Below are 112,280 nucleotides of genomic sequence, written 5' to 3'. Positions count from 1 at the left end.
CCGCCGACGGCGACACCCGCAAGGCCTCGCGCGTCATCGAGGCGGCCTGGAAGGCGACGCCCCATCCCGATCTTGCGGAAGCCTATGCTCATGCCCGACGCGGCGATTCGCGGCTCGATGAACTGAAGCGCGTCGAGTACCTGGCGCGTCTCACCCCCTCCCACCCGGAAGGGCTGATGGCCGTCGCCCGCGCCGCCATCGATGCCGGCGAGTTCGAGACGGCACGCCGCGCCCTTCAGGAGCTGACCGACGGGCGCCCGACGCAGCGGGCCTGCCTGCTGATGGCGGAACTCGCCGCCAAGGAGCATGGCGACCACGGCCGCGCCCGCGAATGGATGGCGCGCGCGCTGCGCGCCGCCCGCGATCCGGTCTGGACCGCCGACGGTCAGGCGAGCGACGTCTGGCTGCCCGCCTCGCTGGTCACCGGCCGACTCGATGCCTTCGAATGGAAGGTTCCGGTCGCCGAGATCGGTGGCCCCGTGCTGCAGGTCGACGACGTGCTGGCCGATCACCACGAGTCCGAGCAGCCCGCCCCTGTCGCCGGCCCGATCATCGAGGTCCTGGCCGCCCCCGTCGCCGAGGACCCCCCGCCGCCCCCGCCGCCGGACCCGGTTGCAGTGGTCGTGGAGCCGGCTCAGCCTCAGCCGTCCGAGCCCGCCGCCGCCGCGGAGGAACCGCCGAAGCAGACCGTCGTCGATATCCCGCGGCCGCGCGCGCAGCCAACCGAGACGGTCTTCCCGATCACCCGCCCGCCGGATGATCCGGGACCCGAACAGCCGGCTCCGGCGCGACGAGCCTCGTTCCTGGGAAGCTGAAGGGGCCCGTCCCTGCAACAATGGCGTCTTGAATAGCGTCTTGCCGCCCGCCCCGCGGGCGTGAGATAGAGAGCGCGCCGGTCCCGTAGCTCAGCAGGATAGAGCAGCGGTTTCCTAAACCGAAGGTCAGGGGTTCGAATCCCTTCGGGACCGCCAAAGGCTATTGATTTCGCTAACGAATATCGTCTGCCTTGCGGCTTACCCTAACGCTTACCCTCATGGCGTTGCGGCATGGTCACGGGCTCGCCGTCGCAAAGACGGACACCGGGCGCGTTCGTTAGGCTGCCTCCGCGGGCCCTCGCGTAAGACCAAGCTCGATGGGAGGTCCGCTATTTGGGCCGGAAGCGGTCATTGTGTATGTCATCTCTTGGTGTGGGCCTTCCGAACTTCGTGGCACTATCGGCGGCCGTTCCCACCGTTGCGTAGTCCACCTAAGCCGCCAGAGGACCTGTCGACCACTGTCGCGTCAGGGCGCCCGTGCGACGCACCCACTGAACCTTGGTCAGGATGGTGAGGTGGTCATAATTCTGCATGCTGGTCGCCGTGAACCTGCAGACCACGTTCAACTCCTCTCCATCGTCGCGTCGCACTACTCGCTGAAGGGCATCTGCCCGGCCCACGTCACCACAGGCGGTATCGCCCGCGGTGCGACGCTCTCCATGATCATCGGTCGCCGAACCGACCAGACGGCGCAGGACTAGCCCACCGGCAGGGTCGCCTTCATGGAAGGCCGTTCGGCAAATCCAGCATACCAGGCGGCGAGGCGGTCGTTGCCCTGGCGCCAGCCGATGTCGGGGAAGCGGAAGTCGAGATAGCCGAGCGACACGGCGGCCGCGACGGTGCCGATGTCGAGACGGCTTTCCAGATGGCCGATCCAGTCCTCCGAATAGGCCTTCACGGTCGTGTGGATCTTGGTGATCTGCCCCTGGTGCCAGTCGGCCCAGCGCAGCGCCTCGGGGCGCGCGACGGTCTCGTAGCGGGCGAGCAGGGCGGCATCGAGCATCTCGTCGGCGGCCGACTGCAGCACCAATGACTTCCAGCGATCGGCTCCCGCAGCCCGGAACAGGGCGGGTGCGCTGCCGACCGAGTCAATGAACTCGCAAATGACGCGGCTGTCGTAGATCGCCATGCCGTCGTCGGCGACGAGTGTCGGCACCTTGCCGGTGGGGTTGTGCGCCTTGATCGAGGCGTCCTGGTTGATCGGGTGGGCGGCCGAGCCGAGCTTGTCGATCTGGCCGTCGATGCCGCGCTCGATGGCGCAGACCATGACCTTCCGGACAAAGGGAGAGGCGGGGGAGAAGAACAGTTTCACGGTAGGGGATCCTTGGGTGACGATGAAAATCCGATGGCCTGCCCTTGCTGGAGCGGCTCGTCGCGGCGCGCCGCCAGATGCCCCATGAGCACCTCGCCGGCGAAGATGACATGTTCCTGCATCAGGCGCCCTGCCCGCTCGCCGTCACCCTGACGCAGAGCGTGCAGGATACGGTGATGATCGTCGTGTGAGCGCAGGATGATGTCGTAATCCTCCCACAGGATGATGCGGTCCGACGCCATCGGAACGTCATGAGTGCGGGACACGAAGTCCTTCAGCCAGGGATTTTCTGCAGCCTCGATGATGGTACTGTGGATCGTCACGTTCATCCGCCGGTAGGCGGCGAGCCGCGCCGGCTCGAGCTTGCCTGAGGACAGAATGCTGTCGCCTTCGGCGACAGCAGCGCCAAGCGCGTCAAGGGCACCCGGAGTCAGGCCGAGGCGGCCGGCAATCCTGCACGCCAAGGCCTCCAGCGTGGAGCGGACCTCGAACGCGGCGCGAATGTCCTCGATAGCGAAACTGCGTACCCGGTAGCCGCGATTGGCGGAATATTCGACCAGTCCATCTCGCGACAGCGCTGCGAGCGCGGTTCTGAGCGGCGTTCGCGACACGCCGAGCTGACGCGCCAGTTCGTCCTGCCGCAAGGGTGCACCCGGAGCCAGACTTCCCTCCAGGATCAACTCGCGGATCGACGTTGCCGCGTGGTCGGCGCTCGTCTGAAACGCGAGTGCGTCGTGGTCATTTCCGTCAAGGTTGAGAGGCAGCGACATTGCGGGACATGCTGATCGAACAGACCCGGTTTTGCAAGACCGCCTGCTGTTCTGGATACAAAATGACCCTCCCTGCCAAAAAGAATTGCGGTATCCGTTCATTCCTGCCTATTCTGGATCCAAAATCAGCATGCAGGAGGAATGAGGTGCGAACTGCCATCGTCACCGGCGCAGCGCGCGGCATCGGCGCCGCCATAGCGACGCGGCTTGCCAATGACGGCCTTCGCGTTGCTGTCGCCGACCTCTCCGTCGAGGCGGCGCGCGCCACCGCTGCGGCGCTGCCGGGCGATGGCCATGTCGGGCTGGCCGTGGATGTCCGGGACGAGGCATCCGTCGACCGCCTTTTCGACGAGACGGAATCATCGATGGGACCGGTCGGCGTCCTCGTCTGCAATGCTGGCGTGCTGCTTCTCCGCGAGGGTGGCCAGCGTCCTGCCATCGTCGACACGACGCTGGAGGAGTGGGAACAGTCCCATGCGGTCAACACACGCGGCACCTTCCTGTCGGTGCGGGCCATGCTGCGGCGAAGAACGGCTCGGCCCGTCGACGGGGGGCGCATCGTCACGCTGTCTTCGGTAGCCGCCCAACTCGGCGGTTACCGGTCCTCCAGCGCCTACATCTCGTCCAAGGCCGCAGTTCTCGGCTTCACCAAGGCCGCGGCCCGCGAGGCGGCACCCCTCGGCATCACCGTGAACTGCCTCGCGCCGGGGCTCATCGATGCGCCGATGCTGCGGCTTTCGCTGCCCGCAGAACGCGACGGCGAGATGTCGTCGAACATTCCGCTCGGCCGCATCGGGACCGCCGAGGACGTTGCCGAAGCCTGCTCCTATCTCGTCTCGCCGGCCGCCGCCTACCTGACCGGCGTGACCATCGACGTCAACGGCGGCTACAGGATGCAATGACCATGCGGATCTTGCTGGAACGGCTCTCCGAATGGTTCGTCATCGCCGCCGGTGCCGCGCTCGTTCTGATGATGCTTCATGTCACCGCGGACGTGATTGGCAAATACGTCTTCGTGGCGCCCATTCCCGGCACCGCCGAGGTCGTCGCCAGCTACTACATGATCGCGACCGTCTTCCTGCCGCTTGCCTATATCGAGGTGCAGCGTCGCCCGATCGTCGTCGAGCTCTTCTACGATCGCCTGCCGCCCCTGCTGAGGCCGCCGCTCGATCTCCTCGGAACCGCCGCTTCGGTCTCCTTCTACGGTTTCCTCGCCTGGCAGAGCGCCTTCATCGCTCTCAACGCCTATGAGATCGGGGAGATCGTCGAGGGTGCCTGGCGCGTGATCGTCTGGCCCAGCCGTTTCCTGCTGCCGTTCGGCCTGATCCTCGCCTGCCTTGTCCTGATCGTGCGTTTCGTAGGCGATGTCGTCGATCCCCCGCACCGGAGGCCAGAAACAGCCTCCGCCGGCAAGACGATCTGAGGGCGCCATGGACCGCATCCAGATCGGCCTCCTCGGCATCGGACTCGTCATGACCCTGATCTTCATGCGCGTGCCGATCGGCGTCGCCATGGGACTTGTAGGGTTCGGCGGGATCGCGAGCCTGATCTCGCTCTCCGCCGCCATCGGCATCGCCAAGGCCATTCCCTATCGCCTGATCGGTGACTGGAATCTGTCCGCGGTGCCGATGTTCCTGCTGATGGGCTATATCGCCTCGGCGACGGGCCTCACCAACGGCCTCTTCGCCGCCGCCCGCATCTTTCTCGCCCGGGTTCCGGGAGCCCTCGCCTCCGCGACGGTCGTCGCCTCGGCTCTCTTCGCCTCCGCCTCCGGGTCAAGCGTCGCGACCTCCGCAGCCTTCTCCCGCATCTCGATCCCGGAAATGCTGAAGGCGCGCTACGACCCCGCGCTGGCGACCGGCTGCGTGGCCTCGGCCGGCACGCTCGGCTCGCTCATCCCCCCATCGATCCTGATGATCGTCTTCGGCATCATGGCCGATACCTCGATCTCCCGGATCTTCATGGCCGGCGTCCTACCGGGCCTGTTGTCCGCAGCCATGTTCATCGGCCTGATCACCGTCCGCGTCTGGTTCAATCCCTCACTCGCTCCCCGGGACGAAACCGTCTTCACGGCCGCCGAGAAAAAGGCCGCACTGCTCGACGTGTGGCCGCTGCCGGTGCTGATCGCCGGTGTCCTCGGCGGCATCTTCCTCGGGATCTTCACGGCCACCGAGGCGGGCGCCATCGGCGCCATGCTCGCGTGCCTGATCGCCTGGACGCGCGGCTCGCTGACAAGGGCCACCTTCCGACAGGCCGTCATCGAGACGGCGGAGGGAACGGCCGCCATCTTCATCATCGTCGTCGGCGCCGCGATCTTCGCCCGCTTCATGGCCTATTCGCAATTGCCGAACGTCATGGCGGAGACGCTGATCGCCTATACCGGCGGCAATACGCTGGCGGTCATCATCGCCGTGGCGGTGGTCTTCCTGATCCTCGGCAGCATCCTCGAGAGCATCTCGATCATGCTGCTCACCCTGCCGCTGCTGCTGCCCCTGCTGAAGTCGCTCGATGTCGACATGATCTGGTTCGGCATCCTGGTCATCAAGCTTCTGGAGATCGGACTGGTGACGCCGCCGGTGGGCATGAATGTCTATGTCATCAAGTCGGCACTGGGCGATCGCATTGCGCTCGGGACGATTTTCCGCGGCGCCGCGTGGTTCGTGGCAGCCGATCTCATCACCCTCGCCCTTCTGATCGCCTTCCCGATCATCACCCTCTGGCTTCCCAACCAGTTCGCAGTCCGCTGAACGACCCCGAAAGAGGGTCCCATCCCTAGGAGGAAACCACCATGAAACTTCGACACGCCGTTATCGGGCTCGCAGCCCTGGCCGGGCTCTCGTCGGCCGCCCTGTCGCAACAGACGTGGCAAGCCTCAAACTGGCTGGCCCCGGCCCATATCCTCAACGAGTTCGTCTACCAGAAATGGGCCGAGGACGTCGCCAAGGCGACCAACGGTGCTCTGCGTATGCAGGTGCATTCGTCCGGGTCGCTCGTTCCCGCGCCCTCCACGATGCAGGGAATTCGCGACGGCGTCGCCCAGGTCGGCATCGTCTATCCCGGATACACGCCGTCCGAGCAGCCGCTGAACAACGTCGTCAACGATCTCGTCTTCACCTCCGACGACGACTTCGCCGCCGCATTCGCCTTCACCGAACTCGGCCTGACGCACCCCAAGCTCCAGGCCGAATGGCGCCGCAACGGCGGCATCTTTGGCGGCGGCTACGCGACGCCCGTCTACAATTTCATCTGCATGAAGCCGATCCGCTCCGTCGCCGACGTCCGCGGCCTGAAGATCCGGACCGCCGGCGGCGCCCAATCGAACTGGGTTCGGGCGCTCGGCGGGGTTCCGGTCTCCGTCCCGATCGGCGACGTCTATTCGGGCCTGGAGCGCGGCTCGATCGACTGCACGCTGTCCGACCCCACGAACCTCGACAAGGGCAACAAGTTCTGGGAGGTGGCCAAGGCCGTCACGCGGCTGCCGATGGGCGTCGTGATCGGCGCCAACTGGATCTACAACCGTGACGCCTGGAAGGCGCTGACCACGCCCCAGCGCCGCGCGCTGCTCGATACGATGGCGGTGGCCTCGGCGCGGGCCCAGGTCGCCTATCACGTCGGCGTCAATGCGGCGATCGATGGCTCCAGGCAGCGCGGCCTCGCCATTGTCGCCCCCGCTGACGACCTGACGGCGAAGTTGGCGGAATTCAACCGCGACTTTATCGCCCAATTGCCGAAGACATCCATGGAGACGCGGCGTGTGCAGGATCCGAGCGACCTGATCCAGGCTTTCCGCGACCTGGAGGCGAAGTGGAAGAAGCTCCTCGAGGGCGTCGACCGCACCAATCCCGATGCGGTCGCGGCGGTCCTGCGCGAGCATCTCTATGGCAAGGTCGATGCGGCGACCTATGGCCTGAACTGACCCCCATGCGGCGCGCCGACCCCTGCGCGCCGCATTTTTTACGGAGCTTGCAGCCATGAAGGCGATCGTCACGGGAGCCGCGGGCGGCATCGGTAAGGCCACCGCGTTGAGACTTGCGGCCGATGGCTTCTCCGTCATCGTCGCCGACATTCATGCGGAGCGGGCGGAAGCGACCGCCGCTGAAATTCGCGCCCTTGGCGGCGCGGCTGAAAGCCGTGGCATCGATCTGACGGATCGCGCCGCGCTGCTGGCCCTCGCCGAAGAGGCGGGGCCCGTCGATGCGCTGGTCAACAATGCCGGCATCTTCGACGTCCGGGCCTTCGCCGATCTGCAGGCCGATGATTTCCGCCGCATGGCCGAGGTCAACGTCATACCGCTCTTCGAATTGACACGGGCGGTCGCGGCACGGGCACCGCGGGGCGCACGGATCGTCAACCTCGCCTCCCGCGCCTATCTCGGTGCGAGCCACTATGCCCATTATGTCGCCTCCAAGGCCGCGGTGGTGGGGCTCACGCGTGCCATGGCGCTAGAACTGGCGGGCAAGGGCATCCTCGTCAATGCGGTGGCACCCGGCGTCATCGACACCGAAATGCTCAAGGCGCGCTCCGATACCGACCGCGGGGCACTCGCTGCCCAGCAGCCCCTCGGCATTCTCGGCCGCGCCGAGGATGTTGCCGACGCCATCTCCTTCCTCGCCTCCCCTCGCCTCGCTTTCGTGACCGGCCAGATCCTCATCGTCGACGGCGGCCGGACCCTCGGCGGCTTCATCGGCTGAGCGGCGCGACACCCCTCCCAAAGGCAGCGAGACAACATGGCCGACAGACTGTTGGACAAGGTCGCGATCGTTACCGGAGCGGGGTCCGGAATCGGGCGGGCGATCACGCTCGCCTTCGCGCGCGAGGGCGCCCGCGTCGTGGCGGTCGATCGCGACAGCGACGGCCTCGCCGAGACCGTCGCCACCGCATCGAGGACGGTTGTCGCCGTGCAGGGCGATGTCACCGATCCGCAACTGCCGGGGATCCTCCGGGCGGCGCTCCGGGAACTGGGACCGCTCGACATCCTCGTGAACAACGCCGGCATCGGCGGCGGTGGAACCGCGGAGGCGACGAGTGACGAGGAGCTGAGGCGCTATCTCGAGGTCAACGTGGTCGGCCTTTTTCGCCTGTCCCGCTTCGCCGTCGAGGAGATGAGGCCGCGGCGCTGCGGGGCCATCCTCAACCTCGCATCCGTCTATGCGGTGATGGGCGCTGCGCACAGCGCCGGATACTCGACCAGCAAGGGGGCTGTCGCGGCCTTCACCCGGCAACTTGCGACCGACTACGGACCCCACGGCATTCGCGTCAACGCCCTCGGGCCTGGCCTGATCGAGACGCCGTTGACCGCCGAGCGAATCCGCACCCAGGCCTGGCGACGCCGTATCGCCATTGACCAGACGCCGCTTCAGCGGGTCGGCCAGCCGGAGGACGTGGCTGCCGCCGCGGTCTTTCTCTGTTCGGACGAGGCGGGATTCATCACCGGCGAACTCCTCAAGGTGGATGGCGGCTGGGACATGGCGGGCTACCCACGGGAGCCGGGCACGTGACAGCGATCGCAGAGGCCTACGACGTCATCGTTGCCGGCTCCGGTGCCGGCGGCATGGCCGCTGCGTTGACCTGCGCCATCGAGGGCCTGTCGGTCCTCGTCGTCGAGAAGGAGGAGCATGTCGGCGGCTCGACCGCGATCTCGGGAGGCGCCGTATGGATCCCGAACAACCCGCTCGCTCTGGCCATGGGCATCGAGGACTCCACCGAGGCGGTGATGACCTATCTCGGCGCGGTGCTCGGCAATGCGCTGCGGCCCGACATGATGCATGCGTTCCTGTCGAGCGGACCGGAGGCCGTGGCCTATTTCGATCGCCATACTCACGTGAAGTTCGCCGCCCGGGCCTATTCGCCCGACTACTACCCGGAACTGCCCGGCGCCGGGCGCGCCGGCCGGCCGATTGATCCCCTGCCCTTCGACGGCCGCGAACTCGGCGAGGCCTTCCGCCTTCTCAAGGATCCGCTGGCGACCTTCACCGTCCTCGGCGGCATGATGGTCAACGTCACCGATGTCAACCATCTCCTCAAGGTCACGCGCTCCTTTGCCTCCTGGCGATACGGCATGAAGCTCATCGCGCGCTACGGTTCCGACCGTCTGCGCGGATGGCACCGTGGAACCCGGCTGCTGCTTGGCAATGCGCTGGCTGGCCGCCTCCTGAAGAGTGCGCTCGATCGCGGCATCGACATCGCGACCTCGACGCCTCTCCTCGGCCTCGTGTGCGACGCGGGGAGCGTGACGGGCGTCAGGATTCGCGCCGGAGCAGGCGAGCGCACCATCGCAGCCCGGCGGGGCGTGGTGGTCGCCACCGGCGGCTTCCCCTGGGATCCGACGAGGAGAGCCATCCCGGGCCAGGAGCCCGGGCGGCAGTGGTCGATGTCGCCGTCGAGCAATACAGGCGATGGCATCCGGATCGCTGAAGGAGCGGGCGCCGCCTTCATGGAAGCGCCTGCCGACCATGCCTTCTGGGCGCCGGTATCGGTCTGGACAAAGTCCGACGGCACGACCGTGCGCTTTCCGCACCTGATCTGGGACCGGGCAAAGCCCGGCCTTGTGGCCGTCAACGGCGCCGGCCATCGTTTCGTCAATGAGGGAACGTCCTATCACGAGTTCGTCCGTGCGATGCTGCGCTCGCACGAGACCGTCCCTAGCGTTCCCGCCTTCCTGGTTGCGGATCGTCGCTTCATCGACCGTTGGGGCCTTGGGCTCGCCCTTCCCGGCGGACGTCCGCGGTCACACCTTGTCCGCGATGGATATCTGATCGAGGCGTCGTCGATCGCCGAACTGGCGGACAGGATCGCCGTCCCCGCGGATGCGCTCAGCGCATCCATTTCCGGGATGAACCGCGCGGCGGCGGAAGGGATCGATCCTGGATTTGGCAAGGGCTCTTCGGAATACAACCGGTACTACGGCGACCCCGCCATCGCTGGAAATCCGTGCCTCGGTCCGATCGCGGAACCGCCCTTCTATGCAGTCCGTGTCTATCCCGGCGACATCGGCACAGCCTCGGGATTGCTGACCGATCCGGATGGACGCGTCCTTGACAGGAGCGGTGACCCCATCGCCGGACTGTACTGCTGCGGAAGCGACATGGCCTCGATCATGGGCGGTCACTACCCGGGAGCCGGTATCACCCTAGGGCCTGCGCTGACCTTCGGCTATCGTGTCGGGCGCAAGATCGCTGCCCCGCACTAGGGCCTGTGGCTCCAAGACGGAGACCTCGCCTGGTCCCGCCATTGATCCAGCTTCCTTGGCCTCCAGCCAAGGCGCGCTTCGACGTGCGTCCGGTCTCCGCCTATGATGGTGCTCCGCCCGCGACATGGAACCGAACGGGCCAAGTTGCCTGGACTGGCAGCCGCAAGGGTTGCCGCACAAATTTCACCGCTGGACATCGCGCCCCGTTCTTGACCGGTCACCATGTTGTCTGACAACTAGGCGGATGGGACGTTTCGAACCACTGGAGCCGATAGCAAAGCTAGCCGACGAGGTCACCTCGGTCCTCGTGGCGCGCATCGCATCGGGCGAGTTGAAACCTGGCGACCGGCTACCTGCCGAGAAGGACCTGGCTGTCGCCTTGCGCGTCAGTCGCAGCGTGATCCGCGAAGCGGTCTCGCGCCTCAAGCACGACGGCCTCCTGGAGACCCGCCAGGGTGCAGGTGCGTTCGTCACCGGGTTTGGATCGGCCAAGAGCTTCAGGCTGCAGCTTGCTCATGCGCGCGAGGACCTGCCGCTCGCCGACATTTTCGAACTGAGGGGGGTGGTCGAAGCCGGTGCGGCGTCTTTTGCAGCCGAGCGACGGGATGACGCCGACCTTGAACGGATCACGGAGGCGGTAGATGCCATCGATGCCGCCATGGCCGATGGCCGTGACGGGGTCGCAGAAGACAAGGCCTTGCATCTTGCTATTGCGGCGGCATCCGGCAACCCCGCCTTCGTGCGCTTCCTCGATTTCATTGCCCACAACGTCGATGACGCAATCCGCGCCGCCCGCATCAACAGCTTGAAGGTCCCCGGCCGCCCCCAATCCGTGCAGCTGGAACACCGCAGGGTCGTCGACGCCATTCGTGCGGCCGACGCAATGGAAGCCCATGCCGCGATGGCAAGCCACATCCGGGCGGCGGCACAAAGACTGGGAGTTGCCCGTTGAGCACATCAGAACCAGCCAGCGCAGAAATCCCGGAGGTCGCCGGCCCGGTCCCGCGGCCGCGAAAGCCAAAGCTGCCATTGCCGTCCGGCGCCGTCGATTGCCATGCGCATGTCTTCGGACCTTATGACCGCTTTCCCTTGACCCTGCCCAGGAGCTACTCCCCTCCCGAGGCCTCGCTTGACCAGTATCTCGCGCTCCTCGGCACGATGGGGTTGGATCGTGGGGTCCTTGTGCAACCGAGCGTTCACGGTACCGACAACCGGTCGATGATCGATGCGCTCCGCCGCGCCCCCGATCGGTTGAGGGGCATCGCCGTCGTCGATCCTGACATCAGCGAGGCCGAGCTCGACGAACTGCACAAGGCGGGTGTGCGGGGATTGCGGGTGAACGTGCTTTTCGCGGGCGGGACCGATCTGGCTCAGACAGAAAAGCTCGCTGCCCGGATTGCCCCGCGCGGCTGGCATATTCAGCTACTGGTGGATGTCGGCACCATGCCGGACTTCGGACAGCGGTTCGGCGACTTCCCCTGTCCTGTCGTGGTCGATCATATGGGCCATGTGGGACCGACCAAGGCCGCATCGGCCCCGGGCTTCCGCGGGCTCCTGTCGCTTCTGGACAATGGCCGGGCCTGGGTGAAGCTATCCGGAGCCTACCGGGTGACGGAAGCAGGCCCCCCCTTCGCCGATGTCGCGGCCGTGGCGCGCGACCTCATCGCCGCCAATCCCGCCCAATGCGTCTTTGCCACCGACTGGCCGCACCCCGCCCTCAAGTGGCCCATGCCGGACGACGGCGATCTCGTCGATCTCCTCGCCGACTGGGAGCCTGATGAGGCACGCCGCCGGGCCATCCTCCTCGACAACCCCGAGCGCCTTTACGGATTCCCCAACTGGTCCTGAATGACCGGGCCAGAAACGACAAACAGGAGAAACGCCATGACCCGACTGTCCCGCCGCACGGCGATGGGCCTGCTTGCTGCAGCATCGATCACCAGCCCCGCGCTCGCCCAGCAGAAAACCGTGCTCAAGCTCGGCTGGACGACTGGCGATGGAGCGCAGGACCCCTATGCGATCGGCGCGCGCGCCTTCAAGGAGGAGGTCGAAAAGCTCTCCGGCGGACGCATAGAGGTGCAGCTCTTCCCGAATCGAGCGCTGGGCGACGAGCGACCGATGATCGACGGCATGCGCCTTGGAACCGTCGACATGGGCATCATCACGAATGCGGTGATCGCCCAGGTCGAGCCGGCCTTCCAGATCAACGACATGCCCTTCCTGTTCCGCGACGAGGCCCAGGCCCAGCGCGTGCTCGACGGCCCCGTCGGCGACCAGTTGCGCCAGCGCCTCGATACGCGCGGCATCATGGCGCTGGGCTACATGGAGGGCGGCTTCCGCCACATGATCAACAACGTCAGGCCGGTAAACACCCCCGACGACGTCAAGGGCGTGAAGTACCGCGTGCTGCAGAGCCCAATCTACATCGGCCTGTTCACCGCCCTTGGCGGCACGGCGGTGCCGATGGCCTGGGGCGAAACCTTCACAGCCGTGCAGCAGGGCGCGGTCGACGGGCTCGAGATCCCCGCCGCAGTAATCGACGCCAACAAGTACAACGAGGTGACCAAGTACCTGTCGCTGACCAACCACATCTATTCGATGATCGGCCTGCTCGCCTCCAAGCGGTCCTTCGACCGCCTCCCCGCGGATCTGAAGACCGCTGTTCGCGATGCGGCCAAGGCCGCCACCGCGAAGCAGCGCGCCCAGTCCGTAGCCAACGCGCGCGAAATCATCGAGCGGCTCAAGGCCAAGGGCATGCAGGTGAACGCACTTCCCGATGTGGCGCCGTTCCGCCGCGCCGTAATGCCGATGTACGAGAACTTCCGCCAGCAGATCGGTGCGGACATCGTGCGCGACGCACTTGCGGCCCAGTAACCGATGTCGGGACAGCCTTCCTCGCGCTCCGCGGGGCTCCTCAACCGCACCTGCGGCCTACTAGCCGCAGGTCTGCGATGGAGCCTGATCGCCGCTACGGCGGTGATGCTCGCGGCAATCTTCCTGCAGGTGGTGATGCGCTACGTCTTCTTGCGCGCCCCGCCCTGGTCCGAAGAACTGGCTGTTCTGATGTTTTCGTGGGCCACACTCGGTGGCCTCGCGCTCGGCGTCAGGGAGGGCTTCCATGTCGCCCTGACGCTGCTGGTCGATGTTCTCCCGGGCCTTGCGGGTGACCTGTGGAAGAGGGTAATCGCCCTCGCCACCGCCGGCTTCGGCCTCTACCTCGTATGGTCGGGACTCCGCTTCCTCGACGTGACCTCGGGCTCCACCTCGGCCGCGATGGAATACCCGATCGAGATCCTCAACGTGATGGCGCCGATCTCCGGGGCGCTGATAGCGCTGTTCGGGATCGAGCACGCCCTGAGTCCGCCGCCGGACATCGCCCCCACAGAGCTCGTTCCATGACCACCACCACGCTTGTCCTGACGGCTGGCTTTGCCGGGCTGGTGGTGCTCGGCTTTCCCTTCGCCGTCGCCATCGCCCTCGTCGTGATGGCGGCGCTCTTCGTGGCCGATATAGAGCCGGCCTTCCTCGCCCAGCAGCTCCTTGCCGGATCCCAGTCCTTCAGCCTCCTCGCGATCCCGTTGTTCATGCTGGCCGGCGAGATCATGACAGCGGGTGGCCTATCGCAGCGGCTCGTCGACTTTGCCTCGACCCTGGTGCGCCACCGCACCGGCGGACTCGCCATGGTGACGGTCATCGCCGCGCTCGTCTTTTCAGCCATTTCAGGATCAGCACCAGCCACGACCGCAGCGATTGGCGCGATCATGATCCCGGCCATGGTTGCGGCCGGCTACAACAAGGCCTTCGCGGCTTCCATCGCGGTGTCCGCCGGGGTCCTCGGCCCCCTCATCCCGCCCTCCATCGCCTTCGTCATCTGGGGCATCGTCGCTGAACAGTCCATCGGCAAGCTGTTCTTGTCGGGGATCGTGCCAGGCTTCTCCATTGCGCTCGGCCTATTGGTGATTTGCTGGGTCCATGCTCGCCGGGCAGGTGTGCCCCGGGGCGAACGGGCGAGCTGGAGCGAGGTTGCCACCGCCTTCTCGCGCGGCAAGTGGGCGCTGCTCTCTCCCGTTGTCGTCCTGGGCGGCATCTACGGCGGCATCTTCACTCCGACCGAGGCCGCCGCGGTCTCCTGCATCTACGCCCTCATCGTCGGCATCGTCTTCGAGCGACGGATCGGTTTCCGCGACCTGCCGACCATTTTGATCAAGTCGGTACGCACCAGTGCCATGGTGACGGCCATCATCGCGGTCTCGGCCGGCTTCGGCGTGATGATCGCCCAGGAGCGCATCGCCGTCGATTTCGCCAACTGGCTCGCTTCCAGCGTCCAGGAGAAATGGCTGGCGCTCGCCGGACTGAACATCGCATTCTTCCTGCTGGCGGCGGTTATGGACGAGATCGCCATCATGGTCATTCTCGGGCCGATGCTGATCGCCATTGCCACCAAGTTCGGCGTCGATCCGATCCATTTCGGCGCGATCATCGTCACCAACGTGGCGATCGGCATGGCGGCGCCGCCAATCGGCTATTGCCTCTTCGTCGGCATGGCGATCTCAGGCCTATCGCTCGTCCAGATCGCGCGCGCGATATGGCCGCAGATCCTGATAATGCTCTTCGTGTTGATGCTGACGACCTACATCCCAGGTTTCGCGTTGATCCTTCAGCCGCGTTGACGAGGGCCACCCTCGCGTCGGGTCGAGAGATTGGAAGGGTGATCGATTGGCTCTTTCCAACGCGCCAGGGCGTCGCGGAGATCTGTTTCCTGCGGACCGCCCCGGAGCGGCTCGTCTTCTCACAGATCTTGAAGCGCTGCACCGTCGAATTCGCGCAATTTTTCAAGACCGTCACGAGGTGCTGATGGCAGCGGCGCCAGGAGGCGACGGGGACAATCTCGGCGGCCGTGCAGGCGTCGGCGCGCTGAGGGTCTTCCCTCCATCGCGCTCTGGCTGCCGATAGGGCGGCGGAGACCGTTGTTTCCCAGCCAGCGTGGGAAGGTCGGCGATCGGCTCCAATGCGAAAGTCCGCAATAGAGGCGCGAAGGCGCTAACCGTGACACGTTTCGAACCGGATGCAGCATCCTCCGGAGAGTGCATCATGTCAGCGGGACATCATCCGCCAAGGCGAGGCAGCATGGAGTGCCGGGCGCGACATGACCGAACAGGTCCCAGGCGACCTGACTGAGCCGGTCGGTTTGGCAACAGCAGCTCCCGGGCAGGTCGATCAGGCAATCGTCCGGCAGGGCCGCGACGGGCACCTCGCCGGCGCCCGGGAAGTCGAGATCGGCTCGCCTGCGACATTGGCGCAAGGTGCGATTTTCACAACAGTGACGCATCAGTCAACGATGTGACTTGACGGTCACCTTGATGATGCTACGGTCACGTCAGTGAACCAAGCGTCAGCCCTTGGCCGCGGTACCACGGAGCAGATTGATGTCGCGCTGGGCTAACGCCCTTCCAAACCGAGAGGACCAACTGGAAACCAAACGCCGAGCCATCATTCGAGAGGCGGCGAAGGTCTTCAGTCGGCGAGGTGTCCATGGCACCTCACTCGATGACGTGGCCGACCGTCTCGGCGTCTCGAAGGCAGCGCTATATCGCTACGTGCCCAGCAAGCAGGATCTGCTCTACGCCTGTCACAAGGAGGCGATGGATATCGCCTGCGACAGCATGGATGCCGCGGAGGCTGAGGGGAGGACCGGTCTGGATAAAATCCGCAAGGGCATGGCCAATTACATGCGTGAGATGATTGGCACGATGGGCGTGCCGGTGCTGATCCTTGAAGAGAACGCGCTTCATGGCGTCCAAGCCGCCGAGATCATGAAGCGGCGCGACGACTTTGAAAATCGCATGCGCCGCCTTGTCGAGGAGGGCATCGCCGACGGCAGTATCCTCGCGATAAACCCAAAGCTTGCCGTCTTCACATTGCTGGGCGCAGTCCACTGGGTCACCAAGTGGTACTCGCCCGAGGGCGCCTGGAGTGCGGACGACGTCGCCGAGGCGCTGATCGAGGTCGCCACCCGCGGCTTCGCCGCAAATCCTGGAGCGGAGCTGACGGCGCGCCTGAACAGATAGCCGCCAGGCGGCACGAACGGTCCGACAGCGGACCGCAAGAAACATGGCCAGCCCGAAAAGGGCGGTCAGACCATCAGGGAGAAATGCCGTGAATTTCGATCTCACACCGGATCAGGTGGCGTTGCAGGAGCGCGTCCGCGAGTTCGCCCAGGCCGAGGTGGCGCCCCGGGCCGAGCAACTCGACCGTGACGCTGTGTTCCCCACCGACCTGTTCCGCAAGCTCGGCGATCTCGGCGTTATGTCGATCCCGTTCCCCGAGGAATATGGCGGTATGGGCCTCGGCGTCTTCGACGCGGTTCTCGCCATCGAGGAGGTCGCCCGCGCCGACCAGTCGCTGGCGGTCTCGGCCATGGTTTCCATGGCGACCGGCCTCACCGTCGCCCGTTTCGGCACCGAGGAGCAGAAGCGCACCTGGCTGCCGGACATCGTTGCGGGCCGCAAGGTCTGCTCGATCGCCGGCACCGAGCCGGATGCGGGCAGCGACACGGCCGGCTTCAAGACCCGCGCCACGGCTCTCGGCAACGGCCTGTGGTCGCTCAGCGGCGAGAAGGCCTACATCACCAATCCCGGCACCGACATCTCGTCCTTCGCCATCATCCTCGCCATATCGAGCCCCCGCGAGGTGCAGGACAAGAAGTTCACCCTGTTCCTCGTGCCCAACGGCACCAAGGGCTACACCCAGGGGGAGAAGTACAGGAAGATGGGCTGGCGCTCCTCCGACACCCGCCCGCTCTATCTCGACGACTGCGTGCTGCCGGAAACGTCCATCGTCGGCAAGGTCAACAGCGGCCGCTGGGTCCTGCACAAGGGCTACCAGGCTGCAAGGCTCTTCCTCGCTGCCTGTTCGCTCGGTCTTGCCCAGGCGAGCTTCGACCACGCTCTGAAGTATGCCAAGGAGCGCCAGGCCTTCGGTGCCTCCCTTGGCCGCCTCCAGATGATCCAGGAGATGATCGCCAAGATGGCGCTCAAGGTCGACAGCGCCCGCCTCGTCACCTACCGCGCCGCCTGGGGCGTCGATGCCGGCAAGGACGACATGATGGCGCTGTCCATGGCCAAACTCCACGCCACCGAGACGGGCTCCGAGGTCGCCAACATGGCGATCCAGATCCACGGCGGCTGGGGCTTCATGGATGACTGCCCGCCGTCCCGCTATCTGCGCGACAACCGCATCTGCACGATCGGCGACGGCAGCTCGCAGATCCAGACATTGCTGATCGCACGCGAGTGCGGTCTCGACGTGACGTTCCGCTAAGGGCCCAGAGCCTCAACGACAAGAAGACCAGCAACGGTGGCGCGACGGTCGCGCCACCGCAGGGGGAAGCCATGACCATCGAGGCCATGCCGACCGGCAGGCCGGCGGTGCTGGAAGCGGAGGCCTTGTGCCTGCGTTTCGGGGCCGTCGAGACCCTGAAATCCGTTTCGCTCACCGTGCTGGAGGGCGAGATCCACGCCGTGATCGGGCCGAATGGCGCCGGCAAGTCGAGCCTGCTGAACTGCTTTTCCGGCTTCTACCGGCCGCAGTCCGGCAACGTGCGCTTCAAGGGGCAGGAGATCTCCGGCCTCACGCCGCACAAGCGTGCGGAAATGGGCATCAGCCGGACCTTCCAGGGCATCCAGACCTATCCCTCGCTGACCGCGCGGGAGAACATCCTCACGGGCTTCCACATGCGGATGAGGACCGGCCCCTTCTCGGCGCTGCTGTGGTGGGGACCGACGCGGCGCGAGGAGGAGGAGTTCGCGGCGCGGGCCGAGAAGATCATCGAGTTCCTCGAACTCGAGGAGCAGCGCCACACCCATGTCGGCGACATGTCCTACGGCATGCGCAAGCGCGTCGATCTCGGCCGCGCCATGGCCCTCGATCCGGCCATCCTCATCATGGACGAGCCGATGGCCGGCATGAGCAACGAGGAGAAGGAGGATCTCGCCCGCTTCATCCTCGACATCCGCGAGGGTATGGGCATCCCCGTCGTCCTCGTCGAGCACGACATGGAGGTCGTCATGTCGATCTCCGACCGCATCACGGTGATCGATTTCGGCGAGGTCATCGCCTGCGGCACGCCGGAGGAGATCCGCGCCCATCCCGCCGTCATCGACGCCTATCTGGGAGACGCGGCATGAGCGCCCCCCACATCTTCCGCGCCGATCCGCCGGCCGAGGGCCTGCGCCGTTCCGAGGGGCGCACGCTTCCGCAGCTGCTGCGCGACAACGCCGCCGAGTTTCCCGACGCGCCGGCACTGAAGTTCAAGGACGCCGGCATCTGGCAGCGGCGGAACTGGCGTCAGGTGCTGGACGAGGTGCGCGCCGTCGCCCGCGGCTTCGCCGCCATCGGCCTGAAGCGCGGCGAGGTCGTGGCGCTGATCTCCGAGAACACCGCCGAGCAGTTCATCACCGAGCTCGCGGTGCAGTCGATCGGCGCCATCACCGTCTGCGTCTATCCCGACGCGCCGGCCGACGAGCTCCACTACGCGCTGGATCACTCCGGCGCGGTCATGGCCCTCGGCCACGACCAGGAGCAGATCGACAAGATCCTCGCCTGCCTGCCGCGCATCCCGCGCATCCGACGCGCAGTTTTCGTCGAGGAGCGCGGGCTCTGGTCCTACGACGATCCATGCCTCATCTCCTTCGCCCGGCTGATCGAGGCCGGCAGGGAGTATGAATCCTCCGCCTGGGTCGATGCGCGCATCGCCGAGGGCAGGGCGGAGGAGCCGGCAGCCTATTGCTACACCTCCGGCACGACGTCGCGGCCGAAGGCGGCGGTGCTGTCGCACGCCTTCATCCTCGACAATGCCCACCGCCTCATGGGCTCGCTCAACGTCAGGCCCGGCGGCAACTACCTGTCCTACATCTCGCCGGCCTGGGCCGCCGAGCAGTTCTTCGGCATCGCCCTGCCGCTGCTCGCCCCCATGGTGCTGCACTTCGCCGAGAAGCCCGACACGGTGCAGCACGACCTGCGCGAGATCGGTCCGGAGTTCCTGATGTTCACCCCGCGCCAGTGGGAAATGCAGGCTTCCGGTATCGAGGCGCGCATGATGGCGGCCGGCCGCTGGCGTCAGGCGCTCTACCGCTGGGGCCTCGAGCAGGGCCTGAGGAAGGTCCGCGGCGAGGTGGACGGTCTCCTCGCCAATATCAGGTGGCGGCTTGCCGAGACACTCGTCCTCAAGGGCGTGCGCGACCTCCTCGGCCTGACGCAGGCGCGCGCCGTGCTCTCCGGCGGCGCCGGCCTCTCGGCGGAGCTGTTCGAGCGCTTCCGCGCCTTCGGCGTGCCGCTCGGCAACCTCTACGGCTCGACCGAACTCGGCCTCATCTCGACGCACCGCCCCGGCAGCCGCAACGCCCATTCGCTCGGCAGCCTGATGCCCTCCGATCCTTCGATCGCGACGCCGATCGAGGCCTGGGTCGACGAGCGGGGCCAGTTGCGCCTGAAGGTCATGGCCTTTCTCGGCTATCTCGACGATCCCGAGGCCACCCGCGACATGGGCACCGTCGCCGAGGGCTTCGAGACCGGCGATGCCGTGCGCATCGACGAGAGCGGCGAGCTGGTCTTCCTTGATCGTCTCAAGGACCTGCGCCGACTGAGCAGCGGCCAATCCTATCCGCCGCAGTTCATCGAAAACCACCTCAGGGCCGCCTCGCTGATCCGCGACGCCATCGTGATCGGCGACGAGACGCGCGAGCGGGTCGTGGCGCTCATCAACGTCGATTCGGAAATCGCCGGCCGCTTCGCCGAATTGAAGGGTCTCGCCTACGGCACCTTCCCGGAGCTGAGCCAGCTTGCCGAGGTGCGCCGCGAGGTGTCGGAGGCCATCGCGCGCGTCAATCGCCTCCTCGATCCCGGCGCCCGCATCGCCGCCTTCGCCAACCTTCCGAAGGAACTCGATGCCGACGAGTCCGAGCTGACTCGCTCGCGCAAGCTGCGCCGCGGCCAGATCTACGACCGCTACATCGCGATCATCGAGGCGCTCTACGAGGGCCGCGATGAGATCCGGACCGAGATCGAGGTCCGCTACCAGGATGGAACCACCAGCAAGCTGAACGCGCCGGTCGCCATCAACCGCTTGGGAGAGCCGGCATGATCAAGCTCGTTCAGATCCTGATCGAGGGCGCCCTGGTCGGTCTCGTCTATGGCCTCGTGGCGATCTCCTTCGTCGTCATCTACCGCGCCTCGCGCATCGTGAACCTCGCTCAAGGCGAGGTGCTCGTCATCGGCGCGCTCCTGCTGTGGAGCTTCACCGCCGGCATGAAGGCGGCGGGATGGGAGGTGCCGCTGGTCATCAGCCTCGCGATGACCCTTGCCGCCTGCATCGCCTTCGGCCTCATCCTCGAGCGTTTCGTCTTCCGCCCACTGATCAGTCAGCCGGCCTTCGCCATCTTCATGGCCTCCGTCGCCCTGCTCATCATGCTGCGCGGCACCGCCCAGCTCGTCTGGACCGCCGACACCCGCGCCTTCCCGGCCATCCTCCCCGAGGGCGCCTTCCATGTCGGGCCGTTCCTCGTCTCGACGCCGCTGGCGCTCGGAGGTCTGTTCTCGGTCCTGCTGGCGATCGGGCTGCACGCCTTCTTCACCCGGACCCGGCAGGGCCTGCGTCTCGCCGCCGTCGCCGAGGACCACCGCACCGCCATGTCGCTCGGCGTCTCGGTGCGCTCGGCCATCGCGACCGCCTGGATTCTCGGCACGCTGGTGGCAACCGCCGCGGCCATCGTCCTTCTTTCGGGTCGGGTCGTCTCGCTGGAGGTCGCCCATATCGGCTTTAAGGCACTGCCGGTGGCCCTTCTCGGAGGACTTGAATCCATCCGCGGCGCGCCACTGGCTGGCATCCTCATCGGCATCGGCGAGGCCCTCGCCATGGCCTATCTCGACCCGCTGACCAACGGCGCCGCCTCCGGTCTCCTTCCCTACGTGGTGATGATCACCGTCCTGCTCGTCCGGCCCCAGGGGCTGTTCGGCTGGAAGCGCATCGAAAGGCTCTGAGCGATGCTTCCCACGGGTATTCACTTCGAGAGCTATGCCGCCGAGACGCGCGTCCTGAAGACGCGGCGGTCGCAGCTCTGGATGGCGGCGCTGGTCGTCGGCCTCCTCGTCGCGCCCTTCTTCGCCGGCGCCTATCTCACCGGCATCGCCAGCGAGATGTTCATCACGCTGATGGCCGTCTATGGGCTCTATGTGACCGTCGGCATGGCCGGGCAGATCAACATCGCCCAGTCGGCCTTCGTCGGTGTCGGCGCCTTCGCCGCCGCCAAGCTCTCCGGCTACGGCGTGCCGGTCTTCCTGGTCATTCCCATCGCGGCGCTCTGCACCGGCCTTGTCTCGATCCTCTTCGCCCTGCCGGCGGCGCGGGTGAAGGGGCTCTACCTCGCGCTCACCACGCTCGCCGCGCAGGCCATGTTTCCGATCGTCATCTACGCCCTGCCGCCGGGATGGCTCGGCGGCCTCGCCGGCATGCCGGTCGAGCCGCTCAGCCTCTTCGGCTACGACCTCGGCAGCCCGGCGCGGCTCTACTACTTTACGCTCGCCATCGTCGCCGTGCTGACCGTCTCGGTGTTCCGCCTGCATCACTCCCGCTTCGGCCGGGCGATGATCGCGGTGCGCGACAACGATGTCGCCGCCGAGGTCATGGGCATCCCGGTGCTGAAGGTGAAGGTCATGTCCTTCTTCGTCGGCTCGCTCTTCGCCGGCGTCGCGGGCGCCTGCATGGCCTATGTGCTGCAGTTCGTGACGGCCTCGAGCTTCACGCTCTTCGCCTCCGTCTGGTACCTCGGCATGCTCATCGTGGGCGGCCTGCACTCGCCGCTCGGAGCCATCCTCGGCGTCGTCTTCATCACCGTCGTGCAGGAAAGCCTGCACAAGGTCGCCAACACGCTGATGCAGGTGGGCGCCGGCGGCGGCGGCACGCTGTTCGCGCTGACCTCCATCATCCTGGGAGGCTGCATCCTCCTCGCCCTCATCTTCGAACCGCGCGGGCTCGCCCATCGCTGGTCCGTTCTGCGCAACGCATTTCAGATCTGGCCGTTCCCGCGCAACTGAGCGGAACGGCGAGACGACAACCCGGGTCGCAACCGGACAACAGGGAGGAAGACCGATGAAGCTGAGAACGAAATTGATCGCCGCGGCGGCCTGGCTCGTCGCCAGCCTGCCCGCGACCGCCGCGGAATATGTGATGAGCGTGAGCGCCGATTTCTCGGGGCCCTTCGCCAATGTCATGCCCAACGCCATGTCGGGGGTGAAGACCATCGCCGACTGGTGGAACGAGGAGGTTGGCAAGAAGATCGGCGTCACCGTCAAGCTGTCGATCCACGACATGCGCTACGACGCGGCGGTCATCGCCCGCACCTGGCCGGCGATCCTGCGCTCCGAGAAGCCGATCATGCACCTCGGCTTCGGCTCGCCGGACCTCACCACCCTGATGCGCCGCCTGCCCAACGACAAGGTCCCCATGCTGATCGGCACGGCCATGGTCGGCCTCGTCTGGTCGCCCGACGGCTGGCACTACGCCATCCGCCCGACCTACAGCCATGAGTTCGCCGGCCTGCTCTCCCGCATGCAGCAGGAGAAGAACCGCGTGCTCCGGATCGCCTCGATCAGCACGCAGAATCAGGCGGGCTTCGTCGACCAGATCAACGGCCTGCGCCACATGGCCAAGACCTATCCGGCCCGCTTCGAAATGCTGGACACGCAATGGGCCGACACTGCGCCCGTCTCTCTCACCAGCAGCGTCCGCACCATCGTGGGCCAGAATGCCGACGTCATCATCGTCGGCGGCACGACGGCACAGGTCCAGGCGACGGCCAGCGCTCTGAAGGAACTCGGCGCGCGCATTCCGGTGATCACCTCGACGCACAACGGCCTGACCGAGGCCGCGAAGGGCACCGCGCTGGCTGACATGGAGGGATTCTACTCGGCCTTCTCCTTCGCCTCGCCGGCGCAGGAAAATCTGCCGATCCGGGACATCTTCAATCGCCACCGCAAGGAAGGAACCTGGGGTCTGATCACCGCCCAGTCCGCCGCCCAGGCCCTGCTGGCGCTGCGGGTTCTGGAACGGGCGGTGGCCAAGGTCGGTCGTGACAACGTCACGGGCGAGGCCATGCGCCAGGCGCTGCTCGACAATGTCTATACCGAGCAGGAGCTTCTCGGCGCGCTGCCGACGCTCGACTTCGACACCACAGCGCCTTTCCCGATCGGCCAGATCCGCGCGACTGCGGAGGTGGTGAGGAACGGCCAGATCGTGCCGCTCGGCGGCGGCTGGATCGACGTTCCCGCCATCACCAAGTGGTAAGCGGAAAGAGGCACTGAGATGGGTCTGTCTCTCACCAATGTCGACGTGGTCTATGCCGGGGTTATTCAGGTCCTGCGCTCGGTCAGCATCGAGGTTCCCGACGGCAGCATGGTGGTTCTGCTCGGGTCCAACGGTGCCGGCAAGACGACGACGCTGAAGGCCATCTCCGGCCTGCTCCATGCCGAGCTTGGTGAGGTGACGGCCGGCCAGGTCCTGCTGGACGGCGAGGACATCCGCAATGCGGATGCCGCGGCCATCTTCCGGCGGGGCGTGGTGCAGGTGCTGGAGGGGCGCAAGGTCCTCGAGCACCTGACCGTCGAACAGAACCTGATGGTCGGCGCGCATCTGCGCGCCGACCGCCGGGCGGTGAAGGCCGATCTCGACCGCGTCTTCAGCTATTTCCCCCGCCTTCCCGACCTCCTGCAGCGCACGGCAGGCTATCTCTCCGGCGGCGAGATGCAGATGATGCTGGTCGGCCGGGCGCTGATGGCCAGGCCCCGCATCCTGATCCTTGACGAACCCTCCATGGGCCTCGCCCCGCTGCTCGTCGAGCAGCTGTTCGAGACGATCGGCCGCATCCGGAAGGAAGAGGGCCTGACCATCCTCATGGTCGAGCAGAATGCCCGGGCGGCAGTGCGCCAGTGCGACTACGGCTACGTCATGGAGGCCGGCCGCATCGTGCTCCACGGCACGCGCGAGCAGCTGGAAAGCAACCAGGACGTCAAGGAATTCTACCTCGGCTTCTCGGGCGCCGAGGGGCGCGACCGCTTCCGCAACATCAAGCACTACCGCCGGCGGAAGCGGTGGCTCGGGTGACGGGTCTCCCCTTCGCCTCCCGCCGCTCTTCTCCGCAGCCGACGCCCGACCACAGGCATTGAACCGATGGCCCAGCTGACCAGCCGATGCAACCCGAACGACCCGCTCTTCCGGGCGAACGCCGAGGCCTATGACGGCCTGCTCGCCGATCTCCACGCCAAGTTCGACTGGGCGCTGGCTGGCGGCGGCGCGAAGATGATCGAGCGCCACTACAAGCGCAACAAACTGCTGGTCCGGGACCGCATCGACCTGCTGATCGATCCGCTGACGCCCTTCCTCGAGCTGTCGCCGCTCGCCGGCTGGGGCCTGTACAACAACGGCCTGCCGTCGGCCGGCATCGTCACCGGCATCGGCACGGTGCGCGGCGTCACCTGCATGATCATCGCCAACGACGCAACGGTGAAGGGCGGCTCCTTCTTCAAGGAGACGGTGCGCAAGCACATCCGCGCCCAGGACATCGCCCAGGAGAACCGCCTCCCGGTGGTCTATCTCGTCGATTGCGGCGGCGCCAACCTGCAGAACCTCGAGGACGTCTTTCCCGACCAGGAGCATTTCGGCGGCACCTTCTATCGTCAGTGCCGCATGTCGGCGGAGGGCATTCCGCAGGTGGCGACGGTCTTCGGCGAGTCCACCGCCGGCGGCGCCTATATTCCGGTGCTTTGCGACGAGTTCGTCATGGTGGCGGAGAATTCCTCCATCCATCTCGGCGGCCCGCAGATCGTCCGCGCGGCCATCAGCGAGGTTGTGGACCGCGACTCCCTCGGCGGGGCGCTGATGCACACCACCGTCTCCGGCGTCTCGGACCACTATGCCCCGGACGAGCGGTCAGCCATCGCCAAGCTGCGCGAGATCATCGGCGCACTGAACTATCCGCAGCCCTTCTCCCCGAACCGCATCGCCCCGCGCGAGCCGCTCTTCGACGCCTCCGAGCTGCCGGGCATCGTCGGCAACGACCTCTCCCGCCCGCTCGACCAGCGCGAGATCATCGCCCGCATCGTCGACGGCAGCGAGTTCCACGAGTTCAAGCCGCAGTTCGGCGAGACGCTGCTCTGCGGCTTCGCCCATATCGACGGCTTCCCCGTGGGCATCATCGCCAACAATGGCGTGCTCTTCTCCAACAGCACGCTGAAGGGCGTGCACTTCATCGGCCTCTGCGACCAGCGCAACATCCCGCTCCTGTTCCTGCAGAACACCACCGGCTTCATGGTGGGCTCGGATGCCGAGCGCGGCGGCATCGCCAAGAACTCCGCCAAGCTGGTCTATGCCGTCTCCAACACGCGGGTGCCGCGCTACACCCTCGTCACCGGCGGGTCCTACGGCGCAGGCAACTACGGCATGTGCGGCCGCGGCTTCCGCCCGCGCTTCATGTTCATGTGGCCCAACGCCCGCCTCGGCGGCATGAACCCCGACGTCGGCTCCTCGGTGCTAATGGATCTGAGGCGCGCCAGCATCTCGCGACATCCGGCGACGGAGGAGGAACTGGCCGCCTACGAGGCCGAGCTCCGACGCCAGTTCGACGAGAAATCGAATCCCTACTACTGCACGGCGCGGGTCTGGGACGATGGCATCATCGCCCCGGCGGATACCCGCTCGGTGCTCGCGCTGTGCCTCGCGACGGGAGCGATGCAGCCGCAGAGCCTCGGCTATCGGCCCGTGTACCGGATGTGATCATGAGCGACCTCGCCACAGCTCCCCGTCCCATCCGGTCCGTGCTCATCGCCAATCGCGGCGAAATTGCCTGCCGGGTGATCCGTACCTGCCGCCGGCTCGGCCTCGCGACCGTTGCGGTCTATTCCGACGCAGATGCCGGTGCGCTCCACGTGCGGCAGGCCGACACCGCCATCAGGATCGGCCCGCCGTCTGCAGCCGAGAGCTATCTGAGTGTGCCAGCCATCCTCGCCGCGGCGCGACAGTCCGGTGCCGACGCCATCCATCCCGGTTATGGCTTCCTCTCGGAAAATGCCGGCTTCGCCCAGGCCTGTCTGGACGCCGGTCTCGTCTTCATCGGTCCGTCGCCAGGCGCGATCGCCGCCATGGGCTCGAAGATCGAGGCGAAGAAGATCGCGGTAGCGGCGGGCGTCGCCACGGTGCCGGGTTATCTCGGTGAGGACCAGTCGCTCGGGCGCCTCACCGCCGAGGCCGAACGCATCGGCTATCCCGTGCTGATCAAGGCTTCGGCCGGCGGCGGCGGGCGCGGCATGCGCCGCGTCGAGGTCGCCTCCGAGATGGCCTCGGCGCTTCAATCGGCGAAGGCCGAGGCGCGCGCTGCCTTCGGCGACGACGCCGTGCTGCTGGAAAAGCTCATCGCCAATCCGCGCCACCTCGAAGTCCAGCTCATGGGCGATGAACTCGGCAATCTCGTCCATCTCTTCGAGCGCGACTGCTCGGTCCAGCGCAACAACCAGAAGGTCTTCGAGGAGGCGCCGGCGCCGCACCTCGCGCAGGAGGTTCGCGAGAAACTTTACGACCGCTCTCTGCGGCTCGGTCGGACGATCGGCTACAGCTGCGCCGGCACGGTCGAGTTCATCATGGAGGCAGGCGACGACGAGCCCTATTTCCTCGAGATGAACACCCGCCTGCAGGTGGAGCACCCGGTCACCGAGGCAGTCACCGGCATCGACGTCGTCGAGTGGCAGATCCGCGTCGCCGCGGGCCTGCCACTGCCGGCGCGGCAGCAGGATATCCGCCTGCGTGGCCACGCCATCGAGGCCCGCATCGCCGCCGAGCGCCCGGACCGCGGCTACCAGCCCTCGACCGGCACGGTCACGGCCCTTCGGCCGCCACGCGGCGCGCGGCTGGACACGGGCATCGGCGAGGGCTCCGAGATTGGCCTCCACTACGACAGCATGGTCGCCAAGGTCATCGCCGCGGGGCCGGATCGCGATGTCGCGGTCGCCAACCTCGTGACGGCTCTCGACGAGTTCGCCGTGCTGGGGGTCGGCACCAATGCCGCCTTCCTGCGCGCCTGCGCCACACGTCCGGATTTCGCGTCCGGCCATCTGACCACGGGTTTCCTCGCCCGCGAGTTCGCCGAGGGCTGGGCTCCGGACACCGACGCGCTGCGGCACCTCCGGGCCGAGGCGGCAGTGGCCTGGTCATCGGAGCAGCGGGCCGGCGCCGACAGTCCGTGGCGGCGGCGCAGCGGCTTCCGCGTCACGGCCATGGGCCGGCCGGCCAAGGTCGAGGTCCATCTGGCAGACGAGTTCGGCGAGACGACGGTCACCGTCGCGCGGGGGCTTCATGGAACGACGGCGCTGTTCGAGGACGGCATCGTGGTGGACGTCAGCGTGACGGGCTTTGCCAGGGTCGAAGCCGATCGCGTCCAGGTGACCCGTGGCGGGCTCGCCATCAACGCAAGGGCCGCGCTCGCCATCGAGGCCGCGTCGGCGGAGGCAGGCGGAGCAGCCGACGAGAACCACCTGACGGCACCCTTGCCGGGCGTCGTGACGGGCCTCTTCGTCGCTGAGGGCGCGATCGTCGAGAAGGGGCAGAGCCTCGTGCAGATGGAGGCGATGAAGCTCGTCCACACGCTCACCGCGCCGCGCGCCGGCCGGATCGCCCGCGTCCACCACAAGACCGGCGCGACTGTCGCCGCTGGCGCCGCACTGATCGACATCGCACCGCCCGAGGAGGAATGAGCCATGGCTGGATTGTGGTTTGAGGATTTCGAGCCGGGACGGGTCTTCGAACACGAATGGACGCGGACCATTACCGAGGCGGACAACAAGTGGTTCTCGCTGCTGACGATGAACACCCAGCCCGTCCACATCGACAATGTGGCGGCCGCCCGCAGCGTGTGGAAGCGCCCGCTGGTCAACAGCCTGTTCACCCTCGGGTTGATGGTCGGCATGTCGGTGAATGACACGACCTTCGGCACCACCGTCGCCAATCTCGGCATGAGCGACGTTCGCTTCCCCCATCCGCTGTTCGAAGGCGACACGATCCGCATCCGCACGACGGTCCTCGCCAAGCGCGAGAGCAAGTCACGGCCGGGCGAGGGCATCGTCACCCTCCGCCACGAGGCCCTGAATCAGGATGGCGTCGTCTGCGGCATCTGCGACCGCCAGGCGCTGATGATGATGCGGCCACAGCCGGCCGCCTGACATGCGCTCGTTCCTCTTCGTTCCGGCGGGTTCGGCGAAGATGCTGGAGAAGTCGCTCTCCAGCAGCGCCGATGCCGTGATCCTCGACCTCGAGGATGCGGTCCAGCTCTCCGCCAAGGTCGAGGCGCGGGCCCTGCTCGCAGCCCATCTCGCCGCCCGCCCCGCGGGAGGGCCGAAGGTCGCGGTGCGGGTGAACGGCCTGGCCACGCCATGGAACCGCGACGACCTTGCCGCCGTGATGCCGCTGAAACCGGACCTCGTCATGCTGCCGAAGACGGAAGGCCCGGCAGACATCGCCGAACTCGCCGATCGCATCGCCGCGCTGGAGCCCGAGGCGGAACGGACGGAAATCCTCGTCGTGGCGACGGAGACGGTGGGTTCGGTGCTGTCGCTCGCGGCACAGGACTGGCGGCACCCGCGCCTCAGGGGCATGCTCTGGGGCGGCGAGGACCTTGCCGCCGAGCTCGGTGCTACCGCCAACCGCAATGCCGATGGCGCCTACACCAGTCCGTTCCGCCTCGCCCGCGACCTGTGCCTCCTGGCGGCGCGGCGCGCCGGTGTCCTCGCCATCGACGCTGTCCACACCGACATCCGCGATCTCGATGCCCTCGCCGCAGAGGCTGAAGCCGCGCGCCGCGACGGATTCGATGGCAAGGCGGCGATCCACCCGACGCAGGTCGAGGTCATCAACGCGGTATTCCGGCCCACGGAGGCCGAGATCGCCTGGGCGCGCGACGTTCTGCAGGCCCTCGCTACCTCGGCCAGCGGGGTGGCGGTGGTCGACGGGCAGATGGTCGACGCACCGCACGCGGCGCGCGCCCGGTCGATATTGGGCGAACACGGACGAGCATGACGGAGGCCGGCGGTGCGTCCGCGGTGATCGGCAGCCCAGGGAGCGGACATTTTGGTTGACCATTCGGTGAAGGCTATCGGCGAGAGTTCGGCGCTGATCTTCGGCGGGACGGCCGGCATAGGTCTGGCCAGCGCCAGGGCCCTGCTGCGCGCCGGCTTGCCGCGGTTGGTCGTATCCGGTCGTAACAGTGAGCGTGGTGCCGCGGCTCAGGACGACCTAAGCGAGATGTTCCCTTCTGCCGACATCCGGTTCATGGCCTGCGATGCGACGCGACCCACCATGATCGCCCCGGTGGTCGAGGCCGCCGTCTCGGGGATGGGCGGCATCGACATCCTCGTCAGTTCTGCTGGTGGTGACCCCATGCCCCGTCTGCTGCACACCATCCCGCTTGACGACATCATTCCAACAATGATGCAGATCTGCAGCGGGATCATCCTGCCCGCACGGGCGATCCTGCCCCAGATGACCCGCCAGGGCGGCGGTGCCATCATCTGCCTCGCCTCGGACGCGGCCAAGGTCGCGACACCCGGCGAAACGGTCATCGGCGCGGCCATGTCCGCCATCACCATGTTCTGCCGCGGCATGGCGCGGGAGGCCAAACGCCATGGGATCCGAGTCAACTGCCTGACCCCGAGCATCGTCGGCGACACACCGCTTTATGCAAAGCTGAAGGCAGACGCCTTTGCCGGCCGGCTCTTCGGGAAGGCCGAGAACATGGCCGACCTCGGGATCGTGACCGCGGACGATCTCGCTCAGGCGGTCGTATTCCTCGCAAGCCCCGCCGCGGCGCGAATGACAGGACAGACGATAAGCATCACGGGTGGGATCTCGGCCATTTGAGGATCTTGCTTTGGCCGCTCGCACCGCCCGGTCTTGCCCGAGGCAAGTTGCGCGAGTTGAGCTGTCAACATCAGCTCGTCACCGACGCGCTCGTCAAGGCGATCTGGCGCGGGGGCAATCCGGATGCGCTGCTGCATCACTCGGACCAGGGCAGCCAAGGCGGATTCAAGCGGTCGTCGCAATGGTTCGTTTTTCTGCTTGTCTTAGCAGAGCGCCAAGCGCCTCAGCTGGCGTCTTCCAACCGAGCGTTTTCCTCGGCCGCGAGTTGAGCGCCGCGGCGACGGCGGCGATCTCGTTGATCCCATGCGCGCTGAGGTCAGTGCCCTTTGGGAAGTACTGGCGCAGCAGGCCACTCTCCCTGTTTGGCGAACAGGGGCGGCCGGAGCCGCCCCTGACACCCGCCTCAGGCTGCAACGTCCGCGAGCGCGGGATAGTCGACATAGCCCTTCTCGTCGCCGCCATAGAGCGTCGTCCGGTCGAGCTCGTTGAGGGGCGCATCGCGGCGCAGGCGCTCCACCAGATCCGGATTGGCAATGAAGGCCCGGCCGAAGGCGACGAGGTCGGCCCGACCGTCGCGGACGGTCTCGATGGCAAGATCGCGCGTGTAGCCGTTGTTGGCGATATAGGCGCCGGCGAAGCTCTTGCGCAGCGCCTGATAGTCGAACGGCACGTTGTCGCGCGAGCCACCGGTGGCGCCCTCGACGACGTGGATGAAGGCGATGTCGCGCTTCGACAGTTCCGCGACGAAATAGCCGAAGACCTCGGCCGGATCGGAGGTCACGGCGTCATTGGCCGGGCTGACGGGGGACAGACGGATGCCGAGGCGGGTCTTCGGATAGACCTTCAGGATGGCATCGACCACCTCGAGGCCGAAGCGGGCGCGGTTCTCCACCGAACCGCCATAGGCGTCGGTGCGGGTGTTGGTCCCGTCCTTGAGGAACTGGTCGACCAGATAGCCGTTGGCGCCGTGGATCTCGATGCCGTCGAAGCCGGCCTTCTGCGCATTGACCGCGGCCTGGGCATAGTCGGCGACGACGTCCGAAATCTCCGAGGCCTCAAGCGCGCGCGGCGCCGACACCTCGGCGAAGCCGCCGGAAATATAGGTTTTCGACTTCGCGGTGATGGCGGAAGGCGCGACCGGCGCTGCGCCGTGCAGCAGCGAGGAATGCGAGATGCGGCCGACGTGCCAGATCTGCGCGAACATGCGGCCGCCGGCGGCATGGACGGTGTCGGTCACGTGCTTCCAGCCGGCGATCTGCGCCTCGCTGTGGAGGCCGGGCGTCTGCAGATAGCCCTGGCCCTGCGGTGAAATCTGCGTCCCCTCCGAGATGATGAGGCCGGCCGCGGCGCGCTGGCGGTAATAAGTCGCGGTCAGCGCATGGGCGGCATCGGTGCCCGCGGCGGCGCGGTTGCGCGTCAGCGGCGCCATGACGATGCGATTGGGCAGGACGAGATCGCCCAGCGTGAAGGGCTGGAACAGCGGGCCTGGATCAGTGCTCATGGAGGTCTCCGGCGGAAAGCGGGTGCGCGACCGGCAGTCCGGTTGCGCGTCAGGTTGAAGTGGGCGGCCGGTTGCAGTGCAGCAAGGCGGGGGATCGCGTGGCTGCCATCACAAAGCGGTGCGCCGCGGGGCGGGACGGCGCTCAGGCCGAAAGCGCCCGGGCGGCCTCGATGGCGAGGGGCGCAAACCGCCTGCGGAACTCGTCGGCGGTCCAGTCGGCGAGCGAGCCGGCAATATGGATGGCGCCAGCCGGCGTCGTCCGGTCGCGTGTCACCGCGGCGGCGATGACGATCTCGCCGAGAAGGCTCTCCTCCTGGACCCAGGCATAGCCGTCCCGGCGCGCATCCTCGATACGCTGGCGGATGAGCCTCACGTCGATGAGCGTCTTCGGCGTCAGCGGCGCCAGCTTGCTGCGGCGCAGGATGTCATCGACATGGCGGTCGTCGAGCAGCGACAGCATGGCCCGCCCGCCCGCGGTGGCGAAGGTCGGCATGCGGCGGCCGGCGAGGGTCGCGTAGAAGGTCTCGCGCTTGCTCTGCTGGCGGATGGCATAGAGGATCGTGACATCGTCAAAGAGGCTGAGATCGACGCGCTCGCCGGTGTTCTTGCGCAATTCCGTGAGAATGGGGGTGGCGCGCTCGATGAGCGGGTTCGAGCGCAGGTAGTCGAAGGAGCGGTCGAGGATGCGGCGGCCGGGAACGACGCCCGTGCCGGTGGCCGAGCGCTCGAGATAGCCGAGCACCAGCAGGGTCTGGACGACGCGCTGGGCCGCGCTCTTGCTGATCTTGGCGCCCTTGGCCACCTCCGCCAGCGACAGCGGGCGCGGATTGCGGGCAAAGGCCTCGAGCACGTAGAAGGAACGCGCGGCCGACTTGAGAAAGAGGCGCTCGTCGACCTCGATGATGGGCTCGCGTTCCGGAGCTTGATAACGGCGCTCGAAGCCGGGCTGGGTCGACACGATCAGCTTTCCTCTGCACGGCAGGCGCACGCTGCCCCGTCACGATCCGGAACGCTTGTATTGTCTGCCGATACATTTGCAAGGGCCCGTCCATGCCCTGGGTGGGACTTTGCCTTGCGCAAACGAGGTCAGTCGCGGTGCGACAGCGGCTTGCTGATATCCTCCAGCGCCCGCCGCTCGGCGGCCACCCCGTAGCGCAGCATGACGCCCGCAGCGATCAGCATGAGGACGGCGCCGAGGATGTAGCCGCCGAACAGCGACCATCGCGATCCCGTCTCGATCAGCGCGCCGAACAGCCAGGGGCCGACGATCCCGCCGATTCCGGTGCCGATCGCATAGAAGATGGCGATGGCGAGCGCCCGAAGCTCCAGCGGGAAGGTTTCGCTGACGGTGAGATAGGCCGAACTGGCCGCCGCCGATGCGAAGAAGAAGATGACCATCCAGCAGAGCGTCTGCGTCTGCGCCGTCAGGAGGCCCTCGGCGAACATCCAGCCGGTGCCGGCCAGCAAAAGGCCGGACATGGTGTAGGTGAAGGCGATCATCGGCCGTCGGCCGATCGTGTCGAAGAAGCGCCCGAGCAGGATCGGCCCCAGCACGTTGCCGAGCGCGAAGGGCAGGATGTACCAGCCGACCTGCGCCGGGGCGATGCCGTAGAAGTCCGTCAGAACCAGGGCATAGGTGAAGAAGATGGCGTTGTAGAAGAAGGCCTGCGCCGCCATCAGCGTGAAGCCGACGGCCGCACGGTCGCGGTGCCGCCGCAGGAGCGTATCGAAGACCTCCGAGAATGGTGTGGAGGTCCGCGGCTCAAGACGGATCTTCGCGGCCGGCGTATCGGGGATGACGTGCCCTTCGGCCCGCAGCTTCGCCTCGATGCCGGCGACGATGGCCTCGGCCTCGGCCATCCGGCCATGGGTCATCAGCCAGCGCGGGCTCTCCGGCAGCCACATGCGCATGAGGAAGATGACCAGAGAGAGCAGCGATCCGATCAGGAAAGCCGCGCGCCAGCCATGGTCCGGGGCGAAATGGGCTGGGTCGAGCAGAACAATGGCGCCGAGGGCGCCCAGCGCCGCGCCGATCCAGAACGAGCCGTTGATGACGAGGTCGGTCCAGCCCCGGACCCGCGCCGGCACGAGCTCCTGGATGGTCGAGTTGATGGCGGCATATTCGCCGCCGATCCCGGCGCCGGTGAGAAAGCGGAACAGCATGAAGCTCCACAGATTCCACGAGAAGGCCGTCGCCGCGGTGGCGATCAGATAGACCGTGAGGGTGATGAAGAAGAGCTTCTTGCGGCCGAGCCGGTCGGTCAGCCAGCCGAAGAACAGCGCTCCGAGCACCGCCCCCGCCAGATAGGCGCTGGCGGCGAGCCCGACATCGGTGTTGGAGAACTGCAGCACCGGGCTCGCCTTGAGCGCACCGGCCACGGTGCCCGCGAGGGTGACCTCGAGGCCGTCGAGGATCCAGGTGATCCCGAGCGCCGCCACGACGAGCGTGTGGAACCGGCCCCACGGCAGCCGGTCGAGCCGCGCGGGAATGTCGGTCTCGACGATCGTGTCGCTGCCCGCCGCCGTCGCTGTCTTCGTCAAAGCCGCCCTCCTCCGCCATTGCCGCGTTCCGGCAACGCGGCAATGACGTTCCGGGTTGCCCTCAGATGCATCAATTGCCGTTCTGGAACTCCTGCACACGCTGGCGCTTGCGCAGGCGCGAGGCGTCGAGGAGGATCTGGCCGGCCCAGCGATAGACGTTGCGCTCGCGCACATGCGCGCGCATGAGCCGCATGCGCTCCCGCTGCTCGATCTCCGGCATCACGAGGGCGCGGCTGATGGCGTCGGCCATGCCCTGGACGTCGTAGGGATTGATGATCAGCGCCTCGGACAGTTCGCTCGACGCGCCGGCGAAGCGCGAGAGCACCAGCGCGCCCTGCTCGTCGTCGCGGGCGGCGACGAATTCCTTCGCCACCAGGTTCATGCCGTCGTGCAGGCTGGACACCACGCAGAGATCGGCCGCGCGGAACAGTTCATAGACCTGGTCCGGCTCGTGATGACGCACGACGAGGCGGATCGGCTGGTATCCGGCATCGCCGTGGCGGGCATTGACCTCCTCGGTGATGCGGGCCGCCTCCTTCTGCAGGTTGGTATAGCTCGGCAGCTTCGACCGGGTCGGCGCAACGATCTGGATGAAGGTGAAGCGCCCCTTCCACTGCGGCTGGCGCGTCAGCAACTCGTCGACGGCCAGAAGCCGGTCCAGAATGCCCTTGGTGTAGTCGAAACGCTCGATGCCGACGCCGATCTTCATGTCCGCAGACAAGCCGTAGCGCTCACGCACGGCCTTGCGGCAGGTCTCCACCGGCTGCTGTGTCAGCAGCGCTGCCGGCGGCCACTCGATCGAGATCGGATAGGGCCTGACCATCGTCTCCTCGCCACCGAAGACGACGGAGCGCGTCTCGCGGTCGATGCGGCTCTCCATGAAGCGGTCGACCGTGTCGAAAAAGTTGTTGCAATAGGCCTGGGTGTGGAATCCGAGCACCGTCGATCCCAGCAGGCCGGCGATAATCTCTTCCTTCCACGGGCAGATGCCGAAGGCCTCCGCGTTCGGCCAGGGGATGTGCCAGAAGGTCAGGATGGTGGCCTTCGGCAATTGCTCGCGGATCATCCGCGGCAGCAGGGCGAAGTGATAGTCCTGCACCATGATGACCGGATCGGGCCGCGTGGCCTCGCGCACGACCGCGTCGGCGAAGCGCTGGTTGATCGCCACATATTGCTGCCAGTCGCTCTCGCGGAAGATCGGCCTGACATAGGCGAGATGGCAGAGCGGCCAGAGCCCTTCGTTGGAGAAACCGTAGTAGTAGCCCTCCTGCTCCTCGTCGCTGATCCACACGCGCCTCAGGCGGTAGGCCGGCTTGCCGGGCGGCACGAGCACGTGGTCCTGCGCGTCCACCGTGTCGCGGTCCGCTGAGCCCGAGCCATGCGCCACCCAGACGCCGCCGCAGGCGCGCATGACCGGCTCCAGCGCCGAGACGAGGCCACTGGCGGGGCGCTGGACGACGATGCGGTCGCCATCGTGATTGTGGATATAGGGCTCGCGATTGGAGACGACGAAGACCTCGGCGTCGGGAAGTTCCTTTTCCAGCAGGTCCTGCAGCGTCGACGGCGACCATTCGACGGGGGTGCCGTCCTCCTGGCGGATCTTCTCGCGGAAATCGCGCAGCAGGCCACGGATCTCCCGGCTCTCCTCCCGCACCGCCGGGTCCATGACGCCCCGCGTGCGCGCGGGATTGCCCGTCTTCAGATCCTGGATGCTCGAGAGGACGGCGCGCATGTAGCGGCGTTGCAGCAGCCCGATGGCGAGCGAGGCGACAGCACCGACGAGCAGCAGCAGCGACAGGCCGACGATCACCAGATACCAGCGCGCCTCGACGATGCGGTCGGCGACGAAGCCGAGTTCGTGGAGAACGACGAGGCTTGCCGTCTGCCCGCCGGCTGTCAGCGGAAACACACCGATCAGGACGCGCGCTCCATCGATGCGGGTCTGCATGAAGCGGAAGGCGCCGGAGGCCTCGGCGCCCTCGGGACGCGGCCGTGCCCGGCAATCGATCGCGGCGGGCATGCGGTGCGTCGCCACCGTGATCCGGCCTGCCTCGTCGCAGAGGCCGAGCGCCATGATGCGCTCGTCGGCGGTCAGCCTCTCGAAGAACGGTCCCAGCGCCTCCGTCTGGCCGACGAGTTCGCGCGCGACGCGATCCCTGATCGAATTGAAGACCAGCGCCGAGCGCAGCTCCACGTCGCGGCGCGCCCATTGCTCGATGAGCGAATTCGACAGCGGCACGAGCGCGGCGAGAAGACCGACCAGGGACACGACCGCCAGGGCCATGACCATTACGCCTCGGGTGAACTGCTTCATCGGGTCCCGTCCGGGTGCCGGGCCGCCGCTCCGGCAACCCGCCTTACCCCCTTCATCTGTTGACCGAACGCCCGGCAGGCCGGGTTGGTTCGGATGCCAAGGAAAATTGCGGCCCGCGACCGCCGGAAACGCTTAGTGGACCCAGTCGCGCGACAGCCGCATGGCCGTGACGATGATGCCGACCATCGAATAGGTCTGCGGGAAATTGCCCCACAGGTCGCCGGTCGCCGGATCGATGTCCTCCGAGAGAAGGCCGACATGGTTGCGGCGGGCCAGCAGGGCCTCGAAGATCGCCCGTGCCTCCTCCACCCGCCCGATGGCGAAAAGCGCATCGGCGAGCCAGAAGGTGCAGATGTTGAAGGACGTCTCGGGCATGCCGAAATCGTCCCGGTCGTCATAGCGGAGCAGGAAGCCTTGCCGTGTGAGCCGCTTCTGCAGCACGTCGACGGTGCGGATGAAGCGGGGGTCACTGGCCTCGACCACGCCGAGTTCATGCAGCAGCAGCGTCGAGGCATCCGCGCCGCTGCCGTCGAAACTGGCGGCGAAGAAGCCCTCCTGTTCGTTCCAGGCCCGCTCGAGGATGGCCGCGCGGATCCGCTCGGCATGGGCCCGCCAGTAATCCTGCCGCACCCGCAGCTCCAGCCGCTCGGCGATCTTCGCCAGCCGGTCGCAGGCAGCGAAGCACATCGCCGCCGAATGGGTATGGATCGACTGTCGGCCGCGATATTCCCAGATTCCGGCATCCGGCTCGAAGGCCGACGCGGCCGCCCGCTCCCCAAGCGCCTCCAGTTCGTGGAACAGCACCGCGTCGCCGAGCTTCGGCAGGCGGTGATCATGGAACATCTGCGATGCCGCGAGGATCATGCTGCCGGTCACGTCGTGCTGGACCTGGTTGGCGGCGGCATTGCCGATGCGGACCGGCCCGTCGCCATTGAAACCCGTCAGGGATTCGCTGATCCATTCCTCGAGCGAGTGCTCCGGCACGATGGCATAGACCGGCTTGAGGTTCGGACCCTTCTCCGTTGCGATGACCGAGCGCATGTAGTCGAGAAAGGACTCCATGGTCAGCGTCGCACCGAGCTTGTTCAGCGCATGGACGGTGAAATAGGCGTCGCGCAACCAGCAGAAGCGATAGTCCCAGTTGCGGCCCGTGCCGGGCGCCTCGGGGATGGAGGTGGTGAGTGCCGCGACGATGGCGCCGGTCTCCTCGCAGGAGCAGAGCTTCAGGGTGATGGCGGCGCGGATGACCGCCTCCTGCCATTCGTAGGGCACGGACAGATAGCGCACCCAGTCCAGCCAGTACTGGCGGGTCGACCGGAGGAAAGCGAACCAGACATCCTCGATGGAGTTCGGAAAGGTCTCGTCGGCATGGACGATGAGGGTCATCGGCCGGGTCAGGACGAACTGCGCCTCCGACGACAGGTAGGCCACCGGTATGTCCGAGGTCAGCCGTACCGCGCCCGCATCGGACACGTAGCGGATGTGGTTCGAGCCGGGTATGGCACGGCCGTCATACCGACCATAGGCCATGGTCGGCCGCATCCTGACGCGGACGCGCGGATTGCCGGCGATCGGCTCGATGCGCCGCATCAGCATGGGCGGCCGGAAGACCCGGTCATACTGTTTGAAACGCGGTGCCAGATCGGTGATGCGCACGGCCGATCCGTCGCTGGATGTCATCACCGTCACCAGGATCGCGGTATTGCGCTCGTAGGACTGGCTCGAGGAGACCATACCGTCGAGTTCGACCGACAGGAATCCGCGCTGCGGATCGGGGCCGCCCACCAGCGCCGAGAACAGCGGGTCCCCGTCGATGCGCGGCCAGCAGCCCCAGAGGATCCGGGCCTTCTCGTCGATCAGCGCGGCGATCGTGCTGTTGCCGATCACCGCCATCGGAGGCGGCGCCTGGCGTGGGGGGCGGGTTGCGCCCATCGGATCTGCCGTCATCTCACTGCTCCGTCGCGGCGGCGAGGGCGGCAATGAAGGCGCGCACCTCTCCGGCATGGCGGAACGGCTCGTCGCCCGCCCTGAAATGTTCCCCGGCGACGCGCAGCCCGAGCCCGCCGGACGCAACGGCGACGGCGAAGGCGTCCTCGTCTGCGCGGTCGTCGCCGATCATGATCGGCACGCGACCGGCATAGGGGGTGCGCCGCATGAACTCGACGAGCGCGGTGCCCTTGGACGTGCCGTTAGGGATGATCTCGATCACCGCGCGCCCGTCCTTGATGTGGTGATCCAGCCTGAGCCGCACGATCACGTCCTCCAGCGCGGCGCGCAGCCAACCGCCGGCGGCCGGCACCTGCCGGTAGTGGACGGCGAGGATCGCGCCCTTGTGCTCAAGCCTGAAGCCGGGCTCGGGGGCCACGATCCGCACGACCTCGCCGACCAGGTCCTGAGGCGCCTCGGGCGGCACACGAGAACCGGCGCTCCCCGCCGCAAAGGAGAATTCGAGGCCATGGAGGCCGGACGCCTCCAGCCCCGCCGACCCCACGTACCCGGCGACCTGGTTGAGGGGTCTTCCGGTGATGATGGCGAAGGCGCCGCCAAGCATTAGCCTGACCGCGGCCATGGCGGGCGCGAGGTCGGCCGGAACGACGACCTTTTCTGGCTGTTCGGCGATCTCCGCCAGCGTTCCGTCGAAATCCGAGAACAGGGCGTAGCGGTCGGGATTGGCGATGATCCGGGACGTCAGATCGCCCACCTCCGGGTGCGGGCGGGGATTCAGGAGCATGATCGGCGCCTGCGTCCGGCAGCCGCGGAGCCAACCAGGCGGCAGCCCGCAGCGATCGAATTTTCCACGACGATACCGGCCCCTCGAACTGACCCCATGGGTTGCAAACGCCTGATCGGCGATCCGGTTCCGGTCCTCCCGGACATTTTTTCCTCCGCTTCGGTGGTCGACGAGCCACGGAACGCCAGGTCCCGCTGCGCGTTGGTGGCAGTTGATTTCATACTCGGTGGCGCAGATGGGCAAGACAACCGCAAAGAAGGTGGCACGATCTGGCGGCCGGGAACCGATCGCCGGCCATGGCGCGGTGGAACTGCCCTCCGTTACGGTATCGGGCTACAACCTCGAACTGCGCGACAAGGAGGGCTTTGTGGGTGACCGCGCCAGCAAGCGCGCCTTCACAGAAAAGCTCGACGACTGGCGCGAGCGTCTCGGCCGGCTCGATACCGACCCCTTCGGCGACGTGGAGACGGCCGATCTCAGCAAGAAGCAGCTCGACAAGGCGCTGCAGGGTGAGGACCCTGAAGCGGCCGCCCTCGTCCATGGCGCCATCGAGGACTTCGCCCAGGAGCTTGCGGCGGTAATCCGGCGGTTTCGCCGGACGAAGGGATGGGAGAATGTGGAGCGGGTCGCCGTCGGGGGCGGCTTCCGCAACAGCCGCATCGGCGAACTCGCCATCGCACGCACCGGCATCCTCCTGAAGGCCGACGGGCTCACCGTGGACATGCGTCCGATCCGCCATCACCCGGACGAGGCCGGCCTGATCGGCGCCGCCCATCTCATGCCCGCCTGGATGCTCGCCGGCCATGACGGCATCCTCGCCATCGATATCGGCGGCACCAACATGCGCGCCGGCGTCGTGGCGCTGAACCTGAAGAAGGCCGCCGACCTGTCGAAAGCCGAGGTCTGGAAATCGGACCTGTGGCGCCATGCCGACGACAGTCCGGCGCGGACTGCGGCCATCGAGCGGCTGGCGGGGATGCTCGACGACCTGATCGCGAAGGCCGCGAAGGACGGGCTGACGCTCGCCCCGGTGATCGGCATCGGCTGTCCGGGGCTGATCAAGGTCGACGGGTCGATCGATCGCGGCGGTCAGAACCTCCCCGGCGGCAACTGGGAGAGCGAGCACTTCAACCTGCCCGCCGCCCTGACCAAGGCGATTCCCGAGATCGGCGGACACGAAACCCTCGTCGTCATGCACAATGACGCGGTGGTCCAGGGCCTCAGCGAGGTCCCCGACATGCAGGACGTCGCCGCGTGGGGGGTCGTCACCATCGGCACCGGCCTTGGCAACGCCACCTATGTCAATCGCGGCAAGGACTGACCGGAGCGGTCGTCAGCCGCGCGCGCCGAAGATGGCGCTGCCCACCCTGACATGGGTCGCACCCATGGCGATGGCGGTCGGGAAGTCGGCGCTCATGCCCATGGAGATGGTCTTCAGGCCATTGCGGCGGGCGATGGTGGTGAGCAAAGCAAAATGCGGCGCCGGCGGCTCGTCCACGGGGGGAATGCACATGACGCCCTCGACCTCGAGGCCGTAGGTCTCCCGGCAGGTGCGGATGAAGGCGTCGGCTTCCTCCGGCGACACGCCGCCCTTCTGCGGCTCGGCGCCGGTATTCACCTGCACGAGGAAGCGCGGACAGCGGGTCCCGCCGGCCTTCTGGATTTCTTTCTGCAGCTCGCGGGCGAGGGACGAGCGGTCCAGCGTCTCGATGACATCGAAGAGGGCGATGGCCTCCTTCGCCTTGTTCGACTGCAGCGGCCCGATCATGTGGACCTGAACGTCGGGATAGCGCTGGCGCAGCTCCGGCCACTTGGATTTGGCGTCCTGCACATAGTTCTCGCCGAAGACGCGCTGGCCGGCCGCCAGAACCGGTTCGATGGCCTCGGCCGGCAAGGTCTTCGACACGGCCACCAGCGTCACCGACGCCTCCGGTCGCTTGGCCTCGGAGGTCGCGGCGGCAATCGCAGCCCTCACTTCGGCGAGACGGGACACGGCATCGGACATGGTTCGGGCTCCACGGCGGGGCCTCCGGGCTAGCACGGGCCGCTGAACGGGGCCAGATGGCAGCCCGCATGCGCCAAATCCTTGACCGGCCGGGCCCTTTCGTGTGTTGTCCGCGCTCGCTTTTGCCCTGCCTGTCCGGACCTGCCGCCCATCATGTCGACCGAACGCTACAATGCCCGCACCGCCGAGCCGAAATGGCGCGCGGTCTGGGACGAGAAGGCCATCTTCGAGACGAAGAACGACGATCCGCGGCCGAAATATTACGTGCTCGAGATGTTCCCCTATCCGTCTGGGCGCATCCACATGGGCCATGTGCGCAACTACACGATGGGCGACGTGGTGGCCCGCTACAAGCGCGCCCGCGGCTTCAACGTGCTGCACCCCATGGGCTGGGACGCCTTCGGCCTGCCGGCGGAGAACGCCGCGATGGCCTCAAAGGTCCACCCGAAGGAATGGACCTACGCCAATATCGCCACCATGAAGGCGCAGCTGAAAAGCATGGGCCTTTCGCTCGACTGGTCGCGCGAGCTCGCCACCTGCGACCCCTCCTACTACCGCCACCAGCAGAAGCTCTTCGCCGACTTCATGCGGGCAGGCCTGGTCGAGCGGCGCTCGGCCAAGGTAAACTGGGACCCGGTCGACCAGACCGTGCTCGCCAATGAGCAGGTGATCGACGGCCGCGGCTGGCGCTCGGGCGCTCTCGTCGAACAGCGCGACCTGACCCAGTGGTTCTTCAAGATCACCGACTATTCCGATGACCTCCTGACCGCGCTCGACGGCCTCGACCGCTGGCCGGACAAGGTCCGGCTGATGCAGAAGAATTGGATCGGCCGCTCCGAGGGCCTGATGGTCCGCTGGACCCTCAAGGACGGCACCGCGCCGGCCGGCCATTCCGAGCTCGAGATCTACACGACGCGTCCCGACACGCTGTTCGGCGCCGCCTTCATGGCGATCGCCCCTGACCATCCGCTGGCGCGCGCCGCCGCCGAGACGAACCCCGCGCTGGCCGCCTTCTCCGAGGAATGCCGCCGCATGGGGACTTCGGTGGCCGCGCTCGAAACGGCGGAGAAACTCGGCTTCGACACCGGCATCAAGGCGATCCACCCCTTCGATCCCTCCTGGGAGGTGCCGGTCTATGTCGCCAACTTCATTCTCATGGACTACGGCACGGGCGCCATCTTCGGCTGCCCCTCGGGCGACCAGCGCGACATCGAATTCGCCAACACATATGGCCTGAAGTTCGAAACCGTCGTGAAGCCGGCCGATGCCGGCGACGATTTCGCCGTCACCGACACCGCCTATGACGGCGACGGCGTGATGATCAACTCGCGCTTCCTGAACGGCCTGACCACCGAGGCCGCCTTCGCCGAGGTCGCCACGCGTCTGGAAAAGACCGAGCTCGCCGGCAAGCCCGTCGCCACCCGCAAGGTGAATTTCCGCCTGCGCGACTGGCTCATCTCGCGCCAGCGCTACTGGGGCTGTCCGATCCCTGTCATCCACTGCGACGATTGCGGCGCGGTGCCGGTGCCCGATTCCCAGCTGCCGATCCTGCTGCCCGACGATGCCGACTTCTCCAAGCCCGGCAACCCGCTCGACCGCCATCCGACCTGGAAGCACGTCGCCTGCCCGTCCTGCGGCAAGCCGGCTCGCCGCGAGACGGATACGATGGACACTTTCGTCGATTCGTCCTGGTATTTCGCCCGCTTCACCGATCCCTGGCGCACCGACACGCCGACCGACCCGGCAGTGGTCGATGCCTGGCTGCCGGTCGACCAGTATATCGGCGGCATCGAGCATGCGATCCTGCACCTGCTCTATTCGCGCTTCTTCACCCGCGCCATGAAGGCGACCGGCCATGCCGGCCTTGACGAGCCGTTCCGCGGCCTGTTCACGCAAGGCATGGTGGTCCACGAGACCTATCGCGGCCCGGACGGGGCCTATGTCACGCCGGCCGAGGTGACGATCACCGGCGAGGGCGACCAGCGCCGCGCCGTGCTGAAGGGCTCGAACGCGCCTGTCGAGATCGGCTCCATCGAGAAGATGTCGAAGTCGAAGAAGAACGTCGTCGACCCCGACGACATCATCGACACCTACGGCGCTGACACCGCCCGCTGGTTCATGCTGTCGGATTCTCCCCCCGAGCGCGACGTCATCTGGACCGAGGCCGGCGTCGAGGGCGCCAGCCGCTTCGTCCAGCGCCTCTGGCGGATCGTCGGAGAGATCGCCGCCGTGTCGCAGGGCGCCGCAGCCTCCGCGACCTTCGGTGACGAGGCGACCGTTGTGCGCCGGGCCGCCCACCAGGCCCTCGCGGCCGTGGAGTCCGATGTCGAGCGCCTCGCTTTCAACCGCTGCGTCGCGCACATCTACACGCTCGCCAATGCGCTGGCGAAGACGCTCGACGGCCTTCGCGGCGGCGTGGCATCCCCCGACGTGGCGACCGCGCTCGCCGAGGCCGGCAGCATTCTCGTGCGCCTTGTCGCCCCGATGATGCCGCACCTCGCTGAGGAATGCTGGGCGGAGCTCGGCCACAAGGGGCTCGTCGCCGAGGAATCCTGGCCCGCCGTCGACCAGGCGATCCTCGTCGAAGACACTGTCACCCTGCCCGTCCAGGTCAACGGCAAGAAGCGCGCGGACTTGACGATCGCGCGCGACGCGGCCCAAAAGGATGTCGAGGCAGCCGTGATCGCTCTCGACGCCGTCAGCAAGGCGCTGGAGGGCCGGCCGGTGAAGAAGATCATCGTCGTTCCGCAGAGGATCGTGAATGTCGTGGGCTGACACCTCGCTTGTCCGCATGATCCGCTTCGTCGCGCTGTTCGCGGCGTCGGCGGCGCTCGCCGGTTGCTTCGCGCCGCTCTATGGCGACCCGACCGTCGTGGCGGGCGGGCGCAACGCTCAAGCAGCGCTGCGCGACCTGGACATCCCCGAGATTCCCGGCCGCAACGGAGTCGTGTTGCGCAACGAGCTGATCTACCTGACCCAGGGCGGCGGTGGGCGCGCGGCCAATCCAAGCCATGTCCTGCGCATCAACCTGTCCATCGACAGCGTGCCGCTGGCCCTCAACACCGCCGCCGGCCGCCCCTCCGCCCAGGCCGTCAACCTGGTCGGCAACTACACGATCACCGCCGTCGGCGACCCGCGAGTCATCCATCGCGGCACGGCCTTCGCCACCGCCTCCTTCGACCGGACCGCGCAGCGCCTCGCCTCCGACCGCGCCGTGATCGAGGCGCAGGAGCGCGCCGCCAAGAGCCTTGCCGAATCGATCGTCACGCAGGTGGCAGGCTGGTACGCCACGCAGCCGAGATGACGGCGTGACCATCCTGAAGGGTGCCGAAATCGACAGGTTTCTGGCGGCGCCTGATGAGAGGCGGCCGATCGTCCTGATCTACGGCCCCGATGCCGGCCTCGTCTCCGAGCGCGGCAGGGCGGTGGCATCGCGCATCGCGCCCGACCTCAACGACCCCTTCACCGTGACCCGCCTCGACGGCGATGTGCTGGCCGGCGACCCCGCCCGGCTCGTCGACGAGGCCCGCACCATGCCGATGTTCGGCGGCCGGCGGCTGATCTGGATCCGCGCGGGCGAGAAGCCGATCGCGGCCGCGATCCTGCCGCTTCTGGCCGCCCCCCCCGAAGCCGCGACAATCGTGATCGAGGCCGGGGACCTGAAGAAGACAGCGCCACTGCGCACCGATGCCGAGCGGTCCGGCGCTGCCGCCGTCATTCCCTGCTATGCCGACGGCGAGGCCGACGTGAAGCGCCTCATCGGCGAGGAGGCGCGCCAGGCGGGGCTTCAGGTCGAGCCTGCGGCGCTCACCCTTCTGGCGCAGCTTCTGGGCGGCGACCGCGCCGCCTCGCGCGCCGAGATCCGCAAGGTCTGCCTCTATTGTCACGGCCAGACGGCGATCACCGCTGCCGATGTCGAGGCCGTGGCGGGCGACAGCCTCGATCTCGGCGTCGACGAGATCGTCGATGCCGCCGCGGGTGGCCGCCCGGACGTGCTCGACAGGCTTCTCTTGCGCGCCGAGGCTGGCGGGCTTGCCGTCCCGCAGATCATGTCGGCCATGAACCGCCATTTCCTCGGCCTGCACAAGGCGCGGCTTTCCGTCGAGACGGGCACGCCCGCGCGCTCGGTTGTGGAGCGCTTCGATCCGCCGGTCTTTTTTCGCAGGAAGGCCGCCGTCGAACGGCAGCTTGGGCTCTGGACCACCGAACGCCTGCAGCGGACCATCGTCCGCCTCGCCGAGGCGACCTATGAAACGCGCGCCAAGTCCGCGCTCGCGCCGGCCATCGCCAGCCGCATCATCATGTCGATCGCCACCGCCGCCCGGCAGGGGGCGCGGGGCTGAGCCGAATCAGCCACGCAGCCGCTGGCACAGGTCCTCGAGCTGCTCCAGCGAGCGATAGCGGATGCGCAGCTCGCCCCCGGCGCCGCGATGGTCGACGGTCACGGTCATGCCGAGGGCATCGGACAGCGTCTTCTCCAGCGCCCGGGTATCGGCGTCTTTCTCGACCCGCTCGCGCTGCTTCGGCGCACGGCCGGCCTTCTCCGACTGCTCCTGGGTCAGCGCTTCCACCTGGCGGACATTGAGCCCCTGGTCGATGATCTGCGAAGCCAGCCGATCCGGGTCGTCGGCCGCCAGCAGGGCGCGGGCATGGCCGGCTGTCAACTGGCCCTCGCGCAGCATGCCCTGGACGTTCTCCGGCAGCTTCATCAGGCGCAGCGTGTTGGCGACATGGCTGCGGCTCTTGCCGATGATCTTGGCGAGATCGGTCTGGCTATAGCCGAACTGCTCGATCAGCTCGTTGTAGCCGAGCGCCTCCTCCAGCGGATTGAGATCGGCGCGCTGGACGTTCTCGATGATGGCGAGTTCGAGCGCCTCCCGGTCGCCCACCTCGACGAGATGGATCGGAACCTCATGCAGCTCGGCACGCTGCGCGGCCCGCCAGCGCCGTTCGCCCGCGACGATCTCGTAGGCATCGACGGCGCCGGCCACGGCGCGCACCACGATGGGCTGAATGATGCCGCGCTCGCGGATGGAATCGGCCAGTTCCTGCAGGTCTTCCTCGCGGAAGATGCGTCGCGGATTGCGCGGGTTGGCGCGCAGGAACTCGATCGGCACCTTGCGGGTGGAGCGCACGCGCTCAATCGCCGCGCTCTCCTCGCCGACATCACCGATCAGCGCGGCCAGACCGCGGCCGAGACGCGAACGGCCCGCATCTTCCACCATGTCAACTCTCCTTCGGGACGCCAGCGTAACGACGTCGGCGGATGAATCAGAACGGGAACGAATCGAATCCATGATCAGGCCGCCCGCAGGACCCGCTCGCGCTGGATGATCTCGGAGGCCAGCCGCAGATAGGCCTGGCTGCCGACGCATTTGAGATCATAGAGCAGCACCGGCTTGCCGTAGCCCGGCGCCTCCGACACCCGCACATTGCGCGGAATGATGGTCTGGTAGACCTTGTCGCCCATGAACTGGCGTACGTCGTCGACGACCTGCGCCGACAGGTTGTTTCGTGCATCATACATGGTCAGGACGATGCCATGGATGGTGAGACCGGGATTGAGCGTCGTCTTGACCTGCTCGACGGTCTTGATGAGCTGCGACAGGCCCTCAAGCGCGAAGAACTCGCACTGCAGCGGCACCAGAATGGCGTCGGCGGCTGTCATGGCGTTGATCGTCAACAGGTTCAGCGAAGGCGGACAATCGATCAGCACATAGGAGAAGGCGTTGCCGAGCGTCTCGACAGCGCGGCGCAGGCGATAGGCCCGGTCGCGCTCCGCGGCGATCTCAAGTTCGACGCCGGACAGGTCCATGGTCGACGGCGAGATGGACAGGCGGGGAACCGACGTCTCCTGAATCGTTTCGGTCAAGGAATGGTCACCGACCAACACACTGTAGGTCGACCTCTGCCTTGATCGACGGTCAATTCCGAGCCCGGTGGAGGCGTTGCCCTGCGGATCGAGGTCCAGAATGAGAACCTTCTCTCCGATCGCCGCCAGCGCCGTGCCAAGATTGATGGCCGTCGTAGTCTTGCCGACGCCGCCCTTCTGGTTGGCGAGAGCCAGGACGCGCGGACCCGTCATCGGGGTTGAAGAAGAGAGCAGCGTCATGACCACGTCCATCGCATGAGGGTCAGCCGGCGCGGCGCTCGACCCCCTGGACCACAATGATCCGGCCCCTGGGGTCGGTGACGCTCGGCACCGATCTGGGATTGAACTTCCAATATATAGCGGCGTCAGTCAATTCAGACGCTACATCTTGCCCCTTTGGAAAGATCCCGACCGCTCCACTTTTCAACAGGGGATTGGCGAGGCGGAGCAGATCCTTCATCGGCGCGAGAGCGCGGGCGGTGACGACGTCGACGCTCACCAGATCATGCCCCACCACATCCTCGATCCGGCGCGCCCAGACCTTGGCGGGAACGCGCATCTGCCGGGCGGCCTCCTGGAGGAAGGCGGACTTGCCGAGCTTGCTCTCGATGCAATGAACCTGCGCCCCCGGAACATCGGCGAGACAGGCCGCGATCACGAGAGCCGGAAGCCCGCCGCCGGACCCCATATCGACCCAGACCTTGGCCTCAGGCGCGATCCGCACGAGCTGGAGGCTGTCCGTGACATGCCGCTCCCAGACCTCGCCGAGCGTATGGGGCGACACCAGATTCTTCACGGGATTCCAGCGCTGCAGCAAAGCCACATGGAGCGCCAGCCGCTCGGCTGTTTCACGTGAAACAGCGACTCCGGCGCGCTTCGCCGCCATCAGGGCCTGCTCCACGCTCATCAGGCGGCCGAACGCGCGCCGGCGCGGCGCACCCAGACGGCAAGCAGGGTGAGGGCGGCCGGCGTCATGCCATCCATCCGCGACGCCTGACCGAGGGTCCGCGGCCGGAAGGCCATCAGTTTCGCGCGAATCTCGTTCGACAGGCCGGGTATGGCTTCGATGTCCAGATCATCCGGTATGGCCAGACCCTCGTCGCGCTGCTGGGCTGCAATGTCCGCAGACTGGCGATCCAGATAGACCGCGTAGTGAGCATCGGTCTCGACCTGCGCGGCCACCGGGCCCGGCACATCCCCGAGTTCCGGCCAGACCCGGCACAGAGCTGCCCAGTCGATGTCTGGGCGGGAGAGAAGCTCGAAGGCCGATCGGCGCACACCATCCTGGTTCAACGCCAGACCGGCCGCCGCCCCCTGATTCGGGGTGATACGCAAGCCATCGAGCCGGGCACGAACCGCCTGGAGCGCCGCCATCTTGTGACGGAACCGAATCGACCTCTCGGCGCCGATACAGCCGAGCGCGAGGCCCATCGGGGTCAGGCGCTGGTCAGCGTTGTCGGCCCGCAAGGCCAAGCGGAACTCCGCCCGCGAGGTGAACATGCGGTAGGGCTCGGTAATACCCCGGGACGTGAGGTCATCGATCATGACGCCCGTGTAGCCCTCATGGCGACCAATCGTGATTCCCGCACGCCCCGAAGCGCGCAGGGCGGCGTTGAGCCCCGCCAGCAGGCCCTGGGCCGCGGCCTCCTCATAGCCTGTGGTCCCGTTGATCTGCCCCGCCAGGAACAGACGCCCGGCGCGGCGCGTCTCCAGCGTCGGCTCCAGTTCCCGTGGATCGACGTGGTCGTACTCGATCGCATAGCCGAAGCGTCGGACCGCCACCCGCTCGAGACCCGGAATCGAGCGCAGGAAGTCCGTCTGCACGTCCTCAGGCAAGGAGGTCGAGAGCCCGTTTGGATAGACCGTGGGGTCATCCAGCCCCTCCGGCTCCAGAAAGACCTGGTGCCCATCTCGGTCGCCGAAGCGGACGATCTTGTCCTCGATGGAGGGGCAGTAGCGCGGCCCCACCCCCTCGATCCGCCCCCCATACATGGCCGAGCGGCCGAGATTGGCGCGGACGATATCGTGTGTCGCCGCCGTCGTCCGGGTAATGCCGCAGGTGACCTGCGGGTTGGTGATCGCGTCGGTCAGCGTCGAGAATGGTTCCGGATCCGAATCGGCCTCCTGACGCTCGATGGACGACCAGTCGATCGTGGTTCCGTCCAGACGCGCCGGCGTTCCGGTCTTGAGCCGGCCGAGACCGAAACCGTACCGCGCCAGGCTCTCTGCCAGGCGAATGCTGGCCTCATCGTCGATCCGCCCCGCCGCCCACTGCTTCTCCCCAAGATGGATGACCCCTCTCAGGAACGTGCCCGTGGTCAGGACGACAGCGCCTGCCTGAAGGTCGCGACCATCGGCGAGCCGGACACCGCTGACGGCCATCGCATCCCCGAGGAGTTCCACCACTTCGCCTATGACGATGTCGAGACCCGGCTGGGCCGCGAGTGCAGCCTGCATGGCCGCCGCATAGAGCTTGCGATCCGCCTGCGTCCGGGGTCCGCGCACCGCCGGCCCCTTGCGCCGGTTCAGCACGCGAAACTGGATGCCGGCGGCATCGGCCACGCGGCCCATCAATCCGTCGAGTGCATCGATCTCCCGGACCAGATGCCCCTTTCCGAGGCCACCGATCGCCGGATTGCAGGACATGGCGCCGATCGTCTCAATGCGTTGCGTCACCAGCGCCGAGTGCGCGCCAAGACGTGCGGCAGCGGCCGCAGCCTCGCAGCCCGCGTGACCCCCTCCGACTACGATGACGTCAAATACGCTGCGGCCCATGGCGATGCTCACCTCTGCCCCCGTCTGTATCGTCCGACGCCGACGAGGGCAATCGAGGTCGTTGGGTCGCGGTCGTTCCACCGCCGAATCGACTGTTTCACGTGAAACACCGGCCCTACTTTCCGATGCAGAAGGTCGAGAACAGTTGATCGAGCATGGCCTCGGACCCGATCCGCCCGCGGCTCCGACCGAGCGATGCCACCGCGGCCCGTAGGCATTCCGCCACCAGTTCCGCAGACGCCTCCCAATGCGGCATCCCGAGTGCGCCCTCCAGCGCGGACAGGGCCTCAGCGAAGATGGTCCGGTGCCTCTCATGTACGACCAGGGCCGGTTCCCCGCCAATTCGATCCGCGGCATACGCTGCGAGATCCGCAAGGAAGGCCGCCATCCCTTCCCCGCTCACAGCCGACAGGCGGTGGCGCGCTCGCTCATCCGCCGGACGACCGCGATCGATCTGGGTCTGGATCCGCCATGTCCCCATATCCGCTGCGGCCGTGGGCCCGCCGATACCGGCCGGGACCTCGTCCTGCTCCCGCGACAGCCAGAGCGTGAGATCGGCTGAAGCAATCCGCGCCTCGGCGCGGCGCATGCCCTCCTGCTCGACCGGGTCGGCGCTTTCCCGCAGCCCCGCGGTGTCCACCAGCACCACCGGCACGCCTGCAAGGTCTAGGTGGACCTCGATACTGTCGCGAGTCGTACCCGGCGTCGGCGACACGATGGCGACATCGCGACGCGCCAGTGCATTGAGCAGCGTCGACTTGCCGGCATTGGGCGGACCGGCAATAACCACCGTCACGCCGTCGCGAACCCGTTCGGCCCGCGCCGCGTCCTCGACGAGGTTCCGGATGTCTTTCCGGACCTCTGCCAGGCGGCTGCGTGCTTCGGCAAGCGTGGCTGACGCCACATCGCCCTCGTCCGGGAAGTCGATCGAGGCCTCGACCATGGCGAGAACCGGCAGGATGGCGTGCTGGAGGCGGTCCGCCTCGCCGGTCAGCCGCCCGCCGTAAAGCGCGAAGGCTTGCCGCCTCTGCGCCTCCGTCTCGGCCAGCAGCAGATCGGCTAGTCCCTCGATCTCGGCGAGGTCCATCCGCCCGTTCTCAAAGGCCCGGCGCGTGAACTCGCCGGCCTCCGCGAGCCGGACACCCTCGACCGACAGGACGGCCCGTAGCACGGCGGCAACGACCGCCCGGCCGCCATGCACCTGGAGTTCCAGGACATCCTCGCCCGTGAAACTCCTTGGTCCCGGAAACCACAGGATGATCCCGCGATCCAGATAGCCTCCGGTCGCCGGGTCGCGGATAAGGGCGAGAGCCGCCCGACGGGGAGATGGGACGCGCCCCGCGAGCGCGGTCGCCACATCCCGCGCTCCCGCGCCACTGACACGGATGACGGCCACGCCAGCGGTTCCCGGTGCCGTGGAGATGGCGGCGATCGTTCGCGAGTCCATGTCCGCCGTTTCGCCTTCGAATCGATCGCGGAGGCGCGTTTCGTTTCGCCGATGAATCGAATCAGGTGTTCATCGAATCGAAGAAGTCGCCGTTCACCTTGGTCTGCCGCAGCTTGTCGAGCAGGAACTCGATGGCGTCGACCGTCCCCATCGGATTGAGGATGCGGCGCAGGACATACATCTTCTTGAGAATGTCAGGCGCGACCAGCAGCTCTTCCTTGCGGGTGCCGGAGCGGGTGATGTCGATCGCCGGGAAGGTCCGCTTGTCCGCCACCTTGCGGTCGAGAATGATCTCGGAGTTGCCGGTTCCCTTGAACTCCTCGAAAATCACCTCGTCCATACGGCTGCCGGTATCGATGAGGGCGGTGGCGATAATCGTCAGGGAGCCGCCCTCCTCGATATTGCGCGCGGCGCCGAAGAAGCGCTTCGGCCGCTGCAGGGCATTGGCGTCGACGCCGCCGGTGAGCACCTTGCCGGAAGACGGCACCACCGTGTTGTAGGCGCGGCCGAGGCGGGTGATCGAATCGAGCAGGATGACGACGTCACGGCCGTGCTCCACCAGCCTCTTGGCCTTCTCGATGACCATCTCGGCCACCTGAACATGGCGCGTCGCCGGCTCGTCGAAGGTCGAGGAAATGACCTCGCCGTTCACCGATCGCTGCATGTCCGTGACCTCCTCGGGCCGCTCATCGATCAGCAGAACGATGAGGTAGCACTCGGGGTGATTGTGGGTGATCGATTGCGCGATGTTCTGCAGAAGGACGGTCTTGCCGGTACGCGGCGGCGCGACGATGAGCGCACGCTGGCCTTTGCCGAGCGGCACCACGACGTCCATGATGCGCGCCGAATAGTCCTTCTTCGTGGGGTCCTCGACCTCCATTCGCAACCGCTGATTCGGGTAAAGCGGCGTCAGATTGTCGAAATTGACCTTGTGCCGGGCCTTTTCAGGCTCCTCGAAGTTGATCCGGTTGACCTTGAGCAGAGCGAAATAACGCTCGCCCTCCTTCGGGGAGCGAATCTCGCCCTCGACCGTATCGCCCGTCCGAAGGCCGAAACGGCGGATCTGCGACGGAGACACATAGATGTCGTCCGGTCCGGCCAGATAATTCGCGTCGGGCGCGCGCAGGTAGCCGAAGCCATCCTGGAGGACCTCGACGACGCCCTCGCCGATGATATCGATATCCTGCGACGCCAGCTGCTTGAGGCAGGCGAACATCAGTTCCTGCTTGCGCAGCGTCGAGGCGTTCTCGACCTGCAACTCCTCGGCGAACGCCAGCAGCTCGGTCGGGGATTTCGACTTGATGTCCTGAAGTTTGATCTGCTGCATCGGAACCACGCGATGATGGGACGGCCGAAGGCTCGGTACGACAACGAGTCCGGGCCTGAGCAAGGAGAGACGTGAAATCGCAGATCACTGTCGACAAGGGCCAACGGGACCCTTGTCCGGGTTCCCGGCAGGACTGGCGAGTGTGCCGTCTCTCCGGTCCCTGTCTGCGTTGAGGAGGGAGTTACCGAATAAGCCCGCAGCCGCCCGATTGCAAGTCCCGCCGGCGGAAGCTGCTGCCCGTCGTCAGAAGGGCTTTACGATGACGAGGATGACGACGATCACCATGATCGCGGTCGGGACCTCGTTCATGACCCGCCAATAGGTCTGCGAGCGGGTGTTGCGATCCTCGGCAAAGGCCCGCACGGACGCGCTGAACATGCCGTGCACCGCCGAGAGGGCGAGAACGAGGGCGAGCTTGCCGTGCAACCACCCGCCCTGGAACCGGAAGACCACCCAGGCGAGCCAGAGACCCGCCACCCAGCTGACGATCATCGCCGGATTGATGATGTATTCCAGCAGCCGCCGCTCCATCACCTTGAACGTCTCGGAGGTTTCTGATCCCGGCGTCGTCGCGCAGTGATAGATGAACAGACGCGGCAGATAGAGCATTCCGGCCATCCATGAGATGACGGCGATGACGTGAAGCGACTTGATCCATGCAGCAGCGGCTACCGGGGCGAAATATCCCAGCGTCATCACGCCCACGAGCGTGACACCGACCGCGGAGATGGCCCTGATCGCCCGCTGCTGTCCCGTCATGCGCCTTGCCTCCAGCTGCGAACCCGCGCCACCATGCGTTCAACATGAGCGATCGGCGTCGGCGGCAGGATGCCGTGGCCGAGGTTGAAGACGTAGCGCCCAGCGCTGAAGGATTCCAGCGCCCGATCCACCGCCCGGTCCAGCGCATCGCCTCCGGCCAGCAGCGCAATCGGATCGATATTGCCCTGAACCGCCACGCGAGGCTGAAGCTCCCGCTGCACGAAATCGGCACCGATCGTCCAGTCGAGGCCCACGGCGTCTGGGCCTATGCCATCGACGACGGCTGACAGACGATGTCCCGCCCCCTTGGGGAAGATGATCACCGGCACGCCGGGAGCCTCGTTCCTGACCCGGCTGACGATCTGCGCGATCGGGGCGATGCTCCAACGCGCAAACTGCTCCTCGGGTAGCACTCCGGCCCAGGTATCGAAGATCTGGACAGCTTCCACGCCGGCGCGGATCTGGCCGAGGAGATAGGCGACGGAGGCGTCGACGATCCGGTCGATCAGGGTCGCGAAGCCATCCGGGTCGCGATAGGCGAAGAGCCGCGCCGCAACCTGGTCGTCGCCGCCCCGCCCGGCAACCATGTAGGTCGCGACCGTCCAGGGCGCCCCGCAGAAGCCGATCAGCGTCGCCGTGGCAGGCAACTGGCTACGGATCATGGCTACGGCCTCGTAGACCTTGCCGACGATGGCCGCGTCGAGTTCGGGTGTAAGACGGGCGAGACTGCCCGCATCGACCAGCGGATCGAGCCTTGGTCCCTCGCCCGTCTCGAACCGCACCGTCTGGCCCAGCGCATGCGGCACGACGAGGATGTCCGAGAACAGAATGGCGCCGTCGAAACCGAACCGCCGGAGCGGCTGCAGCGTCACCTCGGTCGCCAGGTCCGGATTGAAGCAGAGATCGAGGAACGAGCCCGCCTTTTCGCGAACCGCCCGATACTCGGGCAGATAGCGTCCTGCCTGGCGCATCATCCAGATCGGAGGAGAGGCGGCGATGGCACCCTGGAGGACGCCGAGAAGGGGTTTGTGCACGACTGGTCCCCGCACCTCTCCTTCCATCCAATCTTGATGAGAGAGAGTCTTCTTTGATTCCTGGAGGGGGGCATTAGGCGAAGACAGGATCATGCACAAGTTGTCCACCGTTCGGGGTCCGTCGGCAATGACGCCGCTCCAGCTCGCTGCCCCACGGTTAGCGCCTTGTAATCGCTACCGCATCAGGCTGTCGGCAGCACGGACCTGACCTCATCCGCGATGACCTATCCCGGGCGGTGGACGAAATCTCCCCTGACGATCAAGCTGGGGACAGATCGGGGACGCTACACCGTGAACCCCTTGCGATCGGGCGCCGACCGTGGCCTTGTCCGTGCTTGTCCACATGTCCGACCGGCCTTATGCAGAGCCCATGCCGCATCGCCGCGAGAGCTATTTTCACCTTCATCTTGTGTCGGACGCCACCGGCGAGACCCTGATGACCGTCGGCCGCGCCGCAGCGGTACAGTATGCATCCGTCTCCGCCATCGAGCACGTCTATCCGCTGGTCCGCTCGCAGAAGCAGCTCGACAGGGTCCTCGCCGAGATCGAGGCCAATCCGGGCATCGTGCTCTACACGCTCGTCGACAAGGAACTCACCGACAGGCTGAACGACAAGTGCAAGGAGCTGGGGTCTCCCAGCCTTTCGGTCCTCGAGCCTATACTCGCGATGTTCCAGAACTATCTCGGTGCCGCGTCGACGCCGCGGGTCGGTGCCCAGCACGTTCTCAACGCCGAATATTTCAAGCGGATCGACGCGCTGAACTACACGATGATGCACGACGACGGCCAGCTTCCAGAGAACTGGGAGGAGGCTGACGTTCTGCTCGTGGGCGTGTCGCGCACGTCCAAGACTCCGACATCCATCTACCTCGCCAATCGCGGCGTGAAGGCGGCCAATATTCCGCTCGTTCCCGGCATTCCGCTCCCCGATGCCATCTGGGCGCTGCAGAAGCCGCTCATCATCGGCCTCTATGCCAGTCCCGAACGCATCGTCCAGATTCGCGAGAACCGGATCCTCGCGCTCAACGCCACACAGGACAAGTCGAGCTATGTCGACCGGGCGGCCGTAACGGAAGAGATCGCCCAGTCCCGCCGCCTGTTCGGCTCCAACAACTGGCCGATCATTGACGTGACGCGGCGGTCCATCGAGGAAACCGCCGCCGGCATCATCTCGCTGCTCAAGGACCACCGCCGCATGCTGGCTGCGAAGGAAACGGCGTGACGGATCTTGTCCTGGCGTCGAAATCGGCCGCGCGGGCAACCATGCTTCACGGCGCGGGCCTCGCCGTGCGTCTGGTGCCGGCAGAGGTCGACGAGCGCAAGCTGGACGAGGCCTGGACCGCCGGGGGCTGTCCGCCTGCGGAGATCGCGCGGCGCCTCGCCGACGCCAAGGCTGTCGCGGTCAGCCGCCTGCATCCTCATGCCGTCGTCATCGGCGCCGACCAGACGCTGGCGCTCGGCGCGCGCCGATTTTCCAAGGCGGTCTCGCTGACCGAGGCCCGCGCCAATCTCGCAGTGCTCAGGGGACAGACCCATCAGCTGCATTCCGGTGTCGCCCTTGCCCGGGCCGGTGAGACGCTGTTTACCGATGTCGCAACCGCCGACATGACGATGCGCGCCTTTTCGGACGCTTTCCTCGACGCCTATCTCGCAGGGGTCGGCGACCGTATCCTCTCCTCCGTCGGCTGCTACCAGTTCGAATCGGCGGGCATCCAGCTCTTCGAGCGGATCGACGGCGACTATTTTACTATCCTCGGCATGCCGCTGCTGCCGCTTCTCGCTGCGCTGCGCCGCGCGGGGCTGATCGCGTCATGATCCGCGCGTGCTGCATCGGCTGGCCCATTCATCACGTCCGCTCGCCGCTAATCCACGGGTTCTGGCTGAAAAAATACGGGATCGACGGCGAATATAACCGTGAAGCCGTCGAACCCGGCAGCGCGGCGGAGTTCCTGCGGTCGCTCGATGACCGCGGCTTCGTGGGTTGCAACGTCACAATCCCCCACAAGGAGGCGGCTTTCGCCGCCATGGACGACGTCGATCCCGGCGCTGTCGCCGTCGGCGCCGTCAACACGGTCTGGCTCGACGGCGGTCGCCTGATCGGGATGAATTCGGACGTGACCGGCTTTCTGCGCAACCTTGACGACCAGGTGCCAGGATGGGATGGCGCGGTCGGCCATGCCGTGGTGCTGGGAGCGGGGGGCGCTGCGCGCGGCATTGTTCACGGACTTCTGTCCCGCGGCGCCGGGATCGTCACGCTGGCGAATCGATCGCAAACCAAGGCCGAAGCCATTGCCGCCGGCAATCCCCGCCGCCTCCGCGTCGCAGCCTGGGACGATCTTCCCGCCGTCCTCCCTGAAGCCGATCTTCTGGTGAACACGACCTCGCTCGGCATGAGCGGACAGCCGCCTCTAGTTCTGCCGCTGGACACCCTCAAGTCCTCGGCCATCGTCTCCGACATCGTTTATGCGCCCCTGACGACCCCGCTGCTCGCGAATGCCGCCTTGCGGGGGCATCGCACCGCCGAGGGGCTCGGCATGCTGCTTCACCAGGCGGTGCCGGGCTTTCAGAAGTGGTTTGGCGTGACGCCGGAGGTGACGGCGGAGCTCCACGACCTGCTCGCCGCCGATATCCGGGGTCACTGACATGTTCGTTCTCGGCCTCACCGGATCGATCGGCATGGGCAAGTCGACCACCTCAGCCTTCTTTCGCGAGGCGGGCATCCCGGTTCATGATGCCGATGCGGCCGTGCATCGCCTCTATGCGGGTGCGGCGGTCGCCCCCATCGAGGCATCCTTTCCGGGCACCGCTGTCGATGGCAAGATCGATCGGACCAAATTGGCCGCTGTCGTCCTGAAAGACGGTGTCGCGATGAAGCGCCTCGAGGCCATCGTCCACCCTCTCGTCGGCGAGGCCGAGCGGCAGTTTCGCGACGGCGCGCGGACGCGCGGCTGTTCGCTGGTCGTCCTCGACATCCCTCTGCTGCTCGAGACTGGTGGGGAGAGGCGGGTGGACGCCGTCGCCGTCGTCTCGGCGCCGGCGGAGGTCCAGCGCGCGCGCGTGCTGGCGCGTCCCGGCATGGACGCCGACAAGTTCGCGGCCATTCTCGCCCGCCAGGTCCCCGATGCGGAGAAGCGACGCCGCGCTCATTTCGTGATCGAATCGGGTTTCGGCCTGGAATCAGCCGGTCGCCAGGTGTCGGACATCATCCGGGCGCTCGCCGGAAGCCGCAGGAGCCACTAATGCGCGAGATCATTCTCGACACCGAAACGACCGGTCTCGACCCGCTCCGCGGCGATCGCCTTGTCGAGATCGGCGGCATCGAGCTGGTCAATCATTTCCCCACCGGGCGGACCTACCACGTCTATCTCAACCCCGAGCGCGACATGCCGGAGGAGGCCTTCAGGGTCCACGGGCTTTCCGCCGAGTTTCTGTCCGACAAGCCCCCTTTCGCCGATCTCGTGGACGAGTTCTGGGGTTTCATCGACGGTGCCAAGCTGGTCATCCACAATGCCTCCTTCGACATGGGCTTCATCAATGCCGAGCTGAAGCGGGTCGGTCGCGCGCCGTTCCCCGGCGACCTCGTCGTCGATACGCTCAGCATGGCGCGGCGTCGGTTTCCCGGCGCGGCGGCCAGCCTCGACGCCCTCTGTTCGCGCTTCGGCATCGACAATTCCCGCCGCACCCGGCACGGCGCCCTTCTCGACGCCGAACTCCTCGCTGACGTCTATATCGAGTTGATCGGCGGGCGGCAGGCGACCTTCGGGCTCGCCGAGGCCAATCGCGGGGCCAGGCGTTCCGCTGAAGGCCGGCAGACAGTGGGCCAGCGTCCCGTTCCTCTGTCGCCGCGCCTGAGCGAGGCCGAGATCCTCGCCCACCAGGCCTTCATCCGCGAGCTCGGCGAGAAGGCGATCTGGTTCGACCTCATCCCCGGGCCGCCGGCGATGACGCCTCCTTGACCCTCCGGTAACATGCCGATACGAATGACCGCTTCGTGACAGGGCTCGTGGGGAGCTCCTTTTCATCGGACCGATGAATGGTCGATCAGACACCCATGAGTCGTACAGCCGCGCTCCGGCGACCGGAAAAGCGGCATGACGACGAAGCCCGGTTCCTGAAGAACTGGTTCAAGAACCCTCTGCGCATGGGCGCGGTCGCGCCGTCAGGACCGGTGCTGGCCCGCCGCATGGCGAGCTATGTCGATCCGGCTGGAACCGGCCCGGTGATCGAGCTCGGTCCGGGGACGGGCGCCATCACCGCCGCCCTCGTCACCCGGGGCGTCGATCCCCGCCGGCTCGTCCTGGTCGAATATTCCGTCGATTTCTGCCGCCTGCTGCGCGAGCGCTTTCCCACGGCGACGGTGGTGCATGGCGATGCCTATGCGCTGAGCCGCACCTTGTCCGGGCGTCTGTCGGAGCCAGCCGACGCGCTGGTCTCGGGACTGCCGCTGATGACGCGCCCCGAACCGATCCGCCTGAAGCTGCTCAACGACGCGCTCGCCCTGATGAAGCCGGGCGCCCCCTTCGTGCAGTTTACCTATTCGGTCACCTCGCCCATCCCGATGAAGTCCAGCACCTTCACGGCCGAGCCCTCGGAGCGGATCTGGCGCAACATCCCGCCGGCGCGGGTCTGGGTCTATCGCCGCGCCTGAGCGCGCTCAGGCGGCGACACGATAGGTCCGGTTGCTCCCGAGGGCCACGACGGATGGTCGGACGGGAAACAGCGCACGGATCGCGGGATCGGCGATGTCGAGCCCGCCCGTGAAGCTGCCGAAAGCCGGCATGACCAGCCGCGTTTCACATGAAACGAAGACCTTGCGCCGAAGCCGGTTGCCACGAACTGCGATGACGGCGCTCGGATGGAGATGGCCGGCAATCTCGCCGTCCACGATTCCGGCGGTCGGTTCGTGGACGAATCGAATGGCGCCATCGGTGAGTTCGGGCAGAAACTGGCCGGCAACCGCGCCCTCGAACCGCGGATCATGGTTTCCGGCAATCCAGATCCAGTCGCGTCTGGCCTGCAGTGCCGCGAGGTTCCGCGCGTCCTCAGGCGACATCCGGGACGGACCGCGGCGATCGTGAAAGCTGTCGCCGAGGGCCACGACGGTGCGCGGCTGATAACGACGCACGACCGCAGCCAGGGTCAGAAGGGTCTCGGCTGTGTCGTAAGGCGGGAGTGGCACGCCGCGCGCCGCATAGGCGGAGCCCTTCTCCAGATGCAGGTCCGAGACCACGAGCATGTGCTCGGTTTCGCACCAGAGCGCCCCGGAGGGATCCGTCACGAAGGTGCGGCCGGCGATTGTGAGGGATGTCTCCTGCCCGGATCGTGTCATTTCTCTTCCGAATCGATCCCGCCGAGGCCCGCCTCGGCGAGGAGTGTGGCCTCGGCCTCGGCCAGGAGGGCCTCGCCCGCCTCGCCATGGATGGGTTCCCGCCCGATCTCCAGCATGACCGGCACCGCCAGAGGCGAGACGCGGTCGAGGGCACTGTGCACGATTCGCCCCCGGATTCGTGACAGCATCTGCCCGAGCCTTGCAATGTCGAGAAGCCCGGTCGCCGCATCGGCGCGGGCAGCACGCAGCAGCAGGTGGTCGGGCTCGTGGCGGCGCAGCACGTCATAGATGAGGTCGGTCGAGATGGTCACCTGCCGTCCCGACTTCTCCTTGCCAGGGTGGCGCCGCTCGATCAGGCCGGCGATCACCGCGCAGGTGCGAAAGGTCCGCTTCATGAGCTGGCTCTCGTCCAGCCAGGCCTCGAGATCGTCGCCGAGCATGTCCTCGTCGAACAGGGCGGCGAGCGGCAGGGAGCCTCGCGCGACCGCGGCGCCGAGATCGTCGAGGCACCAGACAGACAGCGAATAGTCGTTGGCGACGAAACCCATGGGTTTCAGGCCGCGGCGCTCAAGCCGGCGCGTCAGCAGCATGCCGAGCGTCTGGTGGGCGAGACGCCCCTCGAAGGGATAGGCGACGAGATGAAAACGCTCGCCGCGCGGGAAGGTCTCGACAAGGAGCTCGTCCCGGCGCGGGATGATCGACACGGCGCGCTGCAGCTCCAGCCACTCCGCGACCTGCGGCGGCAACTTCGACCATTCCGAAGGCTCGGAAAGCATCCGGCGCACGCCCTCGGCGAGGAAGGTGGAGAGCGGGAACTTGCCGCCGGCATAGGCGGGAATCTTGGGCTCGCGCGCGCTCGAGCGCGAGACATAGACCTCGTTCTCTACCAGCGCCTCGTAGCGCAGGATCTCGCCGGAAAACAGGAAGGTGTCCCCGGAGACGAGGCCCTCGATGAAATACTCCTCGATCTCGCCGAGAACGCGGCCGCCACGCCCGATCGGCCCGGAATAGCCGGAGGCCGCCTGCCGCAGGCTCCGCACCAGCCGCACCTTGAGCATCGGCGATTCCACGATGGTGCCGACATTCATGCGGTAGCGCTGGGCGACGGAGGGATGGGAGACCCGCCACAGGCCTTTCTTGTCCTGCCGGATCCGGGCGAAGCGCTCGTAGGTCCGCAGCGCGTAACCGCCGGTGGCGACGAAGCCGACGACGTCCTGAAAGGTCGCCGCGTCGAGGTCCGCATAGGGCGCGGCCGAGCGCACTTCCCCGAACAGGGCCTCCGCATCGAAGGGGCCGGCGCAGGCGGTGCCGAGGACATGCTGGCAGAGCACGTCGAGGGCGCCCCGGCGCAGCGGCTCGGTGTCCTGTGCCCCACGGTCGATGGCCTCCAGCGCCGCGCGGCACTCCAGCACCTCGAAGCGGTTGGCCGGGACGAGCACGGCGCGCGAGGGCTCGTCGAGGCGGTGGTTCGCCCGGCCGATGCGCTGCATCAGCCGGCTGGAGCCCTTCGGGGCGCCGATGTTGAGCACGAGATCGACGTCGCCCCAGTCGATGCCGAGATCGAGCGAGGAGGTGCAGACGACCGCCCTCAGCCGACCCGCCGCCATGGCGTCCTCGACCTTGCGGCGCTGGGCGACGTCCAGCGATCCGTGATGCAGGGCGATCGGCAGGTTCTCCTCGTTGATCGTCCACAGGAGCTGGAACAGGAGTTCGGCCTGACTGCGGGTGTTGACGAAGAGCAGCGTCGTGCGATGGGCCTGGATGGCCTGGTAGAGCTCGCCCGCGGCATGGCGCGCCGAATGACCGGCCCAGGGCAGGCGTTCCGCCGTTTCGAGGATGGAAATGTCGGGCCTCGCCCCCGCCTCCGCCATGACGATGGCCGCCGGCTCTGCGCTCCGGTTCTGCGGGGTGAGAAAGCGCGCGAGGTCCGCGGGGTCCCTGACGGTCGCCGACAGGCCGACCGTGACGAGATTCGGCGCAAGCGTGAAGAGACGGGCGAGGCCGAGCGCCAGCAGGTCGCCGCGCTTCGACGTGACCAGCGCGTGAAGCTCGTCGAGCACCACACGCCGGAGCGAGCCGAAGAGATAGGGCGCATCGGCGCTGGCCAGCAGAAGGGCAAGCTGCTCGGGCGTGGTGAGCAGGATGTCGGGCGGGTCGGCCCGCTGGCGCTGACGCCGCGATGTCGGCGTGTCGCCGGTGCGCGTCTCGATGCGCAGGCCGAGGCCCATCTCGTCGGCCGGCTTGTAGAGGTTGCGGGCGACGTCCACCGCCAGCGCCTTCAGGGGCGAAATATAGAGCGTGTGCAGCCCCCGTTGTCGCGGCGGCGGCGTGCGTCCGGCCGGGACGGGCTCCCCGACTGGCCTCGGCAGTTCCGACCGTTCCGTCAACTCGATCAATGAGGGCAGGAAGCCCGCCAGCGTCTTACCGGCCCCTGTCGGTGCGACGAGCAGCGCCGAACGGTTCTGCCGCGCCAGCGTCAGGAGCTCGAGCTGATGGGCGCGCGGCGACCAGCCGCGGCCGGCGAACCAGGCGCCGAATCGTTCGGGGAGCAGGATGGCATCGCTCAGTTCGGGGCGGGCGCGGGCGGACATTGGCCAAGAACTAAACAAGAACACGACGCCGGAAAACCGATTTGTCAAAGGGTCCCCCGAAAATCCGTAAATGTACGACACCGATCATTCACCATGCCCGACGGCTGCGCTGCGCCGCGGGGGTCCGATTCAGGTGCGCTTAATTGTCGTCAATTCATACGGAATGCCATTGCGTGGCACCTGACATCGGGGCCGCATCGGGGATTGACCATGGCCGGAACGATCATCAGGCGCCTGTTGGCGTGCCGCGAAGGCAATATTGCGCTGACCTTCGCGATCGCGGCTGTGCCGCTGATGACGGCCGTCGGGGCGGGCGTTGACTATTCGCGGTCGGAGCAGCAGCGCACCCAGATCCAGGGAACGCTGGACGCAGCCCTTCTCGCCGGCGCGAGGACCGTCGGAAGCGAGATCGCGACCGCGACAACGTTCTTCGCCAACCAGTCGACCGTTTCCGGAGCAACGACCAGCTTCCAGCTGAGCGGCACCCAGCTCTCGGGGACGGCCACCGCGACGGTCAAGACGACGTTCCTCGCCATCGCCGGCCACAGCACGATCACCGTCACCGCCAGGGGTGCGGCGATCCGCACCACGACGACGACATCCAGCGGTGCCTTGCCCTGCATCTTCGCCCTGGCGACCAACACGTCCCAGGCGCTGCTGATCAATTCCGGTGCGAAGATCAATGCGCCGGACTGCGAGGTCCATGTCCGCTCGACCGCCTCGCCGGCCGCGATCTTCAATGCCGGCACCACCCTGAACCTGAAGACCTTCTGCATCCAGGGCACGAACATCATCAAGAACACCTCGAACAGCCTGCCGATCCAGACCGGCTGTGCGGCGGCGAGCGATCCCTATGCCGGCAAGCTGCCCAAGCCCGCCGTGGGAGCCTGCACCAACACCAAGTCCGTCTATGACCCTCCGGCCTCCGGTGCATACCACTCCATGGCAGGTGGATCGGTCTGGTGCGACGTGACGTTCAACGGGTCTCCCCGCATCGTCTTCCAGCCCGGCCTGCACATCATCAAGGGCCGGATGATCATCAACGCGAACTCAATCATCGAGGGGGCGGGGGTCACCTTCTATTTCCCCGACACGAACTCCGAGATTCGCTTCAACGGCGGCATCAACGCCAAGCTCGCCGCGCCGACGACCGGAACCTATGCGAACATTCTGATGTTCGAACCGAGCACCAGCACGAACACCGCGCAGTATGTCTTCAACTCGTCGGTGAGCGAGGAGATTTCCGGCCTGATCTACCTGCCCCGGCGCGACCTCACCTACAACTCGGTATCGACGGTGAACGGCTCGAGGATCCAGATCGTCTCCAACACGATCATCTTCAACGCCCTGGACTGGCGCCTGTCGACCAACAGCGCGCTGTCGGGATCGACCTCCAGTTCGACGATGGTCCGGCTGGTGAAATAGTCCGCCGCAGCTGGAACAGGCGCTACCGGCACGCCCAGGGCAGGAACGTGCTGGCCATGCCGGCATTCATCGCTCTGACGGTCATCAGATTGGCAAGGTCCGTTTCTGCTCCCGTCCGCGGACAGATATCCGCGGGGCCGAGGCAGCCGCCCGCCATGAACCGCGCATGGCGGTCGAGAAAATCGCGGCCGAGGCCATCTGCGCCGCGGCGCCTGAGAGCATCCTCCCAGGCTTGCCGGTAGCGGTCGCACTTCTGCGCGGCACGGGCGTTCAGGTCCTGCCCCATTGTGTCGTGAGGCAGGGCGGGTAGCAGCAGGCCCAGGGCCAGCAGGGTCCCGGCGACAGCCCGAAGGCGGCCCGGTGAGGTTCTCGTACGCATCGTGCTCCCTTAGACGCCGATGGAAGGGCGCGGCAAGGCCCTAGCTGATCAGCTTCAGGGCCCGGAAGCTCGCATGGCCCTCGCGCCCGACGATGATGTGGTCGTGCACGACGATGCCAAGCGGCTTGGCGATGTCGACGATCTGCTGCGTCATCACGATGTCAGGCCGCGATGGCGTCGGATCACCGGAGGGGTGGTTGTGGACGAGGATCACCGCGGTTGCCGACAGCTCCAGCGCCCGCTTCACCACCTCGCGCGGGTAGACGGGGGTGTGGTCCACCGTGCCCTCGCCCTGAAGTTCGTCGGCGATCAGCGCATTCTTGCGGTCGAGATAGAGCACGCGGAACCGCTCGCGCTCGGCGAAGGCCATGGCGGTGCGGCAATAGTCGATGAGCGCCACCCAGCTCGACAGGACCGGGCGTCGGGCGATCGCGGCGCGGCCCATCCGCAAGGCCGCCGCGTGGACGAGCTTGAGCTCGGTGGCAACCGTCGCGGTCATGCCTTCGACCTCGGCCAGCCGCGCCTCCGGCGCCGCCAGCACGTCGGCGAAGGAGCCGAAGCGCTTCAGCAGGGCCTTGGCGAGCGGCTTGACGTCGCGACGCGGGATCGCACGGAAAAGGACGAGCTCCAGTAGTTCGTAATCAGCGAGTGCGTCGGCGCCGGCCTCCCGGAAGCGGCCGCGCAGCCGCTCGCGATGGCCATGGAAATGCGGCGCCTCGGCGAATCCGGGCAGCTGATGATCTGGAACCGACTTGGTCTCTCTGGCCATGGCCCAACTCCACTACCGACGGTAGCCGAGGTGGGCAGCTGCGAGCCCTCCGGGTGTTACCGGATGCGGCCCATCGGCCGATCGGCGGAGATGGCGTGGCTTGCTCTCGGCGTGCGGCCGGTGGACTGTCCGGCACCGGCGAGGAGACCAAGGCGATGGCGACGTTCAGGGCGGTGGTGATCACCAAGGGCGACAGCGGCACGAAGGCGGAACTGACGCGGTTCGACGAGGCCGACCTGATGGAGGGCGACGTCACCGTGCGCGTCTCCCATTCGACGCTCAACTACAAGGACGGGCTGGCGCTGACCGGCAAGGCGCCGGTGGTGCGCCGCTTCCCGATGATTCCGGGCATCGATCTTGCCGGGACGGTGGAAAGCTCCACCCATCCGGGCTTCAGGCCCGGCGACGCCGTGCTGCTCAACGGCTGGGGCACGGGCGAATCCCATCTTGGCGCCTTTGCCGAGAAGTCCCGGGTCAAGGGCGACTGGCTGGTGCCGCTGCCGGAGGGGCTGTCGCCGGCCGAGGCCATGGCCATCGGCACCGCCGGCTACACGGCCATGCTCTGCGTCATGGCGCTCGAGCGCCACGGCATCACGCCCGATCGCGGGCCGATGGTGGTGACGGGGGCGGCCGGCGGTGTCGGCTCGGTGGCGACCACCCTGCTCGCCCGGCTCGGCTACCACGTCATCGCCTCCACTGGCCGCCCGCAGGAGGCGGACTACCTGAAGAGCCTCGGGGCGGCGGAGATCATCGACCGCGCCGAGCTGTCCGGTCCCGCCCGGGCGCTCGGCAAGGAGCGCTGGGCCGGCGGCATCGATTCGGTCGGATCGCACACGCTCGCCAACGTGCTGTCCATGACGCGCTACGGCGGCGCGGTCGCCGCCTGCGGCCTTGCCCAGGGCATGGACCTGCCGACCTCCGTCGCCCCCTTCATCCTCCGCGGCGTCTCGCTGCTCGGCGTCGATTCGGTGATGGCGCCAAAGGCGCTGCGCCTCGAGGCCTGGTCGCGCCTCGCGCGTGACCTCGACCGGCAGTCTCTCGCGCGGATCACCTCGACGATTCCGCTGGAGGGCGTGATCGAGGCCGGCGCGGCGATCCTCGAGGGCCGCATTCGCGGCCGCGTCGTCGTCACGATTGCCTGACAGATTGATCGGAACGGCGGGCACGCCCCGGCGTTCCGCCTTCTGAAAGGACCGGGCAGCCCGATGACGACGACGCGCCGAGAGTGGATCAAGGGCTTTCTGGCTGCCGCGAGCCTCATGGCCATGGGCGGTCCGGCCCTGGCGCAGGCGGGCTTTCCGCCGCCCGCGCCCGGACAGGCGCCGCCCGGTTTCGGCGATCCGACCCGCCAGCATTTTGACACCCTGCGGCAGCAGGAGAACGAACGACGCTCCTTCGACGCCCTTCAGCGCAGCCAGCAGCGCGAGACAGAGCGCAACCTGGAGACGCTGCGCCGTCAGCAGGCGGACCAGCGCCGCGCGCTCGATGTCATGCGCCGCGAGGGACGCGAGGCCGACGCGGCGCGCACCGGTCAGCGTCTTCAGGTCCAGGGGCGCCGGCCGCGCCGGTCGCTCAGTCCGGAAGAGCGGAGCCGGATCGAGCGGGCCACCCGGTCAAGCCCGTCGTCACCCACCCCTTCGATCATCGTCGAGGACCCGCCGCGCCGCCAGCACCGGCGCCGCACGGGGTCGTGACACGCGCGGACCTTGAGTGCACCCGTTCCGGGATGGCAATCGCATCGCAAAAGCGCCATCATCCCTGCGGAACCTGAGCTCCCATGTCCCGCACCCGACTTTCGATCTTCTCCGTCATCTGCGCCCTGATCGGCTGCGCGGCCCTCGCCACCTTCTGGTACAACCGCCCGACCACGGTCACGATCGCCGTCGGACCGGCGGGTTCGGAAGCGGCCCGCCTGATCGACGCCCTGCGCCTCGCGCTGCAGCGCGAGCGCTCCAGCGTACGCCTGAGGCTGGTGTCCTCCGACTCGCCCTCCGACAGCGCCGCCCGGCTGGAGCGCGAGGAGGTCGACCTCGCCATCGTGCGGGCGGACATTTCCTTCCCCGCCTCGGCCATGGCGGTGGCCATCTGGCAGCGCAACCCGGTCGTTCTCGCGGCGCCGTCGGATGCCGCCATCGAACGCTGGACGGACCTGCAGGGCAAGACCATCGGCGTGATGGGCCGGGGGGTGGGTTTCAACATCCGCCTGATCCAGACCATCCTGCGCGAGCACGGCGTCCAGCCAGGCAGCGTCCGGATCGTCGAAGTGCTGCCGTGGGAGACCGCGGAGGCCTTCCGCAAAAAGCAGATCGAGGCGCTGGTCACCATCGGGCCGCCTGCCGCGAAGCCGGTGGCCGATGCGGTAGCCGGTCTGGTGCGCGAGACGCCCGACGGCAAGGTGACCTTCGTTCCGGTCCGGGAGGCCGCCGCCGTCGCCGACCGCGTGTCCTTCCTCGAATCGATGGAGATCGTCGCCGGCTCCTTCGGCTCCAACCCGCCGCGCCCGGTGGAGAGCTTCCCCACCCTTGGTGTCATTCACTATCTCGTCGCCCGCCGCGGTGTCGCCGATTCGGTGACGTCCGAGTTCACCCAGCAGCTCTTCACCCTGAGGCCAGCGCTCGCCGGCCAGCATCCGGCCGCCAACCGCCTCGAGGTTCCGGACACGGAGAAGGGGTCGTCCGTGCAGGTTCATCCTGGCGCCCTCGCCTATCTGACCGGCGAGCAGAAAACCTTCGTCGAAAAATACAGCGACTACCTCTATCTCGCCATCTTCGGCCTCTCGCTCGGTGGTTCCGCCATCGCCGGCATGGCCGGCTACCTCGGGTTCGGGCGTCGCGAGAAGCCTCCCGGCTATCTGCCGGAAGTGCTTCTGCTTCTTCGCAACGCGCGGGCCACCGACGATCCCGACATGCTCAACGCCATCGCCCAGCGCGCCGACGACATCTTCGTCGAATCGATCGAGGCGTCGAAGCGCCCGGACTTTGATTCCAGCCAGTTCTCCACCCTGATGCTGGCCCTCGATCGCCTCAACGCCTCGATCGCCGATCGTCGCCGCGCCATCGCGCTGATCTACGACTCCGAGGAGGATGAAGAGGCGCCGGCGCCCGTTGCGCTGACCTTCCCGCGGGGGTGACGGGGCGACCGGGCGAAGCTATAGGATCGGTCCGTCGCCAAGAGGAGGACCGTGGTGGCTGCGCCCCTGATGGAGACCCGGACCAGTTCGATCGAGGAAGCCTGCATCGCCAAGGGCATGCGGATGACCGATCAACGCCGCGTCATCGCCCGCGTCATCGAGGCCGCCGCGGACCATCCGGACGTCGAGGAAATGCACCGGCGCGCCAATGCGGTCGATGCCAACATCTCGCTGTCGACGGTCTATCGCACGGTCAAGCTGTTCGAGGATTCGGGCATCATCACGCGGCATGCCTTCGGCGATGGCCGCGCCCGCTACGAGACGATCCCCGAATCGCACCACGACCACCTGATCGACCTGCGCACCGGGCAGGTCGTCGAGTTCCAGTCGGAGGAGATCGAGCGCCTTCAGGCCGAGATCGCCCGCAAGCTCGGTTACCGTCTCGTGGATCACCGGCTCGAACTCTATTGCGTGCCGCTCGATGAAGAATCCTGACCGGCCCGGCACAGAGTTCGGCCGCGGTGGGCCGAGCATCTTCGACACGGCGCGCGCCATCGTCTGGCTGATGCTCCTGATCGCGGCGGGCCTCGTCCTGCTGCCGGCGCAGATGATTGCCCATGGCTTCAATCTATCGGCCCGTCGGACGATCCCAATGCTTTTCCATCGCGTCGTACTGCGGGCCTTCGGCGCGCGGATCACCGTCCGCGGCGAGGCGACCGGGCACCGGCCGGCGCTGTTCGTGCCCAATCACGTCTCGTGGATGGACATCATGGTGCTCGGCGCCTTCGCGCCGCTCTCCTTCGTGGCCAAGTCCGAGGTCGCCGCCTGGCCGGTCTTCGGCTATCTCGCAAGGTTGCAGCGCTCCATCTTCGTCGATCGCGACCGGCGCCACACGACCTCCCGCACGGCCGACGAGATGAGCGCCCGCATGCGCGAGGGCGAGCCCGTCGTCCTCTTCGCCGAGGGCACGTCCTCCGACGGCAACCGCACGCTGCGCTTCCGGCCGGCGCTCATCGGTGCCGCCGAGAGTCTCGCCCGCGCCACCGGCGAGACGGTCTGGATCCAGCCGATCGCGCTCGCCTACCGGCGCATCAGCGGCCTGCCGTCGGGACGCCAGCACCGGCCACGGGTCGCCTGGGTCGGCGACATCGACCTCGTGCCGCACGCCTGGGCCTTGCTGAAGGACGGCGCCGTCGACATCGAGCTGATCTTCGGCAATCCCGTGCCCTTCGATCCGAACGGCGACCGCAAGGCCATCGCCCTGTTCCTTGAGCAGCGCGTGCGCGGCCTGCATGCCTCCGCTCTCACCGGCAAGGACGAAAACCTCCCGCCCCTTGCGGCGCTGTGACGGTCAGGGCGCAAGGCCCAGCGTGACCAGCATCTCATCGAGACGACCGGGCTCGATCGCCATGATGTCCGGCACCGCCGTCCAGACGAGCCAGGCCTCCACCGGCCGGTCCGGGACGATGCCGGCGATGAGCGCACGATAGATGGCTAGCTGCGCGACATAGGCGTCCGGTACGGCGGACGCGCTCCCCGGCGCCGGATCGTTGGTCTTGAAGTCGGCGATGATGACGCGGTCCGGGGCAATCAGCAGCCGGTCGATCTGGCCCGAGACCGGTCGCCCGGCGAGCCGGCCGGCCAGTGGCACCTCGGCCCGGCCGCCCGGCCCGAACAGCGGCGCGATGCGCGCATCCGTCATCAGCCGCAGCGCCTCCGTCGCGAGACCAGCGCTGGTCTCCTCGTCGATGTCGCTTTGCGCGGCGAGGAACCTGGCCGCGGCCTCGGCGCGGCTGTCCGGGGGCAGGTCCGGCAGCGACTGCAACAGCCGGTGAACGATCGTGCCGCGTCGCAAGGCGGCTTCGCGCCGCGCCAGTGACGCCGGCGTTGCCGTCGCCGGCAGGTCCTGATGCCCACCGGCCGCAAAGGGCGTGAGGGCCCGGGCCGGAGCCGTGACGGCGGGCGCCGGCCGTGTCAGCCAGTCGGGCAGCGCGGTCGTCGCTCGCGTATCGACGCTCACCGGATGGGAGACCGGCCGGACGGCCGGGCCCTTGCGCCAGCGCTTCACCGGCCCCTCGCCGTCGTCCGCCTCCTCCTCCACCGCCTCCGGTCCGATGGTCCGCGCGATGATCTCGTACCAGACATCCGAATCCGGGCGCCTCGGCCGTGCGCCGCAGACGATGAGCCGGTCGGCGGCGCGGGTCATGGCCACATAGAGCAGCCGGCGATATTCCTCCGCCTGCGCCTCCCGGCTCTGCTGCCGGGCGGCCGCCACGATGTCGATGTCGGCCTTCGACGAAGGCGACCAGACGAGGCGCGGCGGCGTGTCCGCCGGGGCGTTGGGCGGCGCGATGGCGAAGATCTTGGGGTCGTGATGGCTGCCGGGCTTTCCCATCGTATCGGCGAGGAAGACGATGTCGGCTTCGAGCCCCTTGGCGCCGTGCACGGTCATCACGCGCACCTCGTTGCGGCCGAGCTCCATGTCGCGCTTCACGTTCAGTTCGGCCGCCCGCATGTGGGCGATGAAGCCGCGCAGGGTCGGGATCTCGCGGGTCTCGAAGTCGAGCGCCATGGTCAGGAACTCGTCGATGGCGTCGGCCGCCTCCGACCCGAGGCGCGCCAGCATGGCCCGGCGGCCGCGGTCGCGCGACAGCACGCGGGAATAGAAGGTCGCGGGTGACAGGGTGCGGACCTCCTCGCGCCAGGCGGCGAGACGGGCTGCGGCCGGGTGTTCGTCCTCGACCAGCGCGTCCCACAGCGATCCCGTCCGCCCTGAGGCGAGTTCGAGCAGTTCGTCCTCGCTCACCCCGATCAATGGGCTCTTCAGCACCGCCGCCAGCGACAGGTCGTCCTCCGGCGTCAGCAGGCAGTCGCCGAGCGCCAGGAGATCCATGACGGCGATATGCTCGCCGAGCACCAGCCGGTCGGCGCCGGCCACGGGGACGCCGGCATTCTTCAATGCGCGGATGATGCTCTCGAAGATCGCGCCGCGCCGCCGTACAAGAACGAGGATGTCGCCGGCGCGGATCGGGCGGTCGCGGTCCGGAAGGCGATGACCCCTGTCGAGCCAGAGCTTCACGTGGCCGGCGATGCGCCCGGCGAGCCGGTCCACCGGGTCGCCGAGGCCTGGCGCATCGACCGGCGCCGTCCATGGCGAGGCGTCCTCGGCTTGGTCCGGCTCCATCGGCGGCCAGAGCTCGACGAGGCCCGGTGCTGCGGCCCGCGCCGCCGCATGGGGGGTCAGCGGGCCGGGATCGAAGGACAGGCCGCGCCGTGCATCGATGTCGTCGAAGACTCTATCCACCGCGGTGAGCACCGCTTCCGTCGAGCGGAACGAGAAGTTCAGGCGGATGTCCTTCTCGAACGGCCGCGCGGCCTTGAGGAAGCGGGCGGCGAAGCGGCTGCGCAGCGTGCCGAACTGGCGCGGCTCCGCGCCCTGGAAGGAGTAGATCGACTGCTTCTCGTCGCCGACGACGAAGAGCGTCCGCGCCACGTCGCGCGCGCCGTCGCCTGAGGTGAATTCGTCAACCAGCGCCTCGACGATGTCCCACTGATCAGGACTGGTGTCCTGCGCTTCGTCCACCAGCACGTGGTCGATGCCCTGGTCGAGCTTGTAGAGAATCCAGCGGGCCGAGACGTTCCGGAAGAGGTCGCGCGTGCGCGCGATGAGGTCGGAGAAGTCGAGGGCGCCGTGCGCCGCCTTCTCGCGCTCGACGCGGGAGCAGATGGCCTGTGCGAGGGTCAGGAGCGCCGCCGTGCCGTCGCGCAAGGCCGCCGCCTTGCGGCGGGCCTGCAGCACGAGAAGCCGGTCCTGCTCCTGCTCCATCCGGGCGGCGAGGCCCGGCTCCTTCGTCTTCACGGCCTTGGTGACGACGTCCTTGCGCCGTTCGCCGGCAGCCGTGAAATAGATCGACTGGTAGAGCATGCCGGCACGCGCAGGGTCAGCCGCGGCGCCGCGGAGAATCTGCGCGACATCCCGCTCGCGTTTCGCCGTCGAGACATGAACGAGCGTCTCCGCCACGCCACGCCATTCGGACGGCGGGATCAGTGCCTCGGCCGTCACCGCCGCCATGAGAGAGGCTTCGGTCTCGCCCGGCATCAGGCCGAGCGTGTCGCCGAGGCTCGCCATGGCGCGGTCGAGCCCGCCGCGCGCCGCGATGTCCGTCGCGATGGCCTCACGCGCCATCAGCGCCTCGCCGAGCAGATCATCGACCGTCTCGTCGGCGGCCACCGTCGCCAGATGCGCCATGGCCTTGCCCAGGGCGCCGTCGGGCGCGGCCGCCGCCTCCGGCAGCACCTCGAGCTTGGCGCGTCGGACGAGTTCGCCATGGCCCAGCTCATCCAGCACCGAGAACTGGGAGGCGACATTGGCCTCGAAGGGGAACTGGTGCAGGACCCGTTCGCAGAAGGCATGAATGGTCTGCACCTTCAGCCCGCCAGGCGTCTCCAGCGCCTCTGCGAACAGGCGGCGCGCCCGGCGCAGCGCCGCCGCGTCGTGATGCCCGCCGTCGAGGTCGTGCAGCGTGGTCCGCAGGGTCGCGTCATCCATCAGCGCCCATTGTCCCAGAAGCTCGAAGACGCGGTTGGCCATGGTCGCCGCTGCGGCCTTGGTGAAGGTCAGGCAGAGGATCGCGCCGGGCGGTGTTCCCGCCAGCATCAGCCGCACCACGCGGCGGGCCAGCACATAGGTCTTGCCCGACCCGGCATTGGCCGAGACCCAGGCGGAGTGGGCGGGGTCGGAGGCCTTGCGCTGGGCGGCAACGGCCTCGGGCGGGGCGGCGATCCGGCGGCTCATTCGCCGTCTCCCTGGCCCGTCGACCATTCCTTGACCCGCGCCAGATGGGCATAGTCGTTGGACCGCCCTCCGACATATTGCGGCATGGCCCAGGAGAGATAGCCGCGGCGCTCGTCCTCATAGGTCGCGATCAGGGCTTTCAGTCCGGCCAGCGTCTGGTCGACGAGTTCGTCGAGCGTCCTGTCCTTGGGAACAACCGTGCGCAGCTCGCCAGCCGGGTCGCGCCCACCGAGCTTGGCATAGACGAGCGCCGAGACCGCGAGGTCGGCGTCGATCTCCGGAAAACCGCCCGCCTTCAGCACCGCCGCTTCCAGCGGCAGCTGCGGAGCAAGGCCGGAATTCACCTGCTTGTCGCTCGGCGGATTGCCGGTCTTGTAGTCGAGGATCTCGGCCCGCCCGTCGGCGGTCACGTCGATCCGGTCGGCCTTGGTGGTGAGGCGGAAGGTCCGCCCGGCCGGGGTGTCGAACTCCAGATGGCCCAACCTCTCGGCATGGGCGGTCACGAAGTTCTGCCGGCGCTCGTCGTCCGCCACCGCGAACCAGGCGGCGATTCGCAGGAAGCGCGGCCACCAGACCGCCCGCACGGTGGGGTCGTCCCAATAGGGTGCAAAGTGCTCCCGTCCGAGCGCCACCAGCCGGCCGACCGGATCGGCGACCGGTCCTGCGGAGGCTTCCCGCGTATAGGCGTCGAGCACGTCGTGGATGACCGTTCCCCGTTCGGCCGCGCCGGGAACCTGATCCAGCGCCTCCAGCGCCCGCAGCTTCAGCACATGACGGGCATAGACCGCATAGGGGTCGCGCTGCAGCGTCTCGATCTCGGTCACCGACAGGCGCGTCGGCCTGAGCGCCAGCGGCGGCGCAGGATTGGGCCTCGGGATCGGGCGGGGCGCGCCCGTCTCGTCGAGGCGGTCGGCCAGGGCGACGATCCGCTCGCCGCGGGCGACGAGGTCGCCCCAGGCCGGTGCGCCGAGAACGGCGGCGAGCCGCTGCATCCAGCGCGAGGGCACCGTCGGCACGCCGCCGGCCTTGGTTGCGCGGCTCAGCACCACCTGGCGCTGCCCGAGAAGCTGGCAGAAGTCGTGGGCGGCGAGCCCGATGCGCCGTTCCGGCGGGTCGATGCCGAAGCTCGCGCGCATGGCCCGGTTCAGCCAGGGATCGAGCCGCGTGTCGCCCGGCCAGGACCCTTCGACAAGGCCGGCCAGCACGACGCAGTCGGCCTCCAGCAGGCGCGCCTCGGGCAGGCCGAGAATGCGGATGCGGGCGCCTGGATCGGCCGGAAGGCGCACCGTTTCCGTCTGCATCAGGCTGTCGAGCGCGGCGGCATAGTCGCGTCGCGAAACGGTGAAGCCAGCCGCCGGGGCGGAGGCCGCGATGTCGGCCAGCAGTCCGACGACCGCATCGCGCCCGATGGCCAGGGGATCGAGGCCAAGCCGTTCCAGCACCGCGGCATGGGCTGCGGCGAAGGTCGCCAGCGGCGCCTCGGCGGGCAGCGTCGAGACGGGCGACAGGGCCTCGATGGTGCGGCTGAGGAGCGTGCGGCCCGCGGCCAGCGCGGCCTCGGAGACCCGGCTCGCCGCGTCCTCAGGACGGGGCCTTTCGCTCGCCTTTGCCTGGTCGAGGGTCGCCAGCATACCGGCAAGGCCCCCCGCCGGCCGCAATCCCCTCAGGACCTTGAGCTCGATCGCCGTAATGGCGGCGTCCCGCTCCCCCCCCGCCGCGCCGCCTGCCACCGCGTCATGGGCGATGAGGGCGAGAAGGTCGGAGGGCGAGGGCTCGTCGAGGGCGAGAGCCGCCGCAACGCGCGCGACCGTGGCGGCCGGCGTGCCGGAGAGAGGTTGACCGCCGGAATCGTCGACCGCGACGTTCCAGCGCGCCAGTTCAGCCATGACACGGTGCGCCAATGCCCGGTCCGGTGTGACGAGGGCCGCCTCGCGGGCAGGGTCCTCGGCCACCTCGCGCAGGACGATGGCGACCGCCAGCGCCTCCTCCCGCTCGTTGGCGGCCTCGATCACCGTCAGGTCCGCCAGCGCCTCCGGGCGCGGCATGGCGCGACCCGCCGCCCACAGGTCCGTGGTGGACGCAGGCCGCATGGCGTCGGAAACCAGGACTTCCCGGCCATGAACGGCCGGAGGCGCCACGACCTCGACCGTCTCCCGGTCGATGCCGACATGATCGATGAGCCGCTTGAGGCCGTATTGCGGATGGGCATGGGCGGCGCCTCCGCCCGCCCCGCCGATGGCCCGCCACGAGGCCTCGTCGAGATCGGTGTCGAGGCCGGGCAGGACGAGGGCGCCCCGCGGGTGGTGGGCGACCATGGCGAGGAGGTCGCGCGTGGCGGGGATGGAGCCGGTGGAGCCCGCAGCGATGAGCGGGCCTGTCGTCGCCGCGAGGCGGACAGTCTCCGCGGCGATGAGCCGGTCGCGACGGATCGCCGGCTCCTCCAGCCCGAGTTCGGCGAGGTGGGCCGGCCAATGGTCGCGGGCGATGGTCAGGAAGGCCCGCGTGATCTGCCAGAACTCGTCGAGGCCGGAATCGACGATGCCGTCGAGGTTCGACCAGGGCACGCGCTCCGTCGCCACCTGGTCCATCAGCCGCATGAGGTCGGCGGCAAGCGACAGGGCGTCGGCCGTCGCGGTGGAGACGACCAGCGGATCGTCGCCCCTCAGGCGCATCACCGCCCGGTCGACGCTTTCCGCCCAGCGCCGCACCAGCCCGGCCAGAGTCAGCCGGCGGTCGAGCGAGGCGATGGGTGGTCCGATGGCATCGAGACCCAGCGCGTCCAGCGGCATGGGGTCGGCGAAGGCCCATTCCTCCTCGTCGACATCGCCGATGGGGGTGATGCGCGGCAGCAGCACCGCGCCGCCCGTGGCGAGTTCGGCGAAGATGTCGCGCATTGTCCTGCAGGCGCGGCGGTTGGGCAGCAGGATCGTGCCGGCCGCCAGCGACAGCGGATCGGCTGCATCCGGCCAGCCGGGAATGACGCGGCCTGCGAGAACCGCCTCGGCCAGCGTCCGCAGATGCGGGCGCGAGGCGGGAATCGTCAGCACATGCGGGTGGCTTGGCATGGCCTAGTGGTGCCCCGCCGGGGCCTGTTCCACAAGGGCGTGCATGGCAGCGTCACGCCGGGGGCGTGTAGCCTTTCGGCAGGCGGGCACGCTCGATCTGCGACAGGTCGCAGGCGACGTCGACCATGGCCGAGAAATCGTTCTGGCCGTAACCGCGGGCCCTTGCCTGCGAGAAGGCCTCCCTTGCAGCCGCGGCGACGGGCAGCGGCACGCGGGCCGCATTGGCCGCCTGGACGATCAGGGTGAGGTCCTTGTGGGCGAGGTCGATGGAGAAGCCCGGCTCGGTGTCGCCGGCCAGCACCTTGTTCGGCCAGTTCACCTTGAGCTGACCGTTGGTCGCCGTGGTGCCGTAGAGCACGTCGAGCGTCTTGACCAGGTCGAGGCCGAAGCGCTGCGACAGGGAGAGGGCCTCGGCATTGAGCTGGCAGAGGATGATGGCGAGGTAGTTGTTGACCAGCTTCATGCGCGTGCCCGCGCCCGGCCCGCCGGAATGATGGATGGTGGTGCCCATGGCCTGCAGCAGCGGCAGGGCGCGCTGGTAGTCGGCATCGTCCGCCCCCACCATAAACAGGCTCTGGCCGCGGTCGGCATGCCAGGCGAGCCGTCCGACGGGCGCATCGACGGCGGTCATGCCGCGCCGGCGCGTTTCTTCGTGCAGGCGGTCGGTTGTCTCCGGGTCGATGGTCGACATGTCGAGGATCAGGGTGCCGGGCCTGGCGTGGTCGAGCACCCCACCGGGCGCGAGGATCACCTCGCCCACCTCCTTGCCGGTCGGCAGCATGGTGACGATGATGTCGCAGGCAGCAGCGATCTCCGTCGGCGTGGCGCCGGTCGCGCCGAGGGCCTCGAGCGCCGCGACGGGCGTGTCCACCACGTCATAGACCATGAGCGAGAAGCCTTTGGTCTGCAGGTTCGAGGCCATGCCCCGCCCCATCTTGCCCAGTCCGATGAATCCGACCGTCATGTCTGTCCTCCCAATTGTCCATCTTGTATCGGTGCGGGCGCGGCGTCATGGTCCGCCCCTCGCGAAGGACGCGGAGCCTAGCCAGCGGATGAACGCCTTGCACCCTCAAGCTTTGCATGCCTCGCCCGCCGGATGGCCGGGCGACATCTTCACCGCGCTGAAGGCGGCTTCCGTCCGGCAAGTGGCTTATGTGCCGGACGGCGGCCATGCCGAGCTGATCCGGGCGGTGCATGCCGACCCCGCCATGATCGGCATTCCGCTGACGACGGAGGAGGAGGGCGTGGCCCTCGTCTCCGGCGCCTGGCTCGGCGGCGACCGCGCCTGCCTGCTCATGCAGTCTTCCGGCGTCGGCAACTGCGTCAACATGCTGTCGCTGGTCCGCAACATGGGCGGTCCCTTCCTGACCTTCGTGACAATGCGCGGCGAGTGGGGCGAGTTCAATCCCTGGCAGGTGCCGATGGGCACCGGCACGCCGGACGCCTTCCGCCTGATGGGCGTGCATGTGCTGCGCGCTGACAGGCCGGAGGAGGTCGGTCCCGCGACCGCCGCCGGCATCCGCATGGCCTATGAGGGCGGCAGCGCCGTCGCCGTTCTCCTCGCCCAGCAGCTCATCGGCGCCAAGGTCTTCGTGAAATGAGCAAGCCCTTGAACCGTCTCGACCGCCGCGCCGTCGTCGCCCGCCTCTTGAAGGACCGCGGCGAGGCCATCGTCGTCACGGGCCTCGGATCCCCGACCTATGACGTCGCCGCCTGCGGCGACCACGACCGCAACGTCTATCTCTGGGGCGCCATGGGCGGCTGCGCCGTGATGGCGCTCGGCATCGCACTGGCCCGTCCCGACACGCCGGTCATCGCGGTCACCGGCGACGGCGAGATGCTGATGGGGATCGGCTCCTTCGCCACCATCGCCATGCAGGCGCCGAAGAATCTGACGGTCGTCGTGCTCGACAACGGCCTCTACGGCGAGACCGGCGGCCAGGCGAGCCATTCGGTGGTGGCCGACCTCGCCGCCATCGCCGGCGCCTCCGGCATCGCCGACGCGAGGGCCGTCGACGCCATGGGCGACGTCGAGGGGCTCGCCACCCGCGCGACCGCGCTCGGCAACGGGCCCTGCGTCGCGGTGGTGAAGATCGACCAGGCGGAGCTCGAGCGCGTGCTGCCCACCCGCGACGGCCACGCCGTCCGCGCCCGCGTGCGCCAGTCCCTGGGGCTCTCGATCGACTGATGTTCTCCGCTGAGGAACTCGAGCGCTACGCCCGCCACATCGTCCTGCGCGAGGTCGGCGGGCCGGGCCAGCAGAAGCTGAAGGCGGCGCGGGTCCTGGTGATCGGCGGCGGCGGCCTGGGTGCGCCGCTGCTCCTTTATCTCGCCGCGGCGGGTGTCGGCACCATCGGCATCGTCGACGATGACGGCGTGGCGCTGTCGAACCTCCAACGCCAGGTCATTCACCGCACCGAGGACGTCGACGTCCTCAAGACCGAGAGCGCGGCAAATGCCATCCGCCGGCTCAACCCCCATGTCGAGGTGGTGTCCCACGTCACGCGGCTCACGGCGTCGAACGCCCGCGATCTCGTGCGCGGCTACGACATCGTCGCCGACGGCTCCGACAATTTCGCCACCCGCTATGCGGTCTCCGACGCCTGCTTCCATGAGGGCAGGCCCCTCGTGACGGCGGCGGTCGGCACCTTCGACGCGACGCTCACGACGCTGCGCCCGCACGAAAAGGCGCCCGACGGCACGCCGAACCCCACCTATCGCTGCCTCTTTCCCGACGCGCCGCCGCCGGGAACCGTGCCCTCCTGCCAGGAGGCCGGCATCCTCGGGGCGCTCACCGGCATCGTCGGGTCGATGATGGCGCTGGAGGTCATTCGCGAGATTGCGGGGTTCGGCGAGGGCCTCGTCGGCCGCCTCCTGATGATCGACACCCGCGCCATGCGCTTCGAGACCGTGCGCTACCGCTGGGACCCGGAGAACCCGCTGAACGGCAGCGGCGCCGGCGGCTGAACAGCCGCGAGGGCATCAATACTCGGCGTAGATCTCGATGATGTTGTCTTCCGGGTCGCGGAAGAACAGCGTCCGATGGCGCCAGTTCGGCAGATCGGTCGGCTCCCGCAGGATGGCCACGCCTTTGGCGGCGAGCTCGGAATGGCAGGCATCGACTGCCGGAGGCGGCACACGGAAGGCGAGCTGGACCGCCGCCGATCCCGCGACGGCCGGGCCGTCGTCGCAGACCGACCAGGGTCCGCGCGGCCGAAGCGACAGGAGTGCCGAGCCGACGCGGAAACTCACCCAGGTGGGGAGGTCGGTCTCAAGGGGAAATTGCATCACGTCGCGGTAGAAGGCGCGCGTTTCCTCCATGCGCGTGCAGATGAGAACGGTGTGGTCGAGGTTGCGGATGGCGGACAGGCTCATGCCGCCCTCACAGCATCGACGGCAGCACGCGGTCCGGCGGTTTGTGGCCGTCCATGAAGGCCTTGATGTTGACGATGACCTTGTCGCCCATGTCGATGCGGCCCTCGATGGTGGCCGAGCCCATGTGCGGCAGCAGCACCACCTTGCCGGCCTTGGCGAGCTTGATCAGCCGCGGGTTGACCGCCGGCTCGCTCTCGAACACGTCGAGACCTGCGCCGGCGAGATCGCCCGCCTCGATCATCCGCGTCAGCGCCACCTCGTCGATGATCTCGCCGCGCGCCGTGTTGACGACGAAGGCCTCCTTCTTGAGGAGCTTCAGCCGCCGCGCCGACAGGAGGTGATAGGTCGCCGGCGTGTGCGGGCAGTTGACCGAGACGATGTCCATGCGGGCGAGCATCTGGTCGAGGCTCTCCCAGTAGGTCGCGTCCAGCGCCTGTTCGATCTTCTCCGGCAGGCGGCGGCGGTTGTGGTAGTGGATCTGCATGCCGAAGGCACCGGCGCGGCGGGCCAGCGCCTGGCCGATGCGGCCCATGCCGACGATGCCGAGGCGCTTGCCGTGGATGCGCTTGCCGAGCATCCAGGTCGGCGACCAGCCCGTCCACTCGCCGTGTTCCAGAACCTCCAGGCCCTCGGCGAGGCGGCGCGGCACGGCGAGGATCAGCGCCATGGTCATGTCGGCGGTATCCTCCGTGAGGACGCCGGGCGTGTTGGTCACCGTGATGCCGCGCTGGACGGCGGTGGCGACGTCGATGTTGTCGACGCCGTTGCCGAACTGGGCGATGAGGCGGAGCTGCGGGCCGGCCTGCGACAGAACGGCGGCGTCGATCCGGTCGGTGACGGTCGGCACGAGGACCTCGGCGGACTTCACGGCGGCGACGAGATCGGCCTGGCTCATCGGCTTGTCGTCGACGTTGAGCCGCGTCTCGAACAGCTCGCGCATACGCGTCTCGACCGTGTCCGGCAGTTTCCTCGTCACGACGACGAGCGGCTTCTTGCGGTTCGCCATGCCCCAACCCCTGCTACCGTCGCGGCCCGTCCGGCGACGGGCAGCCCGGCCGGATCATTCCGGCCGGCCATCAAGCCTGTCTTAACCCTGAGCGGCGACAATAGCTTTCGGCGCGACCTCTCTACCAGATGGGTTGCGCCAGACAAAGCGGTCGGCACCTGGAGATCACCCGTCTTTCGAAGGGGCCGGCGTCCGGACAGTTGTGTGGGTTGCGTATGAGTGTTCATCGCCTGGCTGCGGTTCTCGCAGCCGTGATTTTCGCCTGTGCCACGGTCGCCCCTGCGGCGTCGGCGACCGAGATCACCGGCTCGCTCGGCTCGCAGACCCGCCTGCCTGTTCCGCGCTTCGTCAGCCTCAAGTCCGAGCGCGTCAATGCGCGCATGGGTCCGACCCGCGAGCATCAGGTCGTCTGGATCTACCAGCGCGCCGGCCTGCCGGTGGAGGTCACCGCCGAATTCGAGAACTGGCGGCGCATCCGCGACCATGACGGCACCGAGACCTGGGTCTTCCATTCCATGCTGTCGGGTCGGCGCACCGGCGTGGTGATGCCCCGCGGCAATGCCGAACAGCTTGTTTCCCTGATGAACCGCGCCGGCGGCGACCGCATCGTGGCGCGGCTCGAACCGCGGGTGCAGGGCACCGTCCGCTCCTGCAACGGCACCTGGTGCCGTATCACCGGCGTCGGTTTCGACGGATGGATCGAGCAGACCCGGCTGTGGGGCGTCTACCCCAACGAGAAGGTGGAGTGAGGCCGCGCTCCGCTCTAGGCTGGAGGCCTAACCTCCGGACCCCGTGATGGCCCACACCAGCCTGCCGAGCAGCCTCTCCCGCGACGCCTTCGTCTCCCGCTTCGGCGGCGTCTGGGAGCATTCGCCCTGGATTGCGGAAGGGGCCTTCGATGCCGGCCTGACGCCGGCTCACGACCGGGCCGAGGGTCTGCACGCGGCAATGGTCACCGTCATGCGCGCGGCGACGGATGCGGCGAAGCTCGCCCTGATCCGGGCCCATCCCGACCTCGCCGGCAAGCTCGCGGCAGCCGGTCGTCTCACCGCCGAATCGACCGGCGAGCAGGCCTCGGCCGGGCTCGACAGGCTGACGGATGCGGAGCGGGCGGAGTTCACCCGGCTCAACGACGCCTACAAGGCGCGCTTCGGATTTCCCTTCATCCTCGCCGTAAAGGGCCGCAGCAAGGACGTGATCAGGGACGCATTCGTGGCGCGACTGGAAAACGACCTCGCGGCGGAACGGGAGGAGGCGCTGGCGCAGATCGAGCGGATTGCGCTGCTGCGGCTGCGGGATCTGCTGCCTTAAGCCGCGATAATTCGCTCCAGCACCTTGCGGGCGCGCGCCTCGATGGCGGAGCGTGCGACGTGCCGGCCGCCGTCGACCACCCTGCGGCCGCTCACGTAGACCTCGCGGACCGCTCCCGCCGAAGGCCCGAAGATCCAGGAATCGATCAACGCGTCGCCGTCCCGACCGGCGAAGGCGATGTGGTTGGGGTCCAGCACGATGAAATCAGCCGGCGCGCCGACGGCAATCCCCGCCGTCCCCAGCCCGAGAGCCTGTGCGCCGCCGGCTAGGCAGGATTCGAACACGCCGCGCCCGGTGGAGGCGCCGCGATCGGCCATGGCGGTGCGCCGACGCGTCAGGAAGCGCTGGGCATATTCCAGCATGGACAGTTCGCCGGTGGCGGAGATCGCCACGTTGGAATCCGTTCCGACGCCGAATCGACCGCCGAGGCTGCGGAAATCGACGCCCTCGAACAGGCCGTCGCCGAGATTGGCCTCGGTAACCGGGCAGAGCCCGACCACCACGCCGGCCTGCGCCATGATCCGCCGTTCCGCTGCATCGGCGTGGGTAGCGTGGATCAGGCACCAGCGTTCCGACAGGGGAGCCGTGTCGGCGAGGAGCGCGATGGGCCTCGTGCCATGGGCCGCAAGGCAGTCCTCCACCTCCTTCACCTGTTCCGAGACATGGATGTGCAGCGGGCCGTCGGGGAAAGCAGCGATGAGCGTCCTGAGCTCTTCCTGCGTCACCGCCCGCATCGAATGCGGGGCGATGCCGAAGCGCCCGCGGGCATAGGCGGAGGCCGCCACCCGGCCACCTTCCGCGACGCGGGCGAAGAGGTCGAGGTCGCAGATGAAGCGGCGCTGGCCCTGGCCGGGCGGCAGGCCCCGGAAGCCGGAATGGGCGTAGAAGACCGGCAAGAGCGTAATGGCGAGGCCCGTCGCCTCGGCCGCCGTGACGCAGCGCCGGCCCAGCTCTGCGGGATCGGCATAGGGTCGCCCGTCGCGGTCGTGATGCAGGTAGTGAAACTCGCCGACGGCGGTGAAGCCGGCTTCCAGCATCTCCGCATAGGCGAGGGCGGCGATGGCCTCGACGTCGACGGGGTCGAGCGCCAGCGCGAAGCGGTACATCCAGTCGCGCCAGGTCCAGAAGGAGTCCTCAGCCCTGCCGGCCACCTCGGCGAGACCCGCCATCCCGCGCTGGAACGCATGGGAATGGAGATTGGGCAGGCCGGGGACGACGACGCCGGTCAGCCGTGTGGATTCCGCAGGCGCGGGGCCCTGCGTGATGGCGGCGATTCGTCCGTCGGCGTCCACCGACACCGTCACGTCGTCGCGCCATCCCTCGGAGGTGAGCGCCTTGTCCAGATGGAGCTTGTCCATCGCCGTCTCCGTGCTACGGTTTTCCGCCTAGCATTGTTGGGCGAGGAATACGACGTGCCGAGACAGTTCCATGCGCGTTGACCGGCTGTTCCGTGATGCGCGGCTGGCGACGATGGCAGGCGGCGCGGGCGACGGCCTCGGGATCATCGAGGACGGAATCGTCGCGACCGAAGGCGGTCGCATCGTCTATGTCGGCCCGCGCGCCGACGCGCCGCGTCTCGATCCGGTCGAGACCGTGCGCTGCGACGGTCGATGGATGACGCCCGGCCTCGTCGATTGCCACACTCACCTCGTCTATGCCGGCAACCGCGCCCATGAATTCGAGCTGCGCCTGAAGGGCGCGAGCTACGAGGAGATCGCCCGCGCCGGCGGCGGCATCGTCTCGACCGTGAAGGCGACCCGTGCCGCAAAGCCCCGCGACCTCGCTGACGAGAGCCTGCCCCGGCTGGATGCGCTCATCGCGGAGGGGGTCACGACGGTCGAGATCAAGTCCGGCTACGGGCTCGACCTCGACACGGAGATGAAGCAGCTGCAGGTCGCCCGCTCGCTGGCCGAGAAGCGCGATGTCGGCGTTGTCACGACCTTTCTCGGCGCCCACGCCCTTCCCCCTGAGGCGAACGGCGACAAGGGAGCCTATCTCGACCTCGTCTGTCACAAGATGATCCCCGCCATCGCCCATCACGGCCTGGCCGATGCGGTCGATGCCTTCTGTGAGGGCATCGCCTTCTCGGCTGAGGAGACGCGCCGGGTCTTTGCGGCCGCGGAGAAGCACGGTCTGCCAGTGAAGCTGCACGCCGACCAGCTCTCCAATCTGCAGGGGGCGAAGCTCGCCGCCGACCACGGGGCCCTTTCAGCCGACCATCTTGAATACACCGACGAGGCGGGCGCTGCGGCCATGGCGAAGGCCGGCACGGTCGCCGTCCTGCTGCCCGGCGCCTTCTATTTCATCCGCGAGACGCAGGCCCCGCCGGTCGAGGCCTTCCGCCGGTACGGCACGGCGATGGCGCTCGCCACGGACTGCAACCCCGGCTCCTCGCCGCTGACCTCGCCACTTCTCTGCATGAACATGGGTGCGACGTTGTTCAGGCTGACCGTCGCCGAGTGCCTGCTCGGCTTCACGCGCCATGCGGCCAGGGCTCTGGGGCGCGACGACATCGGCGTACTGGAGCCGGGCCGGCGGGCCGACCTCTGCCTCTGGTCGGTGGAACGCCTCGCCGAACTGGTCTATCGCATCGGCTTCAATCCGCTCTTCGCCCGCCACAGGGGCGTCTGATGGTGGATCTGATCCGCGCGGGCGGCAATTCCCTCGGCCTCTGGCGGCGCGTCGCGGTCGGCGCGACGCCGGCTCTCGACCCCGCCACACGCGGGGCCATCGAGACGGGCCACGACCTCCTGATGGCCAAGGCGCGCGGCAACGACGCCGTCTATGGCGTCAATACCGGCTTCGGCAAGCTCGCCAGCGTCCGCATTCCCTCCGAGAAGCTGGCGCAGCTGCAGGTCAATATCGTCCGCTCGCACCAGGCGGGTGTCGGACAACCGCTGGAAGAGCCGATCGTCCGCCTCGTCCTGGCGCTGAAGGCGGCGAGCCTCGCCCATGGCGCCTCGGGCGTGCAGCCGGCGACCGTCGACCTCCTCGTCGCCATGCTCCGGGAAGGCGTGCTGCCGGTCATCCCGGCGCAAGGGTCGGTCGGCGCCTCCGGCGACCTCGCCCCGCTCGCCCATATGGCGGCGGTGCTGATCGGCGAAGGCGAGGCGGTGTGGCGCGGCAGCCGCATGGCCGGCGGCGAGGCATTAGCGAAGGCCCGCCTCGCGCCCGTCGTGCTCGGTCCGAAGGAGGGCCTCGCCCTGCTCAACGGCACGCAGGTCTCCACCGCGCTTGCGTTGCAGGGGCTCTTCCTCATCGAGAACGCCTTCGCCGCCGCCCTCGTTACTGGAGCGCTCTCGACGGACGCCATCGCCGGCTCCGACACGCCCTTCGACGCGCGGATCCACGCGTTGCGCGGCCAGCCGGGACAGATCGCCGTGGCGGCGGTGCTGCGCGCGCTGATGGAGGGCAGTGTCATCCGCCGCTCGCACCTCGCCGACGATCCCCGCGTCCAGGACCCCTATTCCATCCGCTGCCAGCCGCAGGTGATGGGTGCGGCCCTGGACGTCATCCGTTCGGCCCAGTCCATGCTCCTGCACGAGGCGAACGGGGTCACCGACAATCCGCTCGTCATGGCCGACAATGGCGACGTGCTCTCGGGGGGCAATTTCCACGCCGAGCCGGTGGCCTTCGCTGCCGACATGCTGGCCCTTGCCGCCTGCGAGGTCGGCAATCTCGCACAGCGGCGCTGCGCCATGCTGGTGGACCCGGTCCTCTCGGGCCTGCCGGCCTTTCTCGTCCGCGAGCCGGGCCTCAATTCCGGCTTCATGATCGCCGAAGTCGCGAGCGCCGCGCTCGCCTCGGAGAACCGCCAGAGGGCGGCGCCCGCCGTCACCGACACCATCCCGACCTCCGCCAACCAGGAGGATCACGTCTCCATGGCGACCCACGGCGCGCGCCGTCTCGGACCCATGGCGGAGAACCTCTGCCGCATCATCGGCATCGAGGCGCTGATGGCGGCTCAAGGGGTCGACATGCGCGCGCCCCTCGAAACGAGCCCACTGCTCGCGAAGGCCCATGCCGCCATCCGCGCCATCGCCCCGGTGCTGGACGCTGATCGTCCCCTCTCCGCGGAGATGGAGCGCGCCGCGGCGCTCGTCGCCACGGGCGGGCTGACGACGCCCTTCGGCCACGTCGTCGAGCGGCTGTTCGGAGAATGACCATGACACCCGTCACCGTGATTCCGGGCGATGGCCCGCTCGTCCTCGGCCAGCCCCATGTCGGCACCATGATCCCGCCGGAGGTCTCGGTGGAGCTCAACGACCTCGGCCGCTCCGTGCCCGACACCGACTGGTGGATCGACCGGCTCTACGAGGGTATCGCCCGCCGCACCGGCGCGACCGTCGTGCGACAGACCCTGTCGCGTTATGTGATCGACGTGAACCGCGACCCGTCCGGCGTCTCGCTCTATCCGGGGCAGAACACCACGACGCTCTGCCCCGCCACGACCTTCGATGCCGAGCCGATCTATCGCAAGGGCCGCGAGCCGGGGCCTGCCGAGATTGGCCGGCGCAAGCGCGTCTATTTCGCGCCCTTCCATGCCGCCATGGCTGCAGCGATCGAGGCGACCCGCATCCGCCACGGCTATTGCGTGCTCTACGATTGCCATTCCATCCGCTCGATGGTCCCGAACCTCTTCCCGGGCACGCTGCCGGTGTTCAACATCGGCACCAATGGCGGCACCTCCTGCGCTCCCGCTCTTCGCGACGCAGCCATCCGCGAGGCGGAAGCCTCCGGCATGACCTTCATCGCCGACGGACGCTTCAAGGGCGGCTGGATTACCCGCCACTACGGCGCTCCGGAGCGCCGGGTCCACGCCGTGCAGATGGAGCTGGCGCAGTCCGCCTACATGGCGGAAGCGCCGCCCTGGACCTATGACGAGCACGTGGTGACGAAGACGGAAGGCGTGCTCGACCGCATCGTCTCGGCCATTCTGAAAGCGGCTGCTGACCTGGAGGCCTGACATGGCGACCCGTCTGGACAATTCGCGCCTGATCCGCGCCCCTCATGGCCTTGAGATGTCTGCCAAGACCTGGGGCGCCGAGGCGGCGCTCCGCATGCTGATGAACAATCTTGACCCCGACGTCGCCGAGCGGCCAAACGAGCTCGTCGTCTATGGCGGCATCGGCCGCGCCGCCCGTGACTGGGAGAGCTTCGACAGGATCGTCGCCTCGCTCCGCTCGCTCGATCCCGACGAGACGCTCCTCGTCCAGTCCGGCAAGCCGGTCGGCATCTTCCGCACCCATGCGGACGCGCCGCGCGTCCTCATCGCCAATTCCAATCTCGTTCCCGGCTGGGCCAACTGGGACCATTTCCACCACCTCGATAAGCTCGGGCTGATGATGTACGGCCAGATGACCGCCGGTTCCTGGATCTACATCGGCAGCCAGGGCATCGTGCAGGGCACCTACGAGACCTTCGCGGAAGTGGCCCGTCGCCATTTCGGCGGTTCGCTCCGGGGCAAGTGGATCCTCACCGGAGGCCTCGGCGGCATGGGCGGCGCCCAGCCGCTGGCCGCCACCATGGCCGGGGCCTCGATGATAGCGGTGGAATGCCAGCCGAGCCGCATCGAGATGCGGCTGCGCACCCGCTATCTCGACGCCGAGGCGAGGACCATCGACGAGGCGCTGGAGATCGTCGACCGCTCCCACAAGGCCGGCAAGGCCATCTCCGTCGGCCTGCTCGGCAACGCCGCCGAGATCTTCCCCGAGATGGTGGCGCGCGGCATCCGCCCGGATGTCGTCACTGACCAGACCTCCGCCCACGACCCGATCAATGGCTACCTGCCGGCCGGCTGGACGCTCGCCCAGTGGGAGGAGGCGCGCGAGCGCAATCCGAAGTCGGTCGAGGTCGCCGCCAAGCAGTCCATGGCGGTTCACGTGCAGGCCATGCTCGACTTCCACCGCATGGGCGTTCCGACCCTCGACTACGGCAACAACATCCGCCAGATGGCGAAGGACATGGGTGTCGCCGACGCCTTCGACTTCCCCGGCTTCGTGCCGGCCTATATCCGTCCGCTGTTCTGCCGCGGCATAGGCCCGTTCCGCTGGGCATCCCTCACCGGCAATCCCGACGACATCACCAAGACGGATGCCAAGGTGAAGGAGCTGATCCCCGACGATCCGCACCTGCACAACTGGCTCGACATGGCGAAAGAGCGCATCCAGTTCCAGGGCCTGCCGGCGCGCATCTGCTGGGTCGGCCTCGGCGACCGCCACCGCCTCGGCCTCGCCTTCAACGAGATGGTGGCGAGGGGCGAGATCGGCCCCATCGTCATCGGCCGCGACCATCTCGATTCCGGCTCGGTTGCGTCCCCCAACCGCGAGACCGAGGCGATGAAGGACGGCTCGGACGCGGTCTCCGACTGGCCGCTGCTCAACGCCCTGCTCAACACCGCCTCCGGCGCCACCTGGGTGTCGCTGCACCACGGCGGCGGCGTCGGCATGGGCTATTCCCAGCATGCGGGGGTCGTCATCGTCGCCGACGGCACGGCGGAAGCAGCGGCAAGGCTCTACCGCGTGCTGTGGAACGATCCCGGCACAGGCGTCATGCGCCATGCCGATGCCGGCTACGACATCGCCATCGACTGCGCCCGCGAGAAGGGGCTGAAGCTGCCATCCCTCGGCATCGGGGTCTAGGAAAAGCCAATGGGCGCCGTTTCCGGCGCCCTTCCGCCTTGAGGCGTGACCGCTGGTTCAGCCGTCGTAGCGTCCGACGATCGAGATCGAGCAGACGTTCTGGTGCGGGAAACCGCCGAGATTGTGGGTCAGCCCCAGCCGCGGCATGTCCTGGCGCTGCCGCTCGCCGGCCCGGCCCTGCATCTGCAGGTACATCTCGTAGATCATCCTCAGTCCCGAGGCGCCGATGGGATGGCCGAAGCACTTCAGGCCGCCGTCGATCTGGCAGGGAATGGTGCCGTCCGCGTCGTAGAAGCCGTCGAGGATGTCGTGGATCGCCCGGCCCTCGGCGGAGATGTGCAGATCCTCCATGGTGACGAGTTCCGTCACCGAGAAGCAGTCGTGCACCTCGATCAGGCTGATCTCCTCGCGCGGCTTCTCGATGCCGGCCTCCTGGTAGGCGCGGGTGGCGGCGATCCGGGTGGTGGCGAAGTAGCTGCCGTCCCAGGAATTGTGCTGGGCCTCGGTGCCGTTCGATACGGAGACCTGCAGCGCCTTCACCGAGACGAGGTCCTTCTTGCCGAGGCTGCGGGCGATCTCCGGCGTCGTCACGATGGCGCAGGCCGCCCCGTCCGACACGCCGCAGCAGTCGTAGAGACCCAGCGGCTCGGCGATCATCGGCGAGTTCAGCACGGTATCGATGGTGATCTTGTTCCTGAGGTGCGCCTTGGCATTGCGGCCGCCATTGTCGTGGCTCTTCACCGAGACATGGGCCATGGCGCGCTTCAGATCCTCCGGTGCCGAGCCGTGCTTGGCGCGGTAGGCGGCGGCGAGCTGGGCGAAATAGCCGGGTGCCGAGGCATTCGGCCAGGTCATGTTGGGGAGCGTGCCACGCCCGCGCTGCGGCAGGCCGCCATAACCGGTGTCTTTCAGCTTCTCGACCCCGAGCGCGAGGGCGATGTCGGCCGCCCCGGAGGCGACGGCATAGACCGCGCCGCGGAAGGCTTCCGTGCCGGTGGCGCAGAAGTTTTCCACCCGCGTCACCGGGATGTAGGGCAGTCGCAGGGCGACGGCGAGCGGCACGGCGGACTTGCCGACATGCTGCTCCTCGATGGCGGTGCCGAGCCAGGCGGCGTCGATCTGTTTCGTCTCGATGCCGGCGTCGCCGAGCGCCTCGGTATAGGCCTCGACCATCAGGTCCTCGGCGTTCATGTCCCAGCGCTCGCCGAACTTCGAGCAGCCCATGCCGAGAATGGCGACCTTGTCGCGAATGCCCTTGGCCATGGTCAGGCCCTCCCAGAGGATTGAGCTTCGGCGGCCGGGGCCGCCTTCCAGAAATAGCGGCGGAAACCGCGCTGGCTGTCGATGTCCTTGACGCGGAACATCATGCGCATCGGATTGCCGACGGCGAGATCCTTCTCGTCCACGTCGGTGAAGTCCATCATCCAGCGCCCGCCCTCCTCGAACTGGATCATGCCGTAGCAGGCCGGCGGATCGGGCGAATAGGTCAGGCGGTCGGCGGTGTAGGAGTTGATCCTGCCCGTCTTGGCCGCGAAGGGCTCCGGCTCCTGCGTGTCGACGGCGGTGCAGTTCGGGTTGACGCAAACGCGCGTCTTGGGGAACTGCAGCGTTCCGCATTTCGCGCACTTGCCGCCGACGAAGGAGGTGACCGTCGCCCGGTTGCGCCACAGCGCCGAGAGGGCGGTCTGCTTGTCGGCCTCGGCGCGCATGCCGCGCTCCAGCTCGATGGTGTCGTTGAAGGCGAGGAACTTCGAATAGTTGGTCTCCTCGCGGCGGCGGGCGAGATGGCCCTTCACCCCGAGCCTGGCGGACAAGTCGGCGATGGCGTCGGTGACCTCGAAGAGCAGCACGTCGGCGCCCTGGCCGAAGCCGACGACCATGATCTTCTCGCCGGGCTTCGCCTCCTCCAGCGCTGCCACCAGCATGACGAGGGGATGGGCGGCGCCCGTCTCGCCGCAGACGGCGTGGAGGTTGTCGGCGACCGCCGCATCGGCAATGCCGGCGGCCTTGGCCACGGTATTGGCGACCTTGGCGAGGACGGCCGGCATGCAGAAGCGGGTCACCTGGTCAGGCGCGACGCCGGCCTTGGCAAGGCAGGCCTTGATGACCGGCGGCACCAGCGGCATGTAGCCCGCGTCCCGGATCCAGCGCTCCTCCCACTGGTAGTCGAACTCCGATTCCGGCGTGCGGTAGTGGTCGACGAAGTCCGTCGTGCGCGTCGCGGAGGCAAGGAGCGTCGCAACCGGCCGGCCTTCGCCGACGAGCAGGGCGGCGGCGCCGTCGCCGGCCGTCATCTCCATCGGGCTCGCCGCCTTCACTGGCCGCTTCTCGGCGGCGACGAGGAGGGTCGCCGGCCCGCCGCGCAGCGCCGACATCAGTGCCGAGGTCGCGGCGCGCTGGGTCTGGCCGGCATCGCTGGCGCCGATGTCCTGGCCGAGATTCAGCGCCTCGGCGACAACGCCGGAATTCAGCCGGTCGAGGAAGGGGAAGGTGGTCGAGGCCATCTGCACAGCCTCGACACGGGTCGCGTCCTGGCCGGCCAGGCAGTCGCGGGCCGCCTCCACCGCCATGGTGACGGCGTCCTCGTCCCAGTTGGCGATGGCGCGTTCGCCGCGGCCCTGGCCCTTGAGGGCGGCATTGAACCAGCCATGGGCGTCGGCGATGGCTTTGCGTTGCAGACGCAGGCGCGGGATATAGGCCCCGAAGGCGAGAATTCCGAAGGTCATATCGTCGTTTCCTTGGCCGCCGGGCTCACACCGGATCCCACGAGAAGATGTCGGCCGAGCGGTCCAGCGGATAGAAGGACGACTTCAGCGCCGGCATGCCGTGGCTGGCGAGACTGTCGCAGGTCCACCCCGCCTCGCGATGGATGGAGCGGATCGGGCGCGACTGGCCCATCAGGAAAATCTCGTTCATGCGCACCGCGAAGATCTGGCCGGTGACGTCCTTCGCCCGATCGGAGGCGAGGAAGGCGGACAGCGGGGCGATCTTCTCCGGCCCCATGGCCTGCATGCGGGCGACGCGCGCCTTCTCCGCCTCCGTCTCCGTCGGGATGGTGCCGATGAGGCGGCTCCAGGCGAAGGGCGAGACGCAGTTGGAGCGCACGTTGAAGCGCGCCATGTCGAGGGCGATCGACTTCGACAGGCCGACGATGCCGAGCTTTGCAGCGGCGTAATTGGCCTGGCCGTAGTTGCCGATGAGACCCGAGGTCGAGGTGAAATGCACGAAGGCGCCGCTGGTCTGTTCGCGGAAGATGCGCGCCGCGGCATGGGAGACGTAGAAGGTGCCCATCAGGTGCACCTTGATGACCAGTTCAAAGTCCGCGACGCTCATCTTGTGGAAGATGGCGTCGCGCAGGATGCCGGCATTGTTGATGACCGCATCGAGGCCGCCGAAGGCGTCCACCGCCGTCTTGACGATGGCGTTGGCCGAGGCCGGCTCGGCGACGCTGTCGAAACTGGCGACAGCCTGACCGCCCTTCTTGCGGATCTCCTCGACCACCTCCTCGGCCGGCGTGGCGCTGGCGCCCGAGCCGTCGGCGGCGCCGCCGAGGTCGTTGACCACCACCTTCGCGCCCTCGACCGCCGCCGTCAGCGCGATCTCGCGGCCGATGCCGCGGCCGGCTCCCGTGACGATGACGACCTTGCCGTCCAGCGCCCCTGACCCTGCCATGTCCTCAACCCTTCTCATCCGGTGTCCGGCCCGCCTTTCGATGGCGCCGCGACGGGTTCCGCCGATCACGGCGAAGCTGCCTGCACCATAGTCCCTCCGTCAATTGAACGAAATCCCGTTTCATTCGCCGAAACGCCTGTCTTAGGATAGAGGCGAGCCGCGGCGTCCAGCGACCGCGACCCCACGAGGAGATGCGCACCATGAGCGCGACCGCCGCCTACTATCAGGAAGAGCACCACCTGTTCCGCGAGGCCTGCCGCCGATTCATCGCCGAGGAGATCGCGCCGCATCATGCCCGCTGGGAGAAGGAGGGCGTCGTCGACCGCGAGGCCTGGCTGAAGGCGGGAGCCGCCGGCATGCTCCTCACCAACATTCCCGTCGAGTACGGCGGCGGCGGCGCCGACTTCCTCACCAGCGCCATCATGATCGAGGAAATGATGGGCCATGTCTTCACCGGCCCGGGCTTCCGCCTGCACTCCGACATCGTCGCCCCCTACATCCTCAACAATGCCTCCGAGGACCTGAAGCGCGAGTGGCTGCCGAAGATGGCCTCGGGCGAGGCCATCGGCGCCATCGCCATGACCGAGCCGGCGGCCGGCTCCGACCTGCAGGGCATCAAGACGACGGCGATCCGCGACGGCAACCACTATGTCGTCAACGGCCAGAAGACCTTCATCACCAACGGCCAGCTCGCCGATTTCATCATCGTGGCCTGCAAGACCGACCCCAAGGCGGGCGCCAAGGGCGTGAGCCTCATCATTGTCGAGGCGACGCGCGAGGGGTTCTCGCGCGGCCGCAACCTCGAGAAGATCGGCCTCAAGGCGCAGGACACCTCCGAACTGTTCTTCGACAATGTCCGGGTGCCCGCCACCAACATGATCGGCGAGGAGGGGCGCGGCTTCGCCTACCTCATGAACGAACTGCCGCGCGAGAGGCTGCTGGTGGCGATCAGCGCCGTGGCGGTGATGGAATCGGCGCTTAGGTGGACCATCGACTACACCCGCGAACGCAAGGCCTTCGGCAAGGCCATCGCCGAGTTCCAGAACACCCGCTTCAAGCTCGCCGAGGTGAAGACCGAGGTGACGGTCGCCCGGGTCTTCCTCGACGACTGCATCAGCAAGTTCCTGCGCGGCGAACTCGACATCACCACCGCGGCCATGGCCAAGTGGTGGCTGACCGAGCTGCAGGGCCGCGTCGTCGACACCTGTCTGCAGCTTCACGGCGGTTACGGCTTCATGTGGGAGTATCCGATCGCCCGCGCCTATGCCGACAGCCGCATCCAGCGCATCTATGCCGGCACCACCGAGATCATGAAGGAGATCGTCGCCCGGTCGCTGTGATCGCAGCGACGGCACGAGGACACGCCATGGCCATCGACTACCAGAAGCTGAAGAACTGGCATTTCCCCGATCTCGAGCATCGCTACGAGGCGAAGGACACGATCCTCTATGCCCTTGGAGTCGGCTGCGGCGCGGACCCCATGGACCGCAGCGAACTGCCCTTCGTCTATGAGGACGGGCTGAAGGCCCTGCCGACCATGGCCGTGGTGCTCGGCTATCCCGGCTTCTGGCTGAAGGACCCGCAGACCGGCGTCGACTGGCGCAAGATCCTGCATGGAGAGCAGGGCCTCGTCATCCACAAGCCGCTGCCGGCGAGCGGCACGGTCATCGGCCGGACCCGCGTCACCGAGATCGTCGACAAGGGCCCCGGCAAGGGCGCGCTGCTCTATTCCGACCGCGACGTCATCGACAAGGCGAGCGGCGACCTGCTGGCGACCCTCACCTCGACCACCTTCATTCGCGGCGAGGGCGGCTTCGGCGGCCCGTCCGGGCCGTCGCCGGAACCGCATGCGCTGCCCGACCGGGCGCCCGACGAGACCGTGAATCTGAAGACCCTGCCGCAGGCGGCGCTGATCTACCGCCTGTCGGGCGACGACAATCCTCTGCACGCCGATCCGGACGTCGCGGCGGTCGCCGGCTTCGAGCGGCCGATCCTGCATGGCCTCTGCACCTATGCGGTCGCCGGCCGCGCCGTCCTGAAGGCCTGCTGCGGCAATGATCCGGCGCGCCTGAGGCGGTTCAACGTGCGCTTCTCGGCGCCCGTTCTGCCCGGCGAGACCATCCGCACCGAGATCTGGCGCAGCGGATCGACGGTCTCCTTCCGCGCCCGCGTCGTCGAACGCGACATCGTCGTTCTGAACAACGGCCTCGCCGAGGTCGCCTGAGGCGACCCCGGACCGGCGCCGTGACGGATCAGCTCGGCGTGATGCCGAGCTTGTTGACGTGCTCGAGCCAGATCGGCCCTTGCGTCTCGTAGATGTGGCGGAAGAATTTGTGATCCTGCGCGGCGTCGTCGATGCCGAAGGTGGCGGTGAGCCGCTGGATCCGCTCGGTCTTGCCGGCCTCCACCATCAGGTCGGAGATCTGCTGCACCATCTCCGGCGGCATGGAGGCCTTGCCGAAGAACCCCGCCCAGCTCATCAGGTCGAAGACCTTGTCGGTCAGGCCCTGCTCGGCATAGGTCGGAACGTCGGGAAGCGTCTTCATGCGCCGCGTCGTCGGAACGGCGATCGCCGTCCCCGCGCCGGTGTCCAGCACGCCCTTCGACGCGGTGTAGCTGCCCATCGCCACCTGGCTACTGCCGGTGAGGAGGTCCTGCCACATAGGCGCCTCGCCCCGGTAGTGGACGATGGTCATGTCGAGGTTGAAGCGCCGGTTCAGCTCGGCGCCGACGATGTGGGCGAAGGAGCCGGCCGCATAGGAGCCGAAGCTCGTGCGGTTCTTCTTCGCATAGTCGACGAACTCGGCGATGGACTTCGCACCCGTCGACTTCTGGGCGACCAGCGGCAGGTGGCCCGTCGACATGATGGCGAGGAAGGAGAAGTCCTTGTCGGGGTCGTAGGGCAGGTTCTTGAACATGACCCGGTTGCCGAGCATGGTCGAGGAAATGGTGATCATCAGCGTGTGGCCGTCGTCCGGCGCACTCTTCAGGGCCTGCGCCGCGATGCTGCCGCCCGCGCCGACGCGGTTCTCGACGACCACCGTCTGCCCGGTCTTCTGCTGGATGTAGTCGCCATAGGCACGGGCATAGGCGTCGGTGATGCCCCCGGCCGGGAAGGCGCACATGATCTTCACGAGTTTGTTGGGCCAGGTGGAGGCCTGTGCCTGGCCGATTCGCGGGGCTGCCAATGGAACTGCGGCGCCGGCGGCCAGCAGGCCGCGGCGGGTGATCAGAAAGGGCATGGTCGTTTCCTCTGGACGGTGCGTCTCTTGTGAGGTTCCAGGCCCCGCGCTGCCGCCCCTGTTCTGGTCGTTGCGGGCGTTCCAGCGCGGAGGGTCCGGACCCGCCCCGAGGGTCTCATGACCTTCGACGGCCGTCAAATGCGTGAAACCGTGTTTCAATCGATGAAATCGCCAAGGCACCTCTGCCCTTCGGCTAGTCGGCCTTCGCGCCGCTCGGCGCCCACAGCGTCGCGCGGAACTTGTCGGTCAGCGCGGATGCGATCTGGGTCGCGGTGTCCTGCAGGGGACCGAGGAAGTCCTTCACCGCGTCCGCCACCGAGATGACCCCGTGCAGCATCATGATGTTGATCGAGGCGAAAACCTCGTCGCCGTCGCGGACGGGAACGCCCATGGCCCAGACCCGGCCCTCGAAAACGTGCTGGCTGTAGGACTCGTCCATCAGTGCATAGCCCTTCTCCCTGACGTCGGCGAGCAGTTGGGCGAGCTTCTTCGGCTGTCGCGCGAGATCGGTCGACTTGCCCGGAATGGCGGCGAGCAGGGCGGTGATGCGCTCCTGCTGCTCCGGCGGGCAGAAGGCGAGATAGGCCCGGCCCATGGAGGTGGAGAGCAGCGGAAAGCGGAAGCCCGGCCGCCGCGAAAACAGCATCGAGCCCGGTTCGCGCGTCGTCTGCGCCACGATCATGGCGTCGCGGTCGAAGATGGCGATGTCCGAGGGCCAGCCGATCTGCTTGCGGAACTCGTGCATGATCGGTTCGGCAACCCCGCCGATCCACAGGTGCTGGTCGTAGCCGTGGGAGAGCAGCAGGCAGCGGCCGGTCGGCAGATACTCGGTGCGATCGGCGTCGCGCATCACATAGCCCTCGTGTTCGAGGGTCTCCAGCATGCGCACGATGGTCGCCTTGTTGAGGCCCGTCGCCTTGTGCAGCGAGCCGACGGTCGAGCGGCGCTCGGCATTGAGCACGCGGAGGATTTCGAGGCCGCGCGACAGCGCGATGACGGGTTCGAACGAAGGCATGTCGGGTTCCTGATCACCACGGAGCGCCAGAGCGTCCCGGAATCCGTTCGGATAACATCACAAAGCGCGCCGTCTGTCCTGACGCGCTTCAGCCTGCCGGGTCATGCGGTCCGGCTGGCGCGGTCCTTCTCGTTGGCCGCGCGGATCATGTCGCTCATCGCCTGCCATTCCGCATCCGACAGCTTCGACAGGTTGTAGAAGTTGCCGCCGGTGGCGTTGTAGCGCGCGCCGTCGATGGCGATGGTCTGGCCGGTCAGATATTCGCAGCCATCGGCCATCAGGAAGGTGGCGAGGTTCTTCAGCTCGTGCATCTCGCCGTTGCGGCCCATGGGGCTGCCCTCGCGGCCCCTGTCCTCCTCGGCGGCGAGGCCGGGATTGAGCCGCTCCCACGCGCCCTTGGTCGGGAAGGGGCCGGGCGCGATGCAGTTGAGGCGGATGCCGTAGCGGCCCCACTCGGCGGCCAGCGACTGGGTCATGACGTTGATGCCGGCCTTGGACATGGCGGAGGGCACGGTGAACGGCCCGCCGTTCCACACCCAGGTGGTCAGGATGGAGATGACGGAGGCCTTGTGCCCGCCGGCGATCCAGCGCTTGCCGCAGGCCAGCGTCACATAGAACGAGCCGTGGAAGACGATGCCGGCGATGGCATCGAAACCGCGCGGCGACAGGTCCTTGGTCGGACTGACGAAGTTGCCGGCCGCGTTGTTGACGAGGCCGGTGAGAGGCCCTGCCGTGAAGATCTCCTCGATCATCTCGTCGACGGCCTGTGCCACGCGGATATCGACGGAATGGGTGATGACCTTGCCGCCGCGACGGTCCATCAGTTCCCTTGCGGTATCGTCGAGCACGCCCTTGCGGCGGCCGCAGATATGAACGGTCGCGCCGAGGCGCAGGTAGTCCTCGGCCATCTCCTTGCCGAGCCCGGTGCCGCCGCCGGTCACCAGGATGCGCTTGCCGCTCAGAAGCCCGTCCTTGAACATCGTCGTCATGGGTCTCTCCCTCTCGCTCGTCTTCTTGTTTGGCGGCGCGCCGGTCAGCGGCCGCGGAAGTCCGGCTTGCGCTTGCCCTTGAAAGCGGCGACGCCCTCGGCGAAATCGGCGCTGCCGAAGGCGACGACCTGCGACATGGCCTCGAACTCGAGAAAGCCCTCGATCGGCAGCTCATAGGACCGGCGCAGCAGCCGCTTGGTCAGCGCCAGCGAAATGGTCGGACCGGCCGCGAGCGCCCGGGCGGTCTCCATGGCCGTCACCATCAGCGCTTCCGGCTCGGTCAATCTGGCGACGAGGCCCATGGCATGGGCTTCCTCGGCGGACACCTCGCGGTTGGTCAGCAGGATGTCGCTGGCGCGCTGGTAGCCGATGGCGCGCGGCAGCGTATAGGCGAGGCCGAGATCGGCCGCCGCTCCGAGGCCCGGAAACCCCGCCTTGAAGCGGGCATCGCGCGAGGCGAGGATGATGTCGCCGGTGAGCGCCAGCGACAGGCCGGCGCCTGCGGCAGCGCCGTTCACGGCGCAGATGATCGGCTTGTCGGCGGTCAGCAGCGGAATGAGCCACCGGTAGGTGCGCGTCATCCGGGTTTTCACCGAGAGCGTGCCGCGATCATCCATGGAGCGGATGTCGCCGCCGGCGCAGAAAGCCTTGCCCGTTCCGGTGATGACGATGGCGCGCACCTCGGGATCGGCGAGCAGTCCCGGCAGACTGTCCTCGATGCCCGCCTTGATGCCGGCGGACATGGCGTTCATCGATTTCGGCTCGTTGAGGACGAGGGTGGCGACGGCGCCGTCCCTCTCCACCCGTACCGAGGCGTCGGCGGCCGCAGCTGTCATCGCATGTCCTCCAGGGGCGCCCGCATCGGACCGCGGACGAAGCACCGTTTCAGTGGACGAAATTGTCGGGCCGAATGCCACTCCCCAATTCGGGCGGTATGGGCCAGCGGGATCAGGGCCTTGCGAGGACCAGCGGCCGGTTGTCGGCCGGGGTCTTGCTCCAGCGGCCGTCCTCCTCGCGCTTGAACGACAGGGTGCCCGCCTGTCCGCCGAGGACCAGAAGCTCACGCTCCAGCCGCCAGTGCGCCAGGCCGAGCGCCAGGATCGACCGTTCGCATCCCGCCCCGATCTCGATGGCGAAGCGCTGCTCAAGGGCCCCCGCGCCGGCCGCGAGCTCCTGCTTGAGCGTCAGCGCGCACAGGGCCCGGCCGCGCGGCTGGCCGAGGTTCCAGCCACCCAGGAGTTCGTCGGCGGTCGGGAGCGCCTTCCCGGCAAGCGTGAGGCTGGTGAGGAAATAGACGGTCGAGTCGCCCTGCCTGAGCGATTCGAAGATGCCGACCTCCGTCTCCTCGAAGTCGAAAACCGGCTGTCCCGCGCGGTCGAGCCAGCGGATCGCCCCGTTCGGCGCAATGGTCCAGGCGACCACGGCGCCGACCGCCGGAAAGGTCTCCGCGCAGCCCTCGGCAAGCGCCACGGCGCGGCCCGGACCCGATCGCTCAGGCCTGAACGTGACGGCGCACTTGCGGCTGCCGGCCGGATTGGACAGTTCCCATGCCCCGACCGCCCGCTCCAACTGGGCGGTGTCGGGTGGGGTCGGAGCCTGCGCCATGGCGGCCGCGCCGGGCGCGAGCAGCAGGCAGGTCACGGACAGGATGAGGGCGAGGCGCATGAGGCCGATTAGAAGCGCGGTACCGGCCCTGCGTCCACCCGCGAGAATCAGGACGGCGTCATCCGCAGACACCCGAGATTGGCCGAGCCGGCGCGACGGGCGATGACGGCGGCCTTGCGCCGGACGCCCGTCCCCGGCGCGCGGGCGTCGCGGCGGAGCGGGTTCGGCAGGATGGAGACGAGGATCGCCGCCTCGCTCATGGTCAGGCGGCTGGCCGGCTTGCCGAAAGCGCGCCTCGCGCCGGCCTCGATGCCGAACTCGCCGCCCGGCCCCCACTCTGCGATGTTGAGGTAAATTTCCATCATCCGCCGCTTCGACCAGACGAGATCGATCATCAGCGCCAGCGGAATCTCCAGGCCCTTGCGCAGCATGGCGGTGATGCCGGTGTCGCCCTGCCAGAGGAAGAGGTTGCGGGCGACCTGCATCGGCAGGGTCGAGGCGCCGCGCGAGGGGCCCTCCTCGTCCTCGATCACCGCCCTGAGTTCGCGCCAGTCGACGCCGCGATGGCTGCAGAACCGGGCGTCTTCCGAGGCGACCAGCACGGCCGGCACGGCGCGGGCGACCTCGGTGATCGGAACGATGGTGCGCGTGTAGCCCTGCAGCGTGACGGTGCGCCAGATCATGCGCGTCGAGATCGGCGTGACGACCGTATAGAGGAGGGCCAGCACGAGCGGCAGCACGGCCAGCACGGCGGCGACGAGGACGAGGCGACGCAGGAGGCGGATCATGCCCATCCCGAACGAGGTGACGCCCATCCCCGGCAGGGAGCGGCCTTTGGTGCGCGGCGTCGACGGGTGCCCCGCCGGCTGGATCGCGGTGACCATCGCAGCGACAGGTCCGTTGACGCCATGCGTCACGATAACGCGCAACTTTGCCGAACTGACCACGGGTGTGGAAAAAATCGCCGTCGACATGCCCATCGGCCTTCCCGAGCGGGCCGGACCCGGTGGTAGGGGCGCGGAAGGAGCCGCTCGTGCCATCTTGGGTGGCCGCAAGTCTTCGGTTTTCTCGGTGCCTTCGCGCAGCGCGGTCTACGCCGCTGACTACGGCGAGGCCTGCCGCCTCGCCGAGGCGACTTCCGATCCACCGCGAAAGATCTCCAAGCAGGCCTTTTTCCTGTTTCCGAAGATCAGGCAGATCGACCTCCTGTTGCGTGGCGACAGCGCCTTGGGCTTCGTCGTCTTCGAGACCCATCCGGAAGTGGCCTTCTGGCGCGCCAATGACGAGGCGCCGATGCTGTTCCCGAAATCGACGCCTCAGGGCCTCAGGGAACGGCGGGACCTGCTGGAACGACTCGGCTTCGAGGCGGCGTTCCTGGATTCGTCCGTCGAATCGGGCGCGAAACGGGACGACTTCCTCGACGCCTGCATATGCGCCCTCGTCGCGCAGCGCCTGCATGCCGGCACGGCGCGTCCCTTCCCCGATCCGCCCGGCCGCGATGCGCATGGCCTGCCCGTCGCCATCTGGGCTTGACCGGGGCGGGCGATCCGGGGTCCCGTGCGCGGCTTTCGCGAAGGACGCCCCATGATCACCACGGACGATATCCGCGCCGCCCATGCCCGCATTGCCGGGCACATCCGCCGCACGCCGACCATGCAGCTCTCCGCCGTGACCTTCGGCACGCCTGTCCCCGTGGCGATGAAGCTCGAATTCCTGCAGGTGACCGGCACCTTCAAGGCGCGCGGCGCCTTCAACACGCTGCTCGGCGGGACCATGCCCAAGGCCGGTGTCTGCGCTGCCTCCGGCGGCAATCACGGCATCGCAGTCGCCCACGCCGCCGCGAGCCTCGGCATTCCGGCCCGAATCTTCGTGCCCGAGATCTCCTCGCCGGCCAAGATCGCCCGCATCCGCGAGACGGGGGCGGACCTCGTCGTCGGGGGCGCCCGCTATTCCGACGCACTGGCGGCCTGCGAGGCCTATGCGGCCGAGACCGGCGCCCACTCCGTCCATGCCTATGACGCCTGGCCGACCATCGCCGGCCAGGGAACGGTCGGCCTCGAATGGGAGGAGGACGCCGGTGGCCTCGACACGGTTCTGGTCGCGGTCGGCGGCGGCGGCCTCATTTCCGGCATCGCCCGCTGGTTCGAGCGACGGGTGAAGGTCGTCGGCGTCGAGCCGCAAGGCTCGCGGGCTCTCCAGGCCGCCCTTGCAGCCGGCGGCCCGGTCGATGTCGAGGTCGATTCGATCGCCGCCGACTCGCTCGGCGCCCGCAACGTCTTCGGCCGCGTGCACGAGACTGCGGCGCGCTATGTGGACAGCGTCGTGCTGGTCTCCGACCATGCCATCCGCGACGCCCAGAAGCGGCTGTGGCTAGGGCTTCGCGCCGCCAGCGAACCCGGCGGAGCAGCCGCACTGGCCGCTCTCGTCTCGGGCGCCTACACGCCGTCGTCCGGCGAGAGGGTCGGCGTGCTCGCCTGCGGCGCCAATGTCGATCTCGCCCGGCTCGCCGAGGTCGTTGCCGGGGCCTGACGCCGCGCACCGATCCGTGATCGGATGCCCGCCATGAAATGGTGGTTTTTCGACTTCACAGTGTTAGCCTGTGCAGTGCAGAAGACCCCCGACCCGGAGCGCATATTGACCGAGGGCATGGACAGGGATCGGCCGCAGGCCCCCAACGACCACCAACTCGCCCTCGGCCATGCGATCGATCGCGCGCGGCTGGTCCTCCTCTGGGAGCGTATCTGGCCGCGCCTCGTTCTCTTCCTCGGCATTTTCGGCGGCGTGCTCGCCGTCTCCTGGCTCGGCTTCTGGCAGGTCGTGCCCTATTGGGCGCGCTTCGGCGGTGTTCTCTTCGTTCTCGCCCTCTTGTTTGGCGCAGCCTGGCCGCTGCTGACCATCCGGCGGCCGACCGATCACGACGCGCTGCGTCGCATCGACCGCGAAACCGACGGCGGCCACCGCCCGGCCACCGCGCTCGCCGACAATCTCGCCACCCGCGACGACCCCTTCGCGACGGCCCTGTGGCAGGAGCATCGCACGCGCGTCGCCGCAGCCGCCGGCCGGCTGCGCACCGGCCTTCCCGCGCCGCGCATGGCCCGCCTTGACCGCTACGCGATCCGGGCGCTCGCCCTGCTGCTGATCGTGCCCGCCTATTTTCTGGCCGGCGACGAGCGTACGGCGCGGCTCCTGACGGCCTTCGACTGGCGCGCCCCGCCGGTCCCCATCACCTATCGGATCGACGCTTGGGTGACGCCGCCGTCCTATACGGGACGGCCTCCGGTCATCCTGCCGACGCGGCGCTCCGGCGAGCCGTTGCCCGCTGGCGCCGAGACGGAAACCTTCCGCGTGCCGACCGGCTCGGTCGTGACGCTGCGCGTCGCCGGCCTCGCCGAGGTGGATGTGAAGCCGGAGGGCGGCGTCGCCGCGGCCCCGGCCCCCGAGCGACCCTCCGCGACGGCGACGGCCCCCCAGGGTCCTCTCGCCGAGACGCGCTGGACCGTGGCGCAGGACGGCACGCTCTCGGTGCAGGGCAAGGGCGCCGCGCCGCTCAGCTGGCGCTTCGAGGCCATCGCCGACCGTGCGCCGACCATTGCCTTCGAGCGCGAGCCGCAGACCGACCGGCGCAACCAGTTCGTTCTCTCCTACAAGGTCGAGGACGACTACGGCGTGAAGGAAGCCGAGGCCACTGTGTCGCTCGCCCCCTCCGCCGTCGCCCTGCAGCGCGAAGGCGCCCGGCCGCTCGCCGAGCTGCCGCCCATGCCGCTGACACTGCCGCAGGCGCGCACCCGGTCGGGCGCCGGCCAGACCTCGCGCGACTTCGCCGAGCATCCCTTCGCCGGCCTGCAGGTCGCCGTGAAGCTGCGGGCGCTCGACGATGCCGGCAACGAGGGCTTCTCCGACACTGTCTATGGAACGCTCCCCCAGCGCACCTTCTCCAAACCCATTCCGCAGGCTCTCGTCGAGCAGCGCCGCATCCTGGCGTTGGACGCCAATGCCGCGCCCCGGGTCGCCCGGGCGCTCGAGGCGCTGACCACGGCGCCCGATCGGTTCGGCATGGAGCCGCCGGTCTATCTCGGCCTCAGGACCGCCTATTTCCGCTTGGTGCGCGCCCGCAATGACGACGCCCTTCGGGACGTCATCGCCTATCTCTGGGACATCGCCGTGCGCATGGAGGACGGTGACGTCTCCGAGGCCGAGCGGGCCGTGTCGCAGGCGGCCGAGAGGCTGCGTCAGGCGATCGAGCGCGGCGCGTCGGAGGAGGAGATCCGCCGGCTGTCGCAGGACCTCCGCCAGGCCATGGACCGGCTGATGCGCGAACTCACCGAACAGGCGATGCGCAACCGCCAGGACGGCCGCCAGCAGCAGCAGGCGCAACGCGACCCCAATACGCGCTCGGTTCGTCCGCAGGACCTGCGCGACATGCTGAACCGGATCGAGGAACTCGCCCGCAGTGGCGCCCGCGACCAGGCGCAGCGCCTGATGCAGGAGTTGCAGCAGATGCTGCAGGGTCTCCAGGCCGGCCGGCAGCAGCAGCAACAGCAGGGCGAAAGCGGCGAGCAGGGCGAGAGCCCGCTGGATCGCCTCGCCGACATGATCCGTCGCCAGCAGCAGCTGCGCGACCAGACCTTCCGCCGTAACCAGGAGCAACGGCGCGCCGAGCGCGGGCAGCAGCGCCCGGGTCAGCGCGGCCAGCAGGGCCAACAGGGACAGCAACAGCCCGGCGCCGGCAATGAGGAGGGCGAGGGCCCGCCCGCTTTCGACCAACTCGGCGACGCGCAGCGCCAGCTTCGCGAACTCCTCGACCAGCTGCGCGAGCAGCTTGGACAGCAGGGCCAGGGTCAAGGTCAGGGCGAAGGTCAGGGCCAGTCCGAGGCCGGCCGCCAGGCGCAGGAGGGCATGGGCAATGCCGGCCGCGCCATGCGCGAGGCCGAGGAAGCGCTCGGCCGCGGCAACGGCCAGGGCGCAACCGATGCGCAGGGCCGCGCCCTGCGCAATCTTCAGCGCGGCGCCCAGGGCCTTGCCCAGCAGATGCAGGAAGGTCAGGGTCAGGGGCAGGGTCCCGGCCAGCCGGGCGGGCCGCAGGGGCAGCCCGGCCGCCTCGGCCAGGCCGGCAATCAGGAATACGACCCGTTGGGGCGTCCGACGCGTGGCCGCGAGGCCAACGAGAATTCCGACGTGCGCATTCCCAATGCCGGAGAGGGCGCTGCCCAGCGGGCCCAGCGCGTCCTCGAAGAGCTGCGCCGCCGTCTCTCCGAGCAGGACCGCCCGCAGGTCGAGATGGACTATATCGAGCGGCTGCTGCGCGGCCTGCAGATCCAGTAGGGATCAGGCTTCCGCCGCGGGCAGTTCCCAGACCTCTCCCGGCCGGATGGCGCGGAACAGGTCCGGCGCGATGCCGCGCTCGGCCAGCGCCGCGGCAAGGGCGATGCGCGGCGCCTCGATGCCCTCGTTGGTGAGCTGCACCGTTCCCCAGTGGTGCGCCATGGCGCGCCGGGCGCCGCAGTCGATCATCACCTGTACGGCCTCTTCGGGGTTCATGTGCTGGTCACGCATGAACCAGCGCGGCTCGTAGGCGCCGATCGGCAGGATGGCCAGGCGAAACCCGCCGAAGCGCTTCTTCGCCTCGCGGAAATGATGGCCGTTGCCATAGCCGGTATCGCCGACATGGTAGATGAGCCCGGCCGGGGTCTCGATGACGAAGGCCGCCCACAGGGCCTTGTTGCGGTCGAACAGCCCGCGCGCCGTCCAGTGCCGCATCGGCGCCAGATGCACCGCCATGCCGTTGCCGATGTCGATGCGGTCGCCCCAGTCATGCGCCTCGGCGCGAATAGCGGGATCGTGCGCTTTCATGATGGTGTCGTGTCCGAGCGGCGTGATGACCCGCGGCTGGTGGACGGCGTGGAGGCGCGACAGGGTCGCGACGTCGAGATGGTCGTAGTGGCCGTGACTGACGAGGACGAGGTCGATCTTCGGCAGCGCCTCGAAGGCGATGCCGGGGCGGTTGACCCGCTTCGGCCCGGCGAAGGAGACCGGCGAGACCCGGTCCGACCAGACGGGATCGAGAAGGATGTTGAGCCCGCGCGTCTGCAGGAGGACGCTGGCATGGCCGACATAGGACACGCGCAGCGTGTCGCCATCGACGCGGGCGGGTGGCGTGTCGGTGCGCTCGAGCGGCCACTCGTCCGGCCAGCGCGCCCGCTCGTCGCCGCCGAACTGCCAGCGCAGCAGCTCGATGAAGGCCTTTGGCGGCGCGCCATGGGGATCGAAGAAGCGCGTGCCATCGAAATGGTCGCTGACCGGCCCGGAATAATAGGGCTGGCTGGTGTAGGCCGCGGCGCCGCCTGCCCCGCCGATGATCGGCACCGAGGCGAAGATGCCGAACAGGCGGCGGCGGCTGACCTTTCGGGGGGAAGGCAGATCCGGTCTTGTCATCGCGGCAACTAGCCGCCGGTCATGGGCGGAAAGAAGGCGATCTCGCGGGCGCCGGCGAGCGGGGCGTCGGGCTTCACGTGGACTTGATCGAGCGCCGCGCGGATCACTGTCCGGTTGTCGAAGGCATGGGCGTAGTGCTCGCCCCGTCCGATCAGGTGGTCGATGAGGTCGGCGACGGTGACGACATCGGCCGGGACGTCGATCTCCTCGGACGACAGGCCGATCCGTTCGCGCACCCAGGCGAAATAGAGGATCTTCACCGCTCGTCCTCCTCGATGAGGTGGCCGGCGCCGGCGCGGAAATAGTCGTAGCCCGTATAGAGCGTCAGGATCGCCGCGAACCAGAGCAGCGCGATGCCGACCGGCGTAACCCCCGGCACGATCTGGTCGCCCGCAGGTCCCGCGATGAGGAAGCCGACGGCGACGAGCTGCACCGCTGTCTTCCACTTGGCGAGTTGTGTCACCGGCACCGAGACCTGCAGTTCCGCGAGGAACTCCCTCAGTCCCGACACGAGAATCTCGCGGGCGAGGATCACCATCGCCGCCCACAACGACCAGCCGAGAATGGTTCCGTCGGCGGCGAGCATCAGCAGCACGATGCCGACCAGCAGCTTGTCGGCAATGGGGTCGAGCATGCGGCCGATGGCCGAGTGCTGCGACCAGGCGCGGGCGAGATAGCCATCGAAATAGTCGGTGATCGCGGCGGCAACAAAGATTCCGAGGGCGACCCAGCGCAGCCAGATGCCGCCTTCATAGATGACCTGGATGAACAGGCAGGCCGCCACGAGGGGCACGGCGAGGACCCGCCCGTAGGTGAGGAGGTTCGGAACGCTGTAGGCGCCGCCGCGACGGGGGCGGGCGATCGGATCAGCCGGACTCATGGTCTTGTGATGGACGAGGGGGCGGGCCGGGTCAATCGAAACCCATGCGGAATTGCCGGCGCTCTGGACAGAACCTCGTGAGCGGCTAGAACCGTCGGCATGATGCTCGTCGCGACGATCCGATCCCGTCCCTGGCTCTCTGGCGCGCTGTTCCTGGCGGCGGCGGGGGTCGGCACGATCCTCGGCGCCTTCTTCTTCGAGTTCGTCGTCGGGCTGCCGCCCTGCCCGCTCTGCCTGCAGCAGCGCGTGCCCTATTACATCCTGATCCCGGCCTCGCTCGTCGTGGCCCTGGCCGCCTGGCGGCGCTGGCCGGGCGCCGTCGTCCGCCTCGGACTTGTCGCCCTCGCCGGTCTGATGATCTGGAGCGCCGGTCTCGGCACCTATCATGCCGGGGCCGAATGGGGCTTCTGGCAGGGCCCGACGACCTGCGCCCAGCCGACGACCCTCGCGCGGACCCCCGGCGATCTCCTGCGCAGCCTGCAGAACGCGAAGCCCCTGGCGGATTGCACGGTGGCCGCCTGGCGCTTTCTCGGCCTGTCGCTGGCCGGCTGGAACGTGCTGATCTCGGTCGCCCTGGCGGCCGTGGCGCTGGCGGCGGCGAGCCGCCAGCGCGAGAGCGCCTGAGTCCTACGGCTCCAGCTCGGTATCCCAGTAGAGATAGTCCATCCAGCTCTGGTGCAGGTAGTTCGGCGGGAACAGCCGGCCGTTGGCGTGCAGGTCCTGCACCGACGGGGCGAAGGGCGGCTGGGCGAGCTGCATGCCCGATTCCCTCAGCGTCTTCGAGCCCTTGCGCAGGTTGCAGGGCGAGCAGGCCGTCAGCACGTTCTCCCAGGTGGTCTGGCCACCCTTGGAGCGCGGCACCAGATGGTCGAAGGTCAGGTCCTCGCCGTGGCCGCAATACTGGCAGCGGAAGCGGTCGCGCAGGAAGACGTTGAACCGGGTGAAGGCCGGGTTGCGCGACGGCTTCACATAGGTCTTCAGCGAGACGACGCTCGGCAGGCGCATCTCGAAGCTCGGCGAATGAATCGCCTTCTCGTAGGTCGAGACGACTGTGACGCGATCCAGGAAGACGGCCTTGATGGTGTCCTGCCACGACCAGAGCGACAGGGGATAATAGCTCAGCGGGCGATAATCCGCGTTGAGCACCAGGGCCGGCCATGAACCAGGGGAGATTGCGGTCGAAACCGGCAATGCCCCAGGTGATACGGCGACCGTCAAGACGAACTCCTTGCGATCGGGCAGCTCGGCGATTCGCGAGCCGCGAATTTCAGGCACTGACGGATACTATGGGGATCGTGTCGCTCTTGTGAAGCCCGAAGACGACGCCGGTCACGCGGTCGTGGCCGGCTCGGCGACACGGCCGCGCAGCTTGGCATAATGCGCCCACAACAGCCGCGCCGCTCCCGCGCGATGCGGCCGCCAGCGCTCGCCGATGGCGAGCATGGCCTTCGCGTCCGGCCGTGCGGCAAGGCCGAGGGCATCCTGCGCCGCGGCCTGAAGGGCGATGTCGCCGGCCGGCCAGGCGTCGCCATGGCCGAGACAGGTGAGGAGATAGACGTCCGCTGTCCATGGGCCGATGCCCTTGACTGCAATCAGGGCCGCATGGGCGTCCTCGGCGTTCATCATCGGCAGGGTGTCGAGGTCGAGCGTGCCGTCGAGGACCGCCATTGCGACGGCGCGCAGCGTGCGGACCTTGGGACGGGACTGGCCGCAGGCGCGATAGTCGTCGTCGCTGGCCGCCGCCAGCCTCTCCGGCGTGATGGTTCCGAGGACCTCCCGCGTCCGCGCCCAGATCGCCTGTGCCGCCAGCGTCGAGATCTGCTGGAAGACGACCACGTGGACGAGGCCCTCGAAGCCTGCCGGACGACGGCGCAGGGGCGGGACGCCCAGTGCCGCATGAAGCGCCGCCATGACCGGGCATTGCCCGGCGAGCGCTTCCAGCATCATCTCCAAATCTTGTTCGGTCTCGATTGGCATCCGCATCCCGTCTTGCGTCGTTCCGCGCCCTCGACCATAGGCTCAGCCATGGCCGCCATGCACCATCCGAAACCGGACGTTACGGTCCTGCGCTTCGCGCCGAGCCCGAACGGTTTGCTGCATCTCGGACATGCCCATAGCGCGCTGGAGAACGAGAGGATGGCGGCAGCCCTCGGCGGGCGGCTGCTGCTGCGCATCGAGGACATCGATCGCGAGCGCTGCCGTCCCGGGTTCGAGGCGGCGATGATCGAAGACCTCGGCTGGCTCGGCGTGCCGTTCGAGACGCCATACCGGCGCCAGTCCGAGTATCTGGGCGGCCATCGCGCCGTGCTGGACCGGCTGGAGGCGATGGGCCTCGTCTATCCAAGCTTCGAGAGCCGGATGGAGCTGAAGGCGTTGGCCGCGGCGAAGGCGGCGGCAACAGGCAAGGCCTGGCCGACCGATCCGGATGGCGCGCCGCTTTACGCCGGAAACGGCCGGCTGATGCCGGAGGCCGAGCGCCGTTCCCGCATCGCCGCGGGCGAGCCTCACGCCATGCGGCTGGACATGGCCGCGGCCATGGCGCGCCTTGGCGGGCCGCTCACCTGGATCGAAGTGGACGGGAATGGCGATCCGGCGCGGACGGTCGAGGCCCGTCCCGAACGCTGGGGCGACGTGGTCCTCGCCCGCAAGGATCTTGGCACCAGCTACCACCTCGCCGTCGTCACCGACGATGCGCTGCAGGAGGTCACCCACGTCGTGCGGGGCGAGGACCTGTTCGAGGCCACCGCCGTGCATCGCCTGCTGCAGGATCTGCTCAGACTGCCTGCGCCGCTCTATCGCCACCACCGGCTGGTGCTCGGGCCGGACGGGAGGAAGCTGTCGAAGAGCGATCAGGCGGAGGGGTTCCGGGCGTTGCGGGCGCAAGGGTCGAGCCCGGCGGATGTCAGGGCCATGCTCGGGTTCTGAGCCCCCAATTCCTCAAGCCTCCAGAGCACGCATCGCACCACATCGTCATGCCGGGCAAGCCCGGACATGACGCAATCAGGACGCGTCTTCACAAGGAGCGCTCGATGTCGCGTCCTCAGATCGTCCGCCCCGCCGCCGCCCAGTAGGGATCGCGCAGGCGACGCTTGAAGATCTTGCCGGAATCCTCGCGCGGCAGGTCGTGGCGGATCTCGATGTGGCGCGGCAGCTTGTAGTCGGCGATGCGGGTGGCGAGCTCCGCCTTCAGCGCCTCGGGCACGATCTCGGCCCCGGGCTGCGGCTCGATCACCGCCATGATGCTCTCGCCGAACTCGGCATGGGGAATGCCGAACACCGCGCAGTCGCGCACCTGGGGAAGCGCCAGCAGCGCCGCCTCGATCTCGGCGGGATAGATGTTGACCCCGCCGGCGATGATCATGTCGCGCTTGCGGTCGCAGAGGAACACATAGCCGTCGGCGTCGACATAGCCGACGTCGCCGCAGGTGATGAAGCCGGAGTGGTCGACCTCGCGGCGCTTCTCCGGCGCCTTGTGGTAGGTGAAGTCGGGATAGCCCTCGATGCGGCAGAAGAGTTCGCCGATGCCGCCCTGCGGCAGGGCCTTGCCGGCCTCGTCCAGTACCCGGATTTCCGCGCCGGGCGACAACCGCCCGACCGTGCCGGGCTTCTTCAGCGCATCTTCGGAATTGGCAAAGGTCACGGGGCCGGTTTCGGTGCCGCCGTAGAACTCGTGGATGACCGGTCCCCACCAGCGGATCATCGCCGTCTTCACCTCCGCCGGACAGGGGGCGGCGGCGTGAATGACGAAGCGCAGCGAGGAGAGGTCATAGCGGCTGCGGACCTCGTCCGGCAGTTTCAGCAGCCGCACGAACATGGTCGGCACCATGAAGATCGTGTCGATCCGGTGCTCCTCGATCAGCCGCAGCATCTCCTCCGCGTCGAAGCGCGGCATCAGCACCAGCACGCCGCCGAGCCGGCCGGCGCGGATGCCGAAGGAGTTGGGCGCCGAATGGTAGAGCGGCCCGGGCAGCAGGGCGCGGACGCCCGGCTTCAGGCCATAGACGAGGGCGCGCAGACCCTCGGTCGCCTTCGCCTCCTCCGGCGAAGGGGCGCTGCGCCTGACCCCCTTCGGCTTTCCGGTCGTGCCGGAGGTGTAGATCATGCTCATCGGGGCGGGCCGCCCGGGACCCTCGAAAGGCGCTTCGCGGACAAGCCAGGCGTCGAGGTCGCGCGTTCCGGGCGGTTGTACGAGCGGTGTTGCAGGCTGCGGGAAATGCGCTGCGACCTCGGGAGGAGCCGGCGCCGAGAAGACGGCCAACCCCTGGGGGAGGTGGCCGATCATGGGGTGCAGCAGGTCCTCGTGCCCGACCAGCACCTTGGCCTCGCAATCGTCGAGAATGTAGCGGATCTCGTCAGGCTTCAGGTGCCAGTTCACCGGCACCGCATAGGCGCCAAGCATGGCCGCGGCATAGGTCGCCTCGAGGAAGGTGATGTCGTTGCGCATGAGGATGGCGACGCAGTCACCGGGACCGACGCCGAGCCGGTCGAACCCGCCGGCCATGCGCCGAACGCGCGCATCGATGGCTTCGGGATCGCGCTGGCGCGCGCCGCTGACGATACCGCGCGACGTGCCGTCCGAACCGTGAGCCATCGCCGCCACCCCCGTGTCCTGCCCGTGCGATCAGTTGACCGCCCGCGCCCGTCCCTCCCAGTGGGGACGCCTCAGTTCCGTCTTGAGGATCTTGTTCGCCTGCGACAGCGGCATGGCCTCGCGCACCTCGATGGTCTGCGGGCATTTGAAGCCGGCGATGCGCGTCCTGCAGTGGGCGATGATCGCTTCGGTGGTGGCGCTCTGTCCGGCCTTGAAGGTGACGACGGCATGGACCGCCTCGCCCCAGAGCGGATGCGGCACCCCGATCACCGCGCATTCGCGAATAGCGGGATGGGTGAGGACGGCGTTCTCGACCTCGATCGAATAGACGTTCTCGCCGCCGGTGACGATCATGTCCTTGATGCGGTCGGAGACATAGACATAGCCGTCGGCGTCGAGATAGCCGGCGTCGCCCGTGTGCATGTAGCCGCCGCGCAGCGCCTCCGCCGTCAGCTCCGGTTGGTTCCAGTAGCCCTTCATCACGGTCGGGCCGGCGACGATGATCTCGCCGATCGCGCCGACTGGCACGTCGCGGTCGTCCGGATCGACGACGCGCAGGTCGCAGCCGACGATGGCCCGCCCGCCGGATGCCAGGCGATGGATCGTCGCGGGGTCGAGCGTGTGGTCGTCGGGCTCCAGATAGGTGCAGGCCGGCGACAGTTCCGTCATGCCGTAGGCCTGGGCGAAGCGCACCTTCGGCAGCCGCTTCATGAGGGCCTCCAGCGTCGCCACCGGCATGGGCGCGCCGCCATAGCCGATCATCTCCAGCGAGGAGAGGTCGTAGGCGTCGAGGTCGGGCTCGTTGAGGATCATCGTCATCATGGTCGGCACCATGGACGTGAAGGTGATGCGGTGCTCCTGGATCGCTTCCAGCACGCCCTTCACCGTGAAGCGCGGAATGACCACGTGGGTGGCGCCGAGCAACGTGTTGGTGAAGACGCGCGAGCCGGCGGCGGCGTGATAGAGCGGGCCGGCGTGCAGGCCGACGAGATTGCTGCCGAGCCTGGTATGCACCATGCCGCCGAACGAGTTCGACATGCAGTTGATGTGGGTGAGCATGACACCCTTGGAGCGCCCTGTCGTGCCCCCGGTGTAGAAGAGGACTGCGACATCGTCGCCGTTGCGGCGGGCGTCCTCGACGGGCCCCTGAGCGCCCAGCGCTGCCTCATAGGCGATCATGCCGGCCGGCAGCGGTCCCTCGCCGGCGAAGATGACGTGCTTCAGATCCGGGCATCGCGGTCGCAGCGCCTCCGCCATGTCGACGAAATCGTCGCCGACCAGCAGCACCCTGGCGCCGCAGTCCTGCATCAGGAAGGCCGTCTCGGGCAGGGCATAGCGGGTCGAGACCGGCACTGCGATGCCGCCGGCCCACAAGGTGGCGAAGAAGAACTCGAGATAGCGGTCGGAGGAATGCGAGAGCATGGCGACACGGTCGCCGGGGCCGACGCCGAGGCCCTGCAGCACGCCGGCGAGGCGCGCCACGCGGTCGGCGAAATCGGTCCACGTCCAGCGCCGCTCCGCGAAGACCACGGCCGTTTTGGCGGGGAACAAGCGGCGCGCACGATGCACCGCGAGGGTGAGCTGCATCGTCATGGCCTGCGTCCCCGCACGTCGCCGCGATGCCGTGCCGTCCTCGTCATGCCGCCTGCCCTGATCCGCGCCGGACTTGCCGCCGGCTGTCATCACTTCATGAAG

102 protein-coding genes, 1 tRNA gene and 2 pseudogenes (1 of these 105 running past the window's edge) are annotated in these 112,280 nt (G+C 67.9%); 61 read left to right on the top strand and 44 right to left on the bottom strand.

Going from position 1 to position 112,280, the window contains the following annotated elements:
- From ACJ4V0_RS07235 to ACJ4V0_RS07225, 3 genes are all read left to right on the top strand, one after another.
- Positions 1 to 815, top strand: partial view of a heme biosynthesis protein HemY gene (locus ACJ4V0_RS07235; protein ID WP_448298879.1) — the 3' portion only. 814 nt of this gene lie to the left of the window's left edge; only the last 815 of its 1,629 coding nucleotides appear in the window; its start codon lies off the left edge, out of view; it ends in the stop codon at positions 813 to 815.
- 79 nt (positions 816 to 894) lie between these two features.
- Positions 895 to 971, top strand: a tRNA-Arg gene (locus ACJ4V0_RS07230).
- Between the two features lie 359 nt (positions 972 to 1,330).
- Entirely contained in the window at positions 1,331 to 1,516 is a 186-nt protein-coding gene (locus tag ACJ4V0_RS07225; RefSeq protein WP_448298878.1) for a hypothetical protein, read from the top strand.
- On the opposite strand, the gene ACJ4V0_RS07220 is transcribed toward ACJ4V0_RS07225, so the two are convergent.
- Together ACJ4V0_RS07220 and ACJ4V0_RS07215 are read right to left on the bottom strand one after the other, a co-directional pair.
- Positions 1,513 to 2,127 carry a glutathione S-transferase gene (locus ACJ4V0_RS07220; RefSeq protein WP_448298877.1) on the bottom strand — a complete coding sequence of 205 codons (615 nt, stop codon included), beginning with the start codon at positions 2,125 to 2,127 and terminating at the stop codon, positions 1,513 to 1,515. The two genes, ACJ4V0_RS07225 and ACJ4V0_RS07220, sit on opposite strands and share 4 nt — an antisense overlap.
- A complete protein-coding gene (locus ACJ4V0_RS07215; RefSeq protein ID WP_448298876.1) occupies positions 2,124 to 2,897 on the bottom strand; it encodes a GntR family transcriptional regulator in 774 nt (257 codons plus the stop codon). Before ACJ4V0_RS07215 ends, ACJ4V0_RS07220 begins: the two co-directional genes overlap by 4 nt.
- A 146-nt stretch (positions 2,898 to 3,043) precedes the next feature.
- Between ACJ4V0_RS07215 and ACJ4V0_RS07210 the strand changes: the two genes are divergently transcribed.
- The 26 genes from ACJ4V0_RS07210 to ACJ4V0_RS07085 all read left to right on the top strand — a co-directional run bounded on the left by ACJ4V0_RS07210 (position 3,044) and on the right by ACJ4V0_RS07085 (position 30,037).
- Positions 3,044 to 3,799 (top strand): SDR family NAD(P)-dependent oxidoreductase, encoded by a 756-nt coding sequence (locus ACJ4V0_RS07210; RefSeq protein ID WP_448298875.1) that lies wholly within the window; start codon positions 3,044 to 3,046, stop codon positions 3,797 to 3,799.
- Between the two features lie 2 nt (positions 3,800 to 3,801).
- Positions 3,802 to 4,320, top strand: coding sequence for a TRAP transporter small permease subunit (locus ACJ4V0_RS07205; RefSeq protein WP_448298874.1), 519 nt, complete (start codon positions 3,802 to 3,804; stop codon positions 4,318 to 4,320).
- Between the two features lie 7 nt (positions 4,321 to 4,327).
- Positions 4,328 to 5,644 carry a TRAP transporter large permease gene (locus ACJ4V0_RS07200; RefSeq protein ID WP_448298873.1) on the top strand — a complete coding sequence of 439 codons (1,317 nt, stop codon included), beginning with the start codon at positions 4,328 to 4,330 and terminating at the stop codon, positions 5,642 to 5,644.
- A gap of 41 nt (positions 5,645 to 5,685) precedes the next feature.
- Positions 5,686 to 6,813 (top strand): C4-dicarboxylate TRAP transporter substrate-binding protein, encoded by a 1,128-nt coding sequence (locus ACJ4V0_RS07195; RefSeq protein WP_448298872.1) that lies wholly within the window; start codon positions 5,686 to 5,688, stop codon positions 6,811 to 6,813.
- Between the two features lie 55 nt (positions 6,814 to 6,868).
- Positions 6,869 to 7,588: an SDR family NAD(P)-dependent oxidoreductase gene (locus tag ACJ4V0_RS07190; RefSeq protein WP_448298871.1), complete on the top strand. Its 720-nt coding sequence runs from the start codon at positions 6,869 to 6,871 to the stop codon at positions 7,586 to 7,588.
- Positions 7,589 to 7,624: 36 nt separating this feature from the next.
- A complete protein-coding gene (locus ACJ4V0_RS07185; RefSeq protein ID WP_448298870.1) occupies positions 7,625 to 8,395 on the top strand; it encodes an SDR family NAD(P)-dependent oxidoreductase in 771 nt (256 codons plus the stop codon).
- A complete protein-coding gene (locus tag ACJ4V0_RS07180; protein ID WP_448298869.1) occupies positions 8,392 to 10,086 on the top strand; it encodes an FAD-binding protein in 1,695 nt (564 codons plus the stop codon). Before ACJ4V0_RS07185 ends, ACJ4V0_RS07180 begins: the two co-directional genes overlap by 4 nt.
- Before the next feature lie 244 nt (positions 10,087 to 10,330).
- Positions 10,331 to 11,038: a FadR/GntR family transcriptional regulator gene (locus ACJ4V0_RS07175; protein ID WP_448298868.1), complete on the top strand. Its 708-nt coding sequence runs from the start codon at positions 10,331 to 10,333 to the stop codon at positions 11,036 to 11,038.
- A 77-nt stretch (positions 11,039 to 11,115) separates the two neighbouring features.
- Complete coding sequence (locus tag ACJ4V0_RS07170; RefSeq protein ID WP_448298867.1) at positions 11,116 to 11,934, top strand: amidohydrolase family protein; 819 nt, start codon at positions 11,116 to 11,118, stop codon at positions 11,932 to 11,934.
- A 36-nt stretch (positions 11,935 to 11,970) separates the two neighbouring features.
- The gene (locus ACJ4V0_RS07165) at positions 11,971 to 12,960 is read left to right on the top strand and encodes a TRAP transporter substrate-binding protein (RefSeq protein ID WP_448298866.1); all 990 of its coding nucleotides are present in this window, start codon (positions 11,971 to 11,973) and stop codon (positions 12,958 to 12,960) included.
- A 3-nt stretch (positions 12,961 to 12,963) separates the two neighbouring features.
- Complete coding sequence (locus ACJ4V0_RS07160; RefSeq protein ID WP_448298865.1) at positions 12,964 to 13,485, top strand: TRAP transporter small permease; 522 nt, start codon at positions 12,964 to 12,966, stop codon at positions 13,483 to 13,485.
- Entirely contained in the window at positions 13,482 to 14,756 is a 1,275-nt protein-coding gene (locus tag ACJ4V0_RS07155; RefSeq protein WP_448298864.1) for a TRAP transporter large permease, read from the top strand. Before ACJ4V0_RS07160 ends, ACJ4V0_RS07155 begins: the two co-directional genes overlap by 4 nt.
- Before the next feature lie 476 nt (positions 14,757 to 15,232).
- On the top strand, positions 15,233 to 15,430 hold the full coding sequence (locus tag ACJ4V0_RS07150) for a hypothetical protein (protein ID WP_448298863.1): 198 nt from the start codon (positions 15,233 to 15,235) through the stop codon (positions 15,428 to 15,430).
- Positions 15,431 to 15,512: 82 nt separating this feature from the next.
- Positions 15,513 to 16,154 (top strand): TetR/AcrR family transcriptional regulator, encoded by a 642-nt coding sequence (locus tag ACJ4V0_RS07145; protein WP_448298862.1) that lies wholly within the window; start codon positions 15,513 to 15,515, stop codon positions 16,152 to 16,154.
- A gap of 88 nt (positions 16,155 to 16,242) precedes the next feature.
- Positions 16,243 to 17,406 carry an acyl-CoA dehydrogenase family protein gene (locus ACJ4V0_RS07140; RefSeq protein WP_448298861.1) on the top strand — a complete coding sequence of 388 codons (1,164 nt, stop codon included), beginning with the start codon at positions 16,243 to 16,245 and terminating at the stop codon, positions 17,404 to 17,406.
- A 71-nt stretch (positions 17,407 to 17,477) separates the two neighbouring features.
- Positions 17,478 to 18,272 carry an ABC transporter ATP-binding protein gene (locus tag ACJ4V0_RS07135; RefSeq protein WP_448298860.1) on the top strand — a complete coding sequence of 265 codons (795 nt, stop codon included), beginning with the start codon at positions 17,478 to 17,480 and terminating at the stop codon, positions 18,270 to 18,272.
- Positions 18,269 to 20,227: an AMP-dependent synthetase/ligase gene (locus ACJ4V0_RS07130; RefSeq protein ID WP_448298859.1), complete on the top strand. Its 1,959-nt coding sequence runs from the start codon at positions 18,269 to 18,271 to the stop codon at positions 20,225 to 20,227. The genes ACJ4V0_RS07135 and ACJ4V0_RS07130 overlap by 4 nt, the downstream gene beginning before the upstream one ends.
- A complete protein-coding gene (locus tag ACJ4V0_RS07125; RefSeq protein WP_448298858.1) occupies positions 20,224 to 21,123 on the top strand; it encodes a branched-chain amino acid ABC transporter permease in 900 nt (299 codons plus the stop codon). Before ACJ4V0_RS07130 ends, ACJ4V0_RS07125 begins: the two co-directional genes overlap by 4 nt.
- 3 nt (positions 21,124 to 21,126) lie before the next feature.
- On the top strand, positions 21,127 to 22,176 hold the full coding sequence (locus ACJ4V0_RS07120) for a branched-chain amino acid ABC transporter permease (protein WP_448298857.1): 1,050 nt from the start codon (positions 21,127 to 21,129) through the stop codon (positions 22,174 to 22,176).
- A gap of 55 nt (positions 22,177 to 22,231) precedes the next feature.
- The gene (locus tag ACJ4V0_RS07115) at positions 22,232 to 23,425 is read left to right on the top strand and encodes an ABC transporter substrate-binding protein (protein WP_448298856.1); all 1,194 of its coding nucleotides are present in this window, start codon (positions 22,232 to 22,234) and stop codon (positions 23,423 to 23,425) included.
- An 18-nt stretch (positions 23,426 to 23,443) separates the two neighbouring features.
- Positions 23,444 to 24,241, top strand: coding sequence for an ABC transporter ATP-binding protein (locus tag ACJ4V0_RS07110; RefSeq protein WP_448298855.1), 798 nt, complete (start codon positions 23,444 to 23,446; stop codon positions 24,239 to 24,241).
- A 66-nt stretch (positions 24,242 to 24,307) separates the two neighbouring features.
- Positions 24,308 to 25,909 carry an acyl-CoA carboxylase subunit beta gene (locus ACJ4V0_RS07105; protein WP_448298854.1) on the top strand — a complete coding sequence of 534 codons (1,602 nt, stop codon included), beginning with the start codon at positions 24,308 to 24,310 and terminating at the stop codon, positions 25,907 to 25,909.
- Positions 25,910 to 25,911: 2 nt separating this feature from the next.
- A complete protein-coding gene (locus ACJ4V0_RS07100) occupies positions 25,912 to 27,879 on the top strand; it encodes an acetyl/propionyl/methylcrotonyl-CoA carboxylase subunit alpha (RefSeq protein WP_448298853.1) in 1,968 nt (655 codons plus the stop codon).
- Between the two features lie 3 nt (positions 27,880 to 27,882).
- Complete coding sequence (locus tag ACJ4V0_RS07095) at positions 27,883 to 28,344, top strand: MaoC family dehydratase (protein ID WP_448298852.1); 462 nt, start codon at positions 27,883 to 27,885, stop codon at positions 28,342 to 28,344.
- Between the two features lies 1 nt (position 28,345).
- Positions 28,346 to 29,197 (top strand): HpcH/HpaI aldolase/citrate lyase family protein, encoded by an 852-nt coding sequence (locus ACJ4V0_RS07090; protein WP_448298851.1) that lies wholly within the window; start codon positions 28,346 to 28,348, stop codon positions 29,195 to 29,197.
- 51 nt (positions 29,198 to 29,248) lie between these two features.
- A complete protein-coding gene (locus ACJ4V0_RS07085) occupies positions 29,249 to 30,037 on the top strand; it encodes an SDR family NAD(P)-dependent oxidoreductase (RefSeq protein WP_448298850.1) in 789 nt (262 codons plus the stop codon).
- A 165-nt stretch (positions 30,038 to 30,202) separates the two neighbouring features.
- Here the strand turns inward: ACJ4V0_RS07085 and ACJ4V0_RS07080 are convergent.
- The 7 genes and pseudogenes from ACJ4V0_RS07080 to otsB form a co-directional block, all read right to left on the bottom strand.
- Positions 30,203 to 30,406 (bottom strand): annotated as a pseudogene (locus ACJ4V0_RS07080) (IS30 family transposase); the annotation flags it as partial.
- A gap of 34 nt (positions 30,407 to 30,440) precedes the next feature.
- A complete protein-coding gene (locus tag ACJ4V0_RS07075; protein WP_448298849.1) occupies positions 30,441 to 31,538 on the bottom strand; it encodes an alkene reductase in 1,098 nt (365 codons plus the stop codon).
- Positions 31,539 to 31,680: 142 nt separating this feature from the next.
- Positions 31,681 to 32,496: an IclR family transcriptional regulator gene (locus tag ACJ4V0_RS07070; protein ID WP_448298848.1), complete on the bottom strand. Its 816-nt coding sequence runs from the start codon at positions 32,494 to 32,496 to the stop codon at positions 31,681 to 31,683.
- A 128-nt stretch (positions 32,497 to 32,624) separates the two neighbouring features.
- A complete protein-coding gene (locus ACJ4V0_RS07065) occupies positions 32,625 to 34,079 on the bottom strand; it encodes an MFS transporter (protein ID WP_448298847.1) in 1,455 nt (484 codons plus the stop codon).
- A 70-nt stretch (positions 34,080 to 34,149) separates the two neighbouring features.
- Complete coding sequence (locus ACJ4V0_RS07060; protein ID WP_448298846.1) at positions 34,150 to 36,393, bottom strand: alpha,alpha-trehalose-phosphate synthase (UDP-forming); 2,244 nt, start codon at positions 36,391 to 36,393, stop codon at positions 34,150 to 34,152.
- 132 nt (positions 36,394 to 36,525) lie between these two features.
- Positions 36,526 to 38,340 (bottom strand): glycoside hydrolase family 15 protein, encoded by a 1,815-nt coding sequence (locus ACJ4V0_RS07055; protein ID WP_448298845.1) that lies wholly within the window; start codon positions 38,338 to 38,340, stop codon positions 36,526 to 36,528.
- Between the two features lies 1 nt (position 38,341).
- On the bottom strand, positions 38,342 to 39,124 hold the full coding sequence (gene otsB, locus ACJ4V0_RS07050) for a trehalose-phosphatase (RefSeq protein WP_448298844.1): 783 nt from the start codon (positions 39,122 to 39,124) through the stop codon (positions 38,342 to 38,344).
- Between the two features lie 235 nt (positions 39,125 to 39,359).
- On the opposite strand from otsB, the gene ACJ4V0_RS07045 reads away from it, so the two are divergent.
- Positions 39,360 to 40,445 carry an ROK family protein gene (locus ACJ4V0_RS07045; RefSeq protein ID WP_448298843.1) on the top strand — a complete coding sequence of 362 codons (1,086 nt, stop codon included), beginning with the start codon at positions 39,360 to 39,362 and terminating at the stop codon, positions 40,443 to 40,445.
- A 12-nt stretch (positions 40,446 to 40,457) separates the two neighbouring features.
- Here ACJ4V0_RS07045 and ACJ4V0_RS07040 read toward each other — a convergent pair whose 3' ends face one another.
- Complete coding sequence (locus ACJ4V0_RS07040; RefSeq protein WP_448298842.1) at positions 40,458 to 41,129, bottom strand: YggS family pyridoxal phosphate-dependent enzyme; 672 nt, start codon at positions 41,127 to 41,129, stop codon at positions 40,458 to 40,460.
- Positions 41,130 to 41,282: 153 nt separating this feature from the next.
- On the opposite strand from ACJ4V0_RS07040, the gene leuS reads away from it, so the two are divergent.
- From leuS to holA, 3 genes are read left to right on the top strand one after another with little or no spacing between them, the layout of a single operon-like run.
- Positions 41,283 to 43,904, top strand: a complete 2,622-nt coding sequence (gene leuS, locus ACJ4V0_RS07035; RefSeq protein ID WP_448298841.1) for a leucine--tRNA ligase — start codon at positions 41,283 to 41,285, stop codon at positions 43,902 to 43,904.
- A complete protein-coding gene (locus ACJ4V0_RS07030) occupies positions 43,891 to 44,433 on the top strand; it encodes a hypothetical protein (RefSeq protein WP_448298840.1) in 543 nt (180 codons plus the stop codon). Before leuS ends, ACJ4V0_RS07030 begins: the two co-directional genes overlap by 14 nt.
- A 4-nt stretch (positions 44,434 to 44,437) precedes the next feature.
- A complete protein-coding gene (gene holA / locus ACJ4V0_RS07025; protein WP_448298839.1) occupies positions 44,438 to 45,472 on the top strand; it encodes a DNA polymerase III subunit delta in 1,035 nt (344 codons plus the stop codon).
- A gap of 6 nt (positions 45,473 to 45,478) precedes the next feature.
- On the opposite strand, the gene ACJ4V0_RS07020 is transcribed toward holA, so the two are convergent.
- The 8 genes from ACJ4V0_RS07020 to hemE form a co-directional block, all read right to left on the bottom strand.
- On the bottom strand, positions 45,479 to 46,354 hold the full coding sequence (locus tag ACJ4V0_RS07020) for a ParB/RepB/Spo0J family partition protein (RefSeq protein ID WP_448298838.1): 876 nt from the start codon (positions 46,352 to 46,354) through the stop codon (positions 45,479 to 45,481).
- A gap of 74 nt (positions 46,355 to 46,428) precedes the next feature.
- Positions 46,429 to 47,241, bottom strand: a complete 813-nt coding sequence (locus ACJ4V0_RS07015) for a ParA family protein (protein ID WP_448298837.1) — start codon at positions 47,239 to 47,241, stop codon at positions 46,429 to 46,431.
- A 22-nt stretch (positions 47,242 to 47,263) separates the two neighbouring features.
- Positions 47,264 to 47,887: a 16S rRNA (guanine(527)-N(7))-methyltransferase RsmG gene (rsmG, locus tag ACJ4V0_RS07010; RefSeq protein WP_448298836.1), complete on the bottom strand. Its 624-nt coding sequence runs from the start codon at positions 47,885 to 47,887 to the stop codon at positions 47,264 to 47,266.
- A gap of 20 nt (positions 47,888 to 47,907) precedes the next feature.
- Positions 47,908 to 49,776 (bottom strand): tRNA uridine-5-carboxymethylaminomethyl(34) synthesis enzyme MnmG, encoded by a 1,869-nt coding sequence (gene mnmG / locus ACJ4V0_RS07005; protein ID WP_448298950.1) that lies wholly within the window; start codon positions 49,774 to 49,776, stop codon positions 47,908 to 47,910.
- 115 nt (positions 49,777 to 49,891) lie between these two features.
- On the bottom strand, positions 49,892 to 51,223 hold the full coding sequence (gene mnmE / locus ACJ4V0_RS07000) for a tRNA uridine-5-carboxymethylaminomethyl(34) synthesis GTPase MnmE (RefSeq protein WP_448298835.1): 1,332 nt from the start codon (positions 51,221 to 51,223) through the stop codon (positions 49,892 to 49,894).
- Positions 51,224 to 51,284: 61 nt separating this feature from the next.
- A complete protein-coding gene (rho, locus tag ACJ4V0_RS06995; protein ID WP_448298834.1) occupies positions 51,285 to 52,550 on the bottom strand; it encodes a transcription termination factor Rho in 1,266 nt (421 codons plus the stop codon).
- Between the two features lie 243 nt (positions 52,551 to 52,793).
- Positions 52,794 to 53,309: a protoporphyrinogen oxidase HemJ gene (hemJ, locus tag ACJ4V0_RS06990; protein WP_448298833.1), complete on the bottom strand. Its 516-nt coding sequence runs from the start codon at positions 53,307 to 53,309 to the stop codon at positions 52,794 to 52,796.
- The gene (hemE, locus tag ACJ4V0_RS06985) at positions 53,306 to 54,370 is read right to left on the bottom strand and encodes a uroporphyrinogen decarboxylase (RefSeq protein ID WP_448298949.1); all 1,065 of its coding nucleotides are present in this window, start codon (positions 54,368 to 54,370) and stop codon (positions 53,306 to 53,308) included. The genes hemJ and hemE overlap by 4 nt, the downstream gene beginning before the upstream one ends.
- Positions 54,371 to 54,713: 343 nt before the next feature.
- Here hemE and ACJ4V0_RS06980 point away from each other — a divergent pair, with 343 nt between their 5' ends.
- From ACJ4V0_RS06980 to ACJ4V0_RS06955, 6 genes are all read left to right on the top strand, one after another.
- The gene (locus tag ACJ4V0_RS06980) at positions 54,714 to 55,565 is read left to right on the top strand and encodes a pyruvate, water dikinase regulatory protein (protein ID WP_448298832.1); all 852 of its coding nucleotides are present in this window, start codon (positions 54,714 to 54,716) and stop codon (positions 55,563 to 55,565) included.
- Positions 55,562 to 56,158 (top strand): Maf family protein, encoded by a 597-nt coding sequence (locus ACJ4V0_RS06975; RefSeq protein ID WP_448298831.1) that lies wholly within the window; start codon positions 55,562 to 55,564, stop codon positions 56,156 to 56,158. The genes ACJ4V0_RS06980 and ACJ4V0_RS06975 overlap by 4 nt, the downstream gene beginning before the upstream one ends.
- Complete coding sequence (locus ACJ4V0_RS06970) at positions 56,155 to 56,985, top strand: shikimate dehydrogenase (RefSeq protein WP_448298830.1); 831 nt, start codon at positions 56,155 to 56,157, stop codon at positions 56,983 to 56,985. Before ACJ4V0_RS06975 ends, ACJ4V0_RS06970 begins: the two co-directional genes overlap by 4 nt.
- Before the next feature lies 1 nt (position 56,986).
- Positions 56,987 to 57,583: a dephospho-CoA kinase gene (gene coaE / locus ACJ4V0_RS06965; RefSeq protein ID WP_448298829.1), complete on the top strand. Its 597-nt coding sequence runs from the start codon at positions 56,987 to 56,989 to the stop codon at positions 57,581 to 57,583.
- On the top strand, positions 57,583 to 58,299 hold the full coding sequence (gene dnaQ / locus ACJ4V0_RS06960; RefSeq protein ID WP_448298828.1) for a DNA polymerase III subunit epsilon: 717 nt from the start codon (positions 57,583 to 57,585) through the stop codon (positions 58,297 to 58,299). The genes coaE and dnaQ overlap by 1 nt, the downstream gene beginning before the upstream one ends.
- A gap of 95 nt (positions 58,300 to 58,394) precedes the next feature.
- Positions 58,395 to 58,991: a class I SAM-dependent methyltransferase gene (locus tag ACJ4V0_RS06955; protein WP_448298827.1), complete on the top strand. Its 597-nt coding sequence runs from the start codon at positions 58,395 to 58,397 to the stop codon at positions 58,989 to 58,991.
- Between the two features lie 6 nt (positions 58,992 to 58,997).
- Here ACJ4V0_RS06955 and pdeM read toward each other — a convergent pair whose 3' ends face one another.
- Positions 58,998 to 59,672, bottom strand: a complete 675-nt coding sequence (pdeM, locus tag ACJ4V0_RS06950; RefSeq protein WP_448298826.1) for a ligase-associated DNA damage response endonuclease PdeM — start codon at positions 59,670 to 59,672, stop codon at positions 58,998 to 59,000.
- On the bottom strand, positions 59,669 to 62,263 hold the full coding sequence (locus ACJ4V0_RS06945) for a ligase-associated DNA damage response DEXH box helicase (protein ID WP_448298825.1): 2,595 nt from the start codon (positions 62,261 to 62,263) through the stop codon (positions 59,669 to 59,671). The genes pdeM and ACJ4V0_RS06945 overlap by 4 nt, the downstream gene beginning before the upstream one ends.
- 210 nt (positions 62,264 to 62,473) lie before the next feature.
- Here ACJ4V0_RS06945 and ACJ4V0_RS06940 point away from each other — a divergent pair, with 210 nt between their 5' ends.
- On the top strand, positions 62,474 to 63,688 hold the full coding sequence (locus ACJ4V0_RS06940) for a TadE/TadG family type IV pilus assembly protein (protein ID WP_448298824.1): 1,215 nt from the start codon (positions 62,474 to 62,476) through the stop codon (positions 63,686 to 63,688).
- 22 nt (positions 63,689 to 63,710) lie between these two features.
- On the opposite strand, the gene ACJ4V0_RS06935 is transcribed toward ACJ4V0_RS06940, so the two are convergent.
- Positions 63,711 to 64,067, bottom strand: a complete 357-nt coding sequence (locus tag ACJ4V0_RS06935; protein ID WP_448298823.1) for a hypothetical protein — start codon at positions 64,065 to 64,067, stop codon at positions 63,711 to 63,713.
- Positions 64,068 to 64,107: 40 nt separating this feature from the next.
- The gene (gene radC, locus ACJ4V0_RS06930; RefSeq protein ID WP_448298822.1) at positions 64,108 to 64,836 is read right to left on the bottom strand and encodes a RadC family protein; all 729 of its coding nucleotides are present in this window, start codon (positions 64,834 to 64,836) and stop codon (positions 64,108 to 64,110) included.
- Positions 64,837 to 64,991: 155 nt separating this feature from the next.
- On the opposite strand from radC, the gene acuI reads away from it, so the two are divergent.
- From acuI to olsA, 5 genes are all read left to right on the top strand, one after another.
- Positions 64,992 to 65,978, top strand: a complete 987-nt coding sequence (gene acuI / locus ACJ4V0_RS06925) for an acrylyl-CoA reductase (NADPH) (RefSeq protein ID WP_448298821.1) — start codon at positions 64,992 to 64,994, stop codon at positions 65,976 to 65,978.
- A 63-nt stretch (positions 65,979 to 66,041) separates the two neighbouring features.
- Positions 66,042 to 66,530, top strand: a complete 489-nt coding sequence (locus ACJ4V0_RS06920; RefSeq protein WP_448298820.1) for a hypothetical protein — start codon at positions 66,042 to 66,044, stop codon at positions 66,528 to 66,530.
- A gap of 83 nt (positions 66,531 to 66,613) precedes the next feature.
- Positions 66,614 to 67,966 carry a TAXI family TRAP transporter solute-binding subunit gene (locus ACJ4V0_RS06915; protein ID WP_448298819.1) on the top strand — a complete coding sequence of 451 codons (1,353 nt, stop codon included), beginning with the start codon at positions 66,614 to 66,616 and terminating at the stop codon, positions 67,964 to 67,966.
- 69 nt (positions 67,967 to 68,035) lie between these two features.
- Positions 68,036 to 68,461 carry a Fur family transcriptional regulator gene (locus tag ACJ4V0_RS06910; RefSeq protein ID WP_448298948.1) on the top strand — a complete coding sequence of 142 codons (426 nt, stop codon included), beginning with the start codon at positions 68,036 to 68,038 and terminating at the stop codon, positions 68,459 to 68,461.
- Entirely contained in the window at positions 68,448 to 69,314 is an 867-nt protein-coding gene (olsA, locus tag ACJ4V0_RS06905; RefSeq protein WP_448298818.1) for a lyso-ornithine lipid O-acyltransferase, read from the top strand. Before ACJ4V0_RS06910 ends, olsA begins: the two co-directional genes overlap by 14 nt.
- A 3-nt stretch (positions 69,315 to 69,317) precedes the next feature.
- Here the strand turns inward: olsA and addA are convergent, their stop codons facing one another.
- From addA to ACJ4V0_RS06890, 3 genes are read right to left on the bottom strand one after another with little or no spacing between them, the layout of a single operon-like run.
- Positions 69,318 to 72,761: a double-strand break repair helicase AddA gene (gene addA / locus ACJ4V0_RS06900; RefSeq protein WP_448298817.1), complete on the bottom strand. Its 3,444-nt coding sequence runs from the start codon at positions 72,759 to 72,761 to the stop codon at positions 69,318 to 69,320.
- Positions 72,758 to 75,826, bottom strand: a complete 3,069-nt coding sequence (gene addB, locus ACJ4V0_RS06895) for a double-strand break repair protein AddB (protein ID WP_448298816.1) — start codon at positions 75,824 to 75,826, stop codon at positions 72,758 to 72,760. Before addB ends, addA begins: the two co-directional genes overlap by 4 nt.
- Positions 75,827 to 75,878: 52 nt before the next feature.
- Positions 75,879 to 76,790: an NAD(P)-dependent oxidoreductase gene (locus ACJ4V0_RS06890; RefSeq protein WP_448298815.1), complete on the bottom strand. Its 912-nt coding sequence runs from the start codon at positions 76,788 to 76,790 to the stop codon at positions 75,879 to 75,881.
- 88 nt (positions 76,791 to 76,878) lie between these two features.
- Here ACJ4V0_RS06890 and ACJ4V0_RS06885 point away from each other — a divergent pair, with 88 nt between their 5' ends.
- From ACJ4V0_RS06885 to ACJ4V0_RS06875, 3 genes are read left to right on the top strand one after another with little or no spacing between them, the layout of a single operon-like run.
- Entirely contained in the window at positions 76,879 to 77,427 is a 549-nt protein-coding gene (locus tag ACJ4V0_RS06885; RefSeq protein WP_448298814.1) for a phosphonopyruvate decarboxylase, read from the top strand.
- A complete protein-coding gene (locus ACJ4V0_RS06880) occupies positions 77,424 to 78,014 on the top strand; it encodes a thiamine pyrophosphate-dependent enzyme (RefSeq protein WP_448298813.1) in 591 nt (196 codons plus the stop codon). Before ACJ4V0_RS06885 ends, ACJ4V0_RS06880 begins: the two co-directional genes overlap by 4 nt.
- Positions 78,014 to 78,793: a HesA/MoeB/ThiF family protein gene (locus ACJ4V0_RS06875; RefSeq protein WP_448298812.1), complete on the top strand. Its 780-nt coding sequence runs from the start codon at positions 78,014 to 78,016 to the stop codon at positions 78,791 to 78,793. Before ACJ4V0_RS06880 ends, ACJ4V0_RS06875 begins: the two co-directional genes overlap by 1 nt.
- A 15-nt stretch (positions 78,794 to 78,808) precedes the next feature.
- Here ACJ4V0_RS06875 and ACJ4V0_RS06870 read toward each other — a convergent pair whose 3' ends face one another.
- Entirely contained in the window at positions 78,809 to 79,201 is a 393-nt protein-coding gene (locus tag ACJ4V0_RS06870) for a VOC family protein (protein WP_448298811.1), read from the bottom strand.
- A 7-nt stretch (positions 79,202 to 79,208) separates the two neighbouring features.
- Positions 79,209 to 80,207 carry a 2-hydroxyacid dehydrogenase gene (locus tag ACJ4V0_RS06865; RefSeq protein WP_448298810.1) on the bottom strand — a complete coding sequence of 333 codons (999 nt, stop codon included), beginning with the start codon at positions 80,205 to 80,207 and terminating at the stop codon, positions 79,209 to 79,211.
- A gap of 215 nt (positions 80,208 to 80,422) precedes the next feature.
- Between ACJ4V0_RS06865 and ACJ4V0_RS06860 the strand changes: the two genes are divergently transcribed.
- Both ACJ4V0_RS06860 and uraD read left to right on the top strand, forming a co-directional pair.
- Positions 80,423 to 80,956 (top strand): SH3 domain-containing protein, encoded by a 534-nt coding sequence (locus ACJ4V0_RS06860; protein WP_448298809.1) that lies wholly within the window; start codon positions 80,423 to 80,425, stop codon positions 80,954 to 80,956.
- A gap of 40 nt (positions 80,957 to 80,996) precedes the next feature.
- Positions 80,997 to 81,518: pseudogene (gene uraD / locus ACJ4V0_RS06855) on the top strand (2-oxo-4-hydroxy-4-carboxy-5-ureidoimidazoline decarboxylase); the annotation flags it as partial.
- On the opposite strand, the gene ACJ4V0_RS06850 reads toward uraD, so the two are convergent.
- On the bottom strand, positions 81,515 to 82,876 hold the full coding sequence (locus tag ACJ4V0_RS06850; protein ID WP_448298808.1) for a formimidoylglutamate deiminase: 1,362 nt from the start codon (positions 82,874 to 82,876) through the stop codon (positions 81,515 to 81,517). The pseudogene uraD and the gene ACJ4V0_RS06850 sit on opposite strands and share 4 nt — an antisense overlap.
- A 70-nt stretch (positions 82,877 to 82,946) precedes the next feature.
- Here ACJ4V0_RS06850 and hutI point away from each other — a divergent pair, with 70 nt between their 5' ends.
- Genes hutI through hutU form a run of 4 tightly spaced genes read left to right on the top strand, consistent with a single transcriptional unit; the run spans position 82,947 to position 88,159 of the window.
- Entirely contained in the window at positions 82,947 to 84,149 is a 1,203-nt protein-coding gene (gene hutI, locus ACJ4V0_RS06845; RefSeq protein WP_448298807.1) for an imidazolonepropionase, read from the top strand.
- A complete protein-coding gene (gene hutH / locus ACJ4V0_RS06840) occupies positions 84,146 to 85,681 on the top strand; it encodes a histidine ammonia-lyase (RefSeq protein WP_448298947.1) in 1,536 nt (511 codons plus the stop codon). Before hutI ends, hutH begins: the two co-directional genes overlap by 4 nt.
- Positions 85,682 to 85,683: 2 nt before the next feature.
- Positions 85,684 to 86,484 (top strand): N-formylglutamate deformylase, encoded by an 801-nt coding sequence (gene hutG / locus ACJ4V0_RS06835; RefSeq protein ID WP_448298806.1) that lies wholly within the window; start codon positions 85,684 to 85,686, stop codon positions 86,482 to 86,484.
- 1 nt (position 86,485) lies between these two features.
- Positions 86,486 to 88,159: a urocanate hydratase gene (gene hutU, locus ACJ4V0_RS06830; protein ID WP_448298805.1), complete on the top strand. Its 1,674-nt coding sequence runs from the start codon at positions 86,486 to 86,488 to the stop codon at positions 88,157 to 88,159.
- Between the two features lie 57 nt (positions 88,160 to 88,216).
- On the opposite strand, the gene ACJ4V0_RS06825 is transcribed toward hutU, so the two are convergent.
- Genes ACJ4V0_RS06825 through ACJ4V0_RS06815 form a run of 3 tightly spaced genes read right to left on the bottom strand, consistent with a single transcriptional unit; the run spans position 88,217 to position 91,831 of the window.
- Positions 88,217 to 89,422, bottom strand: coding sequence for an acetyl-CoA acetyltransferase (locus ACJ4V0_RS06825; RefSeq protein WP_448298804.1), 1,206 nt, complete (start codon positions 89,420 to 89,422; stop codon positions 88,217 to 88,219).
- Positions 89,423 to 89,424: 2 nt separating this feature from the next.
- A complete protein-coding gene (locus ACJ4V0_RS06820; protein ID WP_448298803.1) occupies positions 89,425 to 90,885 on the bottom strand; it encodes a hydroxymethylglutaryl-CoA synthase family protein in 1,461 nt (486 codons plus the stop codon).
- A gap of 25 nt (positions 90,886 to 90,910) precedes the next feature.
- Complete coding sequence (locus ACJ4V0_RS06815) at positions 90,911 to 91,831, bottom strand: SDR family oxidoreductase (RefSeq protein WP_448298802.1); 921 nt, start codon at positions 91,829 to 91,831, stop codon at positions 90,911 to 90,913.
- Positions 91,832 to 92,031: 200 nt separating this feature from the next.
- Between ACJ4V0_RS06815 and ACJ4V0_RS06810 the strand changes: the two genes are divergently transcribed.
- Both ACJ4V0_RS06810 and ACJ4V0_RS06805 read left to right on the top strand, forming a co-directional pair.
- Entirely contained in the window at positions 92,032 to 93,171 is a 1,140-nt protein-coding gene (locus ACJ4V0_RS06810; RefSeq protein ID WP_448298801.1) for an acyl-CoA dehydrogenase family protein, read from the top strand.
- Positions 93,172 to 93,197: 26 nt separating this feature from the next.
- Entirely contained in the window at positions 93,198 to 94,055 is an 858-nt protein-coding gene (locus ACJ4V0_RS06805) for a MaoC/PaaZ C-terminal domain-containing protein (protein ID WP_448298800.1), read from the top strand.
- 28 nt (positions 94,056 to 94,083) lie between these two features.
- Here ACJ4V0_RS06805 and ACJ4V0_RS06800 read toward each other — a convergent pair whose 3' ends face one another.
- The 6 genes from ACJ4V0_RS06800 to ACJ4V0_RS06775 form a co-directional block, all read right to left on the bottom strand.
- Positions 94,084 to 95,073, bottom strand: a complete 990-nt coding sequence (locus ACJ4V0_RS06800; protein WP_448298799.1) for a Bug family tripartite tricarboxylate transporter substrate binding protein — start codon at positions 95,071 to 95,073, stop codon at positions 94,084 to 94,086.
- 193 nt (positions 95,074 to 95,266) lie between these two features.
- The gene (locus ACJ4V0_RS06795) at positions 95,267 to 96,088 is read right to left on the bottom strand and encodes an IclR family transcriptional regulator domain-containing protein (protein WP_448298798.1); all 822 of its coding nucleotides are present in this window, start codon (positions 96,086 to 96,088) and stop codon (positions 95,267 to 95,269) included.
- Positions 96,089 to 96,189: 101 nt separating this feature from the next.
- Positions 96,190 to 97,068, bottom strand: coding sequence for an SDR family oxidoreductase (locus tag ACJ4V0_RS06790; protein WP_448298946.1), 879 nt, complete (start codon positions 97,066 to 97,068; stop codon positions 96,190 to 96,192).
- Between the two features lie 53 nt (positions 97,069 to 97,121).
- Positions 97,122 to 97,913 carry an enoyl-CoA hydratase/isomerase family protein gene (locus ACJ4V0_RS06785; RefSeq protein ID WP_448298797.1) on the bottom strand — a complete coding sequence of 264 codons (792 nt, stop codon included), beginning with the start codon at positions 97,911 to 97,913 and terminating at the stop codon, positions 97,122 to 97,124.
- 112 nt (positions 97,914 to 98,025) lie between these two features.
- A complete protein-coding gene (locus tag ACJ4V0_RS06780) occupies positions 98,026 to 98,742 on the bottom strand; it encodes an AprI/Inh family metalloprotease inhibitor (RefSeq protein WP_448298796.1) in 717 nt (238 codons plus the stop codon).
- Between the two features lie 47 nt (positions 98,743 to 98,789).
- Positions 98,790 to 99,470 (bottom strand): transglycosylase domain-containing protein, encoded by a 681-nt coding sequence (locus ACJ4V0_RS06775; RefSeq protein ID WP_448298795.1) that lies wholly within the window; start codon positions 99,468 to 99,470, stop codon positions 98,790 to 98,792.
- Positions 99,471 to 99,519: 49 nt separating this feature from the next.
- Between ACJ4V0_RS06775 and ACJ4V0_RS06770 the strand changes: the two genes are divergently transcribed.
- The 3 genes from ACJ4V0_RS06770 to ACJ4V0_RS06760 all read left to right on the top strand — a co-directional run bounded on the left by ACJ4V0_RS06770 (position 99,520) and on the right by ACJ4V0_RS06760 (position 104,004).
- Positions 99,520 to 100,215, top strand: coding sequence for a DUF429 domain-containing protein (locus ACJ4V0_RS06770; protein ID WP_448298794.1), 696 nt, complete (start codon positions 99,520 to 99,522; stop codon positions 100,213 to 100,215).
- A gap of 51 nt (positions 100,216 to 100,266) precedes the next feature.
- Positions 100,267 to 101,211 (top strand): threonine/serine dehydratase, encoded by a 945-nt coding sequence (locus ACJ4V0_RS06765; protein ID WP_448298793.1) that lies wholly within the window; start codon positions 100,267 to 100,269, stop codon positions 101,209 to 101,211.
- A gap of 105 nt (positions 101,212 to 101,316) precedes the next feature.
- Positions 101,317 to 104,004 carry a TIGR02302 family protein gene (locus ACJ4V0_RS06760; protein ID WP_448298792.1) on the top strand — a complete coding sequence of 896 codons (2,688 nt, stop codon included), beginning with the start codon at positions 101,317 to 101,319 and terminating at the stop codon, positions 104,002 to 104,004.
- Positions 104,005 to 104,007: 3 nt separating this feature from the next.
- On the opposite strand, the gene ACJ4V0_RS06755 is transcribed toward ACJ4V0_RS06760, so the two are convergent.
- Genes ACJ4V0_RS06755 through pgsA form a run of 3 tightly spaced genes read right to left on the bottom strand, consistent with a single transcriptional unit; the run spans position 104,008 to position 105,994 of the window.
- Positions 104,008 to 105,114 (bottom strand): MBL fold metallo-hydrolase, encoded by a 1,107-nt coding sequence (locus ACJ4V0_RS06755; protein WP_448298791.1) that lies wholly within the window; start codon positions 105,112 to 105,114, stop codon positions 104,008 to 104,010.
- Between the two features lie 8 nt (positions 105,115 to 105,122).
- The gene (moaD, locus tag ACJ4V0_RS06750; protein WP_448298790.1) at positions 105,123 to 105,374 is read right to left on the bottom strand and encodes a molybdopterin converting factor subunit 1; all 252 of its coding nucleotides are present in this window, start codon (positions 105,372 to 105,374) and stop codon (positions 105,123 to 105,125) included.
- Positions 105,371 to 105,994, bottom strand: coding sequence for a CDP-diacylglycerol--glycerol-3-phosphate 3-phosphatidyltransferase (gene pgsA / locus ACJ4V0_RS06745; protein WP_448298789.1), 624 nt, complete (start codon positions 105,992 to 105,994; stop codon positions 105,371 to 105,373). Before pgsA ends, moaD begins: the two co-directional genes overlap by 4 nt.
- A 99-nt stretch (positions 105,995 to 106,093) precedes the next feature.
- Here pgsA and ACJ4V0_RS06740 point away from each other — a divergent pair, with 99 nt between their 5' ends.
- On the top strand, positions 106,094 to 106,618 hold the full coding sequence (locus tag ACJ4V0_RS06740) for a disulfide bond formation protein B (protein ID WP_448298788.1): 525 nt from the start codon (positions 106,094 to 106,096) through the stop codon (positions 106,616 to 106,618).
- 3 nt (positions 106,619 to 106,621) lie between these two features.
- Here ACJ4V0_RS06740 and ACJ4V0_RS06735 read toward each other — a convergent pair whose 3' ends face one another.
- Entirely contained in the window at positions 106,622 to 107,185 is a 564-nt protein-coding gene (locus ACJ4V0_RS06735; RefSeq protein WP_448298945.1) for an HNH endonuclease, read from the bottom strand.
- 138 nt (positions 107,186 to 107,323) lie between these two features.
- Positions 107,324 to 107,941 (bottom strand): DNA-3-methyladenine glycosylase family protein, encoded by a 618-nt coding sequence (locus ACJ4V0_RS06730; RefSeq protein WP_448298787.1) that lies wholly within the window; start codon positions 107,939 to 107,941, stop codon positions 107,324 to 107,326.
- A gap of 78 nt (positions 107,942 to 108,019) precedes the next feature.
- Between ACJ4V0_RS06730 and gluQRS the strand changes: the two genes are divergently transcribed.
- Positions 108,020 to 108,919, top strand: coding sequence for a tRNA glutamyl-Q(34) synthetase GluQRS (gene gluQRS, locus ACJ4V0_RS06725; protein WP_448298786.1), 900 nt, complete (start codon positions 108,020 to 108,022; stop codon positions 108,917 to 108,919).
- 115 nt (positions 108,920 to 109,034) lie between these two features.
- Here gluQRS and ACJ4V0_RS06720 read toward each other — a convergent pair whose 3' ends face one another.
- Together ACJ4V0_RS06720 and ACJ4V0_RS06715 are read right to left on the bottom strand one after the other, a co-directional pair.
- Positions 109,035 to 110,585: an acyl-CoA synthetase gene (locus ACJ4V0_RS06720; RefSeq protein ID WP_448298785.1), complete on the bottom strand. Its 1,551-nt coding sequence runs from the start codon at positions 110,583 to 110,585 to the stop codon at positions 109,035 to 109,037.
- A gap of 30 nt (positions 110,586 to 110,615) precedes the next feature.
- Entirely contained in the window at positions 110,616 to 112,178 is a 1,563-nt protein-coding gene (locus tag ACJ4V0_RS06715; RefSeq protein WP_448298784.1) for a long-chain-fatty-acid--CoA ligase, read from the bottom strand.
- Positions 112,179 to 112,280 lie beyond the last annotated feature (102 nt).

It is taken from the genome of Phreatobacter aquiterrae, assembly GCF_053471285.1.
The sequence above is the reverse complement of the archived record's forward strand: the minus strand, read 5'-3'. Positions and strand labels throughout refer to the sequence as shown.

What these genes read in the sequence shown, in the direction of transcription:
- ACJ4V0_RS06875 (WP_448298812.1), top strand. Translation starts at nt 78,014, where the DNA reads ATGTTCTCCGCTGAGGAACTCGAGCGCTACGCCCGCCACATCGTCCTG.
- ACJ4V0_RS06765 (WP_448298793.1), top strand. Translation starts at nt 100,267, where the DNA reads ATGATCACCACGGACGATATCCGCGCCGCCCATGCCCGCATTGCCGGG.
- ACJ4V0_RS06720 (WP_448298785.1), bottom strand. Translation starts at nt 110,585, where the DNA reads ATGGCTCACGGTTCGGACGGCACGTCGCGCGGTATCGTCAGCGGCGCG.
- hemE (WP_448298949.1), bottom strand. Translation starts at nt 54,370, where the DNA reads ATGGAAGGAGAGGTGCGGGGACCAGTCGTGCACAAACCCCTTCTCGGC.
- ACJ4V0_RS06805 (WP_448298800.1), top strand. Translation starts at nt 93,198, where the DNA reads ATGGCCATCGACTACCAGAAGCTGAAGAACTGGCATTTCCCCGATCTC.
- ACJ4V0_RS07190 (WP_448298871.1), top strand. Translation starts at nt 6,869, where the DNA reads ATGAAGGCGATCGTCACGGGAGCCGCGGGCGGCATCGGTAAGGCCACC.
- ACJ4V0_RS06865 (WP_448298810.1), bottom strand. Translation starts at nt 80,207, where the DNA reads ATGGCGAACCGCAAGAAGCCGCTCGTCGTCGTGACGAGGAAACTGCCG.
- coaE (WP_448298829.1), top strand. Translation starts at nt 56,987, where the DNA reads ATGTTCGTTCTCGGCCTCACCGGATCGATCGGCATGGGCAAGTCGACC.
- acuI (WP_448298821.1), top strand. Translation starts at nt 64,992, where the DNA reads ATGGCGACGTTCAGGGCGGTGGTGATCACCAAGGGCGACAGCGGCACG.
- ACJ4V0_RS07160 (WP_448298865.1), top strand. Translation starts at nt 12,964, where the DNA reads ATGTCGGGACAGCCTTCCTCGCGCTCCGCGGGGCTCCTCAACCGCACC.
- ACJ4V0_RS06785 (WP_448298797.1), bottom strand. Translation starts at nt 97,913, where the DNA reads ATGACAGCTGCGGCCGCCGACGCCTCGGTACGGGTGGAGAGGGACGGC.
- ACJ4V0_RS06825 (WP_448298804.1), bottom strand. Translation starts at nt 89,422, where the DNA reads ATGGCCAAGGGCATTCGCGACAAGGTCGCCATTCTCGGCATGGGCTGC.
- mnmG (WP_448298950.1), bottom strand. Translation starts at nt 49,776, where the DNA reads ATGGGCCGCAGCGTATTTGACGTCATCGTAGTCGGAGGGGGTCACGCG.
- ACJ4V0_RS07110 (WP_448298855.1), top strand. Translation starts at nt 23,444, where the DNA reads ATGGGTCTGTCTCTCACCAATGTCGACGTGGTCTATGCCGGGGTTATT.
- hemJ (WP_448298833.1), bottom strand. Translation starts at nt 53,309, where the DNA reads ATGACGGGACAGCAGCGGGCGATCAGGGCCATCTCCGCGGTCGGTGTC.
- ACJ4V0_RS06850 (WP_448298808.1), bottom strand. Translation starts at nt 82,876, where the DNA reads ATGGACAAGCTCCATCTGGACAAGGCGCTCACCTCCGAGGGATGGCGC.
- ACJ4V0_RS07200 (WP_448298873.1), top strand. Translation starts at nt 4,328, where the DNA reads ATGGACCGCATCCAGATCGGCCTCCTCGGCATCGGACTCGTCATGACC.
- ACJ4V0_RS07095 (WP_448298852.1), top strand. Translation starts at nt 27,883, where the DNA reads ATGGCTGGATTGTGGTTTGAGGATTTCGAGCCGGGACGGGTCTTCGAA.
- ACJ4V0_RS06920 (WP_448298820.1), top strand. Translation starts at nt 66,042, where the DNA reads ATGACGACGACGCGCCGAGAGTGGATCAAGGGCTTTCTGGCTGCCGCG.
- ACJ4V0_RS07040 (WP_448298842.1), bottom strand. Translation starts at nt 41,129, where the DNA reads ATGTCCGATGCCGTGTCCCGTCTCGCCGAAGTGAGGGCTGCGATTGCC.
- ACJ4V0_RS07030 (WP_448298840.1), top strand. Translation starts at nt 43,891, where the DNA reads ATGTCGTGGGCTGACACCTCGCTTGTCCGCATGATCCGCTTCGTCGCG.
- ACJ4V0_RS06730 (WP_448298787.1), bottom strand. Translation starts at nt 107,941, where the DNA reads ATGATGCTGGAAGCGCTCGCCGGGCAATGCCCGGTCATGGCGGCGCTT.
- addA (WP_448298817.1), bottom strand. Translation starts at nt 72,761, where the DNA reads ATGAGCCGCCGGATCGCCGCCCCGCCCGAGGCCGTTGCCGCCCAGCGC.
- ACJ4V0_RS07135 (WP_448298860.1), top strand. Translation starts at nt 17,478, where the DNA reads ATGACCATCGAGGCCATGCCGACCGGCAGGCCGGCGGTGCTGGAAGCG.
- ACJ4V0_RS06910 (WP_448298948.1), top strand. Translation starts at nt 68,036, where the DNA reads ATGGAGACCCGGACCAGTTCGATCGAGGAAGCCTGCATCGCCAAGGGC.
- mnmE (WP_448298835.1), bottom strand. Translation starts at nt 51,223, where the DNA reads ATGGACTCGCGAACGATCGCCGCCATCTCCACGGCACCGGGAACCGCT.
- pgsA (WP_448298789.1), bottom strand. Translation starts at nt 105,994, where the DNA reads ATGAGTCCGGCTGATCCGATCGCCCGCCCCCGTCGCGGCGGCGCCTAC.
- ACJ4V0_RS07115 (WP_448298856.1), top strand. Translation starts at nt 22,232, where the DNA reads ATGAAGCTGAGAACGAAATTGATCGCCGCGGCGGCCTGGCTCGTCGCC.
- otsB (WP_448298844.1), bottom strand. Translation starts at nt 39,124, where the DNA reads ATGCTCCTGAATCCCCGCCCGCACCCGGAGGTGGGCGATCTGACGTCC.
- ACJ4V0_RS06820 (WP_448298803.1), bottom strand. Translation starts at nt 90,885, where the DNA reads ATGACCTTCGGAATTCTCGCCTTCGGGGCCTATATCCCGCGCCTGCGT.
- ACJ4V0_RS07130 (WP_448298859.1), top strand. Translation starts at nt 18,269, where the DNA reads ATGAGCGCCCCCCACATCTTCCGCGCCGATCCGCCGGCCGAGGGCCTG.
- ACJ4V0_RS07105 (WP_448298854.1), top strand. Translation starts at nt 24,308, where the DNA reads ATGGCCCAGCTGACCAGCCGATGCAACCCGAACGACCCGCTCTTCCGG.
- ACJ4V0_RS07155 (WP_448298864.1), top strand. Translation starts at nt 13,482, where the DNA reads ATGACCACCACCACGCTTGTCCTGACGGCTGGCTTTGCCGGGCTGGTG.
- ACJ4V0_RS06945 (WP_448298825.1), bottom strand. Translation starts at nt 62,263, where the DNA reads ATGTCCGCCCGCGCCCGCCCCGAACTGAGCGATGCCATCCTGCTCCCC.
- ACJ4V0_RS07215 (WP_448298876.1), bottom strand. Translation starts at nt 2,897, where the DNA reads ATGTCGCTGCCTCTCAACCTTGACGGAAATGACCACGACGCACTCGCG.
- ACJ4V0_RS06880 (WP_448298813.1), top strand. Translation starts at nt 77,424, where the DNA reads ATGAGCAAGCCCTTGAACCGTCTCGACCGCCGCGCCGTCGTCGCCCGC.
- ACJ4V0_RS07185 (WP_448298870.1), top strand. Translation starts at nt 7,625, where the DNA reads ATGGCCGACAGACTGTTGGACAAGGTCGCGATCGTTACCGGAGCGGGG.
- ACJ4V0_RS07060 (WP_448298846.1), bottom strand. Translation starts at nt 36,393, where the DNA reads ATGAAGCAGTTCACCCGAGGCGTAATGGTCATGGCCCTGGCGGTCGTG.
- rsmG (WP_448298836.1), bottom strand. Translation starts at nt 47,887, where the DNA reads ATGGCGGCGAAGCGCGCCGGAGTCGCTGTTTCACGTGAAACAGCCGAG.
- pdeM (WP_448298826.1), bottom strand. Translation starts at nt 59,672, where the DNA reads ATGACACGATCCGGGCAGGAGACATCCCTCACAATCGCCGGCCGCACC.
- ACJ4V0_RS07020 (WP_448298838.1), bottom strand. Translation starts at nt 46,354, where the DNA reads ATGGTGGAAGATGCGGGCCGTTCGCGTCTCGGCCGCGGTCTGGCCGCG.
- ACJ4V0_RS06915 (WP_448298819.1), top strand. Translation starts at nt 66,614, where the DNA reads ATGTCCCGCACCCGACTTTCGATCTTCTCCGTCATCTGCGCCCTGATC.
- ACJ4V0_RS07145 (WP_448298862.1), top strand. Translation starts at nt 15,513, where the DNA reads ATGTCGCGCTGGGCTAACGCCCTTCCAAACCGAGAGGACCAACTGGAA.
- ACJ4V0_RS07175 (WP_448298868.1), top strand. Translation starts at nt 10,331, where the DNA reads ATGGGACGTTTCGAACCACTGGAGCCGATAGCAAAGCTAGCCGACGAG.
- ACJ4V0_RS06970 (WP_448298830.1), top strand. Translation starts at nt 56,155, where the DNA reads ATGATCCGCGCGTGCTGCATCGGCTGGCCCATTCATCACGTCCGCTCG.
- ACJ4V0_RS07165 (WP_448298866.1), top strand. Translation starts at nt 11,971, where the DNA reads ATGACCCGACTGTCCCGCCGCACGGCGATGGGCCTGCTTGCTGCAGCA.
- ACJ4V0_RS07125 (WP_448298858.1), top strand. Translation starts at nt 20,224, where the DNA reads ATGATCAAGCTCGTTCAGATCCTGATCGAGGGCGCCCTGGTCGGTCTC.
- ACJ4V0_RS06810 (WP_448298801.1), top strand. Translation starts at nt 92,032, where the DNA reads ATGAGCGCGACCGCCGCCTACTATCAGGAAGAGCACCACCTGTTCCGC.
- ACJ4V0_RS06890 (WP_448298815.1), bottom strand. Translation starts at nt 76,790, where the DNA reads ATGACGGTCGGATTCATCGGACTGGGCAAGATGGGGCGGGGCATGGCC.
- ACJ4V0_RS07045 (WP_448298843.1), top strand. Translation starts at nt 39,360, where the DNA reads ATGGGCAAGACAACCGCAAAGAAGGTGGCACGATCTGGCGGCCGGGAA.
- leuS (WP_448298841.1), top strand. Translation starts at nt 41,283, where the DNA reads ATGTCGACCGAACGCTACAATGCCCGCACCGCCGAGCCGAAATGGCGC.
- ACJ4V0_RS06755 (WP_448298791.1), bottom strand. Translation starts at nt 105,114, where the DNA reads ATGACAAGACCGGATCTGCCTTCCCCCCGAAAGGTCAGCCGCCGCCGC.
- hutI (WP_448298807.1), top strand. Translation starts at nt 82,947, where the DNA reads ATGCGCGTTGACCGGCTGTTCCGTGATGCGCGGCTGGCGACGATGGCA.
- ACJ4V0_RS07100 (WP_448298853.1), top strand. Translation starts at nt 25,912, where the DNA reads ATGAGCGACCTCGCCACAGCTCCCCGTCCCATCCGGTCCGTGCTCATC.
- ACJ4V0_RS07120 (WP_448298857.1), top strand. Translation starts at nt 21,127, where the DNA reads ATGCTTCCCACGGGTATTCACTTCGAGAGCTATGCCGCCGAGACGCGC.
- ACJ4V0_RS06860 (WP_448298809.1), top strand. Translation starts at nt 80,423, where the DNA reads ATGAGTGTTCATCGCCTGGCTGCGGTTCTCGCAGCCGTGATTTTCGCC.
- ACJ4V0_RS06715 (WP_448298784.1), bottom strand. Translation starts at nt 112,178, where the DNA reads ATGACGATGCAGCTCACCCTCGCGGTGCATCGTGCGCGCCGCTTGTTC.
- ACJ4V0_RS06870 (WP_448298811.1), bottom strand. Translation starts at nt 79,201, where the DNA reads ATGAGCCTGTCCGCCATCCGCAACCTCGACCACACCGTTCTCATCTGC.
- ACJ4V0_RS06955 (WP_448298827.1), top strand. Translation starts at nt 58,395, where the DNA reads ATGAGTCGTACAGCCGCGCTCCGGCGACCGGAAAAGCGGCATGACGAC.
- ACJ4V0_RS07075 (WP_448298849.1), bottom strand. Translation starts at nt 31,538, where the DNA reads ATGAGCACTGATCCAGGCCCGCTGTTCCAGCCCTTCACGCTGGGCGAT.
- ACJ4V0_RS07150 (WP_448298863.1), top strand. Translation starts at nt 15,233, where the DNA reads ATGACCGAACAGGTCCCAGGCGACCTGACTGAGCCGGTCGGTTTGGCA.
- ACJ4V0_RS07195 (WP_448298872.1), top strand. Translation starts at nt 5,686, where the DNA reads ATGAAACTTCGACACGCCGTTATCGGGCTCGCAGCCCTGGCCGGGCTC.
- ACJ4V0_RS06800 (WP_448298799.1), bottom strand. Translation starts at nt 95,073, where the DNA reads ATGCCCTTTCTGATCACCCGCCGCGGCCTGCTGGCCGCCGGCGCCGCA.
- olsA (WP_448298818.1), top strand. Translation starts at nt 68,448, where the DNA reads ATGAAGAATCCTGACCGGCCCGGCACAGAGTTCGGCCGCGGTGGGCCG.
- radC (WP_448298822.1), bottom strand. Translation starts at nt 64,836, where the DNA reads ATGGCCAGAGAGACCAAGTCGGTTCCAGATCATCAGCTGCCCGGATTC.
- ACJ4V0_RS06795 (WP_448298798.1), bottom strand. Translation starts at nt 96,088, where the DNA reads ATGCCTTCGTTCGAACCCGTCATCGCGCTGTCGCGCGGCCTCGAAATC.
- ACJ4V0_RS06790 (WP_448298946.1), bottom strand. Translation starts at nt 97,068, where the DNA reads ATGTTCAAGGACGGGCTTCTGAGCGGCAAGCGCATCCTGGTGACCGGC.
- ACJ4V0_RS07055 (WP_448298845.1), bottom strand. Translation starts at nt 38,340, where the DNA reads ATGACGGCAGATCCGATGGGCGCAACCCGCCCCCCACGCCAGGCGCCG.
- ACJ4V0_RS07205 (WP_448298874.1), top strand. Translation starts at nt 3,802, where the DNA reads ATGCGGATCTTGCTGGAACGGCTCTCCGAATGGTTCGTCATCGCCGCC.
- dnaQ (WP_448298828.1), top strand. Translation starts at nt 57,583, where the DNA reads ATGCGCGAGATCATTCTCGACACCGAAACGACCGGTCTCGACCCGCTC.
- ACJ4V0_RS06740 (WP_448298788.1), top strand. Translation starts at nt 106,094, where the DNA reads ATGATGCTCGTCGCGACGATCCGATCCCGTCCCTGGCTCTCTGGCGCG.
- ACJ4V0_RS06780 (WP_448298796.1), bottom strand. Translation starts at nt 98,742, where the DNA reads ATGCGCCTCGCCCTCATCCTGTCCGTGACCTGCCTGCTGCTCGCGCCC.
- ACJ4V0_RS06940 (WP_448298824.1), top strand. Translation starts at nt 62,474, where the DNA reads ATGGCCGGAACGATCATCAGGCGCCTGTTGGCGTGCCGCGAAGGCAAT.
- hutG (WP_448298806.1), top strand. Translation starts at nt 85,684, where the DNA reads ATGACACCCGTCACCGTGATTCCGGGCGATGGCCCGCTCGTCCTCGGC.
- ACJ4V0_RS06885 (WP_448298814.1), top strand. Translation starts at nt 76,879, where the DNA reads ATGAACGCCTTGCACCCTCAAGCTTTGCATGCCTCGCCCGCCGGATGG.
- ACJ4V0_RS06935 (WP_448298823.1), bottom strand. Translation starts at nt 64,067, where the DNA reads ATGCGTACGAGAACCTCACCGGGCCGCCTTCGGGCTGTCGCCGGGACC.
- gluQRS (WP_448298786.1), top strand. Translation starts at nt 108,020, where the DNA reads ATGGCCGCCATGCACCATCCGAAACCGGACGTTACGGTCCTGCGCTTC.
- ACJ4V0_RS06775 (WP_448298795.1), bottom strand. Translation starts at nt 99,470, where the DNA reads ATGATCCGCCTCCTGCGTCGCCTCGTCCTCGTCGCCGCCGTGCTGGCC.
- ACJ4V0_RS07090 (WP_448298851.1), top strand. Translation starts at nt 28,346, where the DNA reads ATGCGCTCGTTCCTCTTCGTTCCGGCGGGTTCGGCGAAGATGCTGGAG.
- ACJ4V0_RS06980 (WP_448298832.1), top strand. Translation starts at nt 54,714, where the DNA reads ATGCCGCATCGCCGCGAGAGCTATTTTCACCTTCATCTTGTGTCGGAC.
- ACJ4V0_RS06815 (WP_448298802.1), bottom strand. Translation starts at nt 91,831, where the DNA reads ATGGCAGGGTCAGGGGCGCTGGACGGCAAGGTCGTCATCGTCACGGGA.
- ACJ4V0_RS07015 (WP_448298837.1), bottom strand. Translation starts at nt 47,241, where the DNA reads ATGACGCTGCTCTCTTCTTCAACCCCGATGACGGGTCCGCGCGTCCTG.
- hutU (WP_448298805.1), top strand. Translation starts at nt 86,486, where the DNA reads ATGGCGACCCGTCTGGACAATTCGCGCCTGATCCGCGCCCCTCATGGC.
- rho (WP_448298834.1), bottom strand. Translation starts at nt 52,550, where the DNA reads ATGCAGCAGATCAAACTTCAGGACATCAAGTCGAAATCCCCGACCGAG.
- addB (WP_448298816.1), bottom strand. Translation starts at nt 75,826, where the DNA reads ATGCCAAGCCACCCGCATGTGCTGACGATTCCCGCCTCGCGCCCGCAT.